The following is a 109001-nucleotide window of genomic DNA, read 5'->3' as shown; positions in this document are numbered from 1 at the left end:
GGGCATCTCGCCGACCAGGCCGGACATGATGGTTTCGCCGGCTTCGACCGTGCCGGCCTCGACCGCCGCGCGCATGTCCTTGAGCTTGACCAGCGTGTTGTTGGGGTGGACCTCGATGCGCAGCTCGCCCTGCGTCGAGCCGGCCACGTCGCGTGCCATCGCGAGCAGGTTGACGGTGTGGAACGACTCGGCGCGGTAGCCGGTGGCGAGCCGCCATGGGGCCGCCGCCGCGCTCTCGCGGGCCAGGCCCGACGCCAACAACAACGCGCTGAATTGCCTGCGGTCCATGCTGGCCTCACATGTGTGACGGCAGCCAGACCACCAATGCGGGAACGAAGTAGACGAGCATCACCGCCGCCACCATCACCATGAACAGCGGCAACGCGGTGCGCGAGATCCAGGTCAGGTCGCGTTTGGTGAGGCCTTGCAGCACGAACAGGTTGAAGCCCACCGGCGGCGTGATCTGCGCCATCTCGACCACCAGCACGATGAAGATGCCGAACCAGATCAGGTCGATGCCCGCTTTCTGCACGGTCGGCAGCAGCACCGAGATGGTCAGCACCACGATAGAAATGCCGTCGAGGAAGCAGCCCAGCACGACGAACAGCACCATCAATACCAGGATCAGCATGAAGGGCGACAGATTGAGCGTGCCGACGAATTCCGCCAGGTGGCGCGGCAAGCCGATGAAGCCCATCGACAAGGTGAGGAAGGCGGCACCGGCCAGGATCAGGCCGATCATGCAATAGACCCGGGTGGCGCCGATCAGACCGTCGACGAAGGCGGCCCAGGTCAGTGAGCCTTCCACGCGCGCCAGGATCAGTGCACCGGCCACGCCGAACGCCGCCGCTTCGGTCGCGGTGGCCACGCCCGAATAAATCGAACCCAGCACCGCGACGATCAGGGTCACGACCGGGATCAGATGGCGCGACGCATAGATCTTCTCGGCGAAGCTGGTTGACGCGCCGGCGGCCGGGATGGCGTCCGGATGTCGCAAGGCCCACAACATCACATAGCCCATGAACAGCACCGCCAGCAACAGGCCCGGCAACACCCCGGCGATGAACAGGTCGGCAATCGACACATTGGCCGCCACGCCGTAGACGATCATGATGATGGACGGCGGAATCAGCAGCCCGAGCGTGCCGGCTCCGGCCAGCGTGCCGAGCGTGATGTCTTCCGGATAGCCGCGTTTCTTCAGTTCCGGCAATGCGATCTTGCCGATGGTCGCGCAGGTCGCGGCGGACGAGCCGGACACCGCGGCGAAGATGGTGCAGCCGATGATATTCACATGTAGCAGGCGCCCGGGCAGGCGCTCCAGCCACGGCGCAAGGCCCTTGAACATGTCTTCGGACAGCTTGCTGCGGAACAGGATTTCGCCCATCCACAGGAACAAGGGCAGCGCAGTCAGTGTCCAGCTCGAGGTCGAGCCCCAGATGGTCAGCGCCATGCTGTCGCCGGCGGGACGGCTGGTGAGCAGTTCCATCCCGAAGACGGCGACGCCTAGCAGCGACAGCCCGATCCACAGGCCGGAGCCTAGGACCGCCAGCATGACGCCGATCAGCAGTACGGCAATGAAGATTTCCATGGTGTTCTCCGTTCGGGTTATTCGGTGCGGGCCATCTCGGCGCCCGGCATCAGGATGCGTTCCTGGTCCAGCAGCTTGAGCGCCAGGTCTTCGATGAAGGCGAGTGCCAGTCCGACACTGCCGAGCGCCATCGCGATCTGCGGAATCCACAGCGGCGTGGCATCGCTGCCGGGCGATACGTCGTGCGTGACATACGAGAGCCACATCAGGCGCAGCGAGAAGTAGGCCAGATACAGGGCCAGGCCGGATGCGGCAACCAGGCACCAGTAGTCAGCGAGCTTGCGTGCATTGCCTTCGAGCTTGTTGAGGATCAGTGTCACGCGGATATGGTCGCCGTTGCGCAGCGTCGCCGGCATCGCGAGAAACAGTGCGGCGGCGATCGAGTAGCCGGCATAGGCATCCAGCCCCGGCACATCAAAATTGAACTGCCGCCCGGCCACGCCGAGCAGGATCACGGCCAGCGTCGCGATCATGAAGAGGGCCGCAAGATACAGCAGCGACCGATAGAAACCGTCGAGTAGACGCGTCATGTTTGTCTCCTTGAATAATGGCGGGCCGTGGCGTCAGCACCCGGCCCTGGACCTGCGCTTATTTCTGCTTGTAGGTATCGATGACCTGGCGCGCTTCGGCGCTGGCCGACTTCATCCATTCGGCACTCATGGTTGCGCCTATGGTTTGCAGTTCCGCCTTGAACTGCGCATTCGGGCTTGCGACTTTCATGCCGTTGGCGGCGAGCTGCTTCGCGTACTCCTGGTCTTTTTCCTCGCTGATCTTCCATGCGCGCGCCTCGGCAGCCAGCGCCGCTCTCAGCACCGCTTCCTGCGACGCCTTGTCGAGCGCGTCGAAGGATTTCTGGCTGACGATCACGGCATTTTTCGGCACCCAGGCATTGATGTCGTAGAAGTATTTGGTCTGCTCGTACAGCTTGTTCTCGATGCCGCTGGCGGTCGAGGTCAGGAAGTTGTCGACCGCGCCGGTGGCCAGCGCCTGGCCCAGTTCGGACAACTGGATGGTGGTCGGCTGCGCCTTCGCCAGTTGCGCGATGCGATTGGTGGCCGGGTTGTAGGCGCGCATCTTGGTGCTGCGCAGATCGGCCAGCGAATTGACCGGCTTGATCGAGAACAGTCCCTGCGGCGGCCAGGGCGAGACGAAGAGCAGCTTCATGCCTTGCGCGGCGAGCAGTTTTTCGGTGGCCGGGCGCGCGGCGCTTGCCAGCTTCTTCGCTTCCGCATAGCTGGTGGCGAGGAAGGGAATCGAGTCCACGCCGTACAGCGGGTTTTCATTGGCCGCACCGGACAGCAGGATCTCGCCGATCTGCGCCTGGCCGGTCTGCACCGCGCGCTTGATTTCATTGGCCTTGTACAGCGATCCGTTGGAATGGATCGTCATCTTGAGCTTGCCGCCGGTGGCCTTGTCGATCTCGTTGGCGAACTGCTGGATGTTCTCGGTATGGAAGCTGCTCGGCGGATAGGCGGTCGGGAAGTCCCATTTGTTCTCGGCAGTTGCCGCGTGCGATGCGGCCGCTAGTGCGGCGATGACGAGAAATTGGCGTAGCGGTTTCATGAAAGTCTCCTTGAAATTGGAATGAAGCTTGTTGCGAATATGTGCCTGATGGAGGGTCACCGTGCGGAGCGCTCGGTGGTGTACTTCAGCAGCACGCTCAATTCATCGTTGCCGGCTTTTTTCAGCCACTCGCGTGCGAGCGATTCGCCGAGCCGGTCGAGATAACTTCTGATGATGAAATCGATGGTCGAGACGCTGACCTTGTTGGCGGCGAGCTGGCTCTCCGCGCTCTGATTGCTTTCCTGGCTGAGGCGCCAGCCGCGCTCTTCGGCCGCACGCGCGGCCTCGATCAGCTTGTCGCGCGTGCCTGTGTCGAGACCGTCGTACAGCTTGCGGTCGATGAAGACCATGTTCTTGGGAATCCAGGCGCTGACCTTGTAGTAGTGCTTGAGCGAGGTCCATGCCCTGGTGTCGACCCCGGTGCTGCTGGAGGTGAGCATCAGGTCCAGCTTCTCTTCCGCGATCGCCTTTTCCAGGTCGACCGCCTGGATGGTCACCGACCTGGCGCCGATCAGTTCCGCGATGCGTTCGGTGGTCGGGCCGTAACTGCGCATGCTCAGCCCCTTGAAGTCCTTCATCGTGCCGATTTCGCGCCGCGCATACAGGTTCTGCGGCGGCCAGGGCACGGCGTACAAGAGTTGCAGGCCTTGCTCATGCAGCAGCTTTTCCATGGCAGGGCGCGATGCCGCCCACAGTCGGCGCGCATCCTCATAGCCGGACACGATGAAGGGCAGGGCATCGATGCCGAACAGGACATGTTCCTTCGACAGGCTGGACATGATCACTTCACCGGCGCCGGCTTTCCCCGCGCGCACGCCGGCATAGATGTCGGTCGGCTTCAGCAGGCTGCCGCCGGCGTGGATAGTGAAATCGACTTGTCCGTTGGTCAGCTTTCTTGCGTCATCGGCGAATTGCTGCAGGTTGCGCGTGTGGAAGTTGTCTGCGCCATAAGCCGTGGCCAGCTCGACGTGCACCGCACCGGCTTGCGCCAGTCCCATCGGCATTGCCAGAGTGAAAAAGAACGCTTTTCCCAGCCGGCACATCACCCTTTGTATCGTTTTCATGCCTGTCTCCTTTGATGTGTTCCTGCTCTTTTTTCTTGAATCTTAGTATTTGAATCTGTAATATGTCAACAAATTATAAATAAAACGTCGATGAAAAGAAGATGTGTCATCGATAAATTAAATTAATCAAGGAGTCGCCGGTCCATCGGCGGCGCACAAGGAGACAGAAGAAATGGCAAAAGACCAGGCCTGCCGCAGCAGGCTCCATTCGGTCGGCAATCCGGCGCGGAGCGCTTTCAGCGGTCGCCGGCCGCCCGCAATCCATGCAATGCAGACCACCCTGAAGGAACTCGCGCCATTGCGCGAGCTGTCCGGACTCAATGTTCATGCCGCGCGCGCGGCCTCTTCCTTTTAGAAAGGCGACACCATGCATCAAGCACAGACAGGACATACGGAACAGGACAAACGCTGGCAGTTCTGGATCGACCGCGGCGGCACCTTTACCGACATCGTTGCCCGCCGGCCGGACGGCACGCTGATCACGCATAAGCTGCTGTCGGAGAATCCGGAGCAGTACAAGGACGCGGCGGTGGCCGGCATCAAGCATCTGCTCGGCCTGCGGCCGGCCGAGCCCATTTCGCCGGAACTGGTCGAAGCGGTGAAGATGGGCACCACCGTCGCCACCAATGCGCTGCTGGAGCGCAAGGGCGATCCGACCGCGCTGCTGATCACCAGGGGTTTTCGCGATGCCTTGCGCATCGCCTACCAGAACCGGCCGCGCCTGTTCGACCGCCACATCGTGCTGCCCGAACTGCTCTACCAGGAAGTGGTCGAGATCGACGAGCGCATCGGCGCGCATGGCGAAGTCCTCGCGTCGCTCGATCCGCTCCAGGTCCGGCGCGAACTGAGCGCGCTGTACGCCAGGGGATTTCGCGCGGTCGCCATCGTGCTCATGCACGGCTATCGCTTCACCCTGCATGAAGAGGCGATCGAGCGCATCGCCGGCGAGATCGGCTTCACCCAGATCTCGGTGTCGCACAAGGTCAGCCCGCTGATGAAACTGGTGTCGCGCGGCGACACCACCGTGGTCGATGCCTACCTGTCGCCCATCCTGCGTCGCTATGTCGATCAGGTCGCGTGCCAGATGGAGGGCGTGCGCCTCTTGTTCATGCAGAGCAACGGCGGATTGACCGACGCCCATCGCTTCCAGGGCAAGGACTCGATCCTCTCCGGTCCCGCCGGCGGCATCGTCGGCATGGCGCGTACCGCGAAGACGGCGGGCTTCGAGAAAATCATCGGTTTCGACATGGGCGGCACCTCCACCGACGTGTCGCACTACGCCGGCGAGTTCGAGCGCGAATTCGAGACGCAGGTGGCCGGCGTGCGCATGCGCGCACCGATGATGAGCATCCACACCGTCGCGGCCGGCGGCGGCTCCATCCTGCATTTCGACGGCGCGCGCTACCGCGTCGGCCCCGACAGCGCCGGGGCCAATCCCGGTCCGGCCAGCTATCGCCGCGGCGGCAAGCTGGCGGTCACCGATTGCAATGTCATGCTCGGCAAGATCCAGCCGAAATATTTCCCGGCCGTGTTCGGCCCGAACGCCGATCAGACGCTGGATCGCGACGCGGTGGTGCGGAAATTCACCGAGATGGCGGATGAGATCTACCGCGCCACCGGCAAGCGCCGCACGCCGGAAGAAGTGGCCGAAGGCTTCATCGAAATCGCGGTCGGCAACATGGCGAATGCGATCAAATTCATTTCGGTGCAGCGCGGCCATGACGTGACCGACTACACCTTGACGACCTTCGGCGGCGCCGGTGGCCAGCACGCCTGCCTGGTGGCGGATGCGCTCGGCATGACGCGCGTGTTCGCACATCCGTTTGCCGGCGTGCTGTCGGCTTACGGCATGGGGCTGGCCGACCAGACCGCGATGCGCGAGCAGGCCATCGAAACAGTTCTGTCAGCATCGGCGCTTGCGAGCGTCGAAGCTGCATTGCAGCGCCTGGCCGGCGAGGGCCGCGACGACCTGATCGCGCAAGGCGTGGATGCGGCGCGCATCCGTACCGTCGAGCGCGCGCATCTGCGCTACGACGGGACGGATTCGGTGATCGTGGTGCAGTTCGATACGATGGAGCGCATGATCGAGCAGTTCGAGGCGGCGTACAAGAAGCGCTATTCCTTCCTCATGCCGGACAAGGCGCTGGTGATCGAGGCCGTCTCGGTGGAAGCCATCGGCCTTGCCGAAGAAGCGTCCGCGCATGCGGAAGAACTGGAACCGCGCTGCGGCGCATTGCGCCCGGCGGAAATCGTGCAACTGTTTTCCGGCGGCAAATGGCACGACACCGCGCTCTACCGGCGCGAAGACACCCGTCCCGGCGACATCATCCACGGTCCAGCCATCATCGCGGAAAAGAACGCGACCAATATCATCGAACCCGGCTGGCGCGCGGAAGTCACGCGCCTGAATCACCTGGTGTTCACTCGCGTCGAGGCACGCCAGCAGCGCAAGGCCATCGGCACCGACGCCGATCCGGTGATGCTGGAAGTGTTCAACAACCTGTTCATGTCGATCGCCGAGCAGATGGGCCTGCGGCTGCAGAACACCGCCTATTCGGTGAACATCAAGGAGCGTCTCGACTTCTCGTGCGCGCTGTTCGACGCCGACGGCAACCTGATCGCGAACGCGCCGCATATCCCGGTGCACCTCGGCTCCATGGGTGAGAGCATCAAGACCGTGATCCGCGAGAACGCAGGCAAGATGCAGCCGGGCGACGTCTTCATGCTGAACGATCCCTATCACGGCGGCACGCACCTGCCCGACGTCACCGTCATCACGCCCGCCTTCGACCGCAGCGGCACCAAGGTCCTGTTCTATGCCGCCTCGCGCGGCCACCATGCCGACATCGGGGGCATCACGCCGGGATCGATGCCGGCCGACAGCAAGGTGGTGGAAGAAGAGGGCGTGCTGATCAACAACTTCCAACTGGTCAGGGGCGGACGCTTCCTTGAAGAGGAAACAATCGCGCTGCTGTCGTCCGGCAAATACCCCGCGCGCAACATCCGGCAGAACCTCGCCGATCTGCAGGCGCAGATCGCCGCCAACCAGAAAGGCGTGGAAGAACTGCTGAAGATGGTCGACCACTTCGGCCTCGACGTGGTGCAGGCCTACATGCAGCACGTGCAGGACAACGCGGAAGAAGCGGTGCGCCGCGTGATCAGCGCCTTGAAGGACAGCAGCTACACCTACCGCCTCGACAATGGCGCGGTGATCCAGGTCGCCATCCGCGTCGATCGCGCCAAGCGCACCGCCGACATCGACTTCAGCGGCACCTCGCCGCAACTGCCGAACAACTTCAACGCGCCCAGCGCGATCAGCATGGCCGCCGTGCTGTACGTGTTCCGCACCCTGGTCGACGACGAAATCCCGCTCAACGCCGGCTGCCTGAAACCGCTGAACGTGATCATTCCCGAAGGCTCGATGCTCAATCCGCGCTACCCGGCGGCGGTCGTGTCCGGCAACGTCGAGACCTCAAGCTGCGTGACCAATGCGCTGTACGGCGCGCTGGGCGTGCTGGCCGGCGCACCCGGCACCATGAACAACTTCACCTTCGGCAATGAGGAGTACCAGTATTACGAAACCATCTCCGGCGGCTCCGGCGCGGGCGAAGGCTTCAAGGGCACGGACGTGGTGCAGACGCACATGACCAACTCGCGCCTGACCGATCCCGAAGTGCTTGAATGGCGTTATCCGGTACGGCTCGACAGCTATGAAATCCGCGAGGGATCGGGCGGTCGCGGCCGCTGGCAGGGCGGCAACGGCGGCGTGCGCAAGATACGCTTCCTGCAGAAGATGACGGCGTCGATCTTGTCGAACAATCGCGTTGTTGCGCCGTTTGGCGCGGCGGGCGGTGAAGACGGCAAGTGCGGGCGGAATTATGTGATTCGTGCCGATGGACGCGTGGAGGAGTTGGGTTTCGTGTCGAGCACGGAAATGCAGCCGGGGGATGTGTTTGTTATCGAGACGCCCGGCGGCGGGGGATACGGCGCGGTGGTCGATATGCTGACGGACGAAGGGAGGGAGGAAAAGTCGGACGCTGATGTCTTTGCATGACGCTGGGCGTTGATGGCTGCTGGAGCGACGGCACAATTCCCGTCGCTCCAGCTATCAGTCGACCAGCAGGAACGAAAAGGAAAGCGCTTATGCCTGATGATGTCTTGATCGACGCCAATCGCCCCTTGGCGGAAACAAATTTCGTCAGAAAACGATCATCCAACCAGATGAACCAACGAAACAGATGCCAACGCCAGCCTCAAATTCGGGCCGTCTATTTTCGCTGATCGCGACTTAGCCGGCCTTGCAGTCAGTAAGCGCCTGGAAACGGTGATCCAGTCCGAATGCGATTAACTTTGGATGGTGGGTGATGTACTCCCAGATTTCCTCACGGGTCTTGAGCGGGCCATGCCCGTAGATGCTGTCCAGCGATTTCAGGGTAACGACGATAAGCTGATTCTTGCAGTACTTGCGGATCACTTCCGATGAGTCGTAGCGCTCCTGCTGTAATTGACCGATGAGCCAAAGTACCGGCCGCCACCAGTCGTAGGCGAAGTCACAGTGTTTGATGACAGTTGCGGAGGACTCGCGCTGTGCAAGCATGGCAAAGAAATTGAGCATGTTGTCTAGCATGAGGCGATCGGCGCGGTCAGCATGAACGATGTCCTCTTCGCTTTTGTTCTTCTTCGCTTCGTCCAGTTCGCACAGGGTGGCGGTGCTGGCAACAGGGAACGGCAGCTGCTCAACGACAAACAGGCGGCTCGCCAGGAATTCGGCGTATTCGCGATTTTTGACTGCCGCCAGAAGTGTACGAAAAGAACAATCCTTGACGTGCTGGAAATCCAGGCTGGTAAAGGTCTGAAACAGTTCGAAAATGGAGCGTTCAATCTCCTCGCGCCGGGCGACTTTCGATTCCTCGACCTGAAACAACAGGGTGCTGACCACACCGCCAAAGGCTAGCGCTGTGAACAGGACATTGAGTCCGTTATATATCTTGTCAAATGGCTCGCTGAAAGTGGTGTCTGGCACGAGGCTCCTTGCGATGGGATAGGCCATTAGCCAGACAAGGACGATCATGAGCATGATGGCGAAATGCAGTTTTGGTGATTTTGATGCCCTCATCAGAAATTCCTTTTACGTTTGGTGCCTGTGAACAGGATGGACTTGCCTGGCGCTGGATAAATTGCGCACAAAGCCGCCATGATAATGCTGACAAGGAAGAATCTGCATCAATCATTGAATGACCTTGATGCTGTCCTTTCCGCGTCGCATTTTCGGATTCTGCTTGCAGGACACCTCTGTGAGTATCGGGAGAACTTGGCGGCCGTCCCGTTGTGGCCGCGCCGAGCCTGATCACCATATCCCGGCGGACATAGGCTGTGTTTCAGACGGCCACCGATGGGCTGCGAGCTGGTGCAGTCACCCCTTCGCCGCCGGACAGCCGTGCAGAATGCGGACGATCGGCCGAGGTGGCGAATGTGCTGTGCAATTCAGTACGCGGTAGCGGCTGGGCCCGGATTTTTGCCGGTCCTGCTTGACCAGATCAAAGTTCCGCGACAATCGCTGCGAAGCGCCTGGGGCTGGACCGCGATGCCGATGTGAGAGACGTCCGGCAATACCTTGACGCGCAATTTCTCTTGTGCCGGTTCCAGCAGCGGCGCGTACTGACCCACGACGAACATTTCGTCGGCGGCGCCGACCATTACCAGGATCGGTCGGGTAATGGCACGCACGTCGCCCAGGTAGTCGGCATGCGGCCGGAAACCCAGTTGCAGGCAGTAGGAATAAGTCATGGTTGCCTTGTCCGAGGCTTCAGGCGGCAGCGCGAAGGCGAATTACGGATACTGGCTGAGTTGCCACAGGCGCGCCGCACGGCCGACGAAGACGCCGCTCATTGCGCCGTACAGGGCAGCGATCAGAGTGACGAAACCTGCGTTCTCTGTCAGCGCCGACTGCATCGCGAGCATGGCGCTGACGATATATTTGACCAGGAAAATTCCGAGAATCAGAAGCAGTGGAATTATGCTGCCGGGCAGGTGGAAAAGGCCGGTGCCCGGATCGTATTTGGTCCGCACCGCTACGGGGTGCCGGCTCACCAGCCATGTGGCCGCGCCGGCGGCGACAGGCCATGCGAGCAATGCCGACGGCGTTACGCCGAAGCTCGATACCGTGCCCGCGATCGACAAACCGGCCATCACCGCCGGCAGTATCAGGGCGCGACGCAAGCCCATGGTTCGCGGACGGCTCTGGGTGACGCCGAGGATGACGAGGGCCAGGAGCAGGAACCAGACCCAGGCCGGGGTATTGGCGACGATGCGAAGCACCATGATGTGTTTATCCTTGGATAAGGCAGGAGGATCGCCACCTTATCCGACCTTGCGTCGGTTTTTGAAGGGAGATGTGACGAAACGGGTTTTTCGTGGAGCCAGATGCCAGGAGCGGTATCCATATCAGTGCGGGATTGGCCCAAACGCCACCTCTACACTGACATGAACGCTGCTCAAAGCGTAAAACCGTGAACGCCTACTGTCCGGCGTTTATCAAGTTCCAACTGTATCTGCTTTTGGCCCGGCTTCCGCCACCCGATGTCGGTCACCAGATATCCAATTTTCCCCCAACCCGGTCACCCACTCAGGCATGATGCCGGGTTGGGAAGGTCAAGTGCTGGAGGCTCCTACGTCACCCCGGTACCCACCACCTCCCGGCGTCTCAATCACAAATACATCCCCCGCCTGCATCTTCGTGCGCGCAGCGTGCGTCGGCTCCTCCGCGCTGCCGTCGCGCATGTGGGTCGGCGGGTGGTGAAGGCGGCAAGTGCGGGCGGAATCATGTGATCCGGGCCGCTGGCCGTGAAGAGGAATTAAACTTTGTGTCGAGTACCGAAGTGCGGCCGGGAGATGTGTTCGTCATCGAGACGCCTGGCGGCGGATATGTTGCGCCGGCCAGAGACGTGAAAACCGAGGCGCAGTTGGTGGCAATGCTCGAAGGGTCAACGAGACAGCGTGTACAAGCAGTGCCGCGCCCCACCGCGGCACTGCTTGCTCATTGCAGCCGCACGCGGTCTTCCACTTCGATCAGGTGATTCGTGACATCAGTGTCACATGGACGAAGCAGCGAGACGTGTATCTGCTCTTGCGTAATCTTGAAGAAAGCGGTCCCGGCATTCCCTTCGGCCGGGATCAAGACTTCCCTGCCGCCAGACCGATCGGATGGCCCGCTGGTGGATGAATCCAGGAGGGACAGAATGTCTTCCGGCATGGGGTGTGACGGCATCTGGTTGAACAGCATTCCCAGCTTCTTGTGCCGATCGACGGAGGCATGGCGTGGATGTGCGTGGCCCGCAGTGTCTGCTCTCAGCGGATGGTTAGTGTGCCAGTATTTATTCGCAATCGGCACAAGGGCGGAATCGAAGGGATCCGCTTCAATGCCGACCATCACGAATTCTCCGGCGGCGGCAAGGATGTGGTGACACGAGCCGACGCGCTCGATCTCCATGGCCAGCTCGATCGCATCTCCGAGCGAACTGGTATCGAGCACGGCGCGCGCGATGACGGCGCTCGGGATTCCGAAGCTGAATTCTCCGCCCTCGATATTGTCGACAATCTGAACAATTCCGGCGCGATTCGCGGCGCACCCAAAACCCGGAAGGCAGCCGGGCATGGACAGGGCCAGAAAACCGGGTTTTCCTTCCGGCCGGATGTCGAGGAGTTCGCTGGCGCTGGCGAGGTTGGGATGGTCGCACAAGTTTTGCGCAACCAGTCCGGCTCCCAATCGATTGATCGCGATCGAGCTGCTGGCGGTGATGGTCGCGGCAAGAAGGTCACATCGACAATTCCACAAGAACACGTCCGTGGGATCCATTCCCAGTCCTGCGCCCATGCCGCAAATTTCGTCCCAATATGCGGGAAAGGTTTTTTTCGTCCGGTCGATCAGCCTGCAAAGCACGCGGCCTCCGCGCCACTTTTGCAGGCGTTGCCAGTCCTCGCACTCGATCAGTCCGTTGATGGCATGCTTGCCCAATCGTCCAAGCGCTTCCCCGATTGCATAGGGGGTTCCTTCGATTATTCGAGTCATCGTGTGATCTCCTGCTTCACGCTGTGATGGAACAAGGGAATGGTTTGTCGCAGGCGATGCCTGTCATCAATTGCACCGCCATCAAAGGTCAAAATCGCCATAGGCTTCCGGTTGATAGAGGATAGTCAGCACCCGCATGCCAGTCCGACGGCCGCTACGTCCTCGCCAATAGATTTCCTGTCCGCGCGCAAGCCCAAGTACTGCGGCGCCGACCGGGGCAAGGACCGAAATATTGCCTGGATCGGTTGCGAGCCACGGATACGAAAGCGTAAATCCATATTCGGCCTGGCTATCGATCTCCAGCATCAGCACGCGAGAGTTCATCGTCACGACATCCGGCGGCATCGCCTCCGGCGCGAGGATACGGGCCAGTGCAAGTTTTTGATGAAGCAAAGTCGACGCATGTGATTGTTCCGGCTTTTCGGATGCCAGCAGCTTCCGAAGACGACGCTGATCGACCGCGGATATCACCACGGCACTTGAATGACTCAGCTCTTGTTGCATGGGGTCCTCCATGATTTGAATCGCGTTTGACGGCTCGCCGCCCCAGATTACTTGCGCTCAAGAAGAGACCGGAGGCAAGCCACAATGGCATCGTCTCCGGTTCCGCAAGTGATAATGCGGGCAAAGCCCAACGATCTGGCACTTGCCGCGATCCTGTGATGCGACACCAGCAGATGCTGTTCACGCGCATCCCTTGCTCCACGCAACCCATGAATCGTCTTCGCCATCTCCAGCAGCACGGCGACTGATTCGCCGCTCGTCATCACCCAGCAGTGACGCTGTTCGAGCAAGGCACTTAATCTCGCGATTCTTGTTGCGTCCATCTCCGGGGCAATTCTTCGATATGCCGCGATGCAGTCGACCCAGACCTGGTTCTTTGTCAGCGCCCTGGCGAGATAATCGCGGCCCGACTCCGCTCTGACGATGAGTACCCGTCGATGACGGAGCGTTGCGAGATCCAGGCGTGCAAAAAGCGACTTCGAGTCTTGTGACTGACCCGGCCATGGGCTGACGATCTTGATTCTGTCCTCGTCCAATCCGAATTGTGCGAGCCGCATGCGGGTGCCGTCGCCGACTACCGCGCACGCCACCCGATCCGGCCAGTGAGCAACGCGCGGAACAAATGCGTCAACCGCGTTCGTGCTGACGAAAACGACCATCGCGTAGTCATGCAGTCTGCTCGCTGCCGAATCGATTTCAAGTTCATCCGGAGCAGGGAGGATGTCAAGAAGCGGAAAGACTGTGGTCGCCAGTCCCATCGCGGCGATTCGATCGGATAGCGATTGCGCCTGCCCAATTGGCCGGGTGACCACGATTGACGCGGGCAGGAGCGTAGTGCTTGCCTGGCATTCCATTGCAGTGCTCATTCAATCGACTTGAATATCAGTGATGCCCGATGGCGGATTGCGTATTGCATCTTGATGCGTCGTCGAGAATCTTTCTCACCTTGCCCACAACAAGTTCCGCCAAGCTCGGCATCTGGTCCTTTTCTCAACGACAGGCGTTCCCGTTATTTTTCTCGGCGCAGCATCACCGCTGCCGGTCGAATGACGCGGCCATTGAGTTCATACCCCTTGCGTTCCGTCGAGGCAATCGTTTCTCTCTCGCCGATTTGGCTGTCGACCGAGGCAGGTCTGTGCCTTTCGGCATCGAATCTCTCGCCGGGCTGCGGACATATCTCGAGCAAGCCGTTCCGCTGGAATGCGTTGTCCAGCTGCTTGAGACTGAGAGCAAGGCCCGCCTTCAGGGCATTTGCATCCGATGTGTCGATCTTGAGGGCCGACTCGAGCGTGTCCTTGAATGGCAGCAACGCCTTCGCAAAGATTTCGATAGCGAACTTGTATGCATGGGCGAGATCCGATTCTGCGCGGTGTCGTGCATACTCGCTCTCGCCGAGTGCATTTCGTATTGCGCGCTGTAATTCCTCGGAACGCATTTCGATTTCCGCCAACCGGACCGCCATTCTCTGTCTGGCTACATCACGATCGCTATCTTGCGTTGTATCGGCCGTGTCCGGATTGCTGTTTGGCGTCGTGTTCATATCTCGCATCATTTTCTCTTCGAATGATTGATCCCGGGTGTCGCGTCAACCGCGCATGCCGCGTTTGCTCTGCATGCCGGACGAGCGAGTTTCCTGTCCTCCGGCAGGACGGGCATTCGGCTCGTTCGCTACGCTTAGCCGAGGTTCGATTGCGACGATTTCGACGCGCTGTTGCTTGTCAAACGGGAGACTGACTTCGACGATGCTGCCGACAGGGCGCCCGACCAGCGACATCGCGAGCGGAGCAAGAATCGAAATGCGTGCGAGCGCAGCGTTGTGGTCATGCGGACTGACGATATGGATGGAATGCAGTTCGCCCGAACCGACTACGCGATAGGTCACTGCCGTGTAGAGCGCGACGCAGTCATTCCGCCGCGCGTTCTCCGGAAGAAGGATTGATGTCGAAACGAGCTCGACGAGATCCTCGGCAAAATTCATTCTGGCGTCCTGCGTGCGCAGCATGTGCTCGGCCAGGGTGCTGAGGGTGCTGGCGTCGTCTTGTGACAAGAAACGTTGATTATTCATGGCAAAAAGATCCCTGCGGCCATTGCGCACGACGCATGGCCGACAATAGAAATGCACGATGCAAGACGCACCGATGGCGTCAATAAACCTTCAGGATTTCGTGTGGGGGCTCGGGAGTGCTGAGAAGGCCGGGTGGCTCTCTTAGGCGCTCACCGAGCCTAAGAGAGGAAGGCGGGAACTCGGACGGAGAGCGGCGTGCCGAGGGCGCGCGATGCGGAATATCCGCACAGCGAGGAATGAAGAGTGCGTGCGGAACCGAAGAGTGCAGGCATACACACACCTCCCTCGTTCAGGGATGAACAATTGCCATTCGAGAGAATGCAGAACTTGTTCATGTGTGCTTGCGTGTTTGGAGCAATTGAAGCTGAGTATATACACTTTGCTCCTGACGTCAAGCGGGGATGCCGCCCCGGCGGGGCGTTGATGAACGCATTGAAATAAGGGCGCCCATGAAAATGTTGTGCAATCGGCCAGCGTAGGATGTGCTGACGCCGGTGCCGACACGTTCATACGTTTCTGAAATGAAAGAGGCATGACTCATCGGCTGCCTTTAACTTGTGGATCGCCCTTGCGTTGCTCCATACCCCCCGCCGCCCGGCGTCTCAATCACAAACACATCGCCCGCCTGCATCTCGGTGCGCGCCACATGCGCCAGCTCCTCCACGCCGCCGTCGCGACGCACAACGATATTCCGCCCCGGTTCACCAGCTTTGCCGCCGGCCATGCCGAACGCGCCATGCAAGCGATTGTTCGACAAGATGGACGCGGTCATGTTTTCCAGGAAGCGCACCTTGCGCACGCCGCCATTGCCGCCTTGCCATTTACCCTTGCCGCCGGAACCATGGCGAATCTCGTAGCTCTCCAGCCGCACTGGGAAGCGCCATTCGAGCACTTCGGGATCGGTCAGGCGCGAGTTGGTCATGTTGGTCTGCACGACGTCGGTGCCGTCGAAGCCCTCGCCCGCACCGGAACCGCCGGAGATGGTTTCGTAGTACTGGTACTTGTCGTTGCCGAAGGTGAAGTTGTTCATCGTGCCTTGCGAGGCCGCCATCACGCCGAGCGCGCCGTACAGCGCGTTGGTGATGCAGGTCGAGGTTTCGACATTGCCGGACACGACGGAGGCGGGGTAATGCGGATTGAGCATCGAGCCTTCGGGAATGATGACGTGCAAGGGCTTCAGGCAGCCGGCGTTCAAGGGGATGTCGTCATCGACCAGGGTGCGAAACACGTACAGCACGGCCGCCATGCACACCGCGGACGGTGCGTTGAAGTTGTTCGGCAGTTGCGGTGAGGTGCCGGAGAAATCGATCTCGGCGGAGCGCTCGGCCTGGTTCACGCGGATCGCGACGCGGATCACTGCGCCGTTGTCGAGCACGTATTCATACGCGCCGTCTTTCAGTGCGGTGATGACGCGGCGCACCGCTTCTTCCGCGTTGTCCTGCACATGCTGCATGTAGGCGCGCACGACATCGAGTCCGAAGTGCGCGACCATCTTGCGCAGTTCTTCCGCGCCTTTTTGATTGGCTGCGATCTGCGCGCGGAAGTCGGCCAGGTTCTGTTCCGGATTGCGCGCGGGGTAGCGGGCGCCGCGCAGCAAGGCCAGCGTTTCCTGGTCGCGCAGGCGGCCGGCGTCGACCAGTTTGAAGTTGTCGATTAATACGCCTTCTTCTTCGACCACGGTGGAGTCCGGCGGCATCGATCCCGGCGTGGTGCCGCCGATGTCGGCGTGATGGCCGCGCGACCCGACGTAGAACAGCACTGTCGCATCGTTCTCGTCGAACACCGGCGTGATGACGGTAACATCCGGCAAGTGCGTGCCGCCATGATACGGGTCGTTCAGCATGAAGACGTCGCCCGGCCGCATCGAGTGCGCATTCTCGCGGATCACGGTCTTGATGCTTTCGCCCATGGAGCCGAGGTGAACCGGCATGTGCGGCGCATTCGCGATCAGGTTGCCGTCGGCATCAAAGATCGCACAGGAAAAATCGAGGCGCTCCTTGATGTTCACCGAATAGGCGGTGTTCTGCAGCCGCAGGCCCATCTGTTCGGCGATCGACATGAACAGGTTGTTGAACACTTCCAGCATCACCGGGTCGGCGTCGGTGCCGATCGCGCGCCGCTCTGGGCGCGCTTCCACGCGCGTCAGCACGAGATGGTAGAGCGGCGTGACCTGCGCCTGCCAGCCGGGCTCGACGACCGTGGTCGCATTCGCTTCCGCGATGATGGCGGGACCCTTGATGATGTCGCCGGGGCGCGTGTCTTCACGCTTGTAGAGCAGGGCATCGTGCCAGTGGCCGGCGGAATACAGGCACACCGTTTCCGCGGCGTGCAAGTCGCCGGCGCGTGGCGGCAGCGCAGGCGCGCTTTCCTGCGCCTCGGCTGACTTGCCGATGACCTCGACCGACACCGCTTCCACAATCAGCGCCTTGCCGGGCATGAGGAAGGAGAACTGTTTCTTGTAGGCGGCTTCGAATTGCGCGAGCATGCCGTCGACGCTGTCGAACAGGACGGTCAGCGCGGAGTCGGTGCCTTCATAGCGCAGATGCACGCGCCGTATGGTCTGGATGCGCTCTGGCGCGACGCCCTGCGACAGCAGGTCCTTGCGCGCTTCGTCGGCAAGTCGTTCGAGTCGGGTCTGCAGTGCCGGCACGGCATCCTGATTCAGCGCGGCTTCCACTGCCGATTCGCGCATCACGTTCTGATCGGCGAGTCCCATGCCGTAAGCCGACAGCACGCCGCCAAGCGGATGCGCGAAGACGGTCGTCATGCCGAGCGCATCCGCCACCAGGCAGGCGTGCTGGCCGCCGGCGCCGCCGAAAGTGGTGAGCACGTATTCGGTCACGTCATGCCCGCGCTGCACGGAAATCTGCTTGATCGCGTTGGCCATGTTGCCGACCGCAATTTCGATGAAGCCTTCGGCCACTTCCTCGATCGCCGGGATGCGCCCGGTGGCGCGCCCGATGTCCTGCGCCATGTCGCGGAATTTCCTTTCGGCGGCTTGCGCATCGAGCGGCTGGTTCGCTTGCGGGCCGAATACTGCCGGAAAATGCGCCGGTTGTATCTTGCCGAGAATGACGTTGCAATCAGTGACGGTCAGCGGACCGCCACGGCGATAGCTGGCCGGACCGGGATTGGCCCCGGCGCTGTCGGGGCCGACGCGGTAGCGCGCGCCGTCGAAATGCAGGATGGAGCCGCCGCCAGCGGCGACGGTGTGGATGCTCATCATCGGCGCGCGCATGCGCACGCCGGCCACCTGTGTTTCAAACGCACGCTCGAATTCGCCGGCGAAATGCGACACGTCGGTGGAGGTGCCGCCCATGTCGAAACCGATCACTTTGTCGAAGCCGGCCAACTGGCTGGTGCGCACCATGCCGACGATGCCGCCGGCGGGGCCGGAGAGGATGGAGTCCTTGCCGAAGAATCGGTGCGCGTCCGCCAGGCCGCCATTGCTCTGCATGAATTGCAGGTTCACGCCGGGCATGTCCTGCGCAACCTGATCGACATAGCGGCGCAGGATCGGCGACAGGTAGGCATCGACCACGGTGGTGTCGCCGCGCGACACCAGTTTCATCAGTGGACTGACCTTGTGCGATACCGAGATCTGGGTGAAACCGATGGCGCGCGCGATGTCCTCGACCATCGCCTCGTGCTGCGTATGGCGGTAGCCGTGCATAAACACGATCGCCACCGAGCGTATGCCCTTGTCGTAGGCCTGTTGCAGCGCGATGCGTGCGGCGTCCCGGTTGAGCGGCGTGACGACTTCGCCGTGCGCGCCGATGCGTTCGTCGATCTCGATTACTTCCTGGTACAGCAGTTCGGGCAGCACGATGTGGCGGTCGAACAGTCGCGGCCGGTTCTGGTAGGCGATGCGCAAGGCGTCGCGAAAGCCGCGGGTAATGGCGAGCACGGTCGGGTCGCCCTTGCGCTCCAGCAGCGCGTTGGTGGCGACGGTGGTGCCCATTTTGACGGCCTCGACCTGGTCGGCGCCGATCCGGGCATCCGCTGCGAGGCCGAGCACGCGGCGGATGCCAGCCACCGCTGCATCCTTGTACTGCTCCGGATTCTCCGACAGCAGCTTGTGCGTGATCAGCGCGCCGTCCGGCCGTCTGGCAACGATGTCGGTAAAGGTGCCGCCGCGGTCGATCCAGAATTGCCAACGTTGCATGTGCGCCCCCGAATTGGAATAAAAGCTACCCCACGAAAGATGTCGCTTGACATTATAGCGACAAGTTTACTAGCATTAGTCAACATTTCGTTAACGTTTTGTTGATGAAATGTATGAATGGCGCAAGATTCCGGTTCTGGAACAAGGTTTGGACAGGTCGGGCGCAGGGCGATGCATGAAGCAACTCCTCTGTCCACGGAAAACACGGAAAAATGCAACATCAGTTCTTTCCTTGTTTTCCGTGCCTTCCGTGGACAATGGTTTGTTTTGTTCAGCGCATGCCGTCATGCAATCGTCCTGATGTCGGGCTAGCGGCACAACACGAACGAGCCGATTTGTTGTCATAATGAAAGCCGCCGCTCGGCCACCGGAAATAGTTTTGGAGTGCGTGCCGTGCCAATGCATGGCAATAGAAGACCAACTATGGAGAGGACTATCATGCGTTTGAATCGACTGGCAGTTGCACTATCCGCGTTCACCCTGGCACTCGCCGCCCATGCGCAGACCAAATGGGACATGGCGACCGCTTATCCTGCCAATAACTTCCACACTGAAAACATCCAGCAGTTCGCCAACGAAGTGGACAAGGCCACCGGCGGCAAACTCAAGATCACGGTGCACGCCAACGCTTCGCTGTTCAAGGCGCCGGAAATCAAGCGCGCGGTGCAGGGCGGCCAGGTGCAGGCGGGCGAGATCCTGCTGGTCAACTTCGAGAACGAAAACCCGCTGTACGGCCTGGACGGCATTCCCTTCCTTGCGACGTCCTATCAGCAGGCGCAAAAACTCTACAAGGCATCGAAGAAGACGATGGATGATCTGCTGGGCAAGCAGGGCATGATGATGCTGTTCACGGTCGCATGGCCACCGCAAGGCATTTACACCAAGAAGCCGATCGAGTCGGCTTCCGATCTGCGCGGCATGAAGTGGCGCGCCTACAGCCCGGCCACCAGCCGCATCGCGGAACTGGTCGGCGCGCAGCCGGTCACGGTGCAGGCTTCCGAGCTGTCGCAGGCGCTGGCGACCGGCGTGGTCGAGGCCTTCATGACCTCCGGCTCGACCGGTTACGACTCCAAGGTCTACGAACAGCTCAGCCACTTCTACGACATCCAGGCCTGGCTGCCGAAGAACGCCATCATCGTCAACAAGAAGGCCTTCGACGCACTCGACAAGACCACGCAAGGCGCCGTGCTGAAAGCCGCCGCCGATGCCGAGACGCGCGGATGGACCATGTCCAGCACCAAGAACGACTGGTACCTGACCGAGCTGAAGAAAAAGGGCATGACCGTCCACACGCCATCGGCGAAGATGCAGGCCGACTTCAAGCAGATCGGCAACACCATGCTGGCCGACTGGCTGAAGAAGGCCGGCCCGGAAGGCAAGGCAGTGATCGACGCCTACAGCAAGTAAAGCTGAACGACGCTCCTTCCGGCATGGCGCCGGGAGGAGTGGTGCATCACGACGGGCGCCAGGAAAGGATCACATGCGCGCATTTCTCGACAAACTCTACGACGCTGCGGGTTATGCCGCGGCGTTTTTCATGGTCGGCACCTTGCTGATGGTGGTGGCCGGCATCGCCGACCGCATGTTCGGACTGGGCTGGCGCGGCACCGACATGTACGCCGGCTACAGCATGGCGGCCACCGGCTTTCTGGCGCTCGCGCATACCTTGAAACGCGGTGAACATATCCGCGTCTCGCTGCTGCTGCATGCGGTGTCGGGCAAGGCGCGGCGCGCGCTGGAAATCTGGTCGCTGCTGGCAGGCTGCGTGCTATCGGGAGCCTTTGCGTTCTATGCGAGCCGGCTTGCCTGGCAGTCCTGGGATTTTCATGACATCTCCACCGGCAATGATGCGACGCCGCTGTGGATCCCGCAGATCCCGATGGCAGTCGGCGCGCTCGTGCTGTTCATTGCGCTGCTTGATGACCTCGTGCTGGAAATCCGCGGCAAGCGCGTCGTCACTGAATCGACCGAATCGGTGCATAGCGAATAAGGCGGGACGATGGAACTCTTGACTACGATATTGCTGATAGTTGCCCTGTTCGCCATCCTCGGTTCCGGCGTCTGGGTCGGACTCGCGCTGTCCGGCGTCGCATGGCTCGGCATGGAACTCTTCTCCGCGCGTCCGGCGGGCGATGCGATGGCGGTGACGATCTGGGGCGCGGCTTCCTCATGGACGCTGACGGCGCTGCCGCTGTTCATCTGGATGGGCGAAATCCTGTTCCGCACCAAGCTGTCGGAAGACATGTTCAAGGGACTCGCACCCTGGCTGGAGCGGGTCCCGGGCCGGCTGCTGCATACCAATGTGATCGGCTGCGCGATCTTCGCCGCGGTGTCGGGTTCCTCCGCCGCGACCTGCGCGACCATCGGCAAGATGACGGTACCCGAGCTGACCGCGCGCGGCTATCCGGAAGACAAGATCATCGGCACGCTGGCCGGCGCCGGCACGCTCGGCCTGCTGATCCCGCCGTCCATCATCATGATCGTGTACGGCGTGATGGCCAACGTCTCGATCGCCAAGCTGTTCATCGCCGGCGTCATCCCCGGGATTCTGCTCGCCGGCCTGTTCTCCGGCTATATCGCCATCTGGGCCCTGCTCAATCCGAACGCCTTGCCGCGCGCCACCGAAACCACCACCTTCGCGCAAAAGCTGTATGCGTCGCGCCACCTGTTGCCGGTGGTGCTGCTGATTGCGCTGGTGCTGGGCGCAGTCTATTCGCCCTGGGTGACGCCGACCGAAGCCGCCGCCGTCGGCGTGATCGGCGCGCTGATCCTCTCCGCCGTGCAAGGCTCGCTCAACCGCCGCACCTTCGCCGACAGCCTGATGGGCGCGACGCGCCTGTACTGCATGATCGTGCTGATCCTGGCGGGCGCGCAATTCCTCACCATCTCGATGGGCTACCTCGGACTGCCGCGCCACTTGGCGGAATGGATAGGCTCGCTCGGACTGTCGAACTTCATGCTGATCATGGCGCTGATGGTGTTTTTCATCATCCTGGGCTGCTTCCTCGACGGCATTTCCATGGTGGTGCTGACCATGGGCGTGATCCTGCCGACGATCGAGAAGGCCGGCATCGACTTGATCTGGTTCGGCATCTTCATCGTGCTGGTGGTCGAGATGGCGCAGATCACGCCGCCGGTCGGCTTCAACCTGTTCGTCTTGCAGGGCATGACAAAAAAACAGGTGCCCTGGATCGCCAGGGCGGCGCTGCCGATGTTCTTCCTGATGGTGGCCGCGGTGGCTCTGGTCTACTTTGTCCCGGACCTGGTCACCTGGCTGCCGCAATCAATGATGCGTTAGCTTCTTGTCAGGCGGCGACCAGCCGCTGGAAGTAATAGGTCGCCGTCCCGAGTTCGGGCGGCGACGCATAGCTTTGCTTGCCGTCGTGCCGGAAGGCGACCGGGTGCGCGAAGCCGGGACCGTCGTAGACGAAGGTGTGGAATTCGCCGTTTTCGCCGCAGGCATCCACGCTGGCCGGCAGGTCGGCCAGAAACGCGTCGTCGAACTCACGTCCGACGAACTCTTCCCCCAGATGGTTGCCATTCACGCACACCACGACCGCCTTGAATCCCAGCGACAGGAATTCATCGACCAGCTTGCGGCGCGGCTCATCCCACAAGGGCAGGACCGGCGCGATCCCGGCCCTGGCGCAGACTTTTTCTTCCCATTCGCGGTGCGGCACGAGGTCGATGTCGCCGAACACCGCGTGCGTCATGCCGTCGGCGTGCGCGGCATTGAGCGTCGCGATGAAGCGTTCTTCGTAGTTCTTCCATGAGGTTGCGTAGAAGCGCATCTCGGCGCCAAGCGCTGCGGCCTGTGCCGCGATCAGTGCGGGCGGCACGCCGTGCGAGCGCGAACTTTCGCCGGTTTCGTCGAGCGCCGTGATCAGGCGGCGAATCGCCATGCCGGATTGTCGGGCGCGCCACATCGCGAGGCAGGAATCCTTGCCGCCGCTCCAGGAAACGAGGACTTGCGGCATTGTCATATTGTCCATGGCGGTGAAAGTGAGTTGATTGGCGGCGCGAGCGCGCCACGATGATGGCGGTACGTCCCGACGGCGTCAACGGCGGCCGGTCCATTCCCTTTTTGGGTTAACACTTTGGGGAAAATGCTGTCATTGATCCAGGACAAAAAATTACATCACAGTGTGATTGATTTGCGACAAGTTATCAAAATAATTTATCGAAGCAATTAAGAAAACTGATAGGATAATTTCCTAAAGGCAATAGAACGAGCCCTGTTTTTCCGGGGGTGTCAGCCGCTTTTATTGACAAAAAAGTACCGGCTTATCGATGGGGGAAGGGACGATGGCTGCAAGACAAGCGGGACCGCTTTGCGTCCGGTTTGCGGTGACGACAGTCGACACGGGCGCTTTCGCGCGTCGAGTATGAAGCTCCCCGCAACATCCTGGCCCCACGCGCTTGCCCCCGTCGCATTGGGAGTTGCCGGCGGCGTGGCCGCCATGGCATTTGGCCGTTGGGAGTTGAGCAGCATCCTGAGCGCCGCCGCGCTCGCCATCGCGGGCATCGTCATCGGCCTGCGCAGTGCCGCGGGACGTGACCAGTTCCGCAAACCCATCGAAGACTACATTGCCAGCCGCCAGCAATTCGGCGAATCGCTGGCGCCGGTCTGGTCCGCCCAGATTGCCTCATCGATCACGCAAATGGACGACGCCGTGTCGGCGCTGGCCCAGCGCTTTTCCGGCATCGTCGACAAGCTCGAACAGGCCGTGCAGGCATCGAGCAGCGCCACCGAATCCGTCGAAGACCGCCATTCCGGCCTGGTCGCCGTGTTCTCTTCCAGCGAGAAGGAACTCGGCGCGGTCATCGAATCGCTGAAGTCGGCCACCGCCAGCAAGGCCGCCATGCTGGAAAAAATCCAGGGCCTCGCGCACTTCATCGCCGAACTGAAGAACATGGCCGACGAAGTCGCGCAGATCGCCGCCCAGACCAATCTGCTTGCCCTGAATGCCGCCATCGAAGCGGCGCGCGCAGGCGAGCGTGGACGCGGCTTTGCCGTCGTCGCCAAGGAAGTGCGCATGCTATCCAACCTGTCCGGCGAAACCGGTCGCCGCATCACCGAGAAAGTCGGCCTCATCAGCGACGCCATCATTGCTACCTGCGAGGCTGCCGGGCAGTCGATGCAGCAGGAGGAAAGCTCGATGTCGGCATCGGAGGCGACCATCGGCGCGGTGCTGTCCGATTTCCGCAATGTCACCGACGCGCTGGTGCGTTCCTCCAGCCTGCTCAAGGACGAGAGCATCGGCATCAAATCGGAAGTGAGCGAGGCGCTGGTGCAGTTGCAGTTCCAGGACCGCGTCAGCCAGATCATGAGCCATGTACGGCAGAGTATCGACCGCCTTCCCGAATTCCTCGACGAGCACCGCCGGCAGTTTGAACTGGAGGGCATGCTGCAGCCGCTCGATTCCCAAGCGCTGCTAGCCGATCTTGCCGGTTCCTATGCGATGGCCGAAGAACGCGCCGTGCACGGCGGCCGGCAGCTCGCAAAAAAACAAGACGACGAAATCACTTTCTTCTAGGAGTGACAATGGCCAAGACAATCATGATCGTGGATGACTCGGCGTCGCTGAGACAAGTGGTCGGCATTGCGCTCAAGGGCGCCGGCTACGATGTGCTCGAAGGCAGCGACGGCACCGACGCCTTGTCCAAGCTGACGGGGCAAAAGGTGCATCTCATCATCAGCGACGTCAACATGCCGAGGATGGACGGGATCACTTTCCTGACTGCGGTCAAGCAGCACCCGGCGTACAAGTTCACGCCGGTCATCATGCTGACTACCGAGTCCGAAGAATCGAAAAAGCGACAGGGCCAGGCAGCGGGTGCCAAAGCCTGGGTGGTCAAGCCGTTCAAGCCCGAGCTGCTGTTAAGCGCGGTGCAAAAACTGGTACTGCCATAGCGCAGCTACAGATCCGCATCTAAACCATTCTCGGAGTACACCATGAACGCTGACAACAAGCGTCAGGACGGCGCTCGTCCCGCACTTTCGCTATCCCTCGAAGGCGAGATGACCATCTACCAGGCGGCCGAGCTGAAGCAGCAGCTGCTGACTTCGCTGGAGCAGTGTCAGGTGCTCGAGATCGACCTGTCCGCCATCACCGAAATCGACGCTGCCGGCGTGCAGCTCCTGATCGCCGCCAAGAAGGCGGCGCTGGCAGCGCAGAAGGACATCCGGCTCGCTGCGCGTAGCGCCGCCGTGACGGAAGCCTTCGAGCTGCTTGACATGAGCGCTTTCTTCGGCGACCCGATGGTCGTCACCGCATAACGACCCATGACATAGCGAGGCATGACATGAATCTTGACGACGCACTGCAGACCTTCATCGCCGAAAGCCGCGAACTGCTGGAGGACATGGAAACCACGCTGCTCGCCTTTGCGGGCGAGGAGGCCGACGGTGAGATGATCCACGCGATCTTTCGCACCGCGCATACCATCAAGGGCTCGGCCGGATTGTTCAGCCTCGACCATATCGTCGCCTTCACGCATGTGCTGGAGAGCGTGCTCGATCGGGTGCGCGACGGCAAACTCGGCATCGACGACAAGCTGGTCACCCTGCTGCTGACCAGCTGCGACCATATCGGCGACCTGATCGATGGCGTGGAGGCCGGGCAGACCGGCGGCGACGAAGCCAGCGCGCAACGCGGCACGCCCCTGGCAGAGCAATTGCGCACTTACCTCGCCGCGCCAGGGCCGACAGCGGCACGCGCGCTTGCCGTTGTCGAGCAGAGCGACGACGCATTCGAGCGCATCGAGGGACTGAACGGCGGCAACAACCAGTGGCACATCTCGCTGCGCTTCGGTCCCGACGTGCTGCGCAACGGCATGGATCCGCTGTCTTTCCTGCGCTACCTCGGCAAGCTCGGGCGCATTGTCGCCATCTTCACCCTGACCGACGGCGTTCCCCCTCTCGATCAGCTCGACCCGGAATCCTGCTGTCTCGGCTTCGAGATCGCGTTCGAGAGCGAGGCGGACAAGACGGCGATCGACAACGTATTCGAATTCGTGCGCGACGATTGCCGCATCAGTATTCTGCCGCCGCACAGCCGCATTTCGGAATACGTCCGCCTGATCCAGGAACTGCCGGAGGAAACCGCGCGTCTCGGCGAAATCCTCGTGCGCTGCGGCAGCGTCACCGCGCACGAGCTCGACGCCGCGCTCAATGCGCAACAGGACGCCGCGCCCACCGCGCCGCCTATCGGCGCCATCCTCGTCGAACAGCGCGCGGTGCAGCGCGACGTGGTCGAGGCCGCGCTGGCCAAGCAGAAGAAGATCAGCGATTCCAAGACGCAGGAGAGCCGCTCGATCCGCGTGGACGCCGACAAGCTCGACCACCTGATCAACCTGATCGGCGAGCTGATCATTGCGGGAGCCTCCGCCAACCTGATCGCGCGGCGCGCGCAGATCGCGGAACTGCAGGAATGCACATCCACCCTGTCCGGCCTGGTCGAGGAAGTGCGCGACAGCGCGCTGCAACTGCGCATGGTCAAGATCGGCGCCACCTTCAATCGATTCCAGCGCGTGGTGCACGATGTATCGCGCGAACTCGGCAAGGACATCGGCCTGGTCGTCAGCGGCGAAGACACCGAGCTCGACAAGACCGTGGTGGAAAAAATTGCCGATCCCCTGATGCACCTGGTGCGCAATGCGATCGATCACGGCATCGAATCCGCCGAAGTACGCACTGCCGCCGGAAAGCCGGCCAACGGCAGCGTCAGGCTCAACGCGTATCACGACTCCGGCAGCATCGTCATCGAAGTCAGCGACGACGGCGGCGGACTCAAGCGCGACAAGGTCCTGGCGAAGGCCGTCGAGCGCGGCCTGGTGGAGGCGGGGCGCGTGCTCACCGACAGCGAAATCTATGCGCTGATTTTCGAGCCGGGCTTCTCCACCGCCGAGCAGGTCACCAATCTCTCCGGGCGCGGGGTCGGCATGGATGTGGTCAAGCGCAACATCGTCGCCCTGCGCGGCAGCGTCAATATCAACAGCGAGGAAGGCGTAGGCACCACGGTAACCGTGCGCCTGCCGCTGACGCTGGCGATCATTGACGGCTTCATGGTGGGACTCGGCAAGACGATGTTCGTGGTCCCGCTCGACATGATCGAAGAGTGCGTCGAATTCTCCTGCGAACCGGGCCACGACTACACCAACCTGCGCGGCGAAGTGCTGCCCTTCATTCGTCTGCGCGAACTGTTCGACCTCGAAGGCGCCGCGGCGCGACGCGAAAGCATCGTCGTCATCAAGTATGCGGGCAAGAAGGCCGGCCTCGTGGTCGATGCCTTGCACGGCGAATTCCAGACGGTCATCAAGCCGATGGGAAAGATGTTCAACCAGGTCAAGTGCATCAGCGGGTCCAGCATTCTGGGCAGCGGCGAGGTCGCGCTCATCCTCGATGTGCCGGCCTTGTTGAATGTCATCGATGGCAGGGAGAAGCCGAAACTGGCGGCATGAGAAAGCAATAACAGCAATCAGCGAAAAAAAAGCACGCACGGCCACCATCGGAATGTGATCGATGACATGCTGGGTGCGAACAACAAAGGCCTATTACCGAAAGGTGCAACATGTTAAACAATATGAAAATCGGAACGCGCTTGGGCTTGTGCTTCGGCGCAGTGATCCTGCTGTTGCTTGCAACAGCCTTCCTGGGAATCTCCCGCCTCGGCCACCTGGACGAGAGCACGAAAAAAATTGTCGACGACCGCTATCCCAAGGTGGTGGACGGTTACGAGATGATCGGCGAGCTCAACCAGATCGCACGCTCCATGCGCAACACGCTCATCTTTAACGATCACGATACCGTTCGCAAGGAGCTGGCGAGGATCGAAACCGCGAAGTCGAATATTGCCCAGCAAATCGACAAGCTGGAAAAAAACATCACCACGCCAAAGGGCAAGGAGCAGTTGAAGGCTGTGCTCGATGCACGCGGCAAGTACAAGGTGCACCAGGAGGAGTTCATTGCCCTCGTCGGCAGCGGAAAGAAAGATGAAGCAAAAGGACTGTTGCTGACGCAGCTGCGCCCCACCCAGCTCGCCTACATCGACGCAGTGGATGCATTGATCAACTATCAGGGAGAGTTGATGCAGGAAGCCGGGCGCGAGTCGGATGCTACCTACCATGACGCACGCAATACCATCATCATGATGGCGGGACTTGCCACCGCCTTGGCGGTCGTGCTCGCAACCTGGGTCGTGGCAGGCTTGCTGCGACAGCTGGGCGGCGAGCCGGCGTACGCGACGGAAATCGCGCGCGAAGTCGCGGCCGGCAATCTGTCGCTGGAGATCAAGACCAAGTCCAAGGACGAATCCAGTCTCCTGTATGCGATGAAAACCATGGTGACCAAACTCTCGCACGTCGTCACCGAAGTCAACAGCGGAGCACATGCATTGGCCAGCGCCTCCGAGGAAGTCAGCGCGACCGCGCAGTCCCTGTCGCAATCGGCCAGCGAGCAGGCCGCCGGCGTGGAAGAAACCAGCGCATCGATCGAGCAGATGACGGCCTCGATCTCGCAGAATACCGAGAACGCCAAGGTCACCGACGGCATGGCCACCAAGGCCGCGCAGGAAGCCATGGAAGGCGGCGAGGCGGTGAAGGCGACCGTCTCGGCCATGAATCAGATCGCCAAGAAGATCGGCATCATTGACGACATTGCGTACCAGACCAATTTGCTCGCATTGAACGCGGCGATCGAAGCCGCGCGTGCGGGTGAACACGGCAAGGGCTTTGCGGTGGTCGCAGCCGAAGTGCGCAAGCTGGCCGAGCGCAGCCAGGTGGCGGCGCAGGAGATCGGCGAAGTCGCGACCAGCAGCGTGGAGCTGGCGGAGAAGGCCGGCAAGCTGCTGGACGAGATGGTGCCGAACATCAAGAAAACCTCCGATCTGGTGCAGGAAATCACGGCCGCGTCGGAGGAACAATCCTCGGGCGTGGGACAGATCAATGCGGCGGTGGGGCAGCTGAGCCAGACCACGCAGCAGAATGCATCGAGCTCGGAAGAGCTGGCCGCCACTGCCGAAGAAATGAGCAGCCAGGCCGAGCAATTGCAGCAATTGATGTCCTTCTTCAAGCTCGATGCCGGTGACCAGGCGAAGGTCGTCCGTCCGATGCGCAAGCCCGTCGAACCGGCTTCATCCAGGCGCGGATTCACGGGCAAGACTGTTGCGGGCAATCTGGCGCTGGCGACCGATGCGGCCCTGGACGAAGCGAATTTCACCAAGTTCTAGGAGGCGAGGATGAGCGCACTTGTTGAAGCCGGTCCCAAGGCGCCGCAGGGGCAAACCATCTCGGATTGCGGGCAATACCTGACCTTCATGCTGGGCGGGGAGGCGTTTGCCATCGGCATCCTCGCGGTCAAGGAAATCATCGAATACGGCGGCCTGACCGAGGTGCCGATGATGCCGGAATGCATACGCGGCGTGATCAACCTGCGCGGCGCGGTGGTGCCGGTCATGGACCTGTCCGCGCGCTTCGGCAAGGCGGTCACCGCGGTGACCAAGCGCACCTGCATCGTGATCGTGGAAGTCGACAACGGCGACGCCCAGCAAGTGGTCGGCGTAGTGGTCGATGCGGTCAATGCGGTGCAGGATATCGCAGCCTCCGAGATCGAGGCGCCACCCAGCTTTGGCGCGAAGATCCGCACCGATTTCATCGAAGGAATGGGCAAGGTCAACGGCAAGTTCGTGATCCTGCTCAACATCAACCAGATTGTGTCGCTCGACGAACTCGATGCCCTGGCGGAAGCCGCATCGGGGCCGCCGGCCACAGCGCCAGGGCCGGGACGATAGCGACATCGGTGCCACTATCGAGGGCAGGATCGGCGAAGTTGGAGGAGGAGCAATTCACGCACTTTCGAGGTTTTCATTAAACGCACCCGGGCATGGCACAGAGGTGAATAAGCCAGCCAGAACTTATTTGTATGGAAGCGGGCCTCGGGATACACATGCCATCCCGAGCAGAGATAAATACTTGGTTGAAGAGGGAACGCAATGCTGAAAAACATGAAAATCGGCACTCGCCTGGGGATGTCATTCGGACTGGTCTGCCTGGTCCTGATTGCCGTACTGTTGCTCGGGATTTCCCGCCTGGGCAACCTGAATGCCGGGACGGAGATCATTGTCCATGATCGCTATCCGAAGGTGGTGTGGTCCTACGAGATGATCGGTGAAGTGAACCAGATCGCGCGCTCGATGCGAAACACGATCATCTTTACCGATCCGGAAACGATAAGGAAAGAGCTTGGCACGGTTGAGACCGCCAAGGCAGGCATCAAAGAGAACATCACCAGGCTGGACAAGGCGATCGCATCGCCAAAAGGAAAGGAACTGCTGAACGGCATAGTTGGCGCCGCAGAAAAATACCTCGTCCAGGAGGAGCAGTTCGTCAGGTTTATCAATGAAGGAAAGAGGGACGAAGCGAAAGGCCTGCTGCTGACGCAACTGCGGCCTGCACAGCTTGCCTACATGGAGGCGCTGGAGGCGCTGATCAAGCACCAGGGGCAACTAATGGAGGATTCCGGCAAGGATGCCTCCGACGAGTTCCAAAGCGCGCGTACGCTGATGCTCATCATGGGCGGCCTTGCCGTGCTCCTGTCCGCGCTGACCGCGTTCTGGATCACGCTGAGCATCACGCGTCCGCTCGGCCAGGCAGTACAGGCCGCCAACCAGCTCAGGGACGGTGATCTCGATATCAAGATCAATGCGATCAGCAAGGATGAAACCGGCCAGCTCCTGCATGCGATGCAGACCATGGTGGCCAAGCTGGGCCAGGTGATCGACGGCCAGCGCCAGGCAATCGAAGCTGCCAATCGCGGCAACTTCGACACGCGTCTCGACACGGCGGGCCTGCGCGGATTCCAGGCGGGGATGGCGGACGGACTGAACCAGCTGATGACGACCACGGGCGCGAGCATCGACGACGTGGTGCGGGTGATGGGCGCGATGTCGGAAGGCGATCTGAACGCGAGAATCGACAAGTCCTATGAGGGCGCATTCGGCAAGCTCAAGGAGTACTCGAACAACATGGTCGACAAGCTCTCGCTGGTAGTGGCCGAGGTCAACAGCGCCGCCGATGCGCTGGCCAGCGCCTCCGAGGAGGTCAGCGCCACCGCGCAATCCCTGTCGCAGGCAGCGAGCGAACAGTCGGCCGGCGTGGAGGAAACCAGCGCATCGATCGAACAGATGACGGCCTCGATCTCACAGAATACCGAGAACGCGAAAGTCACCGACGGCATGGCGACCAAGGCGGCGCAGGAAGCCATGGAGGGCGGCGAGGCCGTACGGGAAACGGTCACCGCCATGAACCAGATCGCCAAGAAGATCGGCATCATCGATGACATTGCGTACCAGACCAATTTGCTGGCATTGAACGCGGCGATCGAAGCTGCGCGTGCGGGCGAGCATGGCAAGGGTTTCGCGGTAGTGGCGGCCGAAGTGCGCAAGCTGGCCGAGCGCAGCCAGGTGGCGGCGCAGGAGATCGGCGAAGTGGCGACCAACAGCGTCGGCCTTGCCGAGAAGGCCGGCAAGCTGCTCGACGAGATGGTGCCGAATATCAAGAAAACTTCGGACCTGGTGCAGGAAATCACGGCGGCATCGGAAGAGCAGTCCTCGGGTGTCGGGCAGATCAATGTGGCGGTGGGACAGTTGAGCCAGACCACTCAGCAGAATGCATCGAGCTCGGAAGAGCTGGCCGCCACGGCGGAGGAGATGAGCGGCCAGGCCGAGCAACTGCAGCAGACGATGTCCTTCTTCAAGCTCAAGCATGCGCAGGCATCGACCGCCGCCGCACCGCGCAAGCCCGCGCCGAAGGCCACGGCGATGAAGCAGAACGGCGTGAAAAAGCTGCCGGACCACGCGTTCGCGGCGGCACACGAGCCGGACGAGACGCATTTCACGAAATTCTAGGAGGTGTGAATGAGTTCGCTGATGGAAGTCAAACCCGGCCCAGGGCAATTGCAGGCCAACCACGACCATGCGCAGTACCTGACCTTCATGCTGGGTGGAGAAATGTTCGCCATCGGCATCCTCGCGATCAAGGAGATCATCGAGTACGGTGGACTGACCGAGGTGCCGATGATGCCGGAATGCATACGCGGCGTGATCAACCTGCGCGGCGCGGTGGTGCCGGTCATGGACCTGTCCGCGCGTTTCGGCAAGGCGGTCACCGCAGTGACCAAGCGCACCTGCATCGTGATCGTCGAAGTCGACAACGGCGACGCCCAGCAGGTGGTCGGCGTGGTGGTCGATGCGGTGAACGCCGTGCTGGAGATACCGCACTCCGAGATCGAACCGGCGCCGAGCTTCGGCGCCAGGATCCGCACCGATTTCATCGCGGGCATGGGCAAGGTCAACGGCAGGTTCGTCATCCTGCTCAACGTCGACAACGTGCTGTCGACCGAGGACCTGGGCGCGCTGACGGATGTGGCGCTGGAGTCGGCGTGTACATGGCAATCCGGGCGGGCCGGTCCGCCCGGGAAGAAAATCATGAATGAGTGAGCCGTTGTGGGAAATTTCATCACGATTACGGACCAGGAGTTTCTCCAGTTCCAGCAGTTCATCTACGAGACGGCGGGCATCAGCATGTCGCCCGCCAAGAAGGCGCTGGTCAGCGGGCGCCTTGCCAAGCGCGTGCAGCAGTGCCGCCTGAACAACTACGGCGAGTATTTCCGCTTGTTGGCCGGCGGGAATGATGCCGCCGAAGTGCAGACGGCCATCGACCTGCTGACGACCAACGAGACCTACTTCTTCCGGGAACAGAAGCATTTCGAACAGTTGCGCGAAGCCGCCTGCAAGCTGCGCAGGAACGGGCAGACGTTTCGCGTGTGGAGCGCGGCGAGTTCGAGCGGCGAAGAGGCCTACAGCATCGCCATGGTGCTCGCCGATACGCTGGGCGATGCGCCATGGGAAGTGGTGGGGTCGGACATCAGTACCCGGGTGCTGGCGCGCGCCCGGACCGGCCATTATCCGCTGGAGCGCACCACGCATATTCCGCCCGACTACCTGAAACGCTACTGCCTGAAGGGCACCGGCACCCAGCAGGGCACCCTGCTGATCGAGCGCAGCCTGCGCCAGCGCGTGCAGTTCCTGCAGGTGAACCTGAACGGCACGCTGCCGCAGCTCGGCACCTTTGACGTGATCTTCCTGCGCAATGTGATGATCTACTTCAATGGCGACACCAAGCAGCAGGTGGTTGCGCGCGTGCTGTCGCGGTTGAAGCCGAACGGCTGTTTCTTCATAGGGCATTCGGAAAGCCTGCATGGCGTGACCGACCGGGTGCAGGCGGTCATGCCCTCGGTGTACCGCAAGACGGCGTGATGCCATGCCGGGCAAGAAGACCTTCATCGAGATTTTCCTGCAGCCCGGCGAATACTTCGTCGGCAACGCGGATTACCGGATCCGGACGCTGCTCGGCTCCTGCGTCTCCATCACGCTCTGGCATCCTCGCCTGCGCATCGGCGCCATGTCGCACTTCATGCTCGCCAGTCGCCCCGCAGGCGCATCGCGCGAGCCGGACGGGCGCTACGGCGAGGAAGTCATGTGGCTCATGCTGCGCGAGCTCCGTGCCGCCGGCGTCGCGGCGTCCGAATGTCAGGGCAAGATCTTCGGCGGCGGCGACATGTTCCCGGTCCACACGCGTACGGCCGGCATCCATGTCGGCAAGCGCAATGGCGAAACAGCGCGCGAACTGCTGCGCGCGCACGGCATTCCGCTGGTGTCCGAAAGCCTGTTCGGCGTCGGCCACCGGCAAATGATTTTCGATATCAGCAGCGGGCATGTCTGGTCGCGCCAGGTCAAGCCGGCTGATATTCAATAGCAACGAGAAGACGCCCATGGAACGCATCAAGGTATTGATAGTGGATGATTCAGCGGTCGTGCGCCAGGTGTTGACCGGCTTGCTGGAGAACGTGCCCGGCATCCAGGTCACGTATGCGGTCGCCGATCCCATCCTGGCGATGGAACGCATGAAAATGCAATGGCCGGACGTGATCGTGCTCGATGTGGAAATGCCGCGCATGGACGGTATTACTTTTCTGCGCAAGATCATGAGCGAACGGCCGACGCCAGTCGTCATCTGTTCGACGCTGACCGAGAAGGGCGCGCAAACCACGATGGAGGCGCTGGCCGCCGGCGCGGTCGCGATCATCACCAAGCCCAGGCTGGGCCTCAAGCAATACCTGAAAGACAGTTCCGACGAACTGATCACGGCGGTCAGGACAGCGGTGCGCGCCAACGTCAGGCGGCTGGTGCCGCAGCATGCCGCACCGCCGGTCACGGCGAAGTACACCGCCGACGTGATCGTCGCGCCCGCCGAAGGGAATGCCCTGGCGCAGACCACCGAACGGGTTGTCGCCATCGGCACCTCCACCGGCGGCACGCAGGCGCTGGAAGAAGTGCTGACCGCCTTGCCGCGCGTGTCGCCCGGTATCGTGATCGTGCAGCACATGCCGGAAAAATTCACCGCCGCGTTTGCGGCACGCCTCAACGGCATCTGCCGGATAGCGGTCAAGGAAGCGCAGAACAATGACCGCGTCGTGCCGGGCCGCGCCTTGATCGCGCCGGGCGGCAAGCACATGCTGTTGCGGCGCAACGGCGCTCAATACTTCGTGGAAGTCGTCGACGGCCCGCTGGTCAACCGTCACCGCCCCTCCGTCGATGTCTTGTTTCGCTCCGTGGCCAAGGCGGCCGGCGCCAATGCGCTCGGCGTCATCATGACCGGCATGGGAGACGACGGCGCGGCCGGCCTGCTGGAGATGCGCAAGGCCGGGGCGCGCACCGTCGCGCAGGACGAGGCGAGCTGCGTCGTGTACGGCATGCCCAAGGAAGCGGTGAAGCGCGGCGCGGTCGAGAAAACCGTGGCCTTGAATGCCATCGACAAGGAGATCCTGCAGCAGCTTGCGAAGTTTTCCGGCTGATCTTCCGCAGAATATGTTGCGCGCCGATCGGCAAGTGCGACGGCACACTTGCTCAACGCATGGGTCAAGGCAATAATGAATCCGTGCATGGGCAGGGAGTCAAGCGTATGCTGTTGCTGCTGCGTTGGATGCGGAAACTGATCGCCTGGACGGACTTCATCCTGTTCACCGCGCTGCTCTACCTGTTGTCATGTTTGCCATGGCGCGGCACGCACCCCGTCGCGCGCCTGTTTCACGCCTGGTGCCGCGCATTCGTGCGCGCGCTCGATATCGACTTGCGCCTGCACCAGAAAAATCGCCGCCGCCTGCCCGCGCGCTTCATCCTGATCGCCAATCATCCCTCCGCGCTGGAAGACATCGGCATTCCCGCCTTGTTCGACGTGGTGTCGCTGGCCAAGGTGCAGGTGCAGGACTGGTTTCTCGTCGGCCGCATCACGAAGGCAGCCGGTACGCTATACGTGGACCGTGACGATCCCGCCTCGCGTCAGCAGGCGATTCAGGCGATGGTGGAGGCGGTGAAGGGCGGCCGCAACATCGCGCTTTATCCGGAGGGCGGATGCAAGGGACGCCGTCTGTTTGAAGAATTCAAGTCGGGCGCGTTTGAAGTGTCGCAGCGCACCGGCGTTCCCATCCTGCCGGTGTTCCTGCATTACGAAGCGCAGGACGATTTCGAGTGGCAGCCGCCCTACACGCTGCCCGACAAGATCCTGCACATGATGAAGACGGTGAACAATCGCGCCAATTACTACGTGTATGACGCGCTCGATCCGGCGGATTATGCGGACAAGTATGCGATGAAGGCAGCGGCGTATGCACTGTATGCGCGCTGGAATGCGCAGTATCTGGAATAGTTTTCGTGTGCGGACAAGTGCCGTTTGACGATGTCCGCGCGCAGGCGATTCAGTCATTTGGCGCAGCCATGATTCAAGCCGCACCCACTTGCAGAACCGCGGGGCTGTGCTGCCAGGCAGAATCAGGTCCTCAAGCGAGCTCCGTCGATCTCTGTGTTGATGATTTTTTAACAAAATATGAACTGCAACAATTCGGAGATGCTTCAGAAGTCTGCGCACGAGATTCCATCAAGCCTGCAGTACAATGAACCGGTCCCGGCCGAGCGCGTCATTTCGGTCGAAAACCTGTCGACGGAAGGAATTCCATGTTATTGATGAACCAAAGGGCCGACGCATAAGTTCGCCCCTGACGCATCACGAGAGCGTTATCGTTTTTCATTTCATTGCGCACCTATGTCCCGAGAAGGCGTGAACACGAGGCAGATGCTTCAAACCTGTTGGGGACGCGGCCTCTTCGCCTTCGTCGTCGTATCGGTTGCCGCGGCGTTGAGGGTCTGGCCGCTGCAGCCGCTTGAGTCCGGCCTCGCCTGGCTGACGTTCTATCTGGCCGTGATCGGCGTTGCAATCTACGGCGGGCTTTCTGCGGCTCTGCTGGCAATGGTGCTGGCTTGTCTCACGGTTGCGTTTCTATGGCCGTTTCTCGTTGCCCGGCCTTTCATTGCGAGCCCCATCGACCTTCTGGGCATGGGCGTTTTCGCGCTCACCTGCATGGCGGTCTGCTATGTCATCGAAACCATGCGCCGCGCCAATGTGCGCGCGACCGAAGCGCAAAAGCAGGCTGAATCGGCCGCCCTGGCGGCTGCCAGGAGCGAGCGGTTCATGAAGTCCGCCATCGAAGCGATGCCCAACATGATCGGCTACTGGGACAAGGATTTGCGCTTCGGCCTTGCCAACAATGCCTATATGGAGTGGTGGGGCAAACCTCCTGAGGACATCATCGGCACCTCCATCCGGGATTTGATGGGAGAGCGCCTGTATGCCCTGAACGAACCGCATATTCGTCGAGCCCTTGCCGGTGAAACGCAGCGTTTCCAGCGGACCCTGACCAAGGCCGACGGCAGTGCAGGCTACATCCTGGCCAACTACATTCCCGATATCGATGTCGACGGTGCGGTGAACGGAATCTTCATCCTGGCCAGCGACGTGACCGAGTTGAAGGAAGCGCAATCGCAGCTCGAACTTGCCGCCAGCGTTTTTGAAAACACGGTTGAAGGTATCGCTGTCACCAATGCACAGGGGATTTTCCTTTCGGTGAATCCCGCGTTCACCGCGATTACCGGCTATACCGCCGAGGAAGCGATAGGGCAGACGCCGCGCATTCTCCGGTCCAACCGGCACGACCACGCGTTCTATGTCGCCATGTGGCACGACATTCTGACCAACGGCCGCTGGAAAGGCGACATATGGAATCGCCGCAAGGACGGCGAAGTCTATCTCGAACGGATCACCATCACCATGATCCGCGACTCGGCCGGCAATCCCGTGCGCTATGTGTCGGTGTTCAGCGACATCACCGACCTCTGGCGCAAGGACGAATACCTGAAACATCTGGCCTTTCACGATGCCCTGACCGATCTGCCGAATCGCTCCTTGCTGATGGAACGGCTGAACCATCGCATCTCGATGGCCAAGCGTACGCACGTTGGCTTGGCGCTATTGTTCCTCGATCTTGATCGTTTTAAATTCATCAACGACACCTACGGCCACGACGTCGGCGACGAGTTGCTGCGGGAGGTCGCGCAGAGACTGCTGGCACTGGTGCGGCAGTCGGACACCGTGGCCCGCCTGGGCGGCGACGAGTTCGTCATCAAGCTCAACAATCCGGTGAACAAGGACGAGGTCGCGCATATCGCCAGACGCATTGTCGCCGTCATCAATGAGCCGATGGAACTTCGCGGCAATACGGTTCAGGTAGGAACGTCTATCGGCATTGCGATTTATCCTTCCGACGGACGAACGCCGGTTGAACTGCTCAAGCATGCCGACAGCGCGATGTATGCGGCGAAAGATGCGGGAAAGAGCACTTTCCGCTTCTTCGAGCCGTCAATGACGGTCCCCGTTGAGGAGCAGCGCGACGGAAAACGAGGCGACAAGGGCGCGCAAGGATGACTGTCCCGGTTCGGGTCCACGGAATACACGGAAATTCTTTGTTCTTTCCGTGCTTTCCGTGGACAAGGGTTCGCTACATGTTGCGCCGATACTGCCCGCCCACCTCGAACAAGGCGTTGCTGATCTGCCCCAGTGAGCAGTAACGCACCGCGTCCATCAGCACGGCGAACACGTTCTCGTTGTCGATCACCGCTTTCTGCAGTTTCTGCAGCATGGCCGGCGCCTTGTCGGCGTGACGTACCTGGAACTCCGCAAGACGCTTCAGTTGCGACTGCTTTTCGTCGTCGGTGGAGCGCGCCAGTTCCAGCGTTTGCGGCGTGGCATCGCCCTTCGGGTTGCGGAAGGTGTTGACGCCGATGATGGGCAGGGTGCCGTCATGCTTCAGGTGCTCGTAAACCATTGACTCTTCCTGGATCTTGCCGCGCTGGTAGCCGGTTTCCATCGCGCCCAGCACGCCGCCGCGCTCGGCGATGCGCTCGAACTCCTGCAGTACCGCTTCTTCCACCAGGTCGGTCAGTTCCTCGATGATGAAGGAGCCCTGGTTCGGGTTTTCGTTCTTCGCCAAGCCCCATTCGCGGTTGATGATCAATTGAATGGCTAACGCGCGCCGCACCGATTCGTCGGTCGGCGTGGTGATCGCCTCGTCGTACGCATTGGTGTGCAGCGAATTGCAGTTGTCGTAGATCGCGATCAAGGCCTGCAGCGTGGTGCGGATATCGTTGAAGTCGATTTCCTGCGCATGCAGGGAGCGTCCGGAAGTCTGGATGTGGTACTTCAGTTTTTGCGAACGCTCGTTGGCGCCGTACTTGTCGCGCATCGCGACGGCCCAGATGCGGCGTGCGACGCGGCCCAGCACCGTGTATTCCGGGTCCATGCCGTTGCTGAAGAAGAAGGACAGGTTGGGCGCGAAATCGTCGATGTGCATGCCGCGCGCGAGATAGGCTTCCACGAAGGTGAAGCCGTTCGACAGCGTGAAGGCGAGTTGCGAGATCGGGTTCGCGCCGGCTTCGGCGATGTGGTAGCCGGAGATCGACACCGAGTAGAAATTGCGCACCCGGTTGTGCACGAAGAATTCCTGGATGTCGCCCATCACCTTCAGGCTGAACTCGGTCGAGAAGATGCAGGTATTCTGGCCCTGGTCTTCCTTCAGGATGTCGGCCTGCACGGTGCCGCGCACGTTCTCCAGCACCCACTCGCGGATCTTGGCCGCTTCGTCGTCGGTCGGTTCGCGCTTGTTGTCGGCGCGGAACTTGGCCATCTGCTGGTCGATCGCGGTATTCATGAACATCGCTAGGATCGTCGGCGCCGGGCCGTTGATGGTCATCGACACCGAGGTATTCGGCGCGCACAGGTCGAAGCCGTCGTACAGCACTTTCATGTCGTCCAGCGTGGCGATCGATACGCCGGAGTTGCCGATCTTGCCGTAGATGTCGGGACGCGGTGCCGGATCGGCGCCATACAGCGTGACCGAGTCGAAGGCGGTCGACAGGCGCTTGGCGTCCATGCCTTCGGACACCAGCTTGAAGCGGCGGTTGGTGCGGAAGGCATCGCCTTCGCCGGCGAACATGCGGGTCGGGTCTTCGTTCTCGCGCTTGAAGGCGAACACGCCGGCGGTGTAGGGGAAGGAGCCGGGCACGTTCTCCGCCATCAGGAAGCGCAGGATTTCGCCGTGGTCTTCGAACTTCGGCAACTGCACCTTGCGGATCGTGGTGCCTGACAGGGTCTTCTGCACCAGGCGCGTACGGATTTCCTTGTCGCGGATCTTCACCACATAGTCGTCGCCCGCATACGCGGCCTTCATGTCGGGCCACATCGCGAGCAGTTTCTTCGCGCTGGCGTCCAGGCTGTTGTCGCGTTCGGCAATCAGGTCGTCGAGGTCGGCGGTCTTGCTGCAGGCAGCGGCCATGCGCTTGGCTTCCTGCAATTGCTGGCGCTCGCGGGCCAGCTTGACTTGCCTGGCCGTGTTCTTGTGGTAGTCGCGTACCGTGTCGGCAATTTCGGCGAGGTAGCGTGTGCGGGCCGGCGGCAGGATCGCATTCTTGCCGGAGGAGCTGCGCACGTTCACGGGCGCGAGCTTGCCGGGCTTGGCCTTCAGTCCCAGCTCCGTCAGCCTCGACAGCAGGCCCTGGTACAGCGCGGTCACGCCGTCGTCATTGAAGCGCGAGGCTTGCGTGCCGTACACCGGCATCTCTTCCGGCTTCTTGCCGAACAGCTCGCGATTGCGCTGGTATTGCTTGGCCACGTCGCGCAGCGCATCCTGCGCGCCCTTGCGGTCGAACTTGTTGATCGCCACGAAATCGGCGAAGTCGAGCATGTCGATCTTTTCCAGTTGCGAGGCGGCGCCGAATTCCGGCGTCATCACGTACATCGACAGTCCCACATGCGGCACGATAGCGGCGTCGCCCTGGCCGATGCCGGAGGTCTCCACGATCACGAGGTCGAAGCCGGCCACCTTGCAGGCGGCGATCACGTCGGGCAGCGCCTGCGAGATTTCGGAGCCGGCTTCGCGCGTGGCGAGCGAGCGCATGAATACCCGCGACTGGCCATTCCACGGATTGATCGCATTCATGCGGATGCGGTCGCCGAGCAAGGCGCCACCCGATTTGCGGCGCGACGGGTCGATCGACACCACGGCGATGTTGAGCGCGTCGTCCTGGTCGAGACGGATGCGGCGGATCAGCTCGTCGGTCAGCGAGGACTTGCCCGCGCCGCCGGTGCCGGTGATGCCGAACACCGGGGTCTTGATGGTGTCGGCGGCCTTGTGCAATTCGGTCTTGAGCCTGGCGGCGACCTTGTCGTTTTCCAGCGCGGTGATCAGTTGCGCGAGCGGACGCTGGCGCTCGACCATGTCGCCCTTGGTCAGCGCTTCCAGCCTGGTCGGTGCGTAGGACGACAGGTCGACGTCGCAAGCCTGGATCATCGAGAGGATCATGCCGACGAGGCCCATGCGCTGGCCGTCTTCCGGGCTGAAGATGCGTGCCACGCCGTAGGCATGCAGCTCGTCGATCTCGCTCGGCACGATCACGCCGCCGCCGCCGCCGAACACCTTGATATGTGCGCCGCCGCGCTGCTTGAGCAGGTCGATCATGTACTTGAAGTATTCGACGTGGCCGCCCTGGTAGCTGGAGATGGCAATGCCTTGCGCGTCTTCCTGCAGCGCGGCGGTGACGATCTCGTCGACCGAGCGGTTGTGGCCGAGGTGGATCACTTCCGCGCCGTTGGCCATCAGGATGCGCCGCATGATGTTGATCGAGGCGTCGTGGCCGTCGAACAGCGAGGCCGCGGTGACGAAGCGCACCTTGTTGGCGGGTTTGTATTCGGTGAGTTTCTGGGCTACGGAGAGGTCGGTCATTGCTTGTCTCTTTGTTATGGCGGAAGCCGCAGGACGGCCTGTGCTGATAATTACGTTTACGTTAACGTCAATCTAACATGACGTCAATCAGGTGCGCCGTCTTTCGGATGACAATGTTTCCCCTGTGCCAAGGGCTTTTGATGGCGCGCCGAAATGCCGGCGGGGCCGGTGCCAAGGCGCAACACCGGCCGCCACGAATGCCCGCGTCAAGCGCGTTTGCTTGCCGCCGCGATACGACGCTTGAGTTCGTCCGAACGCAAGGCCCTTTCGTAGTCGTCGCGCGCGGTGGCGGCGCCGGGTGCGCTTGCCGCAATTGCATTGAGCTGGCGCTTCATGGTCGCCACGGAGAGCGGTTCGCAGGCACCGAGCGCGTCCGTATATTCGACGACCTTGGTCCACAAGGCGTTCGGCTCCACAAGTTCCGTGAGGAAGCCGATACGCTTCATTTCTTCTGCGTCAATCGGCTGCGCGGTGAGGAACAGGCGCTTCGCCTGCATTACGCCCAGTTGTGTCACATAGCGCCGCAGGCCGCCCGGATAATAGTGCAGGCCGAACTTCGCTGCCGGCATGAACATGCGCGAGCCCTGCACGCCGATGCGGAAGTCGCAGCACAGCGCCAGGTCGGTTGCGCCGCCATACACGCTGCCGTTCAGCGCGCAGATGGTCGGCAGCGGGAACTGCTCGACGGTATCGAGCAGGTTTTCAAAACTGCTGTCGAGTTTCTCGACGATCGCCTGGATGGTATAGCCCGAGCTGAAGGTCTTCTCGCCAAGGCCGGTGAACACGACCGCGCGCACGCCGTCACGTTGCTGAATCTCGGCAAGATGCGCGCACAGCACCGCGATGTCGTCGGGATCGATGCGATTGTGCTCGCGCGGACGGCGCAGGCGGATGATGGCGGTCGCGCCTGCGTATTCGAGGCCGGGCGCCTGATCGGGCATGTCCTGGTGCATGGTGTGTTCTCCTATTTCGCCGTGCCCATCAGCATGTCCGGCAGCCAGGTGACGATCTGCGGGAACACCGTCAGCACCACGATGAAGGACAGCATCATGATGATGAAAGGAACCACGCCCCACATCACATCGCGCAGCGGCACTTCCGGCGCGATGCCGCGGATCACGAACAGGTTGAGGCCGACGGGTGGGTGGATCAGGCCGATTTCCAGATTGATGGTGAGCACCACGCCGAACCAGACGAGGTCGATGTGATTCTGATTCAACACCGGCAGGATGAAGGGCATGCTCATCAGGATGATGGCGACCGCCGGCATGAAAAATCCGGCCATCAGCAGGAACAGGTTCAGCACCAGGATCAGTTCCCACTTGCCGAGGTTCCAGCCGAACATCCAATCCGCCACGCTTTGCGTCACGTACAGATAGGACATCATGTACGAGTACAGCGCCGCCGCTGCGACGATCATCAGGATCATCGACGATTCGCGTGTCGCATCGCGCATGATCGGCCACAGGTCGGACAGGCGGCCGCGGTAGATGACCATCACCAGCACCAGTGCGAAAAAGGCCGCGATCGCCGCGACTTCGGACGGCGTCGCGAATCCGCCGTACATCACGGCCGTGACGGCCACGATGATCATCAGGAAAGGCAGTGTGCGCGCCAGGCCGGAGACTTTCTCGGCGAACGTGTAGTGCTCAAGCGGGGCATCGCGGTCGATGGCGCGCATGCTGACGGTCCACGAGTAGAACGAGAACAGCAGCACCAGCAGGATCCCGGGCACTACGCCCGCCAGGAACAGGCGGCCGATGGACGTTTCGGTGACGATGCCGTAGATGATGAAGGTGATCGACGGCGGAATCAGGATGCCGAGGCTGCCGCCGGCCGCGATGGCGCCCGTCGCCAGCCGCTTCGGCACGCCGCGCTTGATCATTTCCGGAATCCCCGCCTTGCCGATGGCCGCCGCGGTCGCAGGGCTGGAGCCGCACATGGCGGAGAACAGGCCGCAGGCAAAGATATTGGCGATCACCAGGCCGCCCGGTACGCGATGCAACCAGCGGTGCAGCGATTCGTAAATGTCCTTGCCGGCGCGCGACATGCCGATGGCCGCGCCCAGCACCACGAACATCGGCAGCGTCAGCAGCGCGAAGCTGGACAGTTCGCCGACGAAGCTTTTCGGGACGGCCGCCAGCGCCCCGGCGCCGCCGAAGATGGCAAGAAAGGCGACGGCGACGGCGACCAGGCCGAACGCAATCGGCACGCCGGAGAACAGCACGGCAAAGGTGACGATAAACAGCAGCGATGCAATTTGCAGTTCACTCATGGTCTTGGCGGTCTCTCATTACTCTAACGGGCTTGGGGATGCAGCGATTTCTGCATTTCCACGAGATATTGCAAAGCGGTCAGTCCCATGCCGATCGGCATCGCCGCGTACTTCGGCCACTCGGGCGCCGTCCACAATCCGAGGGTGCGCTCATTGGCCAGAAAGGCGTCGATGGTCATGTGCAGGCCGAGCCAGGCGAGATAGACGCAGACGACAAAGCCGACCGCATGACCGAGCAGAGCGAGCTTCATGCGCGACCGGTCGGACAGCACCGTATCCAGCAACTCCATGCCGACATGACCCTTGGTGCGCAGGGTGTAGGGCGAACCGAGAAAGGCCGCACCGACCATCATCATGATGCTGGTTTCCAGCTCCCATGAATTCTGGTGCCCGCTGGTGCGATAGATCACCATCCATGTGACGATCAGGATGGAGGCGAGCAGCAGCCCGGCCGCAACATAGGCGCAGGCGAGGCTGAGGCGCTCCACAGCGTTGTTGAGTCGTTCCATTGATTGCTCCTCCGCGGTTCGTCCCGGCCTGTCTTATTTTCCGCGCGACTGATGCAACGCGTCCAGCAGCTCTTTGGCTTTCGGGCTGGTCTTCGCAAAATCCTGCCACGAGGTCCGTTTGGCCAGCGCCAGCCAGTCTTCGAATTCCGGCTTCGTCATCTGCCGCACCTGCACGCCGGCGCTTTCGAATTTTTTCACTGCTGTCTTGGCAACCTCGTCCTGCTCGGCGTTGAAGGTCTGATCGGTTTTCTGCGCCGCGTCTTCAAAGATCTTCTTCTGCGCCGGCGTCAGTTTGTCCCAGGCCTTCTTCGAAATGACCAGGGGCTGCAGCAGCACGAAGATCGTGTAGTCGCCGCCAATGGTCGCGTACTTGCTCTGTTCATACAGGCGCATGCTCATCAGACTGTCATAGGAAGACAGCAGGCCGTCCAGTACGCCGGACTGCATCGCGTTGTACAGTTCGGTGGAGGGCATGGAATACACCGATGCGCCGGCTTCTTTCAGGGCGGAGTCGATGGTGCGGTCCGCGCCGCGGAACTTCAGTCCCTTGACGTCATCCGGCTTGCCCAGCGGGCGTGCGCGATTCACAAATCCGCCTTCGGTCCACCACCAAGTAAGCAGGTGCAGGCCGTTGGCTTCCGCCACTTCCTGCAGCTTCTTCGCATACGGCGAATTGCGCAGCGTCATCGCATCGGCTGCGCTGCTGACAGCGCCGGGCAGGATCGTCACGGAAAACTCCGGAATCTTGCCGGCTGCATAGATGAGCGGAATGATCGACATCTCGACGGTGCCATCCTGCAGCGCGTCGACCTGCTTGAGCGGATTGCTGATCAGCGAGGCGCCGGGATAGATACGGAACTTGAGCGACGGGTCCTTGCTGCTCACCTCCTTGACGAACTGGCGCGCCGCGACGTCGCGGCTGTCGGCGCCTTGCTTCCATTGGTGGGTCAGCTTGAATTCCTGGGCCTGGACGCTGCCTACCGCGCTGCAGAAAAGAACAGCGGTTGCGACTGCGAAGTGCTTGAATCTGATGTTCATGGTCTGTCTCCTTTATTGGTCTTGACTGAAAGCGATTCGGAAATCAGGATGCGGGTACGGACTCCTTGTACTGAGCGATCACGCCCTCGTTCGAGAGTTGTTGCAAGCCATCGCGGGTGTGGCCGAACTCGCCCAGCACTTCGAATGTGTGTTCGCCCAGCAGCGGCGGCGGCATGCGCACCGAGCCGTCCTTGAAGGCGTCGAGCTTGATCGGGTTGGCGACCTGCTTGAGCGCGCCCAGCAGCGGATGCTCGACTTCCTCGACCAGCCGGCAATGCCGCACCTGCGGATCGTCGAAGACATCGGACAAGGTATTGATGGGGCCGGCGGGAATCCCGAGCGGGATCATGGCTTCGGTCCATTCCATTTTCGTGCGCAGCTTCAGGCGAGCGTCGATGATTTCTTTCAAGGCATTGCGATGCTGCATGCGCGCCGCATTGTCGATGAAGCGCGGATCGTCGAGCAAGGCTTCCAGTTCGAGCAGTTTGCACAACTTGACCCACATGTCCGGCGTGGCCGGTGCGAGGTTGAGCGGACCGTCCTTTGTTTCGAATACGCCGTAGGGCGCGATGACGGGGTGCACGTTGCCGGTCGGGCCGGGCACTTCGCCCAGGCTCAGATAACGTTGTCCCTGCACGCTCAGCAAGCCGATCAGGCTGGCCAGCAGCGAGGTTTCCACGTGCTGGCCGCGGCCGTTTTGCTGACGCCTGAACAGCGCGGATACGATGCCGATCGCGGTCCACATGCCGGAGGTGAGGTCGCCGATGGCGGTGCCGACACGGGTGGGCCCCGACTCGGGCTGCCCGGTCAGGCTCATCAGGCCGGAATAGCCTTGCGCGATCTGGTCGAATCCCGGCCAGCTGCCCATCGGGCCGTCACTGCCGAAACCGGTGATGCTGCCGAACACCAGCCCGGGATTGGCGGCGGACAAGCGTGGATAATCAAGCCCCATGTCGCTCATCACGCCGGATTTGAAGTTCTCCACCACCACGTCGGCCTTCTCGCACATGCCCCGGATAAGGTCCAGGCCGCGTGCGTCGCGGAAGTTGACCGCGATGCCGCGCTTGTTGCGATTGGTGGAGAGGTAGTAGGCGCTGATGCCTTTGTCGAATGGCCCCCAGGTGCGGATCATGTCGCCCGTGGACATCGGCTCGACCTTGATGACATCCGCGCCCAGATCGGCCAGGATCATCGAGCAGAAGGGGCCGGACAGCGCGCGGGTGAGGTCGACGACGCGGATACCGGCTAAGGGTAAGCTCATGAAATGTCTCCGGAATCTTGTTGCGATGCTGCCGATCTCATGAAGAACGGCAGCATCACGCTCTTGAATTTCTCTCATATTAACTGAAATTTCAGTTTGTGTTATTAAAATTTTTCATCGAAAACCTGATATATTTAGGAGGGCGAATCCGGTATCATTCCGCGCATCCGGAAACTGCACGAACGAGGGGACGACATGGGGTCAACAAGAGAAAGCGCTGCCGAGACGGTGCGCCGTGAACTTGAGGCGGAAATCAATAACGGCATCCGTGCGCCCGGCGAGCCGCTGGACGAGGCCGAGCTGATGGAGCGCTTCAAGGTGTCGCGCACACCGGTGCGGACCGCCATCCTGCAACTGGCGTCGCATGGCCTGATCACCATCCTGCCCCGTTCGGGAACCTATGTTGCACGCATGTCGGCCCAGGATCTGCTGTCGATGCTGGAGGTGCTGGCAGAGATGGAAGCGTCCTGCGCCAAGCTCGCCGCGCGCCGGATGAGCGCCGAGGACCGCCAGAAACTCAAGGAATTGCACGCCGCCGCCAAGGGCGTTGCCGACAAGGAGGATGCGGCGGCCTATGACCGCTACAACCAGGAATTGCACGGCCTGATTTACGCGGCATCGCTGAATGCCTATCTGTCCGACCTGATCCTGTCGATCCGGCGCCGGACCAAAGTCTATCGGCGCACGGTGTTCCAGGAGCCCGGCCGGATCAGGACTTCCTATGCCGAGCACGCGCGCATCGTCGATGCCATCGTTGCCGGCAATGCCGCCGAGGCGCATGAACACATGCTTGCGCACATTTCCGGATCGAGCAAAGACTTCCTCGAATTGCTCGCGCATATTCCCGGCGAATTCACGCATGAGCCGCCGCAGCCGAAGATGGTCGGCAGACGCAAATAGTGCGCGCCGCTCGCCGCCCCGCGTGACCGATTTTCCATTCGCACCGCACAGCATGAACAAGCTTGAAGAATTCCTCGCCAACGCCAACCGCCTGATCGACGAAGTGCGCCTGATGATGCCGCCGTCGCCGCCACCCATCGCATGGGAAGATACCGTCGCCTTCACCTGGCGGCGCCAGCGCGACGCGGGCTACCTGGAACCGGTGCGTCATCCACAACTCATCGATATCAGCGACTTGCAGGGCAACCGCGACAAGTTCGACCGGGTCGAGCTCAACACGCGGCAATTTGTACGCGGACTGCCGGCCAACAATGTGCTGCTGACCGGCGCGCGCGGCACCGGCAAGTCGTCGATCGTGAAGGCGCTGCTGAAAAAATATGCAAGCCAGGGGCTGCGTCTGATTGAAGTGGAGAAGAGCCTGCTCACCGACCTTCCCGCGATAGTCGACGCCATCAGGCATCGCCCCGAGCGCTTCATCATCTTTTGCGACGATCTCTCGTTCGAAGCCGAGGAGCCCGGCTACAAGGCGCTCAAGGTGATGCTCGACGGTTCCGTTACCTCCGCAGTCGAACGGGTTCTCATCTATGCGACTTCCAACCGGCGCCACCTGGTCCCCGAGTACATGCGGGAGAACACGCAGATGGATGTGGTCAACGGCGAAATCCACCAGAACGATTCGGTGGACGAGAAAATCTCGCTTTCCGAACGCTTCGGCGTCTGGGTGCATTTCTATCCGTTCGCGCAGGAGGAATACCTGCAGATCGCGCGGCACTGGTTAAGCCGCCTGAATCCCGGCATCGTGTTTTCGCAGGCGGTACAGGATGAGGCGCTCGGCTGGGCCTTGCAGCGCGGCTCGCGCAGCGGTCGCGTGGCGCTGCAATTCGCACGCGACTATTGCGGGCGGCATGCTGTGGACAGCATGTCGTTCGACAAATAAGGCCATCCCGGCACACGCGAGGGTGCGCCGGGATGCGCATCACGTCAGGCAGCGTGCGACAGCCCCGATTGCCCCGCAGAGAACTGCTTCAACAACCTGTCTTGCTCTTCGCGGAACTGCGCAAGCGCCTTCGCCTTTACATGCCCGAACCCGCGGATCTTCTCCGGCAGCGCGGCGATCTGCACCGCCAACGTATAGTTGTTGCCCCCGAGGCGATCCAGCAGCGACAGCACCGTGCGGCGATACTCCTCGATCAGCGCGCGTTCCATCCGGCGTTCGGCCGTGTAGCCGAATACGTCCAGCTTCGTGCCGCGCAGCGTCTTCATCTTTGCCAGCAGCCTAAAGCCCTGCCACATCCACGAGCCGTATTCCGCCTTGACCAGATGCCCGTTGCCGTCTTTCTTCGCGAACAAGGGTGGCGCGAGATTGAATTTCAGGCTGAACTCGCCGTCGAACTGCTGCTTCAGCTTCTCGACAAATTCGCCGTTCGTATATAGCCGCGCAACTTCATACTCATCCTTGTACGCCATCAGCTTGAAATACGCCTTCGCCACCGCGCGAGCGAGCTTGTCGCCCTTGCCGAGCCCTTCTTCGGCCTTGCGCACCGTATTGACGAGGGCCTCGTAACGCGCCGCGTAGTCCGCATCCTGGTAATCGGTGAGGAAGGCGACGCGCCGCTGAACCAGTCCGCTCAGGCTTTCCGCAAAGTGCAGCGTGACCGGCTTGCCGGGCAGGGCGATGCGCTCGACGCGGGCCAGATCGACGGCCGCGCGCCGGCCCCACAGGAAACTCGTCTTGTTGGAATCGACCGCCACGCCGTTCAGTTCGATCGCGCGCAGCAGCGCCGCCTCGGACACCGGCAGCGCTCCCTTCTGCCAGGCGAAGCCGAGCATGAACAGGTTGGTCGCGATCGCATCGCCCATCAAGGCCGTGGCGAGCTTCGTCGCATCGATGTAATCGGCCCGGTTGGCGACCGACTCGTTGACCAGCGCCTGCACCTCGCCCAGTGGGAAGGCCCAGTCGGGGTTCTTCGTGAAATGGCCGGTCGGCTGCTGGTGCGTGTTGACCACCGCCCGCGTGCGGCCCGGACGCATCTTCGCAATCGCATCCTGCGCGCCGGCGGTGAGCATGTCGCAACCCAGCACCAGATCCGCTTCGCCGGTGGCGATGCGCTGTGCGCGGATCGCGCCGGGCGTCTTGCTGATGCGGATGTGCGAAGTGACCGAACCGTTCTTCTGCGACATGCCGGTCATGTCCAGTACCGACACGCCCTTGCCTTCGAGATGGGCGGCCATGCCGATCAGCGCGCCGATGGTGATCACGCCGGTGCCGCCGATGCCGTTGAGCAGGATGTTGAAGGACGCATCGCAGGCCGGCAGCACGGGATCGGGCAGCGGGCCGAAATCATCCTGCTTGGCCTTGCCAGTGGTCGACTTCCTGACCGTGCCGCCCTCGACCGTGACGAAGCTCGGGCAGAAGCCCTTCACGCAGGAATAATCCTTGTTGCAGGAGGACTGGTCGATGGTGCGCTTGCGCCCGAACTCGGTTTCCAGCGGCATCAGCGAGGTGCAATTCGAGGCCACGCCGCAATCGCCGCAGCCTTCGCACACCGCGTCGTTGATGAACAGACGCTTGGGCGGATCCGGATATTCATTCTTCTTGCGCCGGCGGCGTTTCTCGGCGGCGCAGGTCTGGTCGTAGATCAGCACCGACACGCCCGGCACTTCGCGCAGTTCGCGCTGCACCGCATCGAGCTCCTTGCGGTCGTGCAGGGTCACGCTCTGCGGCAACGAAGAACGGTCGGCGTAACGCGACAGGTCTTCGGTCACCAGCGCGATGCGCTTGACGCCCTCGGCTGCCATCTGCTGCGCGATCATCGGCACCGAGGTGATGCCGTCCACCGGCTGGCCGCCGGTCATGGCCACCGCGTCGTTGTAGAGAATCTTGTAGGTGATGTTCACATTCGCCGCCACCGCCGCGCGGATCGCGAGATAGCCCGAGTGGAAATAGGTGCCATCGCCGAGGTTCTGGAACACGTGCGGCAGCTTGGAGAAGGCCGCCTGCCCGATCCAGGGCGCGCCTTCGCCGCCCATGTGCGTGGTGAGCTTGTTGTGCTCGGGATAGATCGCGGTCGCCATCACATGGCAGCCGATGCCGGCCAGCGCGAGACTGCCGTCCGGCACCCTGGTCGAGGTATTGTGCGGGCAGCCGGAGCAGTACCAGGCCGGGCGCGGCGGCGTGTTGACCGCCTTGGACAGCACCTGGTCCTTCGCTTCCAGGAAGCTCAGGCGCGCCTTGATCAAATCGCTGGTGTGGAAGCGCGCGATGCGCTGCGCGATCACGCGCGCCACCTGTGCAATTGAAAAATCGGCCTTCGGCGACAGCAGCCATTCGCCGCGCGGATGCACCCATTCGCCTTTCTCGTCGAACTTGCCGATCACGCGCGGACGCACATCGTCGCGCCAGTTGTAGAGCTGCTCCTTCAACTGGTATTCGACGATCTGGCGCTTCTCCTCGACGACCAGGATTTCATCGAGGCCCTGCGCGAACTCGCGCACGCTGTCCGGCTCCAGCGGCCACGGCATCGAGACCTTGAAGACGCGGATGCCGATGTCGGCGGCCATCTTCTCGTCGATGCCGAGTTCTTCCATCGCTTCCAGCACGTCGAGGTAGGACTTGCCGGAAGCGATGATGCCCAGCCGTGCCGTCGGGCTGTCGATGGTGGTGTGGTTCAACTTGTTGGCACGCGCATAGGCCAGCGCAGCATAGATCTTGTAATCCTGCATCAGCGCTTCCTGCTTGCGCGCCTGCACGCCCAGCGTGTCGGTCGACAGGCGCGTGTTCAGGCCGCCTTCGGGCATGATGAAGTCGGTCGGGTAGGCGATCTGCAGGCGGAACGGATCGGCATCGACCGAGGCAGTCGACTCGACGGTATCGGCCAGCGCCTTGAAGCCGACCGCGCAGCCCGCGTAGCGCGACATCGCCCAGGCATGCAATCCGAGGTCGAGGTATTCCTGCACATTGCAGGGATACAGCATCGGGATCATGCAGGCCGAGAAGATGTGGTCGGACTGGTTCGGCAGCGTCGAGGAGTACGCGGCGTGATCGTCGCCGGCCACCAGCAGCACGCCGCCGTGCTTGGCGGAACCAGCGTGGTTCATGTGTTTGAACACGTCGCCGCAGCGGTCCACACCGGGGCCCTTGCCGTACCACAGGGCGAACACGCCGTCGTATTTCGCCGGTCCGATCAGGTCGACCGTCTGCGTGCCCCACACGGCGGTGGCGGCCAGTTCTTCATTGACGCCGGGCACGAATTTGATGTGGCTCTCTTCCAGCAGCTTCTGCGCCTTCCACAGGCTTTCGTCGAGACCGCCCAGGGGCGAGCCGCGATAGCCGGAAATGAAGCCAGCGGTATGCAGCCCGGCGGCGAGATCGCGCTGGCGTTGCATCATCGGCAGGCGCACCAAAGCCTGGATGCCGGAAATGAAAATCTTGCCGCTGGTGCTGGTGTACTTGTCGTCGAGCTTGACGGGCGCGAGGGTGGTGGCGGCGCGCGAGGCGCCGTCAGACACCCCGGCAGGGGATGCTGTATCGGTGAGCATGAACTGTCTCCAAAATTGTTTTTCGGATAGCGTCTGGCAACGGGCACGCCGGGTAAGGCGCTTGGTTGTCAGATTGCAGGACCGTTGTGGCGGTCGTACCGGCAAAATCGCGTAGCGAAATTGCCATGTATGGAAGTGTAAGCCGGAGCCGCGTGCTTAGGCAAATGCGGAATGTGAATCAGGAGAAAAAAAGACGCCTCGCCAACCCTTGGGCCGGATAATTGAAACAAAGACAATGTTTGCTGCCGGCCCGGATTGCTCCGGCCGGCAGACTGTGCCAGGCTTCAGTTCGACGCAAGTCTCAGATGGGCGCCCGAAGCAAGTCGAGGCGTGGTTTGCGCCGGACCGGCAAGCATCCGGTCGTCGCCCAGCGTGAATCTGCCGACGGCCGCCGCAAGCTTGCCGGTCTGCTCGCGCACGGTTTCGGCTGCCGCCGTCGCTTCTTCCACCAGGCTGGCGTTTTGCTGCGTCATTTCATCCATCTGCCGCATCGCCTGATTCACCTGTTCGATGCCCGATTTCTGTTCGGCGGACTCCGCCTGGATTTCCGCCATCATTTCGGTGACATGCTTCACCGCGCCGACGATTTCGCGCATGGTGTTGCCCGCTTGTTCGACCAGCCGGGTGCCGTCGGTGACCTTGTCGACCGAGCTGCCGATCATGTCCTTGATTTCCTTCGCGGCGGCGGCGGAGCGTTGCGCCAGGTTGCGCACTTCGCTGGCAACCACGGCGAAGCCGCGGCCCTGTTCGCCCGCGCGCGCTGCCTCGACCGCGGCATTCAGGGCGAGGATATTGGTCTGGAACGCGATGCCTTCGATGACGCCGATGATCTCGACGATCTTGCGCGAGCTGTCGTTGATCGAACCCATGGTGCCGACCACTTGTTCGACCACCTCGCCACCCTTGAGAGCGACTTGCGATGCCTTTTGCGCGAGTTCGTTCGCCTGGCGCGAATTGTCGGCGTTATGGCCGACGGCCACGGTCAGTTGCGCCATGCTGGACGTCGTTTCTTCCAGGCTGGCGCTCTGCTGCTCGGTGCGGCGCGACAAGTCGTTGTTGCCGTTGGCGATTTCCTCGGTGCCGCGCGCGATTTCCTGCGATGCGCGGCGCACGTCGCCGACAATCGCGATGAGCGCATGGTTCATGTCGCACAGGGCTTGCTGCAAGACGCCGATTTCATTGTGGCGATCGACTTCGATGTCGTGCGACAGGTCGCCTTGCGCGACGCGTTTGGCTGCTTCCACCGCCAGCGCGAGCGGCCTGGTGACCGCGGTGACCATTTGGTGAATCACGAAGGCGAGCAGCACCAGTGTCATGCCGACCACGCCGAGCAGGATGTAACTCCTGGTGCGCGCAGCCTTGTTGTCGTCGCTGACCAGGGCCGACAGCTGCGTCTTGATGTCGCTTACCGCGCTCGCCAGCGCCGCGTCGGCACCCGCAGCATCGGGCTTGAGCGCCGTGACGGATTCCGGCGTGTTGCTCGCAGCCAGTGCCGAGCGCAGCTTGCCGAGCTTCTCGCTCGCCGCTCCGGCAGTGGAACCCGGCGCGAGCTTTGCCAGTTCGTCCGCCTTCAGCGTTGCATCGTTCAAGGCTTTCAGGGTGTCGTCGCCAAGCTTGCCGGCGCTTGCGTCACGATACACGCCGTTGAGGAAATCCTTGTAACGTGCGGACGCCTGCAATCCGACATCGTAGGTGCCGAGCGCGTGGTCTACCCGCTGCTGCAGGCTGCTGCTGAAAAAGATCTGGAAGAAGAGCACCAGGATCAGCGGCGCCACCGCGACAAAGACTCCGATATACATGCCGTATCTGAGGGAAATCCTGTTAAGCATTTCAGTCCTTTCGGGGCGCAGCGAGGGAATGACGATTTCTTTGTAATGCGGAAAGTAGTCCGGCCTGCTACCGATTTCGTTGCGCTAGGTCAAAGCGCGCGGAAACAGCCTGCCAACCGACTATCAGCCAGCCTTAGCCGACCGGCTTGATCGCCTTGCGGTCGATACAGGAAGACAGGATCAGCGAGGTCGAGGTCACCCCGCAGCGTGTCAGTTCGACAATCACTTTTTCGAGTTCGCCGACCGAGGAGGCCACCACCTTGACGATGCTGCAGTCATCGCCGGTGATCGAATGGCATTCAACAATCTGAGGTACTTGCGCCGCGACCACCTCGACCGGCGTTTCATGGCTGCGCCTGGAGACGCGGATGAAGGCGGTGATGCCGTAACCGAGCGCCGCCGGATTGACGCGCGCATGGTAGCCGGTGATGACGCCGGCGGCTTCCATGCGCTTGACCCGCTCCGCAACGGCAGGTTGGCTCATGTGGATGCGGCGGCCGATTTCTGCCAGCGTGGTCCGCGCATCGCCCTGCAGGATGTCGAGGATCTTGACGTCCATCGCGTCAAATTCGATTTTCATGGTCAAGTCCATTCATTTCGATGAAAGGCAAGGTTGTGGAGCGGTTTTGCCTTGCATTATCTATTCAAAACGAGCATTTTGGCGCATACACTGTTCGCATACTTCTTCGAAAAACAATATGCGAACCCTCCCCAAATTCGTGCTGCTGGCCCTGATCACCGTCTACCTGGTCTGGGGCTCGACCTACCTGGCGATTCACTTCGCCTTGCATTCCTTTCCTCCGTTCCTGTTGATGGGAACGCGCTTCCTGGCGGCGGGCGTGGTGCTGTTCGCGTGGCTCAAGCTGCGCGGCGCGGCGTTTCCCAGCTTCAGGCAATGGCGCGATGCAGGGATCGTCGGCGTCCTCCTGCTCGGTTGCGGCATGGGCCTCACCGCAGTAGCGCAGCAATACGTCTCATCCGGCATGACCGCGGTATTCATCGCAAGCTCGCCACTCATGTTCGCGCTATGGTCGGGCTTGTTCGGCGACTGGCCGAGCGGACGCGAGTGGACCGGCATCCTGGCCGGTTTTGCCGGGGCAGTCCTGCTTGCCGGGAGCGGCGACTTTGCCGCGCAGCCGATAGGCGCGCTTGCGCTGGCCGGCGCTGTCGCATGCTGGACCTTCGGCTCCGTGCTGTCGCAACGGAAACTGGCGCTCGCGCCGGGCGCGATGGGATTTGCCAGCGAAATGCTGGTTGGTGGAAGCTTCCTGCTGTGCGTCGGCTTGCTGCGGGGCGAAGCGATCGTCACGCTCGACGAGCGCGCGCTGTTCGCGTGGGCTTACCTGGTCACGGCCGGTTCACTGGCCGGCTTCTCGGCTTACATGTATCTGTTGTCCAAGGTGTCGCCCGCGCTGGCGTCGAGCTATGCGTATGTCAATCCGGTGATTGCCGTGGTGCTGGGTGTATGGCTGGCGGATGAATCGCTAGGCGCGCGCGAAACGGTGGCCATGGCGATCATTCTCGGCAGCGTGCTGCTGCTGACCACCGCCCGGGCCGCGCCGAAGCCGGCCGGCAGGTCGCTGAGGGCGAACACGTCCACGCAATGAACAGCGTGCGTGCTGCCGCTGGCGCTTAAAAGAATTCGACGGTGACGTTCGAGACTTCGGAGTGCAGCTCGCCGCTGCTGACCAGTTCGTCGTAATAGCAGACGCGATTGCGGCCGTTCGCCTTGGCGTAGTACAAAGCCTGGTCGGCGTGTCCGAGAATGACTACCGGCGATTCGGTGGAAATGCTGGCAAAGCCGACGCTGACCGTGACCTTGCCGACCTGGGGGAATTCATGCTGCTCGACGTTGGCGCGGAAGCGGTCGAAGATCTTGCGCGCATCGTCCAGCGTGGTCGAGCGCAGGAGCACCACGAATTCCTCGCCGCCGAAGCGGAACACCCGATCCTGCGAGCGGAACGAGGAGCGCAGCAGGTTCGCCACCAGGATCAGCACCTCGTCGCCGTACAGATGGCCGAACTGGTCGTTGACGCGCTTGAAATGGTCGATGTCGACCACCGCCAGCCACTGCTTGATGTCGCCGTCATGCGGATGGCGGCGCTCCTGCTGGTCCTTGGGCGTGCCTTCCAGCATTGCGCAGGACAGGAGCTTGGAAAATTTCTCGTCGAAAGTCTTGCGGTTGAGCAGGCCGGTCAGCGAGTCGCGTTCGCTGTAGTCGAGAATGTTCTGATAATTGCGATAGACGCTGAGGATGCCGTCGATCATGTGCAGCGTGTCGCTGTTGTACGGGGTCGGGCTGCTGACCTCGATGCAGGTGCTGACCTTGTCGTTCAGCCAGACCGGCAGCCACAAGGTCTGCGAGCCGTCATCAGCCGTTTGCTCGATGCAGTTCTTGCGCTGCTTGATGCCGTCCACCAGGAAGGGATAGGTGTTGATCGGCTCGCCGCTGGTTTCCATGTCCAGCGTCTCTTCCGCCGAAATCACCTTGTCGTCCTTGATCCAGACGCGCGGACGCAGGAACAGCTCGTGGCGGAAGCGGAAAATCTCGTGCACCCGGACCTGCTGCGCGCCGACCAGTTCGTGCAAGGCGGTGACCACCGAGGTATCGAGCAGGACGTGATCACGCTGGCAAGTCATGTCCACCAGGTGCTTGAGCAATGCTTCCATAATCAGAATTCCGGCCCGTTCGCGTTAGCAATGTGAGCCAGGTGCAGCAGAGGGCGTGCGCGAACGTGGATCAGCATGGAAGAAAAATGTCTCAAGTCGGTGTGATCGGGCTGGCTGTTGCGGCGCGGCTTGTTGCAGTGCACAGTGAAACAGCATCGATCCTTCTGGTTATGTTGAAGGCGATCTTGCAGCTATTCTATCCCGAATCGATGCGACTTTAGAAGGCTGTCGTATTTCTGCCATGGCCCGGCAAGCCAAAAAGCGGGCGCCGCGCGGCCAGCGGCGCACTCGGCCCATGAATCGCAACATAGCCAGCCGCTACAATGGCAGTCGGATTTTCTTTCCCTGGGGAGGTACTCATGTTCTTGCTGCTGCTCCTGGTAACCCTGCTGGTCGCGTCCGGCGTGTCCTACGCGGTGGCGAAAGCCTTTGCCGGGCCGCTCGATGCCATCCTCAAGCGCATCATCGCCGACGAGATCAGCGCCGCCTGGCTGAAGTACATGAAGTTCGCCATCCTGGTGGTCGGCATCTCGGCCGGCGTGCGCGTCTATCAGCTTGAAAAATACATAACGCCGATGCGCTGGGAGAAGGACCCGAAGATCATGGAGCTGAGCTTCGAGCGCTGGGTGCTGGAGATCTACCGCACCGTGATCGAGACCTTGCAGGGAATCGCCTGGATGCTGCTGGTGTTCTTCGTGTTTGCGCTGGTGGCCTATGTCTTCGTGCGGGTGGCGGAATTGAAGCTGGGCGAGAAGGGCAAGTGATGCGGAGGGCCACGGAAAACACGCAAGCTTCCGCCGGGAGCAAGGCAAACCTGAAACACGTTTGTCTTCCGTGTTTTCCGAGCCTTCCGTGGACAAACGCCTTCATCCATCAATTCATAAGACGCGCTTCAGCCTACCTTTCCATCACATAGCTGCCCGGCGCGTCGCCCAGTGCCGCATAACCGTTCCTGCGCGCACCCATCTCCGGCGGCGGCGTCATGCCGCTGGCATGCTTTTCCACCCAGCCGGCCCAGGCCGGCCACCAGGAGCCTTCGACCGGGGCATTGGACAGGAACCAGTTTTCCGCGTCGATGTAATTGGTGCCGGACGGACTGTGCGCCATGCGATAGTGGCGGCCCTTGTGTCCCGGCTCGCTGACGATGCCGGCATTGTGCCCGCCGTTGGTGAGCAGGAAGGTAATGTCGGGGTCGGCGATCAGATTGATCTTGTAGACCGAGGTCCACGGGGCGACATGGTCGGTCTCGGTCGCCACCGCGAACAGCGGCACGCGGATGTCGCCGAGCGAGATCGGCCGGCCGTTGATCTTGTAGCGTCCGGCGAACAGATCGTTCTTCAGGAACAGCCGGTGCAGGTATTCGCTGTGCATGCGGGCCGGCATGCGCGTCGCATCGGCGTTCCATGCCATCAGGTCGGTGACCGTCTGGCGTCCGCCGAGCAGGTATTGCTGCACCACCAGCGACCAGATCAGGTCATGCGAGCGCAATAGCTGGAAGGCTCCCGCCATCTGCCGGTTGTCGAGGAAACCCTGGTTCCACATGATGTCGTCGAGGAAGTTGAGCTGGCTGTCGTCGATGAACAGGGTCAGCTCGCCCGCTTCCGTGAAGTCCGTTTGCGCCGCCAGCAGCGTTATGGAGTTGACGCGCTCGTCGCCGATCTGCGCCAGGTATGCGGCCGCCATCGCCAGCAGGGTGCCGCCCAGGCAATAACCGACGGTATTGATCTTGCGCTGCGGCACGATGGCCTGGACCGCGTTGAGCGCTTCGAGTACGCCCAGGCGCAGATAGTCTTCCATGTCGAGGTCACGGTCCTGTGCGGTCGGGTTGTGCCAGGACGCTATGAAGACCGTATGGCCGCGGCTGACCAGATAGCGCACCAGCGAGTTGTGCGGCGACAGGTCGAGGATGTAGTACTTCATGATCCAGGCCGGGATGATCAGGATCGGTTCGGCATGCACTTCCTTCGTGGTCGGGGCGTACTGGATCAGTTCTATCAGGCGGTTGCGGTAGACCACCTTGCCGGGCGTGATCGCGACATGTTTCCCCGGCATGAAATCTTCAAAGCCCGCCGGCGGCTTGCCGGCCACCGTGCGTTCATAGTCTTCAAGGAAGTTCATCGCGCCGCGCAGCAGATTCACACCGCCTTCGCGCACGGTGGTGTCGAGCACCTCGGGATTGGTGGCGATGTAGTTGACCGGCGAGATGGTGTCGAGCAACTGCCGGGCGATAAAAGAGACCACCTGTTCGTGATGCGCCGATACGCCGCCGATGCCGGTCGTCACGTTGTGCCACCACTGCTGGTTCAGCAGAAAGCTCTGGTGAATCAGATTGAACGGCCAGCGGCGCCAGGCTTCGCCGCGGAAGCGGCGATCCTGCGGCAGCGGCTCGATGCAGAGATCGCAATCCCGGTCGGTTTGCGCGTGCACCGAGTACATCGCAAAGCGCGCCGCCTTGCGCATCGCTTTTTCCCCGAGCTTCTGCCACTTGCCCGGCGATTCGGCGAGATGCAGTGCCCAGTCGAGATACGCCAGCGCCAGGCTGACCGGGGAGATGCTGCCGGTGGCGCGGCCCATGCTTGCATGGATCAGGCGGTCGATCGTCGCCGGCGGTTCGACGTCGCTCACGGTCCACGGCTGGGCGGGAAGGTGTGCTTCCTTCGGGTCGTGCACCCGCAAGGCTTGTTCCAGGTTCGATCGCGGTCTGTCCATGTGATTCTCCAAGAAGTCAGAACACGTCCGATACGCTGGTATGTGCGTCGCCGCAAAGCGATCGGACGCGAAGGGCCGGGCGAACTGCATCGAAAACTCGGCCATCAAGCTCTCTATGGACACGAAACGGCGGAGAAGGTTTGCCGCTGCGGCACAAGTTTCAGGCTCGCTGTTGCAATGCACCACCCTTCTTCCCATGTTAGGAACCGAAGCCTGTTTCAGGCTTGACCAGGGTCAAGCAATAACGAGATGCGGACGGGAATCGGGCCGTCGGATCGAGGATCGTCAGCAACACCGGCACGGCGAGTCGGCGTCCGCATCTTGCTTCAGAAAACCCGCCGTCGAAACCCCGGCCGCATTGTGATGTCACACCAATATTTCGATACGGTAGATCAAGTTCAATGAAACTTCTGTTCCAAGAGGCAAGCCAGGCCGAGCAACTGTATCGACTGATTATCGACAATGCGATGGACGCTTTCATCGCAACCGACCAGGGCAACAGGATCATCGAGTGGAGCACGCAGGCGGAACGCATCTTCGGCTGGTCGCGGCAGGAGGTAGCCGGGTCTTCCCTGACCGACACCCTCATTCCGCCGCACCATCGTGCCGCGCATGAGCGCGGGCTGCAGCATTATCTTGAATCGGGAGACGGCGAGCTGCGCGGCAGCCAGGTCGAATTGCCGATGCGATGCAAGGACGGTCGCGAAATTCCGGTGGAATTGACGGTAACGCCCATCGTCGCGCCCGACAGGACGATTTTCTTCGCTTCCTTGCGCGATATCTCGCAACGCAAGGCGCTGGAAGAAGAAGTGCACCGTCAGGCCTACCTGACGACATCGATTTTGAACAGCATGGCCGCAGCGGTGGCCGTCGCGGACTTGTCCGGGCGTCTCATCATGGTCAATCCGGCCGGGCAGCGCTTGCTCAACATGGAACCGCTCGGGCCCGACAATCCGCTGTCGTTCTATGACCTTGTATTGCTGCAGCCGGACGGCAAGACGCCCTATCTGCCCGAGCAAATGCCGGCTGCGCGCGCCTTGGCGGGCGAACATGTGGACGACGTGATCGCCTTCCTGCCCGGCGGCGGGCCTGCGCGGGACGGTGTGTGGCTGAGCATCAATGCCCGTCCCTTGCTCGACCGTCAGGGCGTTCTCGCGGGAGGCGTCGTCGTCCTGCACGACATCACCGAGCAGCGCCAGCGCGAACAGGCGCTGGCATCGCAGGCGCGACAACTGCAGGAACAGGCCAGCCTGCTCGACCTTGCGCACGACGCCATCCTCGCGCGCACCACCGACGACGTCATCACCTACTGGAACCGCAGCGCCGAGAAGCTGTATCAGTACAAGCGCGCCGAAGCGATCGGACAGGTCAGCCATGACTTGCTCAAGACGCGCTTTCCTCAAGCGCTCGACGAGATCCTCGCCATCGTGCGGCAGCAGCATTACTGGGAAGGTGAAGTGATTCACACCGCCCGCGACGGCCGTGAACTGATCGTGTTCAGCCAGTGGGCGCTGGACTTTCACCAGGGACAGCCGTATCGCTACCTTGAAAACAATACCGACATCACCCACCAGGTCGAAACCGAACGCGCGCTGAAGCGGTCGCAGCAGGACTTCCGCCTGCTGGTGGAGGCGTCCACCGATTATGCGATCATGACGACGGACCCGGCAGGCACCATCATGAGCTGGAACACCGGCGCGGAAAGAATACTCGGCCTGTCGGCCACCGAGGCGATCGGCATTCCCATCGCCAGTCTGTTCACCGCGGAGGACCGCGACATGGGCGAGCCCATGCGCGAACTGGACGAGGCGCGCGTCGCCGGCCGCTCGGAAGACGACCGCTGGCATTTGCGGCAGAACGGCACCCGCTTCTGGGCGACCGGCGTGGTGACGCCGCTGCACAATCCCGACGGCAGCCTGCGCGGTTTCGTCAAGATCATGCGCGACCAGACAGAGCAACGGCTGGCGGCGGAACAAACCTATTTCCTTGCCAATCACGACGCCCTGACCGGACTGCCCAATCGCATCAACTTCAGCAATCAACTGCATCAGTCGATCGCCCTGTCGCGCCGCAACGATGTGCCGCTGGCGCTGCTGCTGCTCGATCTCGACCGCTTCAAGCAGGTCAACGACACCTTCGGCCACCACGCCGGCGACCTGCTGCTCAAGGAAGTGGCACTGCGTCTCAGTTCGACCTTGCGCGAAACCGATTTCGTTGCCCGTCTCGGCGGCGACGAATTCGTGGTCATTCAGGCCGACACCTCGCAGCCGGATGCCGCCGACACGCTGGCGCGCAAACTCATTCTCGAACTCGGCCGTCCTTATCGGCTCGATTCGCACGAAATCATCAGCGGAGCCAGCATCGGCATCTGCATCTGTCCGACGGATGGAAAGAATTCGGTCGAACTGCTCAAGCGTGCCGACCTGGCACTGTATCGCGCCAAGGAAGCGGGGCGGCACACCTATCAGTTCTACACGACCGACATGGTATCGCAGCAGACCTGGAAGCGCGACCGTGAAACAGCCCTGCGCGGCGCGCTGAAGAACCATCAGTTCGAGCTCTACTATCAGCCGCTGATCGATCTGGCAAAATGGAACATCTCCTCGGTGGAAGCCTTGCTGCGCTGGAATGCCTCCGAGCTGGAAACCGTGCTGCCGGGCGAATTCCTCGAGATCATCGAACAGAGCGGCCTGATCATCGAAGTCGGCGAATGGGCCTTGCGCGAAGCCTGCCACCAGGTGCGGCAGTGGCAGGCGAGGGGGCTGTCGGACCTGCGCCTGTCGATCAATTGCTCGGCGCGGCAATTCAACGATCCGCAGTTCGTCGCGCTGATTCCGTCCATACTGCGCGACGCCGGCATCGCGCCGGCCCACCTCGAGCTCGAAGTGCCTGAAGCGATGCTCGGGCAGCATCCGGAAATCAAGGAGCAACTCACGGAACTGCGCGCGCTCGGCATCCGGCTGGTGATCGACAACTTCGGCACCGGTACGGTCGCGCTGATCGACTTCAAGGATTTCCGGATCGACGTGCTGAAGATCGACAAGGCCTTCGTGCAGCATCTGCCGCACCGGCGCGAGGACTCGGCGATCACCTCGGCCATCATCAGTCTGGCGCACGACCTCGGCATCGGCGTGAGCGCGGGCGGCGTCGAGACGGCGGAGCAACTGGCCTATCTGAAGGCGCGCAATTGCACCAGTGCGCAAGGCTTCATTTTCAGTCCACCGCTTCCCGCCGCGCAGTTCGAGGCGATGATCATGGACGGAAGCCTGTCGCGGATCAACCGGATCCCCAATCTGCGGGAGATGGTGGGAAACAAGGGGCTGCATTAGCGTCGGCCCGCTCGCCGCCTTTTTCAGCGGCCTGTTACTTGCGCGTCGCCGCGAACTCCGCAAATTCCCGCGCCGGGACAGGGCGTGCGATCAGGTACCCCTGCGCCTGATCGCATTCATGCGCGCGCAGGAAATCGAGCTGGATATCGGTCTCGACGCCTTCCGCAACCACGCACAACTGCAGCGCATGGCCGAGCTGGATGACGGCCTTGACGATAGCCTCGCCGTCCGGGTTGTCGGCCACGTCGCGCACGAAGCTCTGGTCGATCTTCAGTTTGTCGACCGCCAGCTTCTTCAGATAGGCGAGACTGGAATAGCCGGTGCCGAAGTCGTCGATCGAGAGGTGCACGCCGAGTTCCTTCAGCCTGTACAGCGTCTCCATCACGATGGATGTTTCCTGCAGCAGGATCGATTCGGTCAGCTCCAGTTCCAGCAATGACGGCGGCAAGCCGGATTGCGCCAGCGCGCGCTGCACCGTATCGACGATATCGCCGCGCCGGAACTGCTGCGCCGAGAGATTGACCGCAATCACCAGCGGCGCCATGCCGCCATTGATCCATTCCATGGTCTGGCGGCATGCCTCGTTGAGCACCCATTCGCCGATCTGCACGATCATCCCGCTTTCTTCCGCCAGCGGGATGAAGCGCCCCGGCGCGATCAGGCCTTCCTCGCCGCTGCGCCAGCGCACCAGCGCCTCGGCGCCGACGATCGCGCCGCTCGGGATATCGATCTGCGGCTGGTAATGCAGCAGGAATTCCTGGTTCTTCACCGCCTTGCGCAGGTTGCTGTGCAATTGCATGCGCGCCAGCGCGTCGATGTTCATCGTGTTGGCGAAGAAGTGATAGGTGTCGCGTCCGTTGTCCTTGGCATGATAGAGCGCGGTGTCGGCATGCTTGAGCAGCGTGTCGAAATCGCGGCCGTCGCTCGGGTACATGCTGATGCCGATGCTGAACGAGGTGGTGATCGTGTGCTGGCCGATTTCGAAGGGTTCGGTCACCGCGTCGAGGAGGGATTGCGCGATGCGGCCGACCGCGCCGGTATCGGCGAGATCCTGCAGCAGGATCACGAACTCGTCGCCGCTCTGGCGGCTGATGGTGTCGCGTTCGCCGATGCAGTGCTGCAGGCGGTCGACTACGCGCAGCAGCAATTGGTCGCCGACTTCATGGCCGAGGCTGTCGTTGACGCGCTTGAAGTTGTCCAGATCGAGCACCAGCATCGCGACACTGCGCATGGAGCGCGCGGCGGCGCTCGACGCGCGCTCGAAGCGGTCGCGCAGCAGCACCCGATTGGGAAGATGGGTGAGCGGATCGTAGTGTGCGAGGAAAGCCAGCCTCTCCTCGGCCGCTTCGCGCTGACTGCGTTCGCGCAAGGTCGTGATGCCGAATGCAAGGTCGGTAGCCAGCTCTTCCAGCAGGCGTACCTCGTCTTCCGCAAAGGAACCGGCATCGGACGAATAGATGGAGAGCGTGCCGAAGATGCCATGCGCGCCGATCAGCGGCAGCGCGATGTTCGAACGGAAGCCGTGTGCCATGGCAGCATCGCGCCACAGCGCCATGGTCGGATTGTTGTAGTAATCCGGGTTCACCTGTATTTTTCCGGTCCGCATGCAGGTTCCGGTCGTGCCTTGTCCGCGTTCCGTATCGGCCCAGGAGATGTTCGCGCTTTCGATGTAGCCTTCGTTCAGGCCGAAATGGCTCATCGGGCGCACCGACTTTTGCGCATCCTGGTCCGGGTAGCCGACCCAGGCCATCAGGTAGCCGCCCTTGGTGACGATCAGGCGGCAGACTTCATCCAGCAGGCTTTGCTCGCGCTCCGCATGCACCAGCGCCATGTTGCAGTCGCTCAGCAGGCGCAGGGCGCGATTGAGTTTTTTCTGGGTCTGTTCGGCGCGCTTGCGCTCGGTGATGTCGCGCACGAACATCAGCGCGCCATGTTCGTCCTCGTACAGGAAGGGCACGGCCGACACTTCCACGTCGATCTGCGCGCCGTCGAGACGCAGCAGCTGTTCGTCGCGCGGTCGTACGGTCTTTCTTTCCTGGTTGAGCAGGCGGATGCGTTCTTCCATCGACTGGCTGCTGTCGGGGTGCGTGCGCTCGGCAATCGGGCGACCCAGCAACTGTTCGCGCGACGTCGCGCCGAACAGGCGCAGGGCTGCCGGGTTCACGTACGCAAAGCGGCCCTGCGTCTGCACGATGATCGCGTCCGGGGCGCTCTCGACCAGTTTGCGCAAGCGGCGCTCGCTCTCGCCCAGCGCGGTTTCATAGCGCCCGCGATCCTCGACCAGCAGGTTGAAGTTGCTGATCAGTTCGCCGACTTCATCGGCGCGCGCCACCGGCATCGGCATCATCGGGGCCTGGCCGCCGATCATGTGCCGTATGGCATGGCCCAGATCGTCCAGCGGTGCCAGCAGGCTTCGCGTGGTCCGGCGCAGCAGCAAGACGGCCAGCAGGCTCATGATGCCGGCCAGTGCGTACAGCCAGGTTTGCATGGTTTTCACCGGGCCGAACGCGATGTCGGTCGGCAGGGCCGCCATCACGATCCAGCCGGCGGCGGGCACCCGCACGGCGGAATACAGTTTGGCGATGCCTTGCGAGTTGGTGGCGATGCCTGAGCCTTCGAAGCCGTCGACAAAGCGGTCGAGCATGAGGTTCGCCCCGCGCGGGGAGGACTCGGTCATCGCGCGCCGGCGATCGCTGGCGGCAATGATCAGCTTGTCCTTGGGAGAAAAGACGAAAAGCTCGCCTTTACCCGCCATCGAGGGCTCGGACATCATGCCGAGAAAGTTGGGCGCCGTCAGGTCGGTGATGCCGGCCATGATGCCGCGCAGCTTGCCTGCGCTGTCGAAGATCGGAACCGCCATCGCGAGCACCGGGCGCTTCAGCGCACGACCCATGATCGGCTTGTCGATATAGGGATGCCCGGTTTGCACCACCTGCCGGAAGTAGTCGCGGTCGCCGAACCAGGTGCCGCGCCGCCCGGGCGCCACCGGAAAATCGGCAATAGTCTTGCCGTCCAGGCCGATCACCGCGATGCCGCCGGAGAACACGATATGCAAGGCGCCGAATCGCGGCAGAACGGCATCCAGCGCCTGCTCGCTCAAATCCGGTGGCAATTTTGCGGCAATCTTGGCCAGGCTGTCGACGCGTTCGTTGAGCTTGATGTCCAGTTCGGCGGCAAGACGACGGGTGGAGGCGAGCTGCTCATCGCGCAGCACTTCTTCGAGCTGGCCTTTCAGGACCGTGACGGAAAAGAAGGTGAGCAGCCAGATGAAGCAGGCGAACAGTCCCACCGTGATCAGGATCAGCTTGGTCTTCAGGGAAAGCCGCCGGCGCCATGCCGGTGACACAGCCGTCCCTGAAGTCTTTTCGGTGTTTTCCATGTCGCCCATTTGAACGGAGAAGCCGCTTTATGCACTGCTGCGCCAGACAAGCGCGAGCAAGGAGCGCAATTCATGCGATGCCCGACGCCGTGAGAGGGGCGGGACGCGCTGTCAGAAAATCAATCCAGCCCGAGGCCCTACAAGCTTAGTCGAAGTCATTGCGTTTTGGAAATGCTTTCTGTGTTGCGATTGCGCACCGTCATGCTCATATTTCGACCTGCGTGCCCAGCTCGATCACACGGTTGGCGGGCACGCGGTAGTAATCCGCCGCGTCGCGCGCATTACGCGACATGGTCGCGAACAGCGACTCGCGCCAGAAGGCCATGCCGCTGCCCACGCGCGGAATCACGGTCTGGCGGGCGATGAAGTAGGAGGTGGACATCATGTCGAAATCCAGCCCGGCCTCCTTGCACAATGCCAGCGCGGCCGGGATGTCGCGGTCGTCCTTGAAGCCGTAATGCACATCCACCTGGTAACACTGATGATCGAGTGGCCGCACCTTCACGCGCTCCTTCGGCGGAATGGTGGGAATGTCGGCATTGAACACGGTCAGGAACACCGTTCTTTCATGCAGCACCTTGTTATGAGAGAGATTGTGCAACATTGCGTGCGGCACCCCGTCGCCTTCCGCGCGGAAGAAGACTGCCGTGCCCTCCACGCGCGCCGGCGGGCTGATGAACAGGGATTGCAGGAAATCGTCGATCGGCACCAGATGCCTTTTCAGATTCTCGTATACCAATTGCCGTCCGTCGCGCCAGGTCAGCATCACGGTCACGGCGATCGCGCCCAGCGCGAGCGGGAACCAGCCGCCGTGCATGATCTTCAAGGTGTTGGCGGAGAACAGGGTGATATCGATGGCGAGGAAGAAACCTGTGGCGGCAAGGGATAGCAACAAGTTGTAATGCCAGCCGTAGCGGATTACAAAGAAGGTCAGAACAGTTGTCATCATCATGGTCGCCGTCACTGCGATACCGTAAGCAGAGGCCAGGCCGGAAGAAGAGCCAAAGCCGGCGACAGCGAGTACCACTGCCGTTAATTGCATCCAGTTCACCAGCGGAATATAGATTTGCCCCATCTCGCGCTCGGACGTGTACACCACCTTCATGCGCGGCAGGAAGCCGAGCGCGATGGCCTGCTGCGTGATCGAAAAAGTGCCGGAGATGGTTGCCTGCGAGGCGATCACGGTTGCGATCGTCGACAGGACGACCAGCGGATAAACGCTCCATGCGCCCAACTGCTGGTAAAACGGATTCGACACGGCCTCCGGATTGGACAGGAGTATTGCTCCCTGGCCGAAATAGTTCAGCGCCAGACCGGGAAACACCACGGCGAACCACGCGGTCTGGATCGGCGACTTGCCGAAATGCCCCATGTCCGCATACAGTGCCTCGGCCCCGGTGACCGCGAGCACGATCGCGCCGAGGGCGACGAAAGCCAGCCAGCCGTTCTGCGCAAGAAAATGGAAGGCATGCAAAGGATTGAGCGCAGCCAGGATCGCCGGGGTATGGAGGATATTGACAATTCCCATGCCTGCCAGCAATGCGAACCACACCAGCATGACCGGCCCGAACCATTTTCCGATGCCTGCCGTGCCCGTGCTCTGCAGCGCGTACAGCGCAACCAGCACAATGATTGTCAATGGCACCACATACGCCTTGAACGCCGGCGTTGCCACTTCCAGCCCTTCGATGGCTGACAGCACCGAAATTGCCGGGGTAATGACGCCGTCGCCATAAAACAGCGCCGCACCGATCACGCCGACCATCATGAGAGGCGTAAACCAGCGGGACCTGGCAGGAATCGAGGACAAGGCCAGCGCCACCAGCGCCATGATGCCGCCTTCGCCCCGGTTGTCGGCACGCAGGATCAGCGTGACATATTTCAACGACACGATGATGGTGAGTGCCCAGAAAATCAGGGATACCACGCCAAGTATGTTGGCCGGATTCAGCGGCAGGCCATGCACCTCGGAAAACACTTCTTTCATCGTATAAAGAGGGCTGGTGCCGATATCGCCGTACACGATGCCGATGGCGGCGAGGGTAAGGGCGGCCAGACTGCTTTTTTCAGGACGAGAATGCGAAGTCAAAACAGACCCCTTTAAACATGTTGCGGTGCAAAAAGAGAAATGTTATCCCATTTGTGCATTCTGCATGTGCAATTGGAAGCGATGTCTCCGTGTCGATTTTTGCTGCACCTGCGATATGTTCATTATCCGCCCGTAACCTGCGCAAGCGTGTCGAGCAGTGTCTGTTCGAAGGCGCGCACCCTACGCACCCTACGTACCTTGTGATCGGCATGCGACAACCGCGGTCAGTTCCTGTCGATGCCTCGGACCCGCGAAGAGCTGCGAAGTGAATGGCCGACAAGCTTATCAATTCGTCATCTGTCGGTCCGGGAAAGGCTGCAGGCGTTTGCGCAAGGACAAAGTTGTCTTCTTCAAAAAAATTTGGACAAGTGTCCAGATTTAACCTAGGATGGCGAAAAAATCATCCAAAAAGGAGGAGACATGCGATCCAATTTCACCATCCCGGCGCGGGCTGCAAAGCCGTCCCCGCGACACCTTCATCCACTCGCCATTCCGGCCGAGAAGCGTCAAGCCCTCGTTCATTCGCGGCAGTCCTGGTATCGCCTGCCTGCATCCATCCTCTGTCCTCAACCCGCTGCACGACAATAAGGAAAACTCGCCATGGCTCTCGATGAAAAAATCAATCTTGTTCCTGTCGAAATCGAACAGGCCGTCAAGACCCTGCATGAGAAGAAGCATGTCTGGCCCAAGGTGTCCGTCGCCGAGCGCATCGCGCTGCTGGCGGAAATTAAGGAATGCCTGATGCCGGTGGCGGCCGCGTGGGCGCAAACCGCGGCGCGCAAGAAGGGCATTCCCGAGGGCTCGCCGGTGGCTGGCGAGGAATGGATCTCCGGTCCCTACGCCGTGATGGCCTACTGCAATGCGCTGATGCAGACCTTGTCGAAGGTGGAAGGGAAAATGCATCTGGCGAGCGTGCCCTTGCGCGAGCTGCCCAACGGGCAACTGGCAGCCAGGGTCGTTCCGCATTCCCTGTGGGACCGCCTCCTGCTGAGCGGCGTCCATGCCGACGTCTGGATGGAGCCGGGCGTCACGCGCGCCAACCTCGCGCAGAACACGGCCTCGATCTACACGCCGGGCAGCCGGCACGAGGGCAAGCTGGCGCTGATTCTGGGCGCCGGCAATATCGCGGCCATCGCGCCGCTCGACGGCCTGCACAAGCTGTTCGCGGAAAACCAGGTAGCCATCATCAAGATGAATCCGGTCAACGAATACCTGACCGAGTTCCTCATCCCCGCGCTGATGCCGCTCATCAGCCGCGGCTTCCTGCGCATCGTGCATGGCGACGTCAGCGTCGGCCAGTACTTGTGCAACCATCCGCTGGTGGAAGAGATCCACATCACCGGCTCCGGCGCCGCGCATGACCAGATCGTGTGGGGCAGCGGAGAAGAAGGGGCGGCCAACAAGCGCGCCGGCACGCCAAAGAACAAGCGCCGCATCACGTCCGAGCTCGGCGCGGTGTGCCCGACCATCGTGGTCCCCGGCCCGTGGTCGAAGGCCGACATCGCCTTCCAGGCCGAACACGTGGCCACGCAAAAGCTGCACAACTCCGGTTTCAACTGCATCGCCTGCCAGGTGTTGGTGCTGCCGCAGAACTGGATGCTCAAATCGGATTTCCTGCTGAAAGTCAGGAAGACCATCGCCGCGACGGCGCCGCGCAAGCTGTACTACCCGGGTGTCCAGAATCGCCTCGCCGGTTTTCTGCGCGCCGTCGGCAACAAGGGCGCGGTGCCGTCCAGCGCCGACCAATGCGTGATCACCGCTTTCTCGCCCTCGGTCAGCTGCCCGACCGAACGCGATGAAGTGTTCGGCCCGGCACTGGCCGTGACCGAATTGCCGGCACAGGATGCGGAAAGCTTCCTCATCGCCGCTATCGACTATGCCAACAAGCATTTGTACGGCACGCTGGGCGCGAACATCCTGATTCATCCGGCCACCATCCGCGAAATCGGGCGCAAGCGCTTCGACGAGATCATTGCGGACCTGCACTACGGCTGCATCGCGGTCAATGCCTGGACCGGACTTGGCTTCCTCTCCGCGCCGACGCCGTGGGGAGCTTTCCCCGGCCATACGCTGGACGATGTGCAAAGCGGTATCGGTTCCGTGCACAACACGCTGCTGTTCGACAAGCCCCAGCGCACCGTGATCGAAGCGCCGTTCCAGCCTTTCCCGCGCGGCTTGCTGCGATTGTCCTTCGCCATGCTGCCGCGTCCGCCATGGTTCGTGACCAACCGGCGCGCCGACAGGATCGGCCGGCTGCTCACCGAGTTCCAGTACCGGCCGAGCTTCGCCAAGCTACCGCGCATTTTCTTCCACGCCCTGCTGGGATGAATTCGGCCAAGGTAGAATGGCGCATCCGCTTCCATCTACCTTGCGCGCGGCGCATTGAGACTGATGACTTCCAAGGCAGCTAACATTGCAACACTTCAGCCGGCGCGGCGCGCCGGCTCCGACAAACAGAACGAAAAGAAGCGCGAACTGGCGCTGCACACCTTGTCCGCGCTGGCGGAAGTCGGCTTTGCTCGCATCAACCTGCGTGACATCGCGGCCCGCTCCGGGGTGTCGCTGGGCACGATTCATTATTACTTCGACGACAAGACCGAACTGCTGTCCTATTGCGTCCGCCTGTACAAGGACGATTTCATCGGCCGCCTCGCCGACCGCATCGACTCGGCCAACACGCTCGATGACCTGCTCGAACAGTTTTCCGATGCGCTGGTGCGCTCCGTCGACGAGGATGCTCACACCCATCGGCTGTGGTACGACATCCGCGCCCAGGCCCTGTTCGACGAAGCCTTCCGCCCGGTGGTCAATGACCTCGAAGAACAGCTCACCGCCATCGTCGGCCGCTTTGTCGAGAAAGTCGAGGCGCTGGGCGGCGGCGGGATATTTTCTCCCGCCGATCCGCTGAGCGTGTACCTGATGCTGGATGGCTGGTTCCGCTATTGCCTGCAGCAGCGCGTCGCGGGCGACAAGCGTGCGCTGACCGAATGGAAAAGAAGGCTCGCCAGCCTGATGCGCCCCCATTAGGGTGGGGGCGCACGCCCTTGCATATTTTCGTCAAAGCAACATCGTCCGATGGGACGATTGCTTTTTAAATTTCCTTGTGGCAACTTGAATGCGGAATCGCTGTTTCTGGCGGAACGCGGCACAAGTCCCCTTGAGCGGGAGGGTGTATCGCGTTCCGCCTGTCGTTGTTGGCGATGCACTGACAGAACAAAGAGGAATGAAAAGATTTGCTTATTCCCGCGTCCGGATGCGCGGTGCGCCGGTAAGCTGGAGACCCGACCATGAATAGCTTGATTGCGCTCTGTGCGGACGCTTACTGGGAGCAGGATGCGGAATGCCGCTTCACGCTGATCCAGTGCACCAGCACGCGCCTGGGTCTTGGGGCGGATGCCATCCAGTCCGCGCTCGGCAAGGCACCCTGGGATATCGCCGGCATCGCCCATGAATCCGCCAGCTGGAAGGATTGGCAGGATTGCTTCGCACGCCGCCAGTCCTTCCGCGAGGCCGCATGGTCATGGCAAGGCGGGAAGACCGGAACCTGCTTTCTCATGCTGTCCGGCGAGCCGGTGTTCGACGACGCGGGACTGTTCACCGGTTATCGCGGCGTCATGCACGACACCACCATCGAAAAGCAGCGCGAAACGGAGCTGCGCCGTTTTCGTGCAGCGATCGATGTCTCGGGCGATCCGATCGTGCTCGTCGATCGCGAGACCATGCGTTTCATCGACATGAACGACACCGCGTGCAAACTGACCGGCTACACGCGCGACGAGTTGCTGGGCATGGGACCGGCGGATGTGCTGCTGGCCGATCGCCAGACCATCGAGGCCGACTACGACGAAATGATCGCCGCGGGCGGTATCGGCAGGACCACCGAAGGCACAGCGCGCAACCGCGCGGGAGAGTTGTTTCTGTTCGAAATCCAGCGCAAGGCGATCCGCTTCGAAGACCGCTGGATCATCACCAGCATCGGCCGCGACATCACCCGCCGCAAGCGCGCCGAGCGGGCAGCGGTACGGCTCGGACAGATGTACGCGGCGATCAGCGGCACCAATGAAGTCATTCTGCATGCGCAGAGTCCGGAAGAGCTGTACCAGCAGGTGTGCGAGGTGGCAGTGCGCGGAGGACAGATCGTCAATGCGTCGATCCTGCTGCCCGACACCGACTTGGACTGGGCGAAGCTGGTCGCGGTGGCCGGCATCGGCGCCGACACCTTGCGCGCGCTGCATATTTCCTTCGACCAGAACAGGCCGGAAGGTCACGGCCTGGTCGGCACCGCATTTCGCAGCCAGAAAGCCTGCGTCATCAACGACTTCTTGAACGACCCGCGTTCCGGCCCGTGGCGCGAGGCGGCCGGCAAGGAGCAGGCCGCCGCCGGCGCCGCCTTTCCGCTGATCCGGAAAGGGCAGTCGGTCGGCGTGCTGCTGCTCTATTCCAGGCATAGGGATGCGTTCGACGACGAGATTGTCCAGCTGCTGGAGCGCATCGCGCAGGATATCGTGTTTACGCTCGACAACTTCGAGCGCGAGACGGAACGTCAAAAAGCCATCGACGCCTTGCGCGCCAGCGAAGAAAAATACCGCAGCATTCTGGAAAACATGAATGACGGCTACTTCGAGGTCGACCTGCAGGGCAACTACGCGGTGGTCAACGATGCGCTGTGCCGCATGCACAGGGCGAGCAAGGAGGATTTGCTGCGCCAGAACTATCGCGATTACACCGATGCGCAGGGAGCGGCCTCGCTCTACCGCGTTTTCAATGCGGTGTTCCGCAGCGGCCAGCCGGGGGAACTCGCCGAGTACCGCCTCCTGCGACAGGACGGCACGACGGGCATCGCCCAGGCCTCGACGCAGCTCATCGCCGATGCCCGCGGACAGCCGGTCGGATTTCGCGGCATTTGCCGCGACATCACCGCGCGCTATGAGGCCGAGCAAGCGCTGCGCGCCAGCGAAGAGAAATACCGCTCCATCCTGGAAAGCATCGAGGAAGCCTATTACGAGGTCGATCTGACCGGCACGCTGTTGCTGTGCAACGACGCGTTCTGCCGCATGTTCGGCTACGCCATGAATGAAATCCTCGGCCTGAATTATTCGCAGTATCACAAGCCGGAAGACGTGGCCTATGTCTTCGCCAACTTCAACGATGTCTTTCGTACCGGCATCCCGAAAAAAGGCATCGACTGGGTGCTGCTGCACAAGAACGGCGATACTCTGCTGTGCGAAGGTTCCGTCCTGCTGATCAGGAATGACGAAGGAGAACCGGTCGGCTTTCGCGGCATGCTGCGCGATGTCACCGCGCGACGGGAGATGGAAGCGGCGCTGCGCGCCAGCGAAGAACGCTTCCGCGATCTGACCGAGCTGTCCTCCGACTGGTACTGGGAACAGGACATCCGCTATCGCTTCGTCCAGATCAATGGCGACGTGCTGGCCAAGACCGGCATGGCGGCGGAGGATTATCTGGGCAAGACGCTGTGGGAACTGCCTTTCGATCACATCTCGCTGGAGCAATGGCTGGAACATCAGAGCCAGCTCGCCGAAGGCCGGCCATTCTACGAACTGGTGCTGAAGACGCAGGCCGCGGAAGCGGGATCACGCTATCTCAGTGTCAGCGGCCTGCCGATCCGCGATGCCGAGGGTCGTCTCGCGGGCTATCGTGGCACCGGAAAGGACATCACCGAAAGAAAGCTGGCGGAAGAACGCATCCGCCATCTCGCCAGCCACGACATCCTGACCGGCTTGCCGAACCGGATGATGTTCAACCAGATGCTCAGCCATCAGGTGCAGCAGGCGCGGCGCTACAACCGCAAGTTCGCGCTGATGTTCATCGACCTCGATCACTTCAAGGCCGTCAACGATACATCCGGCCACGACGCAGGCGACGTGCTGCTGAAGGAGACCGCCAAGCGTCTCAGCGAGAACGTGCGGGCCAGCGATTTCGTCGCGCGCCTGGCAGGCGACGAATTCGTCGTCATCGTCGAGGAGGTCGGCGACCCCGAACAGTTGAGCGCCATCGCGGGCAAGCTCGTCGCGGCGCTCCGCACGCCGGTGATGCTCGCCGGCCAGATCCACTATGTCACCGCAAGCGCCGGGCTGTGCGTCTTCCCGGATGACGGTCAGGATGAAGATGCGCTCCTCAAGCATGCGGACGCTGCCATGTATGCGGTCAAGCACAGCACCAAGGACAATTTCCGCTTTTACCTGCGCAATACCTAGCGGCGACTTTTTTCCGCACGGTCTGCGACTCACATGGTCTCGGAGTTCAAGCTTCAAGGGAGCATGCTGGAAGAACCTGAAATGAACCGCTTCCAAAAGCAGAAAAGCCCGCAATGCGGGCTTTTTCATTCCAGCGGCTGCTGATTATTTTGCCGCGGCGGCGCTGGCCTTTTTGACATGAACCTTCTTTGCAACATGCTTGACGTGCTTCTTGTGTGCCTTTGCCGGTGCCGGCGCTTCTGCACTGGCGGACGGCGCAGCGGCAGCAGCCGAAGCGGGTGCGTTCTGAGCGTTGGCGAGGCTGGCAATACCGGCAATGGCGAACAAGGCGGCGACGATGACGATCTTTTTCATGGAGTGCTCTCTTTCACGTTGAAGACAAAGGAGAAAATTCCCTTGTGTGCCTGAATAACGAACACTGTCCGGACAGCGCTGACGATCCTTACAAATTGTTGCAACTCGATGCGGCGAAATCGCCGCGCGAGGTCCTAAGCCCGCGTCCTTGTGCGAAGTTACATTCGCTTACTCTTGATACACCGCGCTGAAATCTTGCGGCGAATCTCGAGCGTTAACATGCATGTCAGCACGATTCATTTTTTTCAGAGAGAGCCAACATGGAAGCGAATCAATCCTCGAAACGTATTCACCCCTTGATGGCCGGCGCGGCCGCGTCGGTCATGCTGGTCAGCCTGGTCGGCACCGCTGCGATGACGGGCATCCTGCCTTCGTCGCAGGGCACGACCGCTCCTGCCGCAAGCGTGCAGCCGGTTGCGGCAACGGCCGATAACAAGACGACAACGGCTCCGGTCCAGGCGCAGACGCCGGCTCCGGCTGTTGCGCAGTATGCGCCGCCGCCCAGCTACCAGCAGCCCGCGCGCACCGTGCACCGCACGCATGTTGTGCATCACACCACGACTGCTTCCGCACAGCCGGTCACCTACGCTCCGCCGGCGCCTGCACCAGCGCCGCAGCCGGTGGCACAAAACAGCCCGGTCGGCATCGGCGTCGGTGCGGTGGTCGGCGGCCTGCTCGGCAACCAGGTTGGTCGCGGCAACGGACGCACTCTTGCAACCATCGCCGGCGCGATCGGCGGCGGTTATGTCGGCAACGAAATCGCCAAGAAGAACCAGTAAGATCGCATCGTATTGACCGCCGTCCGGAGGCACCCGGCGTGGTCGACAATGAAAAAGGGCCTCCATGAAGAACAACACGAATGAAACCATCATGTTAAGCAAAGCAAGTTGCATCCTGTTTGCAATCGCATTGCCGCTGGCAGCATCGGCAACGGAATACCAGACCGTCGAACGTCCGCGCCAGGAGTGCTGGAACGAGCAGGTTCCGGTGCAGGCGCGCGGACAAGATTACGGCGGCGCGATCGTCGGCGGCATCGCGGGCGGCATCATCGGCAACCAGGTCGGCCGCGGCAATGGAAGGACGGTCGCCACGGCGGTTGGCGCCATGACCGGCGCGGTGGTGGGCGATCGCATGTCGTCGCGCTCGTCGCCTGCGTACCCTTCATACCAGACGGTGCAGCGCTGCCGTACGGTGGTCGACTATGTCCAGGTTCCGATCGTGCGCCAGCGTGTCGAGGTGATTCAACAACCGATGGTGCCGGTCATCGAGCAACGTGTCTATTACGTCGAGCGCGACGGCCCGCCGTATCGGTACGGCCATTGGAAGCATCGTCATCATCACCATCACGACGACGATGATTGATGCATGATCGCAGTCCAGGTGCTGAATGAAAAAACCCGCATGCGCAGGCATGCGGGTTTTTCGTTTCCGGCATCGCGATGCGCCGGGAGCGAGACGCTTCAGTCGTCGTCGTCATGCCCGGCCTTGGCCGACACCGTGGTGCCGCCGCTCAGGTCGCCACCCGACGGCGCCCCTTGCCATTGCAGCCACCAGAAGCCCAGCACTGCCACCAGCATCAGGGCGGCGACGGTGCGCCATGCGCTGCGAATGCCTTCTTCCGGCCGGCCCGGCTTGCGTCCGGTGAACATGGCACGCACCAGGTTCTCGCCATGCAGCCAGCTGCTCAGCACCACCGCGGCGACGTGCAGGCCGACGATGGCCAGCATGATGTTGGCGATCGCTTCGTGCGCCTCTTCCAGCCAGTCGCCGCCGAGTTCGTTGTAGGTGGCCCAGCCGGATGCGGCCACCGCCAGCGTCAGTCCGAGCAGGGCGAGGATGGCGAGCGCGCCGGCCGGATTGTGGCCGGTATGGTGTTCCGGCTTGCCGTGCACCAGCGAGCCGAGATAGTGCGCCACGGCTTTCGGACCGCGCACGAAACTCGAGAAGCGTGCATAGCGCGTGCCCACAAGTCCCCAGAGGATGCGAAAGCCGACCAGGCCCGCCATGGTGTAGCCGAGCGTGACGTGCAGCAAGCGCCAGCGTTCGCTTTCCGCAGTGAGATAGGCACCGGCGAAACTCAGCACCATCAGCCAGTGGAAGACCCGGACCGGAACGTCCCAGACCAGGACCTGCCGGGTTGCCGACCCGGTGGCGGCCGCATCAGCGCGGGATTCGTACATCGTGCTCATTGAATTCTCCTTTGTCCGCATGGACATGGCAGGCAATACAGTTGGCGGTGCTCTTGACGGCTGGCAGTTTCCAGGTCGAAGCCGATATTTCGTCGTGCTCGCGCGTGAACCAGCGCGAACGGGTGATGCGGTCTTGCGGCGGCTCTTCGCTGCCGCGCTTGCCGCTGCCGGCGTTGGCGACGAGCCAGGTGCCGAGCTGTTTTTCGGTGGCGGCATCGAGCGATGCATCGGTGCCGAAATGGCGCGGCAGATTGTTCATCAGCCTTTGCCAGGATGCGGCGGGAAGCAGGCCGGGCGGATAGGCGACGTGGCAGGCACCGCATTCCTGCTGATATGCGGGCAGCAGCGGAACGCGTGTGCGGCCATGATCGCCGGCCGTCGCGGCGACGTTGAAGCACAGCAGCGCGCCCAGGCCGATCAGGCTGCGTCGCACCGGGAAATGAATGGGAAACGTCATGTCGGGTTCTCCGGATAGTGGGTGTGAATGCTTACGGCTTGAGCGTGAGCAGCCAGCTCAGCACGTCGGCCTTTTCGGCGGCGCTGCATTCGCGGCCCAGCACGTCGTTGCAGTTGCGGCGGAACCATTTCTCCGCCTTGGCGGCATCGGTGAAGCGTTCCGGATTGAACGCCGGTGCCATCGCCTGAATCGCCTTGCCAGTCGAAGCGTGCTTGCCGGCCTGGGTAGGCACATTGCCGTGGCACGAGGAACAGCTCCATTCATGGCCGTGGCGGGAGGTAAAGAATTGCTGGCCGCGGGCAGGCGAGGCAGGTGCGCCGGCCTGCGCGGTGTAGCCGGACAGCAGCTCCGCCGGCGTGGCCGCCTGTGCCGCCGGAAGCAGCGCGGCTGCGGCCAGTCCGATGCCTGCGGTGACACAAGCTGACAATATGCGATGAGAAGACAACAGGTTCATGGAAACTCCTTTCATTCGGTGTTCCCATGATCGGAAGCGGACCTTAAGGCATTCTTAAGAACACCTATCGCAATGCTACTGCGCAGCCCGAGATTGGATTGCAGTGCGTGGCGTTGAGCAGAAAAAACAATCGATAGTCCACGGAAAACACGGAAAGAGCAGGTGTTGTATTTTTCCGTGTCTTCCGTGTTTTCCGTGGACAGAGCGGGGGTTCACGCAATCGCCACGGCGCGGCTCCTCAGATTCCCTTAAGCTGTCGCGTTCACGATGCAGGCACTAACCCATCAGAAAGGAACTGCCATGCATCCCGTCCTTGCGCTTTTCGTTCGTCAATACCTCTATGTCGTGTGCGCCGCGCTGGTGCCGGTGATTCTCACGACCTTTCTTTCCATCCCGATGAGCCTCGGCGCTCACCCGGGTGAAGTCCGCAGCGCCAGCGTGACGGCGGACCGGCACATGACCTGACCGTCTGCTAATCGCCAGTCGCCGCCTCGATGTCCGGCATGAGCCGGCGTATCGCTTCAAAGGTGAGCTGGATATGCGTTTCAATGGCCGTCAGCGCCTTGTCGACATCGCGCGCGAGCGCGGCATCGAAAATCGCGGCGTGTTCGGCATGCACGTCGCGCGGCATCGAGTGATGCGAGATCGCGAGATGGCGATAGCGCTCTGACTGGCGATAGAGCAGGCCGATCAGATAACGCAGCCAGCGTGAATCGCAGCCGGCGATCAATGCTTCATGAAACTCGCGGTTGCGCATTTCCCATTCGCGCACCCTGGTTTGTTCGCGTGCTCCGAGTTTTTCCTCGGTCTTGGTCAGCTTGTGGAATGCGGCGACCAGCCGCGCTTCCCATTCATCGTCGCCGGCGAGTATCGACTGGCGCAAGGCTTCGCCCTCGACCAGCACCCGCGTGCGCGTGATGTCTTCGAGGTCGGTCAGCGAGATCGGCGCGACGTGAAAGCCGCGCTGTCCTTCGCTGACCACGAGCGCGTCCGACAGCAGCAGGGAGAGCGCCTCGCGCAGCGTGCCGGCGCCGGCGTTGTAGCGCTCCTTCAGATGTTCCACGCGCAGCTTCTCGCCGGGCGGCAGCCGCCCTTCGATGATATCGCGGCGCAGTTGTAGATAGGTGCCTTCGGTCAAGGTGCTGGGTGCGGTGTCCGCTTCGCGGAACGCGGTATTGAATTTTTGCGTGTGCAGCATGATGTTCCTACTCCCTGTCCGGAGTGTTGTCCTGGTTGCGCTTGAGGCGATAAGTGAGTTGCGGGCGGGTGAGGCCGAGCATGCGTGCCGCGCCGGCGAGGTTGCCGGAAGCGCGCTCGACCGCCTCGCGCAACAGCATGCTTTCGATCTCGTCGAGCGACATGCCGCTGGTGATGAAGGCTTCGCATAAACGCTCCTGCTCCAGCGGCCGGTTTTCCGTGAGCGCGCCTTGCTCGCTGATGCCGATGTCGTGCATCTCGGATTCGCTCAGGCTGGGGAAGAGATGATCGAGTTCGATCCAGCCGTCGGCCGGCGCAAGAATGATGCCGCGTTCGATCATGTTTTCCAGTTCGCGCACATTGCCCGGCCATTGATAGGCCTTGAGCGTTTTCATCGCCTTGTCGGTGATGCCGGCCACGCGCTTGCCGTGCACCGCATTGAATTTGTCGACCATCGCATTGGCCAGCGGCGGGATGTCGAGCGCACGCTCGCGCAGGGGCGGGATCTCGATCGGGTAGACGTTCAGGCGATAGAACAGGTCGGCGCGGAAACGACCGTCCTTGACCGCCTGCTGCAGCTCGACGTTGGTGGCGGCGACGATGCGCACGTTGACCTTGCGCGTCTGGTCGTCGCCCAGCCGTTCGATCTCGCCTTCCTGCAGCACGCGCAGGATCTTCGCCTGCGCCGCGAGCGGCAGTTCGCCGATTTCATCGAGGAAGAGCGTGCCGCCCTCGGCGCGCTCGAACTTGCCGACACGCGTTGCATGCGCGCCGGTGAAGGCGCCTTTCTCCACGCCGAACAATTCCGATTCGATCAGGTCGTGCGGCAGCGCCGCGCAGTTGACGGCGACGAAGGGCCGTTCGGCGCGCTTGCTCATGTCGTGCAGGGCGCGCGCGAAGCGTTCCTTGCCGACCCCGGTTTCGCCGGTCAGCAGCACTGTCACATTGGTTTTTGCGGCCTTGAGCACCAGGTCGTAGGCGCGCTGGAAAGCCGGCGAGCTGCCGATCATGTTCTCGACCTGGCGCTGCTGTTCGAGCGAGGAACGCAGCGCATCGACTTGCGTCTTCAGTTCGAGCAGGCGCGAGACGATGGAATCGGCTTCGTAATACACCATGTGTTCCGCGGCATCCGGCCATTCCTCCGCCGGCTTGCCGATGATCCGGCAATGCTGCGCGCCGCAGGCAACGCATTCGACTTCCTTGAACAGGATGAACTTGCCCATGAAGGTGGTGGTGTAGCCGGACGCATAGCCGAGCAGCATCCAGCACACCGGATCTTTCTGCGGGCCGAATTCCTTGACGTGCGTTTCCGCTTCCCACGAGTTGTCCCACTGGAATTCGCCATGGAAGCGGCCGGTCGCGACATCCATGTCGATGCTGATCGGCTTGACCTTCACGCTGCCTTCGAGCATGTGCAGCTGCGGTCCGACGACGAAGGCATCGACCACGCTCTGCTCGGCGCGCAGCTTCTTCGCCAGCTCGGCATCGCGCACGCCGGACGCATAGCCCATGCGGGTGAGCACGCGGCGCGCATGCTCGAGGCCGACCGTGTTCAGCAATTCCTTGCGCAATCCGGCCAGCGCGGCGGTATGCAGCAAGAGCATGCGGTGTTCCGCCAGCCAGATGGTGCCGTCCTCGGCGGAAAAGCGCACCAGCCTGCGCAGATCGAGGTCCTTCGGGTAATTGATCATGGGGTGCCTGCCAACGGGAAAGTGATCGGGTGCGATCGGATCGCAGAATTTGTGCAGCCCTAATAATCTCGAGATTCTACTTGAATATCGGAAGTTATCGATCATTTCATCAAGCCGAAACGGGCCGCTTCATCATTTGGTGAGTAGACAAAAGGCAATTTTTTTGCGCTGCGATGCAGCATAAAGAAGTCGGATTTTCGGAATTTTCCGTCTAGTTCTAAAGCTAAAGCCTACGAAAATTCGGAATGCGGCACTGCGTACAAAACTCATAATCTCGAGATTTTTTATTTATTTCCGACATTTTGGCACGCCGGTTGCTATGTCCTTCCTGGCCAACACGGACAGCGGAAAAAATGAACAGCTCAAGCTTTGATACGACCCGCAAGTTTGTACGCGTCATCGAGACCCGGGAAAACGGCATGGTCGAGTTCGAATTCGCCATCGGCGAACCGGGATTGTTCGTGGAACTGCTGCTGCCCGGCCCGGCCTTCGCCGAATTCTGCCAGGCCAATGCGGTGACCGTGCTGGATGACAGGGCGGCTCCGGTCGAGGACGAACCATCGCAGTGGGACTGGAACCTGCGGCAGGCCACGCACCAGCGCTTCAAGTAGCAGAGATTCAACCGGCGCCATGCACGGGGCCGGCAATTAAAACAGGAGGAGTCAGCAATGCATATTGATCTACGTACTGTCAGCATCAAACCCTTGCGCCAGACATTCGACCACGTCGCCCGGCGCATCGGCGGCGACAAGCCGGCCTCGCGCTACCAGGAAGGCACGCTGGGCGCGCAGGCCGACGCCAACTTCCACTATCGCCCCTTGTGGGACCCGGATCACGAACTGTTCGACGTCACCCGCACCAGGGTGAAGATGGCGGACTGGTATGCGTTCAAGGACCCGCGCCAGCTCTACTACGGCACCTACACGCTGGCCCGCGCCCGCATGCAGGAAACCGCCGAGGGCGATTTCGAGTTCGTCGAATCGCGCGGCCTCGCGGCAGCCCTGCCGGAAGTGACCCGCAAGCTCGCGCTCGACGTGCTGCTGCCGCTGCGCCACCTGGAGTGGGGCGCCAACATGAACAATTCCTTCATCTGCGCCTACGGCTACGGCACCGCGATCACGCAACCCTGCATCTATCAGGCGATGGACCACCTCGGCATCGCCCAGTATCTGACGCGCATCGGTCTGCTGCTGGACGATGAAACCGCGCTCGACGCCGCCAAGGAAGCGTGGCTGAAGGACGGCAAGTGGCAGCAACTGCGTCGCTATGTGGAAGACAGCTTTGTGCTGAAGGACTGGTTCGAATTGTTCGTTGCACAGAACCTCGTGCTCGACGGCCTGTTGTATCCGCTGGTGTATCAGCACATCGACAACGCGATCTCCGCGCAGGCCGGTCCGACCGTGTCGATGCTCACCCGCTTCCAGAGCGAGTGGTTCGCCGAGACGCGCAAGTGGGTGGACGCCAGCATCAAGACCGCTGCCGCCGAATCCGCAGAGAACAAGGCGCTGCTGTCGCAATGGACAACAGAGTACAGCGACAAGGCCGTGGCCGCGCTGACCCCGCTCGCCAGACACGCACTCGGCGAACAAGCCGAGGCCGTGATGGCCGAGCTGACCGAAGAATTCAAGCTCCGCGCCGGCAAGGCCGGACTGGCGCTGTAAGGAGACATGATGTCCAACGTATTCATCGCATTTCAGACCAACGAAGAGACGCGCAGCATCATCGACGCGATCGCGGAAGACAACCCGAACGCCATCATCAACGAGCAGCCGGCCATGGTGAAGATCGACGCGCCCGGCAGCCTCACCATCAGGCGCGGCACGGTGGAAGACAAGCTCGGACGCGACTTCGACCTGCAGGAGCTGCATGTGCACCTGATCACGCTGTCCGGCCACATCAACGAGACCGACGACGAATTCACGCTGAGCTGGAAGCACTGAGCCGGCCCCAACAAGGAGACAAGACAATGGACATGAAAGCGACCAAGAAGCTCGGCCTGAAGGAGCGCTACGCGGCGATGACGCGCGGCCTCGACTGGGAAACCAGCTATCAGCCGATGGATGCGGTTTATCCGTATGACAAGTTCGAAGGCATCAAGATCCACGACTGGGACAAGTGGGAAGATCCGTTCCGCCTGACCATGGACGCCTACTGGAAATACCAGTCCGAGAAGGAGCGCAAGCTGTACGCGATTCTCGATGCCTTCAACCAGAGCAACGGCCACCTTGGCGTCACCGATGCACGCTACATCAATGCGCTCAAGCTGTTCATGACCGGCATTTCACCGGCGGAATACGCGGCGCATCGCGGCTTCGCGCATGTCGGCCGCCAGTTCCGCGGCGCCGGTGCGCGCGTCGCCTGCCAGATGCAGTCGCTGGACGAGATCCGCCACTTCCAGACGCAGGTGCATTCGCTGTCGAACTACAACAAGCACTACAACGGCTTCCACGACTGGCGTCACATGCATGACCGCGTCTGGTATCTGTCGGTACCGAAGTCCTTCTTCGACGACGCGATGAGCGCCGGACCGTTCGAATTCATGGTGGCGATCGGCTTCTCCTTCGAATATGTGCTGACCAACCTGCTGTTCGTGCCCTTCATTTCCGGCGCGGCCTACAACGGCGACATGGGCGCGATGGCCTTCGGCTTCTCCGCGCAGTCGGATGAAGCGCGCCACATGACGCTGGGTCTGGAAATGATCAAGTTCATCCTCGAACAGGATCCGGACAACCTGCCGATCGTGCAGCGCTGGATCGACAAGTGGACCTGGCGCGGTGTGCGCATGCTGACCCTGGTCGGCATGATGATGGACTACATGCTGCCCAAGCGCGTGATGAGCTGGAAGGAAGCCTGGGAAGTGTATTTCGAGGAATCCGGCGGCGCGCTGTTCAAGGACCTCGCCCGCTACGGCATCACCGTGCCGAAGTGCGTCGAGCAGGCCACCGTCGACAAGGAACACATCTCGCACCAGGCATGGGCCACCTTCTACCAGTACGGCGCGGCGGCCGACTTCCATACCTGGATGCCGACAGCTGAAGAAATGGACTGGCTGTCAGCGAAATACCCGAATACCTTCGACAAGTACTACCGTCCGCGCTTCGAGCACTGGGCGCAGCAGGCAAAGGAGGGCAAGCGCTTTTACAACAAGACGCTGCCGATGCTGTGCCAGTGCTGCCAGATCCCGATGCTGTTCACCGAGCCGAGCGACCCGACCAAGATCTGCTACCGCGAGTCCGACTACAAGGGCGAGAAGTATCACTTCTGCTCCGACGGCTGCAAGGACATCTTCGACCACGAGCCGGAGAAGTACGTGCAGGCATGGCTGCCGGTGCACCAGATCTACCAGGGCAACTGCTTCGAACCGGACGTCGATCCGAGCAAGGAAGGCTTCGATCCGCTGATGGAAGTGCTGCGCTGGTATCACCTGAACTTTGGCCGTGACAACCTCGACTTCGAGGGCTCGGAGGACCAGAAGAATTTTGCACAGTGGCGGCAGATGGCGACCAAGAACACCTAGATCGGCGCCGGGCGGCATCAAGCCGCCTTCACGCCACCATCGCGCCACCATCGCGCCACCATTAGGCCACCATCGCGCAATGCATCGTACCAATCAAGGAGACACACCATGTCAGTAGTAGCAGTCAAACCCTACATCGGCGAGGTCAAGGACAGCGTCGACAAGTTCCACGGCGCCCAGCTCTTGTATGTCGGCTGGGAGGACCACCTGATGTTCTGCGCGCCCTTCGCCTTTCCCTTCGCGCCAACCATGCGCTTCAGCGACGTCGTCGAGCACGCGTTTCCCGGCGCGTTCGGCGAGCATCCCGAATTCGCGAGGATCGACTGGAGCAAGGCCGAGTGGTTCAAGTCCGGCCAGCCGTGGAAACCGGACGCCGACAAGTCGCTCGCCGAGAATGGCTTGAAACACAAGGACGTGATCCGCTTCCGCACGCCCGGACTGACCGGCATCAAGGGATCCTGCAGTTAAGTTGAACGCAGGCCGCGCCGCGCGCATCCTGCGAAGGAAAGAAGTGACATGAGCTACCAGTTGACCATTGAACCGCTCGGCCAGACCATCGACGTCGAAGAGGGGCAGACCATTCTCGATGCCAGCCTGCGTGCCGGCATCTATCTGCCGCACGCCTGCTGTCACGGCCTGTGCGCCACCTGCAAGATCGAGGTGACGGACGGCGAGATCGACCATGGCGAGGCATCCAACTTCGCGCTGATGGATTACGAACGCGAAGAAGGCAAGACCCTCGCCTGTTGCGCCACCCTGCAATCCGACGCGGTGGTCGAGGCCGAGATCGACGTCGATCCCGATGCGCAGAACCTGCCGGTGAAGGATTTCCACGGCACGGTCAGCCGCATCGAGAACCTGACGCCGACCATCAAGGGCATCTGGATCAAGCTCGACGCGGAGGAAAGCATTCGCTTCCAGGCGGGCCAGTACATCAACCTGCAGATTCCGGGCGAGAGCATGTCGCGCGCATTTTCGCTCGCCAGCCCGCCCTCGAAAGATGGCGAGATCGAGCTGAACATCCGCATCGTCCCGGGCGGCAAGGCGACGACCTGGATCCATGAGACGCTGCGCGAAGGCGAGCAGCTCACGCTGACCGGACCGTACGGCCGCTTCTTCGTGCGCAAGTCGGCGCAACTGCCGTCGATTTTCCTCGCTGGCGGTTCCGGCCTGTCGAGCCCGCGTTCGATGATCCTCGATCTGCTGGAGCAGGGATCGAACCAGCCGATCACGCTGGTGTATGGGGCTCGCACCCGCGACGAATTGTATTACCACGACGAGTTCGAAGCGCTCGCCGCCAGGCATGCGAACTTCACTTACGTGCCGGCCTTGTCGAACGAACCGGCAGACAGTGCGTGGAAGGGTTTCCGCGGCTTCGTGCACGACGCGGCGAAGAATCATTTCGACAACGATTTCCGCGGCCACAAGGCGTATCTGTGCGGGCCGCCGGTGATGATCGACGCCTGCATCACGACCCTGATGCAGGGACGCTTGTTCGAACGCGACATCTACACCGAGAAGTTCTTTTCGGCGGCGGACGCGCAGCAGGTCAGAAGCCCCTTGTTCAAGAAGATCTGACATGGCGCACTTCACCATCACCATCGAGGATACCGGCGAGACTTTCCGCTGTTCGGACAGGCAATCGCTGCTGGTGGGCATGGAAGCGCTGGGCAAGAAAGGCATTCCCGTCGGATGCCGCGGCGGCGGCTGCGGCGTATGCAAGATTGAAGTCACCGCCGGGGATTACCGCAAGCGTGCCATGAGCCGCGAGCACGTGAGCGAGGAAGACGAGGCAGAAGGACGCCTGCTCGCCTGCCGGGTGACGCCGGTGAGCGATGTGACATTGAAAGTGGTAGGGAAGATGAAGAAGAACGTGTGCCGAGAACAGGCATCCGAATCGTGATTCGTTTTGTTTAATCAAAGCTGTATTGGAGGAGATCACCATGGCAATGACAGGAGTTTTGCGTCCGGGACATGCGCAGTTGCGCGTGCTGGACATGGAGGAATCGGTCAAGTTCTACACGGAAGTGATGGGCTTGCTCGAAGTGGGACGCGACGATTCCGGGCGCGTGTATTTCAAGTGCTGGGATGAGCGCGACCATCACAGTGTGGTGCTGCGGCAGGCCGACCGCGCTGGTCTCGATCACTTTGCCTTCAAGGTGCTCGACAAGGCTACGCTCGACAAGCTCGAGGGCGACCTGAGGGAATACGGCGTCAAGACCGAGCGCATTCCGGCCGGCGAAATGCTCAACACGGGCGAACGCGTGCGCTTCAAGATCCCGACCGGCCACACCATCGAGTTGTACGCCGAGAAGAAGGATGTCGGCAACGGCATGAGCTACACCAATCCGGAAGCCTGGGTGCCGAACATTCCCGGCATCGCGCCGGTGCGCATGGACCACTGCCTGATCTACGGCGGCGACATCGACGGCAACAAGGACCTGTTCGAAAAAGTGCTCGGCTTCTCGCTGGTGGAGCGTATCAAGCTGGAAGACGGCAGCACCGATCTCGCCACCTGGCTGACCTGCTCGGCCAAGGCGCACGACATCGCGATGGTGCGCCATGCCGAAGACGACAAGCTGCATCACCTCTCGTTCCGCCTCGAAAGCTGGGAGCAGGTACTGCGCGCGGCCGACCTGATGTCGATGCACCGCGTCTCGATCGATGCCGGTCCGACGCGTCACGGCGTCACGCGCGGCACCACGATCTACTTCTTCGATCCCTCGGGCAACCGGCTCGAAACCTTCTGCGGCGGCTACGACTTCTACCCGGACATGCAGCCGATCACCTGGACCTGGGATGAAGTGGGCGCCGGCGTGTTCTACCACGACCGCAAGCTGAACGAGCGCTTCCTGACCGTGGTGACCTGAGATGCAAGTCGCGATTGCAAGCCCGGGCATCACCTGGGAAGCAGCCAGCGCCGCCGCACAAGCGGCGGTGCGGCACGCGGAGGCGAACGGCTGGCGCATCAATGTCGCCGTGGTCACCCGCGGCGGCAGTCTGATGGCCTTCCTACGCATGCCGGGCGCATTCCTGCACTCGATCGACATCGCGATCGACAAGGCTTATACGGCGGCGAGCTTCGGCTTTCCGACCAAGGACTGGATGGCGGCCGTCGGCCATGACGACGGCATGAAATTCGGCTTCTCGGCGCAGCACCGGCTGATCGTGTTCGGCGGCGGATTGCCGATGCGCATGGAAGGCGATGAATGGATAGGTGGCATCGGCGTGTCCGGTGCGTCTGAGGCGCAGGACGAAGAGTGCGCACGTGTCGGACTCGATGCAATCGGGCTGCGCCCATAGGAAGAACGCAGGGTGCGGCTCGCGCACCGTACCGGTGTTGGAAACGTAACGGAGAAAGTGTAAATGAAGCAGATCAACAATTTTATCAACGGCGAATTCGTCACGACCGCGAAGCTGTTCGACAAGCGCTCGCCGCTCAACAACGCGGTGATCGCCAAAGTCGCCGAAGCCGGCAAGGCCGAGGTCGATGCCGCGGTCGCTGCGGCGCGCCGCGCGCTCGTCGGGCCGTGGGGCAAGATGGCCGTCGCCGACCGGGTTGAATTGCTGTATGCCGTTGCGAATGAAATCAACCGGCGCTTCGACGAATTCCTCGACGCCGAATGCGCCGATACCGGCAAGCCGCGCAGTCTCGCGAGCCACATCGACATTCCGCGCGGCGCGGCCAACTTCAAGATCTTCGCCGACGTGATCAAGAACGTGCCGACCGAATTCTTCGAGATGGCCACGCCCGACGGCGCAGGCGCGCTCAACTACGCCACCCGCTCGCCGGTCGGCGTGGTCGGCGTGATCTGCCCGTGGAACCTGCCGCTGCTCCTGATGACGTGGAAGGTCGGCCCCGCGCTCGCCTGCGGCAACACGGTTGTCGTCAAGCCTTCGGAAGAAACGCCGCAGACTGCCACGCTGCTGGGCGAAGTGATGAACGCCGTCGGCATGCCCAAGGGCGTGTACAACGTGGTGCATGGTTTCGGTCCCAACTCGGCCGGCGAATTCCTCACCACGCACCAGGGCGTGAACGCGATCACCTTCACCGGCGAAACCCGCACCGGCGCGGCGATCATGCGAGCTGCCGCCGAGGGTGCGCGTCCGGTGTCGCTGGAGATGGGCGGCAAGAACCCGGCCATCGTGTTCGCCGACTGCAATTTCGAAGCGGCCATCGAAGGCACGCTGCGTTCCGCCTTTGCCAATTGCGGCCAGGTCTGCCTCGGCACCGAGCGCGTGTACGTCGAGCGCCCGATCTTCGACAAGTTCGTGTCCGCCATGAAGATCGGCGCCGAAGCGATGAAGATCGGCGTGCCGAACGATCCGGCCACCGGCATGGGCCCGCTGATCAGCCAGGAGCACAAGGCCAAGGTGTTGTCCTACTACAAGAAGGCAGTCGAGGAAGGCGCGACCGTGGTCACCGGCGGCGGTGTGCCGAACATGCCGGGCGATCTGGCCGAGGGCGCATGGGTGCAGCCGACCATCTGGACCGGCCTGTCCGACGATGCGGCGGTCTGCCGCGAGGAAATCTTCGGGCCGTGCTGCCACATCTTCCCGTTTGATTCGGAAGAAGAAGTGATCCGCCGCGCCAACGACACCACCTACGGCCTCGCCGCATCGGTCTGGACCACCAACCTGCAGCGCGGCCATCGCGTGGCGGCGAAGATCGAAGCCGGACTGGTGTGGGTCAACAGCTGGTTCCTGCGCGACCTGCGCACACCCTTCGGTGGCGCCAAGCAGTCGGGCATCGGCCGTGAAGGCGGTGTGCATTCGCTCGAGTTCTACACCGAGCTGAAGAACGTCTGCATCAAGCTTTGATCGGAAGCGACATGAATACCAATCCGGAAATCGCCCACGGCGTCCGCGCCAACGGCATCCTGACCAACTATCACGACAGCGGCAGCGGCTTTCCCGTACTGCTGATCCACGGCTCGGGACCGGGTGTTTCCGCCTGGGCCAACTGGCGCCTGACCATGCCGGAACTGGCGAAGCGCAGCCGCGTGATCGCACCCGACATGGCCGGTTTCGGTTTCACCGAGCGCCCGCAAGGCATCGCCTACAACCTCGACACCTGGGTAGCGCAGGCGGTGGGTCTGCTGGACGCGCTCGACATCGCGCAGGCCGATGTGGTCGGCAATTCCTTCGGCGGCGCACTCGCACTGGCGATGGCGATCCGGCATCCGAAGCGCGTGCGGCGCCTGGTGCTGATGGGCAGTGTCGGCGTGCCTTTCGAAATCACGCCGGGGCTCGATGCAGCATGGGGTTACGAGCCATCGATCGAGAACATGCGCAAGCTGCTCGACATTTTCGCCTACGACCGCTCGCTGGTTACCGACGAGCTTGCGGAACTGCGCTACCAGGCCAGCATTCGCCCCGGCTTCCAGGAATCGTTTTCCGCGATGTTTCCGGCACCGCGTCAGCGCTGGGTGAATGCGATGGCCAGCCGCGAGCAAGACATCCGTGCTCTGCCGCATGAGACGCTGGTGATCCACGGGCGCGAGGACAAGGTGATTCCGCTGTCGACTTCGCTCACGCTGGCGCAATGGATCGATCGCTCGCAACTGCATGTCTTCGGCCGCTGCGGACACTGGACGCAGATCGAGCACGCGCAGCGCTTCGCGAAACTGGTCGGCGATTTCCTGACCGAACAGCAATCCTGAATTTACTCATACGGATAAAACATGGAAAACGCACTTATCAACACGCTCGGCGACGAGCTCTACAACGCGCTGTGCAGCCGCGAAGTACTTACACCGCTGACAGAACGCCATGCCGACATCAGCATCGAGGATGCGTACCACATCCAGCAGCGCATGATCGCGCGCCGCATGGAAAAGGGCGCGCGCGTCGTCGGCAAGAAGATCGGCGTCACCAGCAAGGTGGTGATGGACATGCTCAATGTGCATCAACCCGACTTCGGTTATCTGCTCGACACCATGATCTACAACGAAGGCGAAGCGATTCCGATGAATACGCTGATCCAGCCCAAGGCGGAAGGCGAGATCGCTTTCGTGTTGAAGCACGATCTGATGGGACCGGGCATTTCCAATGCCGATGTGTTGCGCGCGACCGAATGCGTGATGCCCTGCTTCGAGATCGTCGATTCGCGCATCCGCGACTGGAAGATCAGGATCCAGGACACGGTGGCCGACAACGCGTCCTGCGGCGTGTTCGTGCTGGGCGACCGCGCGGTCGATCCGCGCAAGGTCGATCTCTCGACCTGCGGCATGGTGCTGGAAAAGAACGGCGAGATCGCCGCTACCGGCGCCGGCGCGGCCGCACTCGGCAGCCCGGTCAACGCGATCGCCTGGCTGGCCAACACGCTGGGCAAGCTCGGCATTCCGCTCCAGGCCGGCGAGGTGGTGCTGTCCGGCTCGCTGGCGGCCATGCTGCCGGTGAAGGCGGGAGACAACCTGCGCGTGACCATCGGCGGCATCGGCGGTTGCTCGGTGCGGTTTTATTAATGCTTCAACGACTGGTTCCCTCCCCCTTGCAGGGGGAGGGCCAGGGTGGGGGTAGTGAGGTTGAGTACGCGCATGCAATCAATCGTGCACTCTACCCCCATCCCGACCTTCCGCCTGCAAGGGGGAAGGAGCCAGTAGCCAGTTCCCGATAAAGAATCTATTGGAAAGAACACAGATGAAAAAAATCAAATGTGCATTGATCGGCCCCGGCAATATCGGCACCGATCTGCTTTACAAGTTGCAACGCAGCCCGGTGCTGGAGCCGGTCTGGATGGTCGGCATCGATCCGACATCCGAAGGTCTCAAGCGCGCCGCCGACATGGGCCTGAAGATCACGTCCGATGGCGTTGACGGACTGCTGCCGCACGTGCTCAAGGATGAAATCCAGATTGCCTTCGATGCGACCTCCGCCTATGTGCATGCAGAGAATTCGCGCAAGCTGAATGAACTCGGCGTGATGATGATCGACCTCACGCCGGCCGCTATCGGCCCCTACTGCGTACCGCCGGTCAACTTGCTCGAACACGTCGGCAAGCGCGAGATGAACGTCAACATGGTTACCTGCGGCGGCCAGGCCACCATCCCCATGGTTGCGGCGGTGTCGCGCGTGCAGCCGGTCGCCTACGGCGAAATCGTCGCCACGGTCTCATCGCGTTCGGTCGGCCCCGGCACCCGCAAGAACATCGACGAGTTCACCCGCACCACCTCCGGTGCGGTCGAGAAGGTCGGCGGTGCGAAGAAGGGCAAGGCCATCATCGTGATCAACCCGGCCGAGCCGCCGCTGATCATGCGCGACACCATCCACTGCCTGACCGAGAAGGAGCCGGATCGCGACTCGATCACCGCGTCGGTGCACATGATGATCAAGGAAGTGCAGAAGTACGTGCCCGGCTACAAGCTGGTCAACGGCCCGGTGTTCGACGGCAATCGCGTGTCCATCTTCATGGAAGTCGAAGGCCTCGGCGATTACCTGCCGAAGTATGCGGGCAACCTCGACATCATGACCGCCGCCGCCGCGCGCACCGCGGAGATGTTCGCCGAAGAAATCATCAGCGGCAAGCTGGTCCTGCAAGCCATCGCCGCGTAAGGAAAAAACATGACACTCAAAGGCAAGAAAATCACCGTCCATGACATGACGCTGCGCGACGGCATGCATCCGAAGCGCCACCAGATGACACTGGAACAGATGAAAAGCATCGCGCAGGGGCTCGACCATGCGGGCGTCCCGCTGATCGAAGTCACGCACGGCGACGGCCTGGGCGGCTCGTCGGTGAACTACGGTTTTCCGGCACACACCGACGAGGAATACCTCGGCGCGGTGATTCCGCTGATGAAGCAGGCCAAGGTCTCGGCCCTGCTGCTGCCGGGCATCGGCACCGTCGACCATTTGAAGATGGCGCGCGAGCTTGGCGTCAACACCATCCGTGTCGCCACGCATTGCACCGAAGCGGACGTGTCCGAGCAGCACATCGGCATGGCGCGCAAGCTGAACATGGATACCGTCGGCTTCCTGATGATGAGCCACATGGCGTCGCCCGAGAAGATCCTCGAGCAAGCCAGGCTGATGGAAAGCTACGGCGCCAACTGCATCTACTGCACCGACTCCGCCGGCTACATGCTGCCGGAAGACGTGAAAGCGCGCATCGGCCTGCTGCGTGAAAAACTGAAGCCGGAAACCGAGCTCGGCTTCCACGGCCACCACAACCTGGCGATGGGCGTCGCCAATTCGGTCACCGCCATCGAATACGGCGCCAACCGCATCGACGCGGCGGCGGCGGGTCTGGGTGCCGGCGCGGGCAACACGCCAATGGAAGTGCTGATCGCAGTCTGTACGCGCATGGGCATCGAGACCGGTGTCGATGTCTACAAGATCCAGGACGTGGCCGAAGATCTCGTCGTGCCGATGATGGATTTCCCGATCCGCATCGACCGCGATGCGCTCACGCTCGGCTATGCCGGCGTGTACGGCTCCTTCCTCTTGTTCGCCAAGCGCGCCGAGAAGAAATACAAGGTGCCGGCACGCGACATCCTGGTCGAAATGGGCCGGCGCGGCATGGTCGGCGGACAGGAAGACATGATCGAAGACACCGCGCTGACGATGGCACGCGAACGCGGCTTGATGTAAAGGAAAAGGCAATGAAACTCGACAAGAGCACGATACAAACCCTCGCCGCGCACCTCGAAGCCTGCGAGCTGGAAGCGCGCGACACGCTGAAGATCACCGACGAATATCCCGAGATGGACTGGGACGACGCCTATGCAATCCAGGATGAGATCAAGCGCCGCAAGATCGCGCGCGGCGCGCGCATCGTCGGCCTGAAAGCCGGCCTGACGTCGCACGCGAAGATGAAACAGATGGGCGTGGAAACGCCGGTGTTCGGCTTCCTCGCCGATTACTTCGCGGTGCCGGAAGGCGGCGAAGCGAAGATGTCCGAGCTGATCCATCCCAAGGTCGAACCGGAAATCGCCTTCGTCACCAAGGCGCCATTGAAAGGGCCGGGCTGCCACATCGGCTCCGTGCTGGCGGCAACCGACTTCGTGATGCCGGCGATCGAAGTGATCGACTCGCGCTACCGCGACTTCAAGTTCGATTTGAAGAGCGTGGTGGCCGACAATTGCTCGTCCTCGCGCTTCGTGGTCGGAGGCCGCATGGCCCCGGTCGACAACCTCGACCTGCGCACGCTCGGCGTGGTGATGGAAAAGAACGGGCAGGTGGTATCGCTCGGCGCCGGCGCTGCCGTGCTCGGCCATCCCGCAGCGGCCATCGCGATGCTCGCCAACCTGCTCGGCGAGCGCGGCGAGGAAATCCCGGCCGGAACGCTGATCCTGTCCGGCGGCATCACCGAAGCGGTGGCCGTCAATGCGGGCGACAATGTCACGCTGCGCATCCAGGACCTGGGAAGCGTCAACATGCGATTCGTTTAAGGAGACTTCACATGCCAATCTGCCAAATTCACCTGCTCGAAGGCCGCACCGTCGAGCAGAAACGCCTGCTGATCCAGAAGATCACCGAAGCCATGTACGAAGCCATCGGCGCCAAGCCCGAGAGCGTGCGCGTGATCCTGACCGAAATGCCGAAGGAGCACTTCGGGATTGGCGGCAAGACTGCCGGCGAGCTGGGAAGATAGCGCAGACTACAACAAGGCATGCTTGCGTCCGCTTGCTCAGCGAGGTGAGCGACGCAAGCTGGAGTCAACATGCATGCTCTGAATCGGCGATGGCCAGATTGAGCCGGTCGCGCAGCAGATTGCAGTTGGCCAATCCCGTCAGCATGTCGTGGGTGGCCTGGAACGCAAGTTACGCCTCGTGGCGCTTGGCCTCCGTTATATCGTATTGCGCCGCCACGAAATGACTGACCTCGCCGGCGTCGTTCCTGACCGGTGAAATGTGCATTTCATTCCAGTACATGATGCCATCCTTGCGGTAGGTGCGCAGCACCGCATGGTCTTCACGCTTCTCGCGCAGCACGGCGCGGGTTACCTGAGTATTTTGCTGGTCGCGGTAATGGCTCTTCAAGACACTCAGGCTGCGGCCCAGCACTTCGGTGGAGGAATAACCGGTAATGCGCTCAAAGGCTGCACAAAGACGCGGAATTGCTCGCGACTAACCAGGCCGGCCGTGACAAATAGCTGGTTGAGACTCCGCAATCCGGGCGAGGAGATCGAGACTGAAAAGCGCAGAAGCTTCAGTATCCTCCATTTTTTATATGGTCGATGACACTCGAACTCAAAGCAGCCATCCCTGATCCGATCGGCACTGCGACTGTGTCGAGCGCCTGTCGTTCCTGCCAAATGCAACCCCGCTTTTCGGCAATGTGTTGCAACACCCCAATCCTCGACCCGCCTGGCCACTCAAACGAGCAAGGTCATCAACATGCGCGCATGTATTCGTTTTCAATCGCATATTTCATGAATATGGGACAGCATTTGTCAACAATAGTTTTGCAAGAGGCCCCATGGTTTTCAGCTGCCACTTGTTCGCCTGCGAGACCTGCCATTTAGATCAACGGCGCACGCCGCTGATCCTGGGAATGGGTTTTCAGCATGCGAGTAAAGTCGTCGGCATTGACTGGCTCGCCAAGATGGAATCCCTGTCCGGTCGTACATTGATGCGCTCGAAGGTATTCAAGCTGCTCTGCTGTTTCGATCCCTTCGGCAATCACCTGATGCTGCATCCGGTTTCCGATAGTGATGACGGCATCCACCAAAATTTCGTCTATCCCGGAGCGGGCATCGCTCACAAATGATCGATCGATTTTCAAGGTATCGATCGAAAACCGTTTCAAATAGCTCAGGCTGGAATAGCCGGTGCCAAAATCATCAACGGCGACGCGAACCCCCAACGACCTCAGGGTATTGAGTTTTTGGACTGTCGCTTCGCAATCCCGCATCAAGACGCTTTCAGTGAGTTCCAGCTCAAGGCGATGTGGCGCCATGCCGGTTTCATGAAGCACTGTCAGGAGGTATTGAAGAAAATCATTGGATTCGAACTCTGGCGCCGAAAGGTTCACCGCAATGACGTCGATTGTCAGGCCCTCGTCTTCCCATCTGCGAGTCTGCTCGCAGGCATTCCGCAGTACCCAGCGACCGATTGGCAGCATCGCGCCGCATTCCTGTGCGAATGGCAAGAAGCCTGCAGGGTAAAGCAGGCCGTCGACTGGATGGCGCCATCTTATTAACGCTTCGGCGCCTGTAATAATGCCAGTCTTAAGGTCGTGTTGAGCTTGGTAATGGAGGACAAACTCGTTCCGGGCAATCGCTTCGCGCAGACTCGCTTCCATCTGCCGGCGCGCTACCGCACGTTCGTTCATCGCATTTTCGAAGAACGCATAATTGTCGCGCCCGCCTTCCTTGGCGGCATACATGGCGGCATCGGCATGTCGGAGTAATGTCTCGTCGTCAGCGCCATCGTCGGGGTAGAGGCTGATCCCGATACTTGCCCCAATGTGAAGGACATGCTGCGCAATAACGTAGGGTTCAGTAACGATGTGATGGATTTTTTTGACGCTTGTGACCAGCTCATCCAGGCGACCAACATCTGTCAGCACGACAATGAATTCATCTCCACCCTGACGGCTAACCGTATCGGAGTCACGCACACTTGTGCGCAGGCGTTGAGCGACGGCCTGAAGCAGCTGGTCGCCGATATCATGGCCCAGCGAATCGTTGACGACCTTGAAACGATCCAGATCCATGAACAGCAGGGCCAGTTTGGTGCCATGGCGTTTCGCAAACTTGATCGCTTGCGTGAGGTTGTCTTCAAGCTGAATTCGATTGGGTAAATTTGTCAGGTAATCGTGATGCGCGAGATGCGCCATTTGCGTCTTGGCTTGTTGCAGCTGATCCGTCAGGATCTGTGCATTGACATTTGCAATGACGAGACGCTTGTTGACATCCCGCAAGCGGGTAACGTGTTCCTCCAGCGCGTTCTGCAAGTCTTCTTTATCTGCATTGATTTTTTCACGCGCGCTTGAAGCACTTTCGCGGGAGCTCGCTTCAGCCTCCCTGACCTTCGCGGCGAATTCGCGCATGTCCGCTGTGCGCTCTCGCATCTTGACGGCAGATTCGCGCGCTTCCGCGGATACTTCCCTGGATGCGAGATCACTTCCCTGAGACAGGGCCGGCGATGAGGGGCTTGGCGACGCTTGAGCAACGTCACTTGCCGGATCCATTTTTTGCGGCTCCGGAATTAACGGAGTCTGATCGGCGCCAGAGTCGCGGTGCTTACTACCGTCCTTGCGCATTTTTGCACCTCAGTCCGTTGTCCGATCTCCCCGCAACAGACTTGTCGGCTTTCCGGACAGAATGCCTTCGTATTCGGATAGCGGGCTGCCAATAACAACGGCATCCTCTTCGATATCGAACAGTCGAAGGGCTTTGCTGTGCTTGCTGCCACGCACCTTGATCACCGAAATCACGCGTTTGAACTCGCCCTCCAGTTCGATATAGCGCTGCAAGATGATGGCGTCCGCAAGGAAAGCATTACCATAAGGGCTGAACCGTAGATCGCTATACCGGTCTTCGAGTTCCGTTGTCATCAATACCGTGACGCCCATTCCCGTCAGGACGGCAACCAGTCGATAAAGCGACTCCCGGAAGTCTTCCTGAAAAGCGGGCGCCAGTGCAAGTTCGAAACCGGACAAGGAGTCGATCACCACGCGCTTCGCATTGAGCCGGCGAATGGTCGAGACGAGCTCATGCAGGGTTTCATCGATCGACAAATCAAGCGCATGTGTATCAATCAGGCCCACATGCCCGGTCCGTATCAGGTCATCGAGCTTGTGGCTCAATAGCTGATTGGGGCTCTTTTCAAACGCCGCGATCACCCCGGCCTCGCCGACACGCACGCCCTCGGCAAGGAATTCCGTTGCCAATACAGTCTTCCCGGAGCCGGATGGGCCGACCAATAACGTCGAGTAACCCGCCGGAATTCCGCCGCCCAGCATGCTGTCGAGCTCCGCCACGCCGGTTGACAATCGCTTGCTTGCCGCAGGTATCCTCGCCGTCTGGCGCTTGATCTCGTTTGGTTCAACCATGGCACGCGGGAAGACGTGTATCCCATCACCGTCGATGCGAAACGTATGGGACCCCTGGCTGTTCGCCTGCCCGCGCATTTTTACTATCTGGATTTTGCGAACAATCGAATTTCTGTTCTTGTTCTGCGATAACCAGATGATGCCGTCCGCGATGGTATAGACGGGGCTTGCCTGCGCTTCGTCATCCATGTATTCGCCGATGAGGAAGCTGGTTGCCTGCCAGTTCGTCATTTGCATCGAAAGGCGTTGAACGAAATGCTGAAGGTCGGTCGGGCCTTTAGGCTGATAATCGGCCGCTTGCACGATCGATCTGAACGAATCCACGAATACGAAGCTGGGCGAATACGCTTTCACCTCGGCCAGAATACGCGCCAGCACCCGATCGTAATCGCCATCCAGAATGTCGTCCGCCAGGTTCACGAAGCGGATCGACTCGCTGTACTTTTTAAAATCAAAGAAAGAAAACTGCTGCTGGTACCGCAACATTTTCAATGACGGTTCTCCCAGCACGGTGAAGAACAGGGAGCGGGATTCTGCGCTTGTCAGCGCAAACATCATCTGATGCGCCAATGTCGTTTTTCCGGATCCGGGCGTCCCTGCAATCAGATTGAAGGAGAACTCCGGAATGCCGCCGCCAAACAAGGAATCCAGGCCCGGAATGCCCGTGACAAGGCGCGTGATGTGTACATTGTTACTCATGCTTGAAACTCCTCGCCCAATGAACCCAAAGCATCCTTACCCCAGGCTGAACGCAAAATATCGATTGTAAGAAGCTCACCGATCAGGGACGCCATCAGGTCACTGATATGCAGCAGTAACGCCGTGCATGCCGCTCTCGCTTCCGTGGACTCTTGTTGTGCCAGCCTGGTTTTTAGATCGTCAAGCGGCGATGCGCCTGATAAAGGCTGCTCCACACTCAACCATGCAAATTTGCGACCGGCAAGAAAAGCACTACGCTCAAAAATGGAACGAAAGCCCTCGTCGCTGATAAGCGAGGTCAGCTCGATCCTGAGAGGTTCAAAAAGATGTTCGACAACGCCTGTGCCATCGGTGTCGGGCAGGGCGGCAATGATGTCAGCAATCTGTTTACGCCGCGCGTCGGTTTTATCCATTGGAGAGACTTAACACTAGGGTGTGGCACGAGCCGCTAAAACCAACAAGAATCCCGTTCGCTCGGGGCTAGCTATTATGATCGATATGGCGCCAAGTCGTTGGCCTAATACCATTTCCCCTGATTCCAGCCTGATCGGCCAATTGTGGCGAGCAATTCGATAGCAGGATGCATCGGCGATTGATTATATTCCGTGCGGCAAGGTTCGAGTTGATCCCGCGCAGATGCCGGTGCGCACTTCGATCGTAAACAAGCCGGATACGGCGTGGTTTCGTAGTACAGTGCACATTCACAACAAATGGCGCCAGCATCTTGGCGTTCCGGGCCGCATCTACCCCTGCCAAGTTTCTCACATCAGAAATCGAGGTCGAGTTTGCTTCGAAGGAGAACATGCCGCATGCGTTCGATTTATCCGGACGGCGACCGCGAAACGACGCGCGCGCAAAATCGTCTCATCGCGGCCGGCTCATTTCTTCTGGCGATTGCGCTGCTGATTGCCTGCTTTGCGCTCGGTATCCTGTCAGATACCGCATTCCGCCAGAGCGCCGCTCTCGTCGTGCTGTCCTATCTTGCTTTCTACCTTGTCTTTCGTTCCGGGCTCAATCGTCGTTTCATCGACCCGAGTCTGACCGACCTGCAAATGCTGAATGCAAGCTTGGTTGTCCTGTACACCATGTACGCGGCCGAAGAGGGGCGAGCGGCCTTGCTGGCGATCCTGCCGATGATTCTTCTGTTCGGCGTGCCACGGCTTTCCATGCGGGCTCTGCTGATGCATGCCGCAGGAATGCTGACGGCCTACTGCGTGCTGACCGGCCTGCTCTGGCGCTTCAAGCCACAGTCGCTGAACCTTCGCATGGAGCTATTGCAGTCGATCGCGATCGCATGCACGCTCGCCTGGGTGGCAATAATGGGCGGTTATCTCGGCAAGCTGCGCAATAGGCAGAAGCGGCTTCATCGCAAGGCCCGCCTGCTCAGCGACTGCAACATGGCCATGGTCTGCGCCGCGGATGAGAACGACCTGTTTGACGAACTCTGCCGCCTGGCGGTCGAATCCGGCATGTACAGAATGGCCTGGGTCGGAGTGGAAGGGCAGGACAGCGGGAAGAATGTCACTCCCGTTGCGCAATGCGGCTCACCCGAAGAATGCATGCAAGGCATCGTGCTTCCATCGGATGGCGGGCAGGATCCAGACCGTCGGCTGGCGGAAAGGGCGATCAGGACCGGGACGCCCCAGGTCAGCCACGACCGCCCGAACCATCCGATGATCGCGTCATTGCGTACGGCTGCCGCCCGGAAAGGTTGTCAGGCGAGCGCCGCATTACCTTTCACTATTGACGATCAGGCTCGGGGAGTGCTGATGCTCCATTCAGCAGAACCAGATTCATTCGACGCGGAAGAAATGCGACTGCTGAAAGAATTGGCCGGCAACCTGAGCCGCGGCCTGAGATCGCTGCGCGGCCGCAGCGCACTGGAGGAGACTCGACTTCAACTGGAACAGTATGTCGAGGAGCGGACAAAGAGAATCGCCGCACTCAATGGCCTGCTCGTGGCAAAGGCATTGGACGCTGAAGCGGCCAATGGCGCCAAGAGCGCCTTCCTTGCCACCATGAGCCACGAGATTCGCACTCCGCTCAACGCCGTGGTCGGCTTGTCCGGGCTCCTGGTCGACTCCGCGCTGGACCGCCGTCAGCGTGAGTATGCGGACAAGCTCCAGTTATCTGCGCAAGCACTGCGTGCGCTCGTCGACGACATCCTGGATTTCTCCAAGATCGAGGCCGGTGCGCTTCGGTTGGAGCGAGCGCCATTTTCTCTGAATGCGGTCCTGCGCACGGCAGGCGCGATCCTCTCAGCCGGGATTCGCGACAAACCTGTCGAGGCGTTGTTCGATCTGGCGCAAGACATACCGGACTTCCTGATCGGCGACCGCCTGCGCCTTCAGCAGATACTGTTGAATCTCATCAACAATGCTGTCAAATTTACCGAGGCGGGCGAAATAGTCGTCTCGGTGCACTGTCTCGCCCGCCAAGCTGGCTCGCTGACACTGAAATTCGCCGTCCGCGACACGGGGATTGGCATTCCGCCTGAACAATTGGTTCCGATTTTTGACGTGTTTACACAAGCGGATAGCTCAACGACCCGTCAGTACGGCGGTACCGGGCTCGGATTGGCGATCAGCACATGTCTCGCCAAACTGATGGGCGGAGAAATTGGCGTCGATAGCATACCGGGCCGGGGCAGCGAGTTTCACTTCGCCGTCGAGCTGGAGCTTGCGGGCGGCGAAGCTGTGGGGGTGCCGGAAAATATCCCGTCCGGCTTGAACATCCTGATCGTCGATGACCATCCTCTGACCCGAGATATCCTGCAACGTGCCTGTACCGCCTTCGGCTGGCATACGACTGCGCTCGACTCCGGCCCGGCCGGATTGGACGAGCTGCGGCACAGTGCAGCCGAAGGCCGCGATTACGATCTGATGCTGATCGACTGGCGCATGCCGGGCATGGATGGCATCGAGATGCTCAGGCAGGCTTGTGGCTCCCCTGACATCGGTCTGCCGCAGGTGATCCTGATGCCGTCCATCTGGGAGCTGGCGCAAGCCGCCGCCGCCAGTGATGATCTCTATCTCGATGGAATCCTTGCCAAGCCCATGACCCCGGAAGCTTTGCTGCAGGCGGTGAGGAGAACGCACGCAGGCGACTTCACAGACATTCTCCCGCCAGCGGAGAAAACAGACCGACGCCTTGCCGGCCTGCGTCTGCTCGTCGCCGAAGACAATGCGATCAACCAGGAGATCACCGAGCAACTCCTGATTCGTGCCGGGGCCGAGGTGGTGATCGTTGCGAATGGACTCGCCGCAGTCGAGCTGCTGCGCTCGCCCGGTGCGCCATTTGACGCGGTTCTGATGGACATTCAGATGCCGGTCATGGACGGCTACATGGCCACACGGATTATCCGCAACGAGATGGGCTGGGTTGATCTTCCCATTATCGCCGTCACCGCCCGCGTTCTGGCCGAGGACCGCGAAGAATCGCGGGCCGTTGGTATGGCAGGACATTTGATAAAACCGATCGATGTCGACGATCTGCTCGATATTATCGTCGGCGAGAGTGGCCCGCCAAGTCGACCAGGCGCACCGCGTCGGCGCTTCATTGAAAGCGCAATTCCGGCGAGCGGCCTGCCCGTCCTGGATGTCGCCAGCGCGTTGAAAACCTTCGGCGGAGACAGGGGAAAATGCGGCGAACTGTTGCGCGCGTTCTTTACAGCCCATCACAAGGATGTCGATGAAGCACGCCGCCGTTTTAGTGCCAAGGATTTGCATGAGGCCGGACAGCTCCTGCACGGCTTATGCGGCCTTGCCAGTATTCTCCAGGCGCCAAGGCTTGCCAGCTTGGCGAGAGCAGCCGATGCGGCGCTTCGTAACGGCCATACGGAAGTAGTCCTGCCCTTGCTTGATGATCTGCAGCATGCGATGCATGCTCTAGGTGAGGTCATCGAACAGTTCGACGCGGGAGAATCGGTGGTTTGACGGTGAGGTGTAAAGGTCTTCTATTCATTGCCAGCAGGCCCCGGGTCTCGATGGAGAGCTGATGGCCGCTTTCAAGACCGAATGACCGGTTTCGACGAAAGCTGTCGACGAAGCGGCGCTATTTCAGCGTCTGGAATTGGCCGGCGCAAAAATTGCATCAAATTCAGTGAGTGGCCGGCATGAATGCCTTGCCCGGGATTTCTGGCCAATTGCTGAATGGCGCACCCCATCCAACCCAGCCGTTGTCTGCCAGCGGGATACGACGATCAAGGAGCGTCAACCGCGCCGAGCCGCTTCGATCGCAGCGATATCGATCTTCCCCGCCTGCATCATCGCCTCGAAAGCGCGCCAGGTCGCCGCGCGCTGCCCGGAAACGTCTCGGCGTAGAGCTGCGCGGCTTCTGCGGCAGTGCCGTTGAACCAGAGACAAATCGTGTTGTTGCTGACCATTTTCGTTCTCCGACGGATGATAAAAAGTCCATGAGGCAAGCCATGAAGACTGCCCGATATTCAAAGCAGTTGATGGTCCTTACGGTAGCGCACTCGCCTGGTCGCCCGCCACTGACCGGTCAGCGCAGGAGATCGCCATCACCAGAAAGGGCGGAGGGGCCAAATCGCCGCGTCAAATTGCCGTCTCCTCCTTTGTTCCCGGGCAAGATGTTTCCTGCTCCCGCGCGGAAAATATTGCAGGCCGATTCCATTCCGCGTGCGGCTTTTCTGTCAGAATTCGCCGTGGTCCGCGCACGCTGAGCACCTGCCTGCGTCCGGAAAAGTGGCAACACACCTCAGCAAACCAGGGAGAACAACAATGTCCACAGCCCGTCTCGGTTTCACCCTTTGTCTGACCATGTTCGCCGTCGCGGCGCAAGCGCAAACGCGCGGCCCCGCTGCGCAATACTGGGTCGATCTGTCCACCAGCAACATGTCGATTCCCGGCATGCCGGAAGAGGGCGGCATGGGCGGCATGCTGGGCGGGCTGATGGGCAATAGTTTCGGCCGGTCGACGGGCATGGGCGAGCGCGGCAAGCTGCTGGATGCCGAGTTGTATGTGCGCGCGCATCCGTCGGGCATCGAAGGCACGCATGCGATCCCCGGCGGCATGAACATGGGTTCCTCGCTGTTGCTGATGCCGTACCGGCCGAAGCAGGAGGCGCAGGGTATGCGCAGCGACGGGCCGGGCGAAGCCGAGAAACCGAAAGGACGCATCCTGCTGTACTGGGGTTGCGGCAACACGATCCGTCCCGGCCAGCCGAAGGTGCTTGATCTGGGCAAGCAGGATTATGCGGAGTTCGCACAGTTCTTCTCCAGCCATGGCGCGCCGAGCAAGGGCGTGCAGGGCAGACCGGGGCATTCGCTGTGGCCGAACGAGCGCGACAGCAAGCGTGTGCCGGACAATGCCTCGCTGGTGGGCGAGCACACAGTGAGCGGCGATGGCGTGCCGGCCAGCCTCAGATTCAATGTCGGCGCCGCGCATGACTTCCTGCCCAGGGCGCAGCTCAGTACCCAAGGCATGCCGAGCGATGGCGTGCAGGTGGCATGGAATGCGATGGACAATGCGAAGGGCTATTTCCTGCAGGCGCAGGGCGCGGTATCGGGACCGGACGGCGCGCAGGACATGATCTTCTGGAGTTCGAGCGAGAAGCCGGAGAACGGCTGGAGCCTGATGGCCTATCAGGCGCCGGCGCAGATCGCAAAGCTGCTGCAGCAGAAAGTCATCCTTGCGCCGTCGACCGTCAATTGCACCGTGCCGAAGGGCATTTTCGACAAGGCCGAGGGCGCGATGCTGAACATGATTGCCTACGGACCGGAACTGAATCTGTCCTATCCGGCACGGCCGGCCAAGGCGCCGGCGGACTGGCAGCCGGAGTGGACCGCGCGGGTGCGCATCAAGTCGACCGGCATGACCATGCTCGGCATGGAGGACGGCGGTCGTCAGCCGCGCGCAGGAAGGCAGGGCGCGAGCGACGCCGCCAGCGCCGGCGAAGAGGAGCAGCAGGCACCGAATCTGCCCAATCCGGTCAAATTGCTGAAAGGCTTGTTCGGGAAATAATATTCACGCAGGAAATTCTTTCGGCGCTCGCAGCCGGAAGAATTTCCTGCTTCATCGCAGAGCCGTTTATGTATCAAGACCCCATCATCATGCTCGACTTCGAAACGACCGGCCTCAGTCCGGCCGCCGGCGCACGCATCACGGAAGTGGCTGCCTTGCGCATCGAAGGCGGGCGCATCGTCGACCGTTTCGTCTCGCTGGTGAACTGCCATGTGCGCGTGCCGTCCTTCATCACCAGCCTGACCGGCATCACGCAGCAGATGGTCGATTCCGCGCCGTGCGTGTCGCGCGTGATGCCGGAGTTGCTGCGCTTCATCGGCACCGACGCGCTGTCGGCGCATAACGCGAGCTTCGACGAAAAGTTCCTGCGGGCAGAAAGCCGCGACCTCGGCCTGGAGCCGGAACACCGCAGCCTGATCTGTTCGCTGAAACTGTCGCGGCGCGTGTTTCCCGGCTTGCCGAGTTACAAGCTCGGCACCCTGTCGTCCTCGCTCGGTATCCGCTTCAGGGGCACGGCCCACCGCGCGGAGGCGGACGCGGAGGTGAGCGCGAATGTGCTGCTCCACATCGGCGAACATCTGCGCCGCACCTACGGGGTAGCGAGCATCGACACGCGGCTGCTGGCGAAGGTGGGCGCGCTGAGTGCTGCCAAGGTGCCGGATTTTCTGGAGCGCGAGTTGCGCGGTCACGGATAGATCGACCACGGGTGTGGTCTACACGGGAAACGATTTCTGAACTGGTCCTCACGCATGTCCGCGCGTTCTGTCCGTCCTGCTCTCTCTGCACTGGCGATCCTGTTTGCCGGATGCACCTCGGTGCAGATCCCGTCGCACACACCGCGCGATGTGGCGACCTTTCCTGACCGGCCTACCGCGCCGCCCCCAGCGCCGCGGCCGCCCTTGACCCGCCTGCCGGGCCATGTGCCCTTGCCGCAAGTGTCCACGCCGCGCATCCCGCCGCCCGCCATGCCGAACAATGCACCGGTCGCGCCGGGTGCTCCGGCCCCCGTGATCAGCTGCGACCCGGGCGGATGCTGGAGCGACGGCCGCCGTTACGAAGGCGGGACCGGCGGCACCTTCCTCGACAAGAACGGCCGTCCATGTCAGAGCAACGGCAACTGGATACAGTGCTTCTGAATGTTGCGTTAGTAGGGCGTCCAGACGATTTGAGCAGATGCGCCGAGAGCGCTATGGCTGTTCACGGAAATCAGGGAAAGAAACCCTATTTTGTCTTTTGCGAACCGCCCTAATTTGCCTGTCATAGCGCAGAAGCCTTTGTTCTAATAGATGCAAAAGACACTCGGTGTGCCCCACAAAAAGGTAAGAATCCCAGGGTTTTTTTCCGTGCCTTCCGTGGACAGCCCTAGCCCGGATACAAGCCATGCACCTTGCCGTACAGGCGCACCAGGCCGAGCAAGGCATCGACCGAAGGTGTCGGCACACCGACCAGCTTGCCGATCTCGTGCACCACGGTGACCAGTGCGTCGATTTCCAATGACTTGCCCGCTTCCGCGTCCTGCAGCATCGAGGTCTTGAATGTGCCGAGCTTGCGCGTGACTTCCATGCGGTCCGCGCCGCTCTGGCTGATCGGGCAACCGATCTTCGCGCCGATCCGTGCCGCTTCCGCCATCGCCGACAGGCAGAAATCGTGGATCAGCGGATCGTCGAGAATCCTGTCGCAGGTCGCGCCGGTCAGTGCCGAGACTGGATTCATCGTCATGTTGCCCCACAGCTTGTACCAGATATCGGTACGGATATCGGCGCTCGCCTCGGTCTCGAAACCGGCGCGCTGCAGCAGCGCGGCCAGCGTATCGACACGCGTCGAGCGGCCGCCCGCCGGTTCGCCGAGAATCAGGCGATTGCCGAAGCCCAGCCGAACCAGTCCCGGTTGCGGACAGGAGCTCGACAGGTGTACCACGCAGCCGATGACTTGCCGGAAGGGGATGGCACGCAGCAATGCGCCGCCCGGATCGAGCGATTGCAGCTGCGTGCCGCCGTAGGGAAGTTCGTCGCCGGCAAAGAACCACCAGGGAACGCCGTTCATCGCGGTGACGACCAGGGTGTCCGGCCCCAGCAGCGGCGCGATGCGTGCTGCCACTTCCTGCAATGCGGTGGCCTTGACCGCAATGACGACCACATCCTGCACGCCGAGCGCTGAAGGATCGGCATGCGCGCGCAGCGGCACGCTGCTGATGGTGCCCTGTGCCTGGATGCGCATGCCATGGGCCTTAAGTGCGGCCAGCGTTTCACCGCGCGCGACGGCGCTCACCTCGCAGCCGGCAACTGCCAGTCGTGCGCCGATCAGGCCGCCGATGGCGCCAGCACCATAGATCGCAATCTTCATGTTCTTCCTTGACAGCTGTTGTTCATGCGCAGGGAAGTGTAACGCCTCGCGCAATTGCTTGCGCGATGTCGGGATTCACATGTTCATGGTATGTATCGTAGGGTGAGCGTGTGGTAACTTTTGAACCTGTTTTGATGCCGGTTTCGGAGGATAGGGTGAAGAAGCTGCTCTTCATGTTGCTTGTGGCGATTTGCGGCCTTGCATGGCGCAGTCCCGACATCATGCATGCCATCGGACTTGCGGGCGCCGCACAAACGCCGGTCACGGTCGTCACCCAACCCGCTCCGCAACCGATGTCCGTCGACGAGTTCGCCGAGCGCAGCAAATCCGATCCGCAGGCGTATCAGAAATTCATCAACAGTTTTCAAATGCAGGATCGCAGCGAGGTCGACAAGCTGATGAACCTGCTTGCACACGGAAAATACGAGTAGTTCCCCACCATCCTTGGTGCATTACTTGTGGCCGGCTTTGATAGCCGGCCTTTTTTTATGCAGCGGACAGGCAGAAGGCGTGGCTTACGGCACGTCAGCGCTGCCGGCCTCGCCCGGCTTTCCGGCGACCAGCGTGATGCTGCCGTCCGGCGTCACCTTGTCGATCGCATTGGCCGAGGTGTCCGCGACGAACAGGTTCCCCGCGCCGCCGATCATGATGCCGTACAACGAATCGAACTGGTCTGTGGGGCCTGCGATGGTGCTGGCCGCACCGGAAGAACTCACCTTGCGCACGCTGCGCCCGGCGGCGAGATAGACGTTGCCGGAGGCATCCGCGGTAATGGCGAAGGTATCGAGGAACAATGCTGGTCCGGCTTCGCCGTTGAAGTTGCCGGCCATGGTGCTGACCTGGCCGCTTGCCGCGATCTTGCGGATGAAGGTGCTGCCTTGCGGGATGTTCGGTGCGGGCGGGCCGTACCAATCGGTGACATACAGGCTGCCGGCCGGATCGATCGCGATGCCTTGCGGGCCGAGGAAGGTCGCGGCGTCGCGCATGCCGTTGGCGGTTCCGCGCATGCCGCGCCTGCCGGCGTACGTCGTCACCACGCCGGCGGGCGTGATCTTGCGAATCAGATAGTTGCCGCCGTCGGCCACATACAGATTACCGGCCGCATCCGAGGCGATTCCCCATGGCTGGTTGAAGCGCGCCGCGGCACCGCTGCCGTCAGCGTCACCGCTTGCGGCGGGCGTGCCCGCCACGGTGCTTACCGCGCCGCTTGGCGTGATTTTGCGAATCGCGTTGCTGTCGACCACGTAGACATTGCCGGCCGCATCGACTGCAAGGCCCTTCAAATTGCCGAAGCGCGCCGCGGGTCCCGTGCCGTCCGCATCGCCGCTGATGCCGGGGGAACCGGCGAGCGTCGTGACCACGCCTGAAGAGGCGATCTTGCGGATGGTGTAATTGCCGGAATCGGCGACATACAGATTGCCGTTGCTGTCGCTTGCGATGCCGACCGGATGATTGAAGCGCGCTTTGGTCGCGTCGGCCTGGCTGGTGGAAGTATTGGTAGTGTTGCTGCCGGCGGCGGGTTCATTGGCGGCGCTGCCTGCAGCCGGCTTGGTTTCAGAAACGCCGCCGACGACGGGCGCGGGGGTGGGACTCTGCTGCGGTGATGTTGTTTGGCTGGCGGATTGTGCGGTATCGATCCCGCTCCCACCACTACCGCCGCCACAGGCGGCAAGAAAAACAGAAATTAGAACTGCGCTGATTCGGCTTCGTAGATTTGCATGCAACACAGACCACCTCAAGAAAAAGAAAAGCTCCCTGATTTCTTGTGCTTTGAGCCATCATCGCTGACAGGCAACACGCCTCCTTTGATAACACTCAACGGCGCGGCAAACGGCGCACAGACTGTTACAAGTTCGCCTCCTTGCGCTTCCCCCCGGCCGTCGTCGCTATACTGGTGCGACACGACGAAGACGCTTGACCCTCACGTGGCGTGAGACTTTATGCTGTCGTCAAGGAGAGAAAACGCATGCTGCTGAAAATAGGCGAGCTGGCCAAACGCACCGGGCTGACGGTGCGTACGCTGCATCATTACGATGCCATCAAGCTGCTGTGTCCGTCGGGGCGTTCCGAGTCCGGTTACCGCTTGTACGACCGCCACGACATCGAGCGCCTGCATCGAATCCAGGCCTTGCGCCGGCTCGACCTGTCGCTGGCCGACATCGCCTCGCTGCTGGAAGGCGACAGTACCGACTTGCAGACCGTGATCGAACAGCAGATCGCGCTGCTCGATTTGCAGGCACGCCGCACCATCGCCTTGCGCGACCGGTTGCAGGGCTTGCTGAAACACGTGGCCGGCAATGTCGAGCCCGACCTGTCGGACTGGCTGGTGACGCTGGAAATGATGTCGATGTACGACAAGTACTTCACCAGGGACGAGCTCGCGACCTTGCGTGTTCTGCGCGACGCCGCCAACAAGGAAGTGACATCGCAATCGAAAGCGCTGATCGCGAAGATCCGCGGCCTGATGGATCGCAACGTCCCGCCCGACAGCGCGGAAGTGCAAGCCTTGTCGCTGCCGTGGATGGCACTGGTGCATGAACGCATGGGCGGCGATCCGCGCCTGATCAGGAAGCTCGATGCGATGCATCGCAATGAATCGGCGGTGCAGGCGCTGAGCGGGGTCGATGGTGCGATGATCGACTACATGGCGACCGCATCGATGACGTATCGCATGGGCATTTATCGCAAGTACCTGGGTGATATCCCGATGCAGCCATCGCTGGAGCAGTTTGCAAAATGCCGGCCGCGCTGGCTTGAACTCTCTGCCGAGCTGCGCGACATGCTGGATCAGGGCGTCGTGCCGCGCGATCCGGCCGGGCAGCGCTTGTGCGCCGAATGGCTGGCGGTCGGTGTCGCGGTATGGGGAGACAATCCCGCCTTCCATGAAAAAATCCGGCTGGCCCACGAGAAAGAGCCGGATCTGCTGATCGGCACCGGGGTCAGCAAAGAGATGATTGCCTTCCTGGAAGAGGGCATCGGACATCTTGTCAGACAACCACACAGAAGAACAGGAACTTCCCATGGGTAAACCCGCAAACGACGATCAAGACAAGAAGCTCTTTCAGGACCGCAACTTTCGCTGGCTGGCGGCCGGCGCGATCATTTCCATGCTGGGTGACCAGTTCAC

Annotated in this window: 91 protein-coding genes and 3 pseudogenes; 52 read left to right on the top strand and 42 right to left on the bottom strand. The window is 61.4% G+C overall.

Annotated elements, in window-relative coordinates; genetic code table 11:
- From VJ651_RS05590 to VJ651_RS05570, 5 genes and pseudogenes are all read right to left on the bottom strand, one after another.
- A pseudogene (locus VJ651_RS05590) lies at window positions 1-288 on the bottom strand (C4-dicarboxylate ABC transporter substrate-binding protein); the annotation flags it as partial.
- A 7-nt stretch (window positions 289-295) separates the two neighbouring features.
- Entirely contained in the window at window positions 296-1588 is a 1293-nt protein-coding gene (locus VJ651_RS05585) for a TRAP transporter large permease subunit (protein WP_324106484.1), read from the bottom strand.
- A gap of 17 nt (window positions 1589-1605) precedes the next feature.
- Window positions 1606-2118, bottom strand: a complete 513-nt coding sequence (locus tag VJ651_RS05580) for a TRAP transporter small permease (RefSeq protein WP_324106483.1) — start codon at window positions 2116-2118, stop codon at window positions 1606-1608.
- Between the two features lie 58 nt (window positions 2119-2176).
- Window positions 2177-3151: a TRAP transporter substrate-binding protein gene (locus VJ651_RS05575; protein WP_324106482.1), complete on the bottom strand. Its 975-nt coding sequence runs from the start codon at window positions 3149-3151 to the stop codon at window positions 2177-2179.
- A 56-nt stretch (window positions 3152-3207) separates the two neighbouring features.
- Window positions 3208-4215: a TRAP transporter substrate-binding protein gene (locus tag VJ651_RS05570; protein ID WP_324106481.1), complete on the bottom strand. Its 1008-nt coding sequence runs from the start codon at window positions 4213-4215 to the stop codon at window positions 3208-3210.
- Window positions 4216-4387: 172 nt separating this feature from the next.
- Between VJ651_RS05570 and VJ651_RS05565 the strand changes: the two genes are divergently transcribed.
- On the top strand, window positions 4388-4570 hold the full coding sequence (locus tag VJ651_RS05565) for a hypothetical protein (protein ID WP_324106480.1): 183 nt from the start codon (window positions 4388-4390) through the stop codon (window positions 4568-4570).
- Window positions 4571-4582: 12 nt separating this feature from the next.
- Window positions 4583-8269, top strand: a complete 3687-nt coding sequence (locus VJ651_RS05560) for a hydantoinase B/oxoprolinase family protein (RefSeq protein ID WP_324106479.1) — start codon at window positions 4583-4585, stop codon at window positions 8267-8269.
- A gap of 234 nt (window positions 8270-8503) precedes the next feature.
- Here the strand turns inward: VJ651_RS05560 and VJ651_RS05555 are convergent, their stop codons facing one another.
- From VJ651_RS05555 to VJ651_RS05545, 3 genes and pseudogenes are all read right to left on the bottom strand, one after another.
- On the bottom strand, window positions 8504-9331 hold the full coding sequence (locus VJ651_RS05555) for a hypothetical protein (RefSeq protein ID WP_324106478.1): 828 nt from the start codon (window positions 9329-9331) through the stop codon (window positions 8504-8506).
- A 368-nt stretch (window positions 9332-9699) separates the two neighbouring features.
- Window positions 9700-10002, bottom strand: a complete 303-nt coding sequence (locus VJ651_RS05550; RefSeq protein WP_324106477.1) for an alpha/beta hydrolase — start codon at window positions 10000-10002, stop codon at window positions 9700-9702.
- A gap of 42 nt (window positions 10003-10044) precedes the next feature.
- Window positions 10045-10542: pseudogene (locus tag VJ651_RS05545) on the bottom strand (DUF6622 family protein); the annotation flags it as partial.
- Between the two features lie 497 nt (window positions 10543-11039).
- Between VJ651_RS05545 and VJ651_RS05540 the strand changes: the two are divergent.
- Window positions 11040-11291 carry a hypothetical protein gene (locus VJ651_RS05540; protein ID WP_324106475.1) on the top strand — a complete coding sequence of 84 codons (252 nt, stop codon included), beginning with the start codon at window positions 11040-11042 and terminating at the stop codon, window positions 11289-11291.
- Here VJ651_RS05540 and VJ651_RS05535 read toward each other — a convergent pair.
- The 6 genes from VJ651_RS05535 to VJ651_RS05510 all read right to left on the bottom strand — a co-directional run bounded on the left by VJ651_RS05535 (window position 11252) and on the right by VJ651_RS05510 (window position 19017).
- A complete protein-coding gene (locus tag VJ651_RS05535) occupies window positions 11252-12283 on the bottom strand; it encodes a C45 family peptidase (protein ID WP_324106474.1) in 1032 nt (343 codons plus the stop codon). The genes VJ651_RS05540 and VJ651_RS05535 overlap by 40 nt on opposite strands.
- A gap of 81 nt (window positions 12284-12364) precedes the next feature.
- A complete protein-coding gene (gene rnk / locus VJ651_RS05530) occupies window positions 12365-12787 on the bottom strand; it encodes a nucleoside diphosphate kinase regulator (protein WP_324106473.1) in 423 nt (140 codons plus the stop codon).
- A 47-nt stretch (window positions 12788-12834) separates the two neighbouring features.
- Entirely contained in the window at window positions 12835-13653 is an 819-nt protein-coding gene (locus VJ651_RS05525; RefSeq protein ID WP_324106472.1) for a uroporphyrinogen-III synthase, read from the bottom strand.
- 143 nt (window positions 13654-13796) lie between these two features.
- Window positions 13797-14327 carry a nucleotide exchange factor GrpE gene (gene grpE / locus VJ651_RS05520; RefSeq protein ID WP_324106471.1) on the bottom strand — a complete coding sequence of 177 codons (531 nt, stop codon included), beginning with the start codon at window positions 14325-14327 and terminating at the stop codon, window positions 13797-13799.
- Between the two features lie 45 nt (window positions 14328-14372).
- Window positions 14373-14852 carry a GreA/GreB family elongation factor gene (locus tag VJ651_RS05515; RefSeq protein ID WP_324106470.1) on the bottom strand — a complete coding sequence of 160 codons (480 nt, stop codon included), beginning with the start codon at window positions 14850-14852 and terminating at the stop codon, window positions 14373-14375.
- 550 nt (window positions 14853-15402) lie between these two features.
- Window positions 15403-19017, bottom strand: a complete 3615-nt coding sequence (locus tag VJ651_RS05510; protein WP_324106469.1) for a hydantoinase B/oxoprolinase family protein — start codon at window positions 19015-19017, stop codon at window positions 15403-15405.
- A 423-nt stretch (window positions 19018-19440) separates the two neighbouring features.
- Between VJ651_RS05510 and VJ651_RS05505 the strand changes: the two genes are divergently transcribed.
- The 3 genes from VJ651_RS05505 (at window position 19441) to VJ651_RS05495 (ending at window position 22315) form a co-directional block, all read left to right on the top strand.
- Window positions 19441-20424 carry a TRAP transporter substrate-binding protein gene (locus VJ651_RS05505; protein ID WP_324106468.1) on the top strand — a complete coding sequence of 328 codons (984 nt, stop codon included), beginning with the start codon at window positions 19441-19443 and terminating at the stop codon, window positions 20422-20424.
- Between the two features lie 73 nt (window positions 20425-20497).
- Window positions 20498-21007 carry a TRAP transporter small permease gene (locus VJ651_RS05500; RefSeq protein ID WP_324106467.1) on the top strand — a complete coding sequence of 170 codons (510 nt, stop codon included), beginning with the start codon at window positions 20498-20500 and terminating at the stop codon, window positions 21005-21007.
- Between the two features lie 9 nt (window positions 21008-21016).
- Window positions 21017-22315 carry a TRAP transporter large permease subunit gene (locus VJ651_RS05495; protein ID WP_324106466.1) on the top strand — a complete coding sequence of 433 codons (1299 nt, stop codon included), beginning with the start codon at window positions 21017-21019 and terminating at the stop codon, window positions 22313-22315.
- A 7-nt stretch (window positions 22316-22322) separates the two neighbouring features.
- Here VJ651_RS05495 and VJ651_RS05490 read toward each other — a convergent pair whose 3' ends face one another.
- Window positions 22323-22994 (bottom strand): diphthine--ammonia ligase, encoded by a 672-nt coding sequence (locus tag VJ651_RS05490; protein ID WP_324106465.1) that lies wholly within the window; start codon window positions 22992-22994, stop codon window positions 22323-22325.
- Window positions 22995-23477: 483 nt separating this feature from the next.
- Here VJ651_RS05490 and VJ651_RS05485 point away from each other — a divergent pair, with 483 nt between their 5' ends.
- The 13 genes from VJ651_RS05485 to VJ651_RS05425 all read left to right on the top strand — a co-directional run bounded on the left by VJ651_RS05485 (window position 23478) and on the right by VJ651_RS05425 (window position 37890).
- The gene (locus VJ651_RS05485) at window positions 23478-24554 is read left to right on the top strand and encodes a methyl-accepting chemotaxis protein (protein WP_324106464.1); all 1077 of its coding nucleotides are present in this window, start codon (window positions 23478-23480) and stop codon (window positions 24552-24554) included.
- 8 nt (window positions 24555-24562) lie between these two features.
- The gene (locus VJ651_RS05480) at window positions 24563-24931 is read left to right on the top strand and encodes a response regulator (RefSeq protein WP_292936741.1); all 369 of its coding nucleotides are present in this window, start codon (window positions 24563-24565) and stop codon (window positions 24929-24931) included.
- Window positions 24932-24973: 42 nt separating this feature from the next.
- Window positions 24974-25297: an STAS domain-containing protein gene (locus VJ651_RS05475; protein ID WP_324106463.1), complete on the top strand. Its 324-nt coding sequence runs from the start codon at window positions 24974-24976 to the stop codon at window positions 25295-25297.
- 26 nt (window positions 25298-25323) lie between these two features.
- Window positions 25324-27480 (top strand): chemotaxis protein CheA, encoded by a 2157-nt coding sequence (locus tag VJ651_RS05470; protein ID WP_324106462.1) that lies wholly within the window; start codon window positions 25324-25326, stop codon window positions 27478-27480.
- A gap of 110 nt (window positions 27481-27590) precedes the next feature.
- On the top strand, window positions 27591-29246 hold the full coding sequence (locus tag VJ651_RS05465) for a methyl-accepting chemotaxis protein (RefSeq protein ID WP_324106461.1): 1656 nt from the start codon (window positions 27591-27593) through the stop codon (window positions 29244-29246).
- A 9-nt stretch (window positions 29247-29255) separates the two neighbouring features.
- Window positions 29256-29807, top strand: coding sequence for a chemotaxis protein CheW (locus VJ651_RS05460; RefSeq protein WP_324106460.1), 552 nt, complete (start codon window positions 29256-29258; stop codon window positions 29805-29807).
- A 213-nt stretch (window positions 29808-30020) separates the two neighbouring features.
- Window positions 30021-31922, top strand: a complete 1902-nt coding sequence (locus VJ651_RS05455) for a methyl-accepting chemotaxis protein (RefSeq protein WP_324106459.1) — start codon at window positions 30021-30023, stop codon at window positions 31920-31922.
- Between the two features lie 9 nt (window positions 31923-31931).
- Window positions 31932-32513: a chemotaxis protein CheW gene (locus tag VJ651_RS05450; protein ID WP_414691313.1), complete on the top strand. Its 582-nt coding sequence runs from the start codon at window positions 31932-31934 to the stop codon at window positions 32511-32513.
- Between the two features lie 6 nt (window positions 32514-32519).
- The gene (locus VJ651_RS05445; RefSeq protein WP_324106458.1) at window positions 32520-33332 is read left to right on the top strand and encodes a protein-glutamate O-methyltransferase CheR; all 813 of its coding nucleotides are present in this window, start codon (window positions 32520-32522) and stop codon (window positions 33330-33332) included.
- A gap of 4 nt (window positions 33333-33336) precedes the next feature.
- Window positions 33337-33831, top strand: a complete 495-nt coding sequence (locus VJ651_RS05440) for a chemotaxis protein CheD (RefSeq protein ID WP_324106457.1) — start codon at window positions 33337-33339, stop codon at window positions 33829-33831.
- 16 nt (window positions 33832-33847) lie between these two features.
- Window positions 33848-34930, top strand: a complete 1083-nt coding sequence (locus tag VJ651_RS05435) for a chemotaxis response regulator protein-glutamate methylesterase (protein ID WP_324106456.1) — start codon at window positions 33848-33850, stop codon at window positions 34928-34930.
- 107 nt (window positions 34931-35037) lie between these two features.
- Complete coding sequence (locus VJ651_RS05430; protein WP_324106455.1) at window positions 35038-35781, top strand: lysophospholipid acyltransferase family protein; 744 nt, start codon at window positions 35038-35040, stop codon at window positions 35779-35781.
- A gap of 423 nt (window positions 35782-36204) precedes the next feature.
- Window positions 36205-37890 carry a diguanylate cyclase domain-containing protein gene (locus VJ651_RS05425; protein WP_324106453.1) on the top strand — a complete coding sequence of 562 codons (1686 nt, stop codon included), beginning with the start codon at window positions 36205-36207 and terminating at the stop codon, window positions 37888-37890.
- Between the two features lie 73 nt (window positions 37891-37963).
- On the opposite strand, the gene icmF is transcribed toward VJ651_RS05425, so the two are convergent.
- The 6 genes from icmF to VJ651_RS05395 form a co-directional block, all read right to left on the bottom strand.
- Window positions 37964-41242: a fused isobutyryl-CoA mutase/GTPase IcmF gene (icmF, locus tag VJ651_RS05420; RefSeq protein ID WP_324106452.1), complete on the bottom strand. Its 3279-nt coding sequence runs from the start codon at window positions 41240-41242 to the stop codon at window positions 37964-37966.
- 206 nt (window positions 41243-41448) lie between these two features.
- Window positions 41449-42195 (bottom strand): enoyl-CoA hydratase/isomerase family protein, encoded by a 747-nt coding sequence (locus VJ651_RS05415; RefSeq protein ID WP_324106451.1) that lies wholly within the window; start codon window positions 42193-42195, stop codon window positions 41449-41451.
- A gap of 11 nt (window positions 42196-42206) precedes the next feature.
- Window positions 42207-43517 (bottom strand): TRAP transporter large permease, encoded by a 1311-nt coding sequence (locus VJ651_RS05410; protein ID WP_324106450.1) that lies wholly within the window; start codon window positions 43515-43517, stop codon window positions 42207-42209.
- A 23-nt stretch (window positions 43518-43540) separates the two neighbouring features.
- Window positions 43541-44026 carry a TRAP transporter small permease gene (locus VJ651_RS05405; RefSeq protein ID WP_324106449.1) on the bottom strand — a complete coding sequence of 162 codons (486 nt, stop codon included), beginning with the start codon at window positions 44024-44026 and terminating at the stop codon, window positions 43541-43543.
- 33 nt (window positions 44027-44059) lie between these two features.
- Complete coding sequence (gene dctP, locus VJ651_RS05400; protein WP_324106448.1) at window positions 44060-45064, bottom strand: TRAP transporter substrate-binding protein DctP; 1005 nt, start codon at window positions 45062-45064, stop codon at window positions 44060-44062.
- Between the two features lie 43 nt (window positions 45065-45107).
- Entirely contained in the window at window positions 45108-46325 is a 1218-nt protein-coding gene (locus VJ651_RS05395) for a CoA transferase (RefSeq protein ID WP_324106447.1), read from the bottom strand.
- Window positions 46326-46520: 195 nt separating this feature from the next.
- Between VJ651_RS05395 and VJ651_RS05390 the strand changes: the two genes are divergently transcribed.
- Window positions 46521-47225 (top strand): GntR family transcriptional regulator, encoded by a 705-nt coding sequence (locus tag VJ651_RS05390; RefSeq protein WP_324106446.1) that lies wholly within the window; start codon window positions 46521-46523, stop codon window positions 47223-47225.
- A gap of 52 nt (window positions 47226-47277) precedes the next feature.
- Window positions 47278-48162, top strand: coding sequence for an ATP-binding protein (locus tag VJ651_RS05385; protein ID WP_324106445.1), 885 nt, complete (start codon window positions 47278-47280; stop codon window positions 48160-48162).
- Window positions 48163-48206: 44 nt separating this feature from the next.
- Here the strand turns inward: VJ651_RS05385 and VJ651_RS05380 are convergent, their stop codons facing one another.
- From VJ651_RS05380 to VJ651_RS05370, 3 genes are all read right to left on the bottom strand, one after another.
- Window positions 48207-51764, bottom strand: a complete 3558-nt coding sequence (locus tag VJ651_RS05380) for an indolepyruvate ferredoxin oxidoreductase family protein (protein WP_324106444.1) — start codon at window positions 51762-51764, stop codon at window positions 48207-48209.
- Window positions 51765-52048: 284 nt separating this feature from the next.
- The gene (locus VJ651_RS05375; RefSeq protein WP_324106443.1) at window positions 52049-53563 is read right to left on the bottom strand and encodes a methyl-accepting chemotaxis protein; all 1515 of its coding nucleotides are present in this window, start codon (window positions 53561-53563) and stop codon (window positions 52049-52051) included.
- 163 nt (window positions 53564-53726) lie between these two features.
- Window positions 53727-54173 (bottom strand): Lrp/AsnC family transcriptional regulator, encoded by a 447-nt coding sequence (locus tag VJ651_RS05370; RefSeq protein WP_324106442.1) that lies wholly within the window; start codon window positions 54171-54173, stop codon window positions 53727-53729.
- A 118-nt stretch (window positions 54174-54291) separates the two neighbouring features.
- On the opposite strand from VJ651_RS05370, the gene yedA reads away from it, so the two are divergent.
- Complete coding sequence (yedA, locus tag VJ651_RS05365; RefSeq protein WP_324106441.1) at window positions 54292-55200, top strand: drug/metabolite exporter YedA; 909 nt, start codon at window positions 54292-54294, stop codon at window positions 55198-55200.
- A 25-nt stretch (window positions 55201-55225) separates the two neighbouring features.
- Here yedA and VJ651_RS05360 read toward each other — a convergent pair whose 3' ends face one another.
- Entirely contained in the window at window positions 55226-56263 is a 1038-nt protein-coding gene (locus VJ651_RS05360) for a GGDEF domain-containing protein (RefSeq protein WP_324106440.1), read from the bottom strand.
- Window positions 56264-56622: 359 nt separating this feature from the next.
- Between VJ651_RS05360 and VJ651_RS05355 the strand changes: the two genes are divergently transcribed.
- A complete protein-coding gene (locus VJ651_RS05355; RefSeq protein WP_324106439.1) occupies window positions 56623-57027 on the top strand; it encodes a hypothetical protein in 405 nt (134 codons plus the stop codon).
- 133 nt (window positions 57028-57160) lie between these two features.
- On the opposite strand, the gene VJ651_RS05350 is transcribed toward VJ651_RS05355, so the two are convergent.
- Window positions 57161-58972, bottom strand: a complete 1812-nt coding sequence (locus VJ651_RS05350; protein ID WP_324106438.1) for a PHA/PHB synthase family protein — start codon at window positions 58970-58972, stop codon at window positions 57161-57163.
- Between the two features lie 401 nt (window positions 58973-59373).
- On the opposite strand from VJ651_RS05350, the gene VJ651_RS05345 reads away from it, so the two are divergent.
- Entirely contained in the window at window positions 59374-62301 is a 2928-nt protein-coding gene (locus VJ651_RS05345) for a PAS domain S-box protein (RefSeq protein ID WP_324106437.1), read from the top strand.
- Between the two features lie 34 nt (window positions 62302-62335).
- Here the strand turns inward: VJ651_RS05345 and VJ651_RS05340 are convergent, their stop codons facing one another.
- Together VJ651_RS05340 and VJ651_RS05335 are read right to left on the bottom strand one after the other, a co-directional pair.
- Window positions 62336-65680 carry an EAL domain-containing protein gene (locus VJ651_RS05340; RefSeq protein ID WP_324106436.1) on the bottom strand — a complete coding sequence of 1115 codons (3345 nt, stop codon included), beginning with the start codon at window positions 65678-65680 and terminating at the stop codon, window positions 62336-62338.
- Between the two features lie 205 nt (window positions 65681-65885).
- Window positions 65886-67769: a potassium transporter Kup gene (locus tag VJ651_RS05335; protein ID WP_324106435.1), complete on the bottom strand. Its 1884-nt coding sequence runs from the start codon at window positions 67767-67769 to the stop codon at window positions 65886-65888.
- A gap of 600 nt (window positions 67770-68369) precedes the next feature.
- Here VJ651_RS05335 and VJ651_RS05330 point away from each other — a divergent pair.
- The 3 genes from VJ651_RS05330 to VJ651_RS05320 all read left to right on the top strand — a co-directional run bounded on the left by VJ651_RS05330 (window position 68370) and on the right by VJ651_RS05320 (window position 73987).
- The gene (locus tag VJ651_RS05330; RefSeq protein WP_324106434.1) at window positions 68370-70097 is read left to right on the top strand and encodes an aldehyde dehydrogenase family protein; all 1728 of its coding nucleotides are present in this window, start codon (window positions 68370-68372) and stop codon (window positions 70095-70097) included.
- Between the two features lie 63 nt (window positions 70098-70160).
- Entirely contained in the window at window positions 70161-70796 is a 636-nt protein-coding gene (locus VJ651_RS05325) for a TetR/AcrR family transcriptional regulator (protein WP_324106433.1), read from the top strand.
- Between the two features lie 260 nt (window positions 70797-71056).
- Window positions 71057-73987, top strand: coding sequence for a PAS domain S-box protein (locus VJ651_RS05320; protein ID WP_324106432.1), 2931 nt, complete (start codon window positions 71057-71059; stop codon window positions 73985-73987).
- 144 nt (window positions 73988-74131) lie between these two features.
- Here the strand turns inward: VJ651_RS05320 and VJ651_RS05315 are convergent, their stop codons facing one another.
- Window positions 74132-74341, bottom strand: coding sequence for a hypothetical protein (locus VJ651_RS05315; RefSeq protein WP_324106431.1), 210 nt, complete (start codon window positions 74339-74341; stop codon window positions 74132-74134).
- Between the two features lie 260 nt (window positions 74342-74601).
- On the opposite strand from VJ651_RS05315, the gene VJ651_RS05310 reads away from it, so the two are divergent.
- Together VJ651_RS05310 and VJ651_RS05305 are read left to right on the top strand one after the other, a co-directional pair.
- Complete coding sequence (locus VJ651_RS05310; protein WP_324106430.1) at window positions 74602-75120, top strand: glycine zipper 2TM domain-containing protein; 519 nt, start codon at window positions 74602-74604, stop codon at window positions 75118-75120.
- Window positions 75121-75211: 91 nt separating this feature from the next.
- A complete protein-coding gene (locus VJ651_RS05305) occupies window positions 75212-75703 on the top strand; it encodes a glycine zipper 2TM domain-containing protein (protein ID WP_324106429.1) in 492 nt (163 codons plus the stop codon).
- 98 nt (window positions 75704-75801) lie between these two features.
- On the opposite strand, the gene VJ651_RS05300 is transcribed toward VJ651_RS05305, so the two are convergent.
- Genes VJ651_RS05300 through VJ651_RS05290 form a run of 3 tightly spaced genes read right to left on the bottom strand, consistent with a single transcriptional unit; the run spans window position 75802 to window position 77441 of the window.
- Complete coding sequence (locus tag VJ651_RS05300; RefSeq protein ID WP_324106428.1) at window positions 75802-76530, bottom strand: cytochrome b/b6 domain-containing protein; 729 nt, start codon at window positions 76528-76530, stop codon at window positions 75802-75804.
- Window positions 76502-76987, bottom strand: coding sequence for a diheme cytochrome c (locus tag VJ651_RS05295; RefSeq protein WP_324106427.1), 486 nt, complete (start codon window positions 76985-76987; stop codon window positions 76502-76504). The genes VJ651_RS05300 and VJ651_RS05295 overlap by 29 nt, the downstream gene beginning before the upstream one ends.
- Window positions 76988-77018: 31 nt before the next feature.
- Window positions 77019-77441, bottom strand: a complete 423-nt coding sequence (locus tag VJ651_RS05290) for a DUF1924 domain-containing protein (protein ID WP_324106426.1) — start codon at window positions 77439-77441, stop codon at window positions 77019-77021.
- Window positions 77442-77741: 300 nt separating this feature from the next.
- On the opposite strand from VJ651_RS05290, the gene VJ651_RS05285 reads away from it, so the two are divergent.
- Complete coding sequence (locus VJ651_RS05285; protein WP_324106425.1) at window positions 77742-77906, top strand: hypothetical protein; 165 nt, start codon at window positions 77742-77744, stop codon at window positions 77904-77906.
- 7 nt (window positions 77907-77913) lie between these two features.
- On the opposite strand, the gene VJ651_RS05280 is transcribed toward VJ651_RS05285, so the two are convergent.
- Together VJ651_RS05280 and VJ651_RS05275 are read right to left on the bottom strand one after the other, a co-directional pair.
- Window positions 77914-78639: an FCD domain-containing protein gene (locus tag VJ651_RS05280; protein WP_324106424.1), complete on the bottom strand. Its 726-nt coding sequence runs from the start codon at window positions 78637-78639 to the stop codon at window positions 77914-77916.
- 7 nt (window positions 78640-78646) lie between these two features.
- A complete protein-coding gene (locus tag VJ651_RS05275; RefSeq protein ID WP_324106423.1) occupies window positions 78647-80329 on the bottom strand; it encodes a sigma-54-dependent Fis family transcriptional regulator in 1683 nt (560 codons plus the stop codon).
- Between the two features lie 353 nt (window positions 80330-80682).
- Between VJ651_RS05275 and VJ651_RS05270 the strand changes: the two genes are divergently transcribed.
- From VJ651_RS05270 to VJ651_RS05195, 16 genes are all read left to right on the top strand, one after another.
- Window positions 80683-80940 (top strand): phenol hydroxylase subunit, encoded by a 258-nt coding sequence (locus tag VJ651_RS05270; RefSeq protein ID WP_324106422.1) that lies wholly within the window; start codon window positions 80683-80685, stop codon window positions 80938-80940.
- Window positions 80941-80997: 57 nt separating this feature from the next.
- Window positions 80998-81990 carry an aromatic/alkene monooxygenase hydroxylase subunit beta gene (locus VJ651_RS05265; RefSeq protein WP_324106421.1) on the top strand — a complete coding sequence of 331 codons (993 nt, stop codon included), beginning with the start codon at window positions 80998-81000 and terminating at the stop codon, window positions 81988-81990.
- A 9-nt stretch (window positions 81991-81999) separates the two neighbouring features.
- Window positions 82000-82269, top strand: a complete 270-nt coding sequence (locus VJ651_RS05260) for an MmoB/DmpM family protein (protein ID WP_136414396.1) — start codon at window positions 82000-82002, stop codon at window positions 82267-82269.
- A 26-nt stretch (window positions 82270-82295) separates the two neighbouring features.
- Complete coding sequence (locus VJ651_RS05255) at window positions 82296-83846, top strand: aromatic/alkene/methane monooxygenase hydroxylase/oxygenase subunit alpha (protein ID WP_324106420.1); 1551 nt, start codon at window positions 82296-82298, stop codon at window positions 83844-83846.
- 108 nt (window positions 83847-83954) lie between these two features.
- Window positions 83955-84314: a phenol hydroxylase subunit P4 gene (locus VJ651_RS05250; RefSeq protein WP_324106419.1), complete on the top strand. Its 360-nt coding sequence runs from the start codon at window positions 83955-83957 to the stop codon at window positions 84312-84314.
- 48 nt (window positions 84315-84362) lie between these two features.
- Window positions 84363-85424, top strand: coding sequence for a phenol 2-monooxygenase domain-containing protein (locus tag VJ651_RS05245; RefSeq protein WP_324106418.1), 1062 nt, complete (start codon window positions 84363-84365; stop codon window positions 85422-85424).
- A 1-nt stretch (window position 85425) separates the two neighbouring features.
- Entirely contained in the window at window positions 85426-85749 is a 324-nt protein-coding gene (locus VJ651_RS05240) for a 2Fe-2S iron-sulfur cluster binding domain-containing protein (RefSeq protein ID WP_136414164.1), read from the top strand.
- Between the two features lie 40 nt (window positions 85750-85789).
- Window positions 85790-86716 carry a catechol 2,3-dioxygenase gene (locus tag VJ651_RS05235; protein WP_324106417.1) on the top strand — a complete coding sequence of 309 codons (927 nt, stop codon included), beginning with the start codon at window positions 85790-85792 and terminating at the stop codon, window positions 86714-86716.
- A gap of 1 nt (window position 86717) precedes the next feature.
- Window positions 86718-87149 (top strand): heme-binding protein, encoded by a 432-nt coding sequence (locus tag VJ651_RS05230; RefSeq protein WP_324106416.1) that lies wholly within the window; start codon window positions 86718-86720, stop codon window positions 87147-87149.
- Between the two features lie 63 nt (window positions 87150-87212).
- Entirely contained in the window at window positions 87213-88667 is a 1455-nt protein-coding gene (locus VJ651_RS05225) for a 2-hydroxymuconic semialdehyde dehydrogenase (RefSeq protein ID WP_324106415.1), read from the top strand.
- Window positions 88668-88678: 11 nt separating this feature from the next.
- Window positions 88679-89509: an alpha/beta fold hydrolase gene (locus tag VJ651_RS05220; RefSeq protein ID WP_292937886.1), complete on the top strand. Its 831-nt coding sequence runs from the start codon at window positions 88679-88681 to the stop codon at window positions 89507-89509.
- A 21-nt stretch (window positions 89510-89530) separates the two neighbouring features.
- Complete coding sequence (gene dmpE, locus VJ651_RS05215; RefSeq protein ID WP_324106414.1) at window positions 89531-90313, top strand: 2-oxopent-4-enoate hydratase; 783 nt, start codon at window positions 89531-89533, stop codon at window positions 90311-90313.
- 175 nt (window positions 90314-90488) lie between these two features.
- Window positions 90489-91400 (top strand): acetaldehyde dehydrogenase (acetylating), encoded by a 912-nt coding sequence (locus VJ651_RS05210; protein WP_324106413.1) that lies wholly within the window; start codon window positions 90489-90491, stop codon window positions 91398-91400.
- Between the two features lie 9 nt (window positions 91401-91409).
- The gene (gene dmpG, locus VJ651_RS05205) at window positions 91410-92438 is read left to right on the top strand and encodes a 4-hydroxy-2-oxovalerate aldolase (protein WP_324106412.1); all 1029 of its coding nucleotides are present in this window, start codon (window positions 91410-91412) and stop codon (window positions 92436-92438) included.
- Window positions 92439-92449: 11 nt separating this feature from the next.
- Window positions 92450-93238, top strand: a complete 789-nt coding sequence (dmpH, locus tag VJ651_RS05200) for a 2-oxo-3-hexenedioate decarboxylase (protein ID WP_324106411.1) — start codon at window positions 92450-92452, stop codon at window positions 93236-93238.
- A gap of 11 nt (window positions 93239-93249) precedes the next feature.
- Entirely contained in the window at window positions 93250-93441 is a 192-nt protein-coding gene (locus VJ651_RS05195) for a 2-hydroxymuconate tautomerase (protein WP_324106410.1), read from the top strand.
- A gap of 169 nt (window positions 93442-93610) precedes the next feature.
- Here VJ651_RS05195 and VJ651_RS05190 read toward each other — a convergent pair whose 3' ends face one another.
- The 4 genes from VJ651_RS05190 to VJ651_RS05175 all read right to left on the bottom strand — a co-directional run bounded on the left by VJ651_RS05190 (window position 93611) and on the right by VJ651_RS05175 (window position 97960).
- Window positions 93611-93907, bottom strand: a complete 297-nt coding sequence (locus tag VJ651_RS05190) for a PAS domain S-box protein (RefSeq protein WP_324106485.1) — start codon at window positions 93905-93907, stop codon at window positions 93611-93613.
- A gap of 403 nt (window positions 93908-94310) precedes the next feature.
- On the bottom strand, window positions 94311-96056 hold the full coding sequence (locus VJ651_RS05185; RefSeq protein WP_324106409.1) for a putative bifunctional diguanylate cyclase/phosphodiesterase: 1746 nt from the start codon (window positions 96054-96056) through the stop codon (window positions 94311-94313).
- Window positions 96057-96065: 9 nt separating this feature from the next.
- On the bottom strand, window positions 96066-97547 hold the full coding sequence (locus VJ651_RS05180) for an ATPase domain-containing protein (RefSeq protein WP_324106408.1): 1482 nt from the start codon (window positions 97545-97547) through the stop codon (window positions 96066-96068).
- Window positions 97544-97960, bottom strand: a complete 417-nt coding sequence (locus VJ651_RS05175; protein ID WP_324106407.1) for a hypothetical protein — start codon at window positions 97958-97960, stop codon at window positions 97544-97546. Before VJ651_RS05175 ends, VJ651_RS05180 begins: the two co-directional genes overlap by 4 nt.
- A 396-nt stretch (window positions 97961-98356) precedes the next feature.
- Here VJ651_RS05175 and VJ651_RS05170 point away from each other — a divergent pair, with 396 nt between their 5' ends.
- Window positions 98357-101482: a response regulator gene (locus VJ651_RS05170; protein ID WP_324106406.1), complete on the top strand. Its 3126-nt coding sequence runs from the start codon at window positions 98357-98359 to the stop codon at window positions 101480-101482.
- Window positions 101483-101758: 276 nt separating this feature from the next.
- On the opposite strand, the pseudogene VJ651_RS23605 reads toward VJ651_RS05170, so the two are convergent.
- Window positions 101759-101857 (bottom strand): annotated as a pseudogene (locus VJ651_RS23605) (VOC family protein); the annotation flags it as partial.
- Complete coding sequence (locus VJ651_RS05165) at window positions 101812-101931, bottom strand: VOC family protein (protein ID WP_414691312.1); 120 nt, start codon at window positions 101929-101931, stop codon at window positions 101812-101814. The gene VJ651_RS05165 and the pseudogene VJ651_RS23605, both read right to left, overlap by 46 nt.
- A gap of 358 nt (window positions 101932-102289) precedes the next feature.
- Between VJ651_RS05165 and VJ651_RS05160 the strand changes: the two genes are divergently transcribed.
- The 3 genes from VJ651_RS05160 to VJ651_RS05150 all read left to right on the top strand — a co-directional run bounded on the left by VJ651_RS05160 (window position 102290) and on the right by VJ651_RS05150 (window position 104667).
- Window positions 102290-103531 (top strand): hypothetical protein, encoded by a 1242-nt coding sequence (locus VJ651_RS05160; protein ID WP_324106405.1) that lies wholly within the window; start codon window positions 102290-102292, stop codon window positions 103529-103531.
- A 68-nt stretch (window positions 103532-103599) separates the two neighbouring features.
- Window positions 103600-104226 carry a 3'-5' exonuclease gene (locus VJ651_RS05155; protein WP_324106404.1) on the top strand — a complete coding sequence of 209 codons (627 nt, stop codon included), beginning with the start codon at window positions 103600-103602 and terminating at the stop codon, window positions 104224-104226.
- Window positions 104227-104280: 54 nt separating this feature from the next.
- Complete coding sequence (locus VJ651_RS05150; RefSeq protein WP_324106403.1) at window positions 104281-104667, top strand: hypothetical protein; 387 nt, start codon at window positions 104281-104283, stop codon at window positions 104665-104667.
- 226 nt (window positions 104668-104893) lie between these two features.
- Here VJ651_RS05150 and VJ651_RS05145 read toward each other — a convergent pair whose 3' ends face one another.
- Window positions 104894-105874: a 2-dehydropantoate 2-reductase gene (locus VJ651_RS05145; RefSeq protein ID WP_324106402.1), complete on the bottom strand. Its 981-nt coding sequence runs from the start codon at window positions 105872-105874 to the stop codon at window positions 104894-104896.
- Between the two features lie 155 nt (window positions 105875-106029).
- Here VJ651_RS05145 and VJ651_RS05140 point away from each other — a divergent pair, with 155 nt between their 5' ends.
- Entirely contained in the window at window positions 106030-106305 is a 276-nt protein-coding gene (locus VJ651_RS05140) for a hypothetical protein (RefSeq protein WP_324106401.1), read from the top strand.
- Window positions 106306-106389: 84 nt separating this feature from the next.
- Here VJ651_RS05140 and VJ651_RS05135 read toward each other — a convergent pair whose 3' ends face one another.
- Window positions 106390-107598, bottom strand: coding sequence for a hypothetical protein (locus VJ651_RS05135; protein ID WP_324106400.1), 1209 nt, complete (start codon window positions 107596-107598; stop codon window positions 106390-106392).
- 242 nt (window positions 107599-107840) lie between these two features.
- Here VJ651_RS05135 and VJ651_RS05130 point away from each other — a divergent pair, with 242 nt between their 5' ends.
- Window positions 107841-108902 (top strand): MerR family transcriptional regulator, encoded by a 1062-nt coding sequence (locus tag VJ651_RS05130; protein ID WP_324106399.1) that lies wholly within the window; start codon window positions 107841-107843, stop codon window positions 108900-108902.
- Window positions 108903-109001 lie beyond the last annotated feature (99 nt).

Origin of the sequence: Noviherbaspirillum sp., from assembly GCF_035254865.1 — a bacterium.
Taxonomy (GTDB): domain Bacteria; phylum Pseudomonadota; class Gammaproteobacteria; order Burkholderiales; family Burkholderiaceae_D; genus Noviherbaspirillum.
Note: the sequence above shows the minus strand (reverse complement) of the source record. Positions and strands in the feature narration are given on the sequence as shown.

Coding starts and splice junctions, on each gene's coding strand:
- VJ651_RS05585 (WP_324106484.1), bottom strand. CDS start 1,588: ATGGAAATCTTCATTGCCGTACTGCTGATCGGCGTCATGCTGGCGGTC.
- VJ651_RS05580 (WP_324106483.1), bottom strand. CDS start 2,118: ATGACGCGTCTACTCGACGGTTTCTATCGGTCGCTGCTGTATCTTGCG.
- VJ651_RS05575 (WP_324106482.1), bottom strand. CDS start 3,151: ATGAAACCGCTACGCCAATTTCTCGTCATCGCCGCACTAGCGGCCGCA.
- VJ651_RS05570 (WP_324106481.1), bottom strand. CDS start 4,215: ATGAAAACGATACAAAGGGTGATGTGCCGGCTGGGAAAAGCGTTCTTT.
- VJ651_RS05565 (WP_324106480.1), top strand. CDS start 4,388: ATGGCAAAAGACCAGGCCTGCCGCAGCAGGCTCCATTCGGTCGGCAAT.
- VJ651_RS05560 (WP_324106479.1), top strand. CDS start 4,583: ATGCATCAAGCACAGACAGGACATACGGAACAGGACAAACGCTGGCAG.
- VJ651_RS05555 (WP_324106478.1), bottom strand. CDS start 9,331: ATGAGGGCATCAAAATCACCAAAACTGCATTTCGCCATCATGCTCATG.
- VJ651_RS05550 (WP_324106477.1), bottom strand. CDS start 10,002: ATGACTTATTCCTACTGCCTGCAACTGGGTTTCCGGCCGCATGCCGAC.
- VJ651_RS05535 (WP_324106474.1), bottom strand. CDS start 12,283: ATGACTCGAATAATCGAAGGAACCCCCTATGCAATCGGGGAAGCGCTT.
- rnk (WP_324106473.1), bottom strand. CDS start 12,787: ATGCAACAAGAGCTGAGTCATTCAAGTGCCGTGGTGATATCCGCGGTC.
- VJ651_RS05525 (WP_324106472.1), bottom strand. CDS start 13,653: ATGAGCACTGCAATGGAATGCCAGGCAAGCACTACGCTCCTGCCCGCG.
- grpE (WP_324106471.1), bottom strand. CDS start 14,327: ATGAACACGACGCCAAACAGCAATCCGGACACGGCCGATACAACGCAA.
- VJ651_RS05515 (WP_324106470.1), bottom strand. CDS start 14,852: ATGAATAATCAACGTTTCTTGTCACAAGACGACGCCAGCACCCTCAGC.
- VJ651_RS05510 (WP_324106469.1), bottom strand. CDS start 19,017: ATGCAACGTTGGCAATTCTGGATCGACCGCGGCGGCACCTTTACCGAC.
- VJ651_RS05505 (WP_324106468.1), top strand. CDS start 19,441: ATGGAGAGGACTATCATGCGTTTGAATCGACTGGCAGTTGCACTATCC.
- VJ651_RS05500 (WP_324106467.1), top strand. CDS start 20,498: ATGCGCGCATTTCTCGACAAACTCTACGACGCTGCGGGTTATGCCGCG.
- VJ651_RS05495 (WP_324106466.1), top strand. CDS start 21,017: ATGGAACTCTTGACTACGATATTGCTGATAGTTGCCCTGTTCGCCATC.
- VJ651_RS05490 (WP_324106465.1), bottom strand. CDS start 22,994: ATGCCGCAAGTCCTCGTTTCCTGGAGCGGCGGCAAGGATTCCTGCCTC.
- VJ651_RS05485 (WP_324106464.1), top strand. CDS start 23,478: ATGGCATTTGGCCGTTGGGAGTTGAGCAGCATCCTGAGCGCCGCCGCG.
- VJ651_RS05480 (WP_292936741.1), top strand. CDS start 24,563: ATGGCCAAGACAATCATGATCGTGGATGACTCGGCGTCGCTGAGACAA.
- VJ651_RS05475 (WP_324106463.1), top strand. CDS start 24,974: ATGAACGCTGACAACAAGCGTCAGGACGGCGCTCGTCCCGCACTTTCG.
- VJ651_RS05470 (WP_324106462.1), top strand. CDS start 25,324: ATGAATCTTGACGACGCACTGCAGACCTTCATCGCCGAAAGCCGCGAA.
- VJ651_RS05465 (WP_324106461.1), top strand. CDS start 27,591: ATGTTAAACAATATGAAAATCGGAACGCGCTTGGGCTTGTGCTTCGGC.
- VJ651_RS05460 (WP_324106460.1), top strand. CDS start 29,256: ATGAGCGCACTTGTTGAAGCCGGTCCCAAGGCGCCGCAGGGGCAAACC.
- VJ651_RS05455 (WP_324106459.1), top strand. CDS start 30,021: ATGAAAATCGGCACTCGCCTGGGGATGTCATTCGGACTGGTCTGCCTG.
- VJ651_RS05450 (WP_414691313.1), top strand. CDS start 31,932: ATGAGTTCGCTGATGGAAGTCAAACCCGGCCCAGGGCAATTGCAGGCC.
- VJ651_RS05440 (WP_324106457.1), top strand. CDS start 33,337: ATGCCGGGCAAGAAGACCTTCATCGAGATTTTCCTGCAGCCCGGCGAA.
- VJ651_RS05435 (WP_324106456.1), top strand. CDS start 33,848: ATGGAACGCATCAAGGTATTGATAGTGGATGATTCAGCGGTCGTGCGC.
- VJ651_RS05430 (WP_324106455.1), top strand. CDS start 35,038: ATGCTGTTGCTGCTGCGTTGGATGCGGAAACTGATCGCCTGGACGGAC.
- VJ651_RS05425 (WP_324106453.1), top strand. CDS start 36,205: ATGCTTCAAACCTGTTGGGGACGCGGCCTCTTCGCCTTCGTCGTCGTA.
- icmF (WP_324106452.1), bottom strand. CDS start 41,242: ATGACCGACCTCTCCGTAGCCCAGAAACTCACCGAATACAAACCCGCC.
- VJ651_RS05415 (WP_324106451.1), bottom strand. CDS start 42,195: ATGCACCAGGACATGCCCGATCAGGCGCCCGGCCTCGAATACGCAGGC.
- VJ651_RS05410 (WP_324106450.1), bottom strand. CDS start 43,517: ATGAGTGAACTGCAAATTGCATCGCTGCTGTTTATCGTCACCTTTGCC.
- VJ651_RS05405 (WP_324106449.1), bottom strand. CDS start 44,026: ATGGAACGACTCAACAACGCTGTGGAGCGCCTCAGCCTCGCCTGCGCC.
- dctP (WP_324106448.1), bottom strand. CDS start 45,064: ATGAACATCAGATTCAAGCACTTCGCAGTCGCAACCGCTGTTCTTTTC.
- VJ651_RS05395 (WP_324106447.1), bottom strand. CDS start 46,325: ATGAGCTTACCCTTAGCCGGTATCCGCGTCGTCGACCTCACCCGCGCG.
- VJ651_RS05390 (WP_324106446.1), top strand. CDS start 46,521: ATGGGGTCAACAAGAGAAAGCGCTGCCGAGACGGTGCGCCGTGAACTT.
- VJ651_RS05385 (WP_324106445.1), top strand. CDS start 47,278: ATGAACAAGCTTGAAGAATTCCTCGCCAACGCCAACCGCCTGATCGAC.
- VJ651_RS05380 (WP_324106444.1), bottom strand. CDS start 51,764: ATGCTCACCGATACAGCATCCCCTGCCGGGGTGTCTGACGGCGCCTCG.
- VJ651_RS05375 (WP_324106443.1), bottom strand. CDS start 53,563: ATGTATATCGGAGTCTTTGTCGCGGTGGCGCCGCTGATCCTGGTGCTC.
- VJ651_RS05370 (WP_324106442.1), bottom strand. CDS start 54,173: ATGAAAATCGAATTTGACGCGATGGACGTCAAGATCCTCGACATCCTG.
- yedA (WP_324106441.1), top strand. CDS start 54,292: ATGCGAACCCTCCCCAAATTCGTGCTGCTGGCCCTGATCACCGTCTAC.
- VJ651_RS05360 (WP_324106440.1), bottom strand. CDS start 56,263: ATGGAAGCATTGCTCAAGCACCTGGTGGACATGACTTGCCAGCGTGAT.
- VJ651_RS05355 (WP_324106439.1), top strand. CDS start 56,623: ATGTTCTTGCTGCTGCTCCTGGTAACCCTGCTGGTCGCGTCCGGCGTG.
- VJ651_RS05350 (WP_324106438.1), bottom strand. CDS start 58,972: ATGGACAGACCGCGATCGAACCTGGAACAAGCCTTGCGGGTGCACGAC.
- VJ651_RS05345 (WP_324106437.1), top strand. CDS start 59,374: ATGAAACTTCTGTTCCAAGAGGCAAGCCAGGCCGAGCAACTGTATCGA.
- VJ651_RS05340 (WP_324106436.1), bottom strand. CDS start 65,680: ATGGAAAACACCGAAAAGACTTCAGGGACGGCTGTGTCACCGGCATGG.
- VJ651_RS05330 (WP_324106434.1), top strand. CDS start 68,370: ATGGCTCTCGATGAAAAAATCAATCTTGTTCCTGTCGAAATCGAACAG.
- VJ651_RS05325 (WP_324106433.1), top strand. CDS start 70,161: ATGACTTCCAAGGCAGCTAACATTGCAACACTTCAGCCGGCGCGGCGC.
- VJ651_RS05320 (WP_324106432.1), top strand. CDS start 71,057: ATGAATAGCTTGATTGCGCTCTGTGCGGACGCTTACTGGGAGCAGGAT.
- VJ651_RS05315 (WP_324106431.1), bottom strand. CDS start 74,341: ATGAAAAAGATCGTCATCGTCGCCGCCTTGTTCGCCATTGCCGGTATT.
- VJ651_RS05310 (WP_324106430.1), top strand. CDS start 74,602: ATGGAAGCGAATCAATCCTCGAAACGTATTCACCCCTTGATGGCCGGC.
- VJ651_RS05305 (WP_324106429.1), top strand. CDS start 75,212: ATGTTAAGCAAAGCAAGTTGCATCCTGTTTGCAATCGCATTGCCGCTG.
- VJ651_RS05300 (WP_324106428.1), bottom strand. CDS start 76,530: ATGAGCACGATGTACGAATCCCGCGCTGATGCGGCCGCCACCGGGTCG.
- VJ651_RS05295 (WP_324106427.1), bottom strand. CDS start 76,987: ATGACGTTTCCCATTCATTTCCCGGTGCGACGCAGCCTGATCGGCCTG.
- VJ651_RS05290 (WP_324106426.1), bottom strand. CDS start 77,441: ATGAACCTGTTGTCTTCTCATCGCATATTGTCAGCTTGTGTCACCGCA.
- VJ651_RS05285 (WP_324106425.1), top strand. CDS start 77,742: ATGCATCCCGTCCTTGCGCTTTTCGTTCGTCAATACCTCTATGTCGTG.
- VJ651_RS05280 (WP_324106424.1), bottom strand. CDS start 78,639: ATGCTGCACACGCAAAAATTCAATACCGCGTTCCGCGAAGCGGACACC.
- VJ651_RS05275 (WP_324106423.1), bottom strand. CDS start 80,329: ATGATCAATTACCCGAAGGACCTCGATCTGCGCAGGCTGGTGCGCTTT.
- VJ651_RS05270 (WP_324106422.1), top strand. CDS start 80,683: ATGAACAGCTCAAGCTTTGATACGACCCGCAAGTTTGTACGCGTCATC.
- VJ651_RS05265 (WP_324106421.1), top strand. CDS start 80,998: ATGCATATTGATCTACGTACTGTCAGCATCAAACCCTTGCGCCAGACA.
- VJ651_RS05260 (WP_136414396.1), top strand. CDS start 82,000: ATGTCCAACGTATTCATCGCATTTCAGACCAACGAAGAGACGCGCAGC.
- VJ651_RS05255 (WP_324106420.1), top strand. CDS start 82,296: ATGGACATGAAAGCGACCAAGAAGCTCGGCCTGAAGGAGCGCTACGCG.
- VJ651_RS05250 (WP_324106419.1), top strand. CDS start 83,955: ATGTCAGTAGTAGCAGTCAAACCCTACATCGGCGAGGTCAAGGACAGC.
- VJ651_RS05245 (WP_324106418.1), top strand. CDS start 84,363: ATGAGCTACCAGTTGACCATTGAACCGCTCGGCCAGACCATCGACGTC.
- VJ651_RS05240 (WP_136414164.1), top strand. CDS start 85,426: ATGGCGCACTTCACCATCACCATCGAGGATACCGGCGAGACTTTCCGC.
- VJ651_RS05235 (WP_324106417.1), top strand. CDS start 85,790: ATGGCAATGACAGGAGTTTTGCGTCCGGGACATGCGCAGTTGCGCGTG.
- VJ651_RS05230 (WP_324106416.1), top strand. CDS start 86,718: ATGCAAGTCGCGATTGCAAGCCCGGGCATCACCTGGGAAGCAGCCAGC.
- VJ651_RS05225 (WP_324106415.1), top strand. CDS start 87,213: ATGAAGCAGATCAACAATTTTATCAACGGCGAATTCGTCACGACCGCG.
- VJ651_RS05220 (WP_292937886.1), top strand. CDS start 88,679: ATGAATACCAATCCGGAAATCGCCCACGGCGTCCGCGCCAACGGCATC.
- dmpE (WP_324106414.1), top strand. CDS start 89,531: ATGGAAAACGCACTTATCAACACGCTCGGCGACGAGCTCTACAACGCG.
- VJ651_RS05210 (WP_324106413.1), top strand. CDS start 90,489: ATGAAAAAAATCAAATGTGCATTGATCGGCCCCGGCAATATCGGCACC.
- dmpG (WP_324106412.1), top strand. CDS start 91,410: ATGACACTCAAAGGCAAGAAAATCACCGTCCATGACATGACGCTGCGC.
- dmpH (WP_324106411.1), top strand. CDS start 92,450: ATGAAACTCGACAAGAGCACGATACAAACCCTCGCCGCGCACCTCGAA.
- VJ651_RS05195 (WP_324106410.1), top strand. CDS start 93,250: ATGCCAATCTGCCAAATTCACCTGCTCGAAGGCCGCACCGTCGAGCAG.
- VJ651_RS05185 (WP_324106409.1), bottom strand. CDS start 96,056: ATGCGCAAGGACGGTAGTAAGCACCGCGACTCTGGCGCCGATCAGACT.
- VJ651_RS05180 (WP_324106408.1), bottom strand. CDS start 97,547: ATGAGTAACAATGTACACATCACGCGCCTTGTCACGGGCATTCCGGGC.
- VJ651_RS05175 (WP_324106407.1), bottom strand. CDS start 97,960: ATGGATAAAACCGACGCGCGGCGTAAACAGATTGCTGACATCATTGCC.
- VJ651_RS05170 (WP_324106406.1), top strand. CDS start 98,357: ATGCGTTCGATTTATCCGGACGGCGACCGCGAAACGACGCGCGCGCAA.
- VJ651_RS05165 (WP_414691312.1), bottom strand. CDS start 101,931: ATGGTCAGCAACAACACGATTTGTCTCTGGTTCAACGGCACTGCCGCA.
- VJ651_RS05160 (WP_324106405.1), top strand. CDS start 102,290: ATGTCCACAGCCCGTCTCGGTTTCACCCTTTGTCTGACCATGTTCGCC.
- VJ651_RS05155 (WP_324106404.1), top strand. CDS start 103,600: ATGTATCAAGACCCCATCATCATGCTCGACTTCGAAACGACCGGCCTC.
- VJ651_RS05150 (WP_324106403.1), top strand. CDS start 104,281: ATGTCCGCGCGTTCTGTCCGTCCTGCTCTCTCTGCACTGGCGATCCTG.
- VJ651_RS05145 (WP_324106402.1), bottom strand. CDS start 105,874: ATGAAGATTGCGATCTATGGTGCTGGCGCCATCGGCGGCCTGATCGGC.
- VJ651_RS05130 (WP_324106399.1), top strand. CDS start 107,841: ATGCTGCTGAAAATAGGCGAGCTGGCCAAACGCACCGGGCTGACGGTG.